Origin of the sequence: Spirillospora sp. NPDC047418 (genome assembly GCF_040643275.1) — a bacterium.
GTDB lineage: Bacteria > Actinomycetota > Actinomycetes > Streptosporangiales > Streptosporangiaceae > Spirillospora.
Map to the genome: position 1 here is coordinate 57,478 of NZ_JBEYTW010000012.1, position 98,632 is coordinate 156,109.

Annotated in this window: 85 protein-coding genes and 1 tRNA gene (1 of these 86 cut by a window edge); 49 read left to right on the forward strand and 37 right to left on the reverse strand. The window is 73.0% G+C overall.

The annotated features are described in order from the left end of the window. Positions 1–216: the 3' portion of an ATP-grasp domain-containing protein gene (locus tag ABZ806_RS10215; protein ID WP_500216555.1), read on the forward strand. The gene continues 630 nt to the left of window position 1, outside the view; the window shows 216 of its 846 coding nt (coding positions 631–846); its start codon lies off the left edge, out of view; the stop codon is at positions 214–216. Here the strand turns inward: ABZ806_RS10215 and ABZ806_RS10220 are convergent. The 3 genes from ABZ806_RS10220 to ABZ806_RS10230 form a co-directional block, all read right to left on the reverse strand. Next, entirely contained in the window at positions 213–1,949 is a 1,737-nt protein-coding gene (locus tag ABZ806_RS10220; RefSeq protein WP_500216556.1) for a CocE/NonD family hydrolase, read from the reverse strand. The genes ABZ806_RS10215 and ABZ806_RS10220 overlap by 4 nt on opposite strands. 61 nt (positions 1,950–2,010) lie before the next feature. Beyond that, positions 2,011–2,955 (reverse strand): acyl-CoA dehydrogenase family protein, encoded by a 945-nt coding sequence (locus ABZ806_RS10225; protein WP_500216557.1) that lies wholly within the window; start codon positions 2,953–2,955, stop codon positions 2,011–2,013. Beyond that, entirely contained in the window at positions 2,955–4,088 is a 1,134-nt protein-coding gene (locus ABZ806_RS10230) for an acyl-CoA dehydrogenase family protein (RefSeq protein WP_500216558.1), read from the reverse strand. Before ABZ806_RS10230 ends, ABZ806_RS10225 begins: the two co-directional genes overlap by 1 nt. 202 nt (positions 4,089–4,290) lie before the next feature. Between ABZ806_RS10230 and ABZ806_RS10235 the strand changes: the two genes are divergently transcribed. Next, complete coding sequence (locus tag ABZ806_RS10235; RefSeq protein ID WP_500216559.1) at positions 4,291–4,851, forward strand: hypothetical protein; 561 nt, start codon at positions 4,291–4,293, stop codon at positions 4,849–4,851. 33 nt (positions 4,852–4,884) lie between these two features. Here ABZ806_RS10235 and ABZ806_RS10240 read toward each other — a convergent pair whose 3' ends face one another. Together ABZ806_RS10240 and ABZ806_RS10245 are read right to left on the reverse strand one after the other, a co-directional pair. Next, positions 4,885–6,063, reverse strand: a complete 1,179-nt coding sequence (locus tag ABZ806_RS10240; RefSeq protein WP_500216560.1) for a winged helix DNA-binding domain-containing protein — start codon at positions 6,061–6,063, stop codon at positions 4,885–4,887. Positions 6,064–6,081: 18 nt separating this feature from the next. Continuing rightward, positions 6,082–6,420 (reverse strand): hypothetical protein, encoded by a 339-nt coding sequence (locus ABZ806_RS10245; protein ID WP_500216561.1) that lies wholly within the window; start codon positions 6,418–6,420, stop codon positions 6,082–6,084. A gap of 127 nt (positions 6,421–6,547) precedes the next feature. On the opposite strand from ABZ806_RS10245, the gene ABZ806_RS10250 reads away from it, so the two are divergent. Next, on the forward strand, positions 6,548–7,192 hold the full coding sequence (locus tag ABZ806_RS10250) for a phosphorylase family protein (RefSeq protein ID WP_500216563.1): 645 nt from the start codon (positions 6,548–6,550) through the stop codon (positions 7,190–7,192). Between the two features lie 17 nt (positions 7,193–7,209). Here ABZ806_RS10250 and ABZ806_RS10255 read toward each other — a convergent pair whose 3' ends face one another. From ABZ806_RS10255 to ABZ806_RS10270, 4 genes are all read right to left on the reverse strand, one after another. Next, positions 7,210–7,662: a hypothetical protein gene (locus ABZ806_RS10255; RefSeq protein WP_500216564.1), complete on the reverse strand. Its 453-nt coding sequence runs from the start codon at positions 7,660–7,662 to the stop codon at positions 7,210–7,212. Between the two features lie 95 nt (positions 7,663–7,757). Beyond that, entirely contained in the window at positions 7,758–9,014 is a 1,257-nt protein-coding gene (locus ABZ806_RS10260) for a hypothetical protein (protein WP_500216565.1), read from the reverse strand. A gap of 83 nt (positions 9,015–9,097) precedes the next feature. Further along, positions 9,098–10,879, reverse strand: coding sequence for an ABC transporter ATP-binding protein (locus tag ABZ806_RS10265; RefSeq protein ID WP_500216566.1), 1,782 nt, complete (start codon positions 10,877–10,879; stop codon positions 9,098–9,100). Further along, positions 10,876–12,678 (reverse strand): ABC transporter ATP-binding protein, encoded by a 1,803-nt coding sequence (locus tag ABZ806_RS10270; protein WP_500216648.1) that lies wholly within the window; start codon positions 12,676–12,678, stop codon positions 10,876–10,878. Before ABZ806_RS10270 ends, ABZ806_RS10265 begins: the two co-directional genes overlap by 4 nt. 196 nt (positions 12,679–12,874) lie before the next feature. On the opposite strand from ABZ806_RS10270, the gene ABZ806_RS10275 reads away from it, so the two are divergent. The 20 genes from ABZ806_RS10275 (at position 12,875) to ABZ806_RS10370 (ending at position 33,765) form a co-directional block, all read left to right on the forward strand. Continuing rightward, the gene (locus tag ABZ806_RS10275; RefSeq protein WP_500216567.1) at positions 12,875–13,558 is read left to right on the forward strand and encodes a TIGR03085 family metal-binding protein; all 684 of its coding nucleotides are present in this window, start codon (positions 12,875–12,877) and stop codon (positions 13,556–13,558) included. Positions 13,559–13,805: 247 nt separating this feature from the next. Continuing rightward, positions 13,806–14,012 (forward strand): cold-shock protein, encoded by a 207-nt coding sequence (locus ABZ806_RS10280; protein ID WP_018657218.1) that lies wholly within the window; start codon positions 13,806–13,808, stop codon positions 14,010–14,012. Between the two features lie 149 nt (positions 14,013–14,161). Continuing rightward, positions 14,162–14,545, forward strand: coding sequence for a phosphoribosyl-AMP cyclohydrolase (gene hisI / locus ABZ806_RS10285; RefSeq protein ID WP_500216568.1), 384 nt, complete (start codon positions 14,162–14,164; stop codon positions 14,543–14,545). Then, on the forward strand, positions 14,542–15,135 hold the full coding sequence (locus ABZ806_RS10290; RefSeq protein ID WP_500216569.1) for a TIGR02234 family membrane protein: 594 nt from the start codon (positions 14,542–14,544) through the stop codon (positions 15,133–15,135). Before hisI ends, ABZ806_RS10290 begins: the two co-directional genes overlap by 4 nt. Continuing rightward, entirely contained in the window at positions 15,132–15,815 is a 684-nt protein-coding gene (locus ABZ806_RS10295; RefSeq protein ID WP_500216570.1) for a response regulator transcription factor, read from the forward strand. Before ABZ806_RS10290 ends, ABZ806_RS10295 begins: the two co-directional genes overlap by 4 nt. Positions 15,816–16,169: 354 nt before the next feature. Then, positions 16,170–16,619, forward strand: coding sequence for a DUF2752 domain-containing protein (locus ABZ806_RS10300; RefSeq protein ID WP_500216571.1), 450 nt, complete (start codon positions 16,170–16,172; stop codon positions 16,617–16,619). Between the two features lie 95 nt (positions 16,620–16,714). Continuing rightward, positions 16,715–17,521 carry an indole-3-glycerol phosphate synthase TrpC gene (gene trpC / locus ABZ806_RS10305; protein WP_500216572.1) on the forward strand — a complete coding sequence of 269 codons (807 nt, stop codon included), beginning with the start codon at positions 16,715–16,717 and terminating at the stop codon, positions 17,519–17,521. A gap of 132 nt (positions 17,522–17,653) precedes the next feature. Then, entirely contained in the window at positions 17,654–18,883 is a 1,230-nt protein-coding gene (gene trpB, locus ABZ806_RS10310) for a tryptophan synthase subunit beta (RefSeq protein ID WP_500216573.1), read from the forward strand. Further along, positions 18,880–19,704: a tryptophan synthase subunit alpha gene (gene trpA, locus ABZ806_RS10315; protein ID WP_500216574.1), complete on the forward strand. Its 825-nt coding sequence runs from the start codon at positions 18,880–18,882 to the stop codon at positions 19,702–19,704. Before trpB ends, trpA begins: the two co-directional genes overlap by 4 nt. A gap of 170 nt (positions 19,705–19,874) precedes the next feature. After that, on the forward strand, positions 19,875–20,366 hold the full coding sequence (locus ABZ806_RS10320; RefSeq protein WP_500216575.1) for a vitamin K epoxide reductase family protein: 492 nt from the start codon (positions 19,875–19,877) through the stop codon (positions 20,364–20,366). A 60-nt stretch (positions 20,367–20,426) separates the two neighbouring features. Next, the gene (locus ABZ806_RS10325) at positions 20,427–21,203 is read left to right on the forward strand and encodes a DsbA family protein (RefSeq protein WP_500216576.1); all 777 of its coding nucleotides are present in this window, start codon (positions 20,427–20,429) and stop codon (positions 21,201–21,203) included. A gap of 112 nt (positions 21,204–21,315) precedes the next feature. Next, a complete protein-coding gene (locus tag ABZ806_RS10330) occupies positions 21,316–22,176 on the forward strand; it encodes a DsbA family protein (RefSeq protein ID WP_500216577.1) in 861 nt (286 codons plus the stop codon). A gap of 55 nt (positions 22,177–22,231) precedes the next feature. Further along, positions 22,232–23,491, forward strand: a complete 1,260-nt coding sequence (lgt, locus tag ABZ806_RS10335) for a prolipoprotein diacylglyceryl transferase (protein ID WP_500216579.1) — start codon at positions 22,232–22,234, stop codon at positions 23,489–23,491. 30 nt (positions 23,492–23,521) lie between these two features. Then, positions 23,522–24,241 (forward strand): VIT1/CCC1 transporter family protein, encoded by a 720-nt coding sequence (locus ABZ806_RS10340; protein WP_500216580.1) that lies wholly within the window; start codon positions 23,522–23,524, stop codon positions 24,239–24,241. A gap of 68 nt (positions 24,242–24,309) precedes the next feature. Further along, on the forward strand, positions 24,310–25,110 hold the full coding sequence (locus ABZ806_RS10345; protein WP_500216581.1) for a hypothetical protein: 801 nt from the start codon (positions 24,310–24,312) through the stop codon (positions 25,108–25,110). Positions 25,111–25,162: 52 nt separating this feature from the next. Further along, on the forward strand, positions 25,163–26,368 hold the full coding sequence (locus ABZ806_RS10350) for a hypothetical protein (RefSeq protein ID WP_500216582.1): 1,206 nt from the start codon (positions 25,163–25,165) through the stop codon (positions 26,366–26,368). A 281-nt stretch (positions 26,369–26,649) separates the two neighbouring features. Beyond that, entirely contained in the window at positions 26,650–31,221 is a 4,572-nt protein-coding gene (gene gltB / locus ABZ806_RS10355) for a glutamate synthase large subunit (RefSeq protein ID WP_500216584.1), read from the forward strand. Between the two features lie 18 nt (positions 31,222–31,239). Further along, complete coding sequence (locus tag ABZ806_RS10360; protein WP_500216585.1) at positions 31,240–32,703, forward strand: glutamate synthase subunit beta; 1,464 nt, start codon at positions 31,240–31,242, stop codon at positions 32,701–32,703. A 97-nt stretch (positions 32,704–32,800) separates the two neighbouring features. Beyond that, positions 32,801–33,235: a helix-turn-helix transcriptional regulator gene (locus tag ABZ806_RS10365; protein WP_500216587.1), complete on the forward strand. Its 435-nt coding sequence runs from the start codon at positions 32,801–32,803 to the stop codon at positions 33,233–33,235. 77 nt (positions 33,236–33,312) lie between these two features. Next, positions 33,313–33,765 carry a VOC family protein gene (locus ABZ806_RS10370; protein WP_500216588.1) on the forward strand — a complete coding sequence of 151 codons (453 nt, stop codon included), beginning with the start codon at positions 33,313–33,315 and terminating at the stop codon, positions 33,763–33,765. A gap of 33 nt (positions 33,766–33,798) precedes the next feature. Here ABZ806_RS10370 and ABZ806_RS10375 read toward each other — a convergent pair whose 3' ends face one another. Then, the gene (locus ABZ806_RS10375) at positions 33,799–35,226 is read right to left on the reverse strand and encodes a pyridoxal phosphate-dependent decarboxylase family protein (protein WP_500216589.1); all 1,428 of its coding nucleotides are present in this window, start codon (positions 35,224–35,226) and stop codon (positions 33,799–33,801) included. Positions 35,227–35,545: 319 nt separating this feature from the next. On the opposite strand from ABZ806_RS10375, the gene ABZ806_RS10380 reads away from it, so the two are divergent. Continuing rightward, the gene (locus ABZ806_RS10380; protein WP_500216590.1) at positions 35,546–36,406 is read left to right on the forward strand and encodes a hypothetical protein; all 861 of its coding nucleotides are present in this window, start codon (positions 35,546–35,548) and stop codon (positions 36,404–36,406) included. Position 36,407: 1 nt separating this feature from the next. Here ABZ806_RS10380 and ABZ806_RS10385 read toward each other — a convergent pair whose 3' ends face one another. Next, positions 36,408–37,091 (reverse strand): DUF6597 domain-containing transcriptional factor, encoded by a 684-nt coding sequence (locus tag ABZ806_RS10385; RefSeq protein WP_500216591.1) that lies wholly within the window; start codon positions 37,089–37,091, stop codon positions 36,408–36,410. Positions 37,092–37,156: 65 nt separating this feature from the next. Here ABZ806_RS10385 and ABZ806_RS10390 point away from each other — a divergent pair, with 65 nt between their 5' ends. Further along, a complete protein-coding gene (locus ABZ806_RS10390; RefSeq protein WP_500216592.1) occupies positions 37,157–37,711 on the forward strand; it encodes a type 1 glutamine amidotransferase domain-containing protein in 555 nt (184 codons plus the stop codon). Positions 37,712–37,821: 110 nt separating this feature from the next. Beyond that, the gene (gene pyk / locus ABZ806_RS10395; protein WP_500216593.1) at positions 37,822–39,252 is read left to right on the forward strand and encodes a pyruvate kinase; all 1,431 of its coding nucleotides are present in this window, start codon (positions 37,822–37,824) and stop codon (positions 39,250–39,252) included. Between the two features lie 270 nt (positions 39,253–39,522). Here the strand turns inward: pyk and ABZ806_RS10400 are convergent, their stop codons facing one another. Together ABZ806_RS10400 and ABZ806_RS10405 are read right to left on the reverse strand one after the other, a co-directional pair. Next, complete coding sequence (locus tag ABZ806_RS10400) at positions 39,523–40,305, reverse strand: transposase (protein WP_500216594.1); 783 nt, start codon at positions 40,303–40,305, stop codon at positions 39,523–39,525. Between the two features lie 213 nt (positions 40,306–40,518). Continuing rightward, a tRNA-Leu gene (locus tag ABZ806_RS10405) sits at positions 40,519–40,591 on the reverse strand. 97 nt (positions 40,592–40,688) lie between these two features. Here ABZ806_RS10405 and ABZ806_RS10410 point away from each other — a divergent pair. The 6 genes from ABZ806_RS10410 (at position 40,689) to ABZ806_RS10435 (ending at position 46,610) form a co-directional block, all read left to right on the forward strand. Further along, complete coding sequence (locus ABZ806_RS10410; RefSeq protein ID WP_500216595.1) at positions 40,689–41,297, forward strand: ANTAR domain-containing response regulator; 609 nt, start codon at positions 40,689–40,691, stop codon at positions 41,295–41,297. Between the two features lie 287 nt (positions 41,298–41,584). Continuing rightward, positions 41,585–42,757 (forward strand): branched-chain amino acid ABC transporter substrate-binding protein, encoded by a 1,173-nt coding sequence (locus tag ABZ806_RS10415; RefSeq protein WP_500216596.1) that lies wholly within the window; start codon positions 41,585–41,587, stop codon positions 42,755–42,757. Positions 42,758–42,852: 95 nt separating this feature from the next. Continuing rightward, the gene (locus tag ABZ806_RS10420; protein WP_500216597.1) at positions 42,853–43,818 is read left to right on the forward strand and encodes a branched-chain amino acid ABC transporter permease; all 966 of its coding nucleotides are present in this window, start codon (positions 42,853–42,855) and stop codon (positions 43,816–43,818) included. Next, complete coding sequence (locus ABZ806_RS10425) at positions 43,815–44,969, forward strand: branched-chain amino acid ABC transporter permease (RefSeq protein ID WP_500216598.1); 1,155 nt, start codon at positions 43,815–43,817, stop codon at positions 44,967–44,969. The genes ABZ806_RS10420 and ABZ806_RS10425 overlap by 4 nt, the downstream gene beginning before the upstream one ends. A 47-nt stretch (positions 44,970–45,016) precedes the next feature. Continuing rightward, positions 45,017–45,757: an ABC transporter ATP-binding protein gene (locus ABZ806_RS10430; protein ID WP_500216649.1), complete on the forward strand. Its 741-nt coding sequence runs from the start codon at positions 45,017–45,019 to the stop codon at positions 45,755–45,757. Continuing rightward, on the forward strand, positions 45,747–46,610 hold the full coding sequence (locus ABZ806_RS10435) for an ABC transporter ATP-binding protein (protein WP_500216599.1): 864 nt from the start codon (positions 45,747–45,749) through the stop codon (positions 46,608–46,610). The genes ABZ806_RS10430 and ABZ806_RS10435 overlap by 11 nt, the downstream gene beginning before the upstream one ends. 82 nt (positions 46,611–46,692) lie before the next feature. Here ABZ806_RS10435 and ABZ806_RS10440 read toward each other — a convergent pair whose 3' ends face one another. Continuing rightward, positions 46,693–47,259 carry a DUF4352 domain-containing protein gene (locus tag ABZ806_RS10440; RefSeq protein WP_500216600.1) on the reverse strand — a complete coding sequence of 189 codons (567 nt, stop codon included), beginning with the start codon at positions 47,257–47,259 and terminating at the stop codon, positions 46,693–46,695. A 352-nt stretch (positions 47,260–47,611) separates the two neighbouring features. After that, positions 47,612–48,043: a PaaI family thioesterase gene (locus tag ABZ806_RS10445; protein ID WP_500216650.1), complete on the reverse strand. Its 432-nt coding sequence runs from the start codon at positions 48,041–48,043 to the stop codon at positions 47,612–47,614. A gap of 63 nt (positions 48,044–48,106) precedes the next feature. On the opposite strand from ABZ806_RS10445, the gene polA reads away from it, so the two are divergent. From polA to coaE, 6 genes are all read left to right on the forward strand, one after another. After that, complete coding sequence (polA, locus tag ABZ806_RS10450; protein WP_500216601.1) at positions 48,107–50,797, forward strand: DNA polymerase I; 2,691 nt, start codon at positions 48,107–48,109, stop codon at positions 50,795–50,797. A gap of 367 nt (positions 50,798–51,164) precedes the next feature. Next, complete coding sequence (locus ABZ806_RS10455; protein WP_500216602.1) at positions 51,165–52,301, forward strand: polysaccharide deacetylase family protein; 1,137 nt, start codon at positions 51,165–51,167, stop codon at positions 52,299–52,301. A gap of 234 nt (positions 52,302–52,535) precedes the next feature. Further along, positions 52,536–54,029 carry a 30S ribosomal protein S1 gene (gene rpsA / locus ABZ806_RS10460; protein ID WP_500216603.1) on the forward strand — a complete coding sequence of 498 codons (1,494 nt, stop codon included), beginning with the start codon at positions 52,536–52,538 and terminating at the stop codon, positions 54,027–54,029. 193 nt (positions 54,030–54,222) lie between these two features. Then, entirely contained in the window at positions 54,223–56,187 is a 1,965-nt protein-coding gene (locus tag ABZ806_RS10465; RefSeq protein ID WP_500216604.1) for an endonuclease/exonuclease/phosphatase family protein, read from the forward strand. Positions 56,188–56,225: 38 nt separating this feature from the next. Next, a complete protein-coding gene (locus ABZ806_RS10470; RefSeq protein ID WP_500216606.1) occupies positions 56,226–56,714 on the forward strand; it encodes a GNAT family N-acetyltransferase in 489 nt (162 codons plus the stop codon). A 77-nt stretch (positions 56,715–56,791) separates the two neighbouring features. Next, entirely contained in the window at positions 56,792–57,391 is a 600-nt protein-coding gene (coaE, locus tag ABZ806_RS10475) for a dephospho-CoA kinase (RefSeq protein WP_500216607.1), read from the forward strand. Between the two features lie 38 nt (positions 57,392–57,429). Here the strand turns inward: coaE and ABZ806_RS10480 are convergent, their stop codons facing one another. Beyond that, positions 57,430–63,240: a WD40 domain-containing protein gene (locus tag ABZ806_RS10480; RefSeq protein ID WP_500216609.1), complete on the reverse strand. Its 5,811-nt coding sequence runs from the start codon at positions 63,238–63,240 to the stop codon at positions 57,430–57,432. Positions 63,241–63,332: 92 nt separating this feature from the next. Between ABZ806_RS10480 and ABZ806_RS10485 the strand changes: the two genes are divergently transcribed. After that, positions 63,333–64,556, forward strand: a complete 1,224-nt coding sequence (locus tag ABZ806_RS10485) for an ArsB/NhaD family transporter (RefSeq protein WP_500216611.1) — start codon at positions 63,333–63,335, stop codon at positions 64,554–64,556. A gap of 5 nt (positions 64,557–64,561) precedes the next feature. On the opposite strand, the gene ABZ806_RS10490 is transcribed toward ABZ806_RS10485, so the two are convergent. From ABZ806_RS10490 to ABZ806_RS10500, 3 genes are read right to left on the reverse strand one after another with little or no spacing between them, the layout of a single operon-like run. Beyond that, complete coding sequence (locus tag ABZ806_RS10490) at positions 64,562–65,446, reverse strand: inositol monophosphatase family protein (protein WP_500216612.1); 885 nt, start codon at positions 65,444–65,446, stop codon at positions 64,562–64,564. Positions 65,447–65,476: 30 nt separating this feature from the next. Further along, positions 65,477–66,157, reverse strand: coding sequence for a hypothetical protein (locus ABZ806_RS10495; RefSeq protein ID WP_500216613.1), 681 nt, complete (start codon positions 66,155–66,157; stop codon positions 65,477–65,479). Next, positions 66,154–67,224 (reverse strand): hypothetical protein, encoded by a 1,071-nt coding sequence (locus ABZ806_RS10500; RefSeq protein ID WP_500216615.1) that lies wholly within the window; start codon positions 67,222–67,224, stop codon positions 66,154–66,156. The genes ABZ806_RS10495 and ABZ806_RS10500 overlap by 4 nt, the downstream gene beginning before the upstream one ends. A gap of 144 nt (positions 67,225–67,368) precedes the next feature. On the opposite strand from ABZ806_RS10500, the gene ABZ806_RS10505 reads away from it, so the two are divergent. Continuing rightward, positions 67,369–68,532 (forward strand): sensor histidine kinase, encoded by a 1,164-nt coding sequence (locus ABZ806_RS10505; RefSeq protein ID WP_500216617.1) that lies wholly within the window; start codon positions 67,369–67,371, stop codon positions 68,530–68,532. 93 nt (positions 68,533–68,625) lie between these two features. After that, on the forward strand, positions 68,626–70,755 hold the full coding sequence (gene uvrB, locus ABZ806_RS10510) for an excinuclease ABC subunit UvrB (protein WP_500216618.1): 2,130 nt from the start codon (positions 68,626–68,628) through the stop codon (positions 70,753–70,755). A 206-nt stretch (positions 70,756–70,961) separates the two neighbouring features. On the opposite strand, the gene ABZ806_RS10515 is transcribed toward uvrB, so the two are convergent. The 3 genes from ABZ806_RS10515 to ABZ806_RS10525 form a co-directional block, all read right to left on the reverse strand. Continuing rightward, positions 70,962–71,798 (reverse strand): GNAT family N-acetyltransferase, encoded by an 837-nt coding sequence (locus tag ABZ806_RS10515; protein ID WP_500216619.1) that lies wholly within the window; start codon positions 71,796–71,798, stop codon positions 70,962–70,964. Between the two features lie 393 nt (positions 71,799–72,191). Continuing rightward, positions 72,192–72,851 carry a response regulator gene (locus tag ABZ806_RS10520; RefSeq protein WP_500216620.1) on the reverse strand — a complete coding sequence of 220 codons (660 nt, stop codon included), beginning with the start codon at positions 72,849–72,851 and terminating at the stop codon, positions 72,192–72,194. Beyond that, positions 72,848–73,984 carry a sensor histidine kinase gene (locus tag ABZ806_RS10525; protein ID WP_500216621.1) on the reverse strand — a complete coding sequence of 379 codons (1,137 nt, stop codon included), beginning with the start codon at positions 73,982–73,984 and terminating at the stop codon, positions 72,848–72,850. Before ABZ806_RS10525 ends, ABZ806_RS10520 begins: the two co-directional genes overlap by 4 nt. A gap of 221 nt (positions 73,985–74,205) precedes the next feature. Here ABZ806_RS10525 and ABZ806_RS10530 point away from each other — a divergent pair, with 221 nt between their 5' ends. The 5 genes from ABZ806_RS10530 to ABZ806_RS10550 are packed head-to-tail and all read left to right on the forward strand — an operon-like array spanning position 74,206 to position 80,156. After that, positions 74,206–75,708: an MFS transporter gene (locus tag ABZ806_RS10530; RefSeq protein ID WP_500216622.1), complete on the forward strand. Its 1,503-nt coding sequence runs from the start codon at positions 74,206–74,208 to the stop codon at positions 75,706–75,708. Next, entirely contained in the window at positions 75,705–76,097 is a 393-nt protein-coding gene (locus ABZ806_RS10535) for a cupin (RefSeq protein WP_500216623.1), read from the forward strand. Before ABZ806_RS10530 ends, ABZ806_RS10535 begins: the two co-directional genes overlap by 4 nt. Continuing rightward, positions 76,094–77,866 carry an ABC transporter ATP-binding protein gene (locus ABZ806_RS10540; protein WP_500216624.1) on the forward strand — a complete coding sequence of 591 codons (1,773 nt, stop codon included), beginning with the start codon at positions 76,094–76,096 and terminating at the stop codon, positions 77,864–77,866. Before ABZ806_RS10535 ends, ABZ806_RS10540 begins: the two co-directional genes overlap by 4 nt. Further along, positions 77,863–79,587: an ABC transporter ATP-binding protein gene (locus ABZ806_RS10545; RefSeq protein ID WP_500216625.1), complete on the forward strand. Its 1,725-nt coding sequence runs from the start codon at positions 77,863–77,865 to the stop codon at positions 79,585–79,587. The genes ABZ806_RS10540 and ABZ806_RS10545 overlap by 4 nt, the downstream gene beginning before the upstream one ends. Positions 79,588–79,628: 41 nt before the next feature. After that, the gene (locus ABZ806_RS10550) at positions 79,629–80,156 is read left to right on the forward strand and encodes a GNAT family N-acetyltransferase (protein ID WP_500216626.1); all 528 of its coding nucleotides are present in this window, start codon (positions 79,629–79,631) and stop codon (positions 80,154–80,156) included. Here ABZ806_RS10550 and ABZ806_RS10555 read toward each other — a convergent pair. After that, on the reverse strand, positions 80,104–80,727 hold the full coding sequence (locus ABZ806_RS10555) for a DUF4126 domain-containing protein (RefSeq protein ID WP_500216627.1): 624 nt from the start codon (positions 80,725–80,727) through the stop codon (positions 80,104–80,106). The genes ABZ806_RS10550 and ABZ806_RS10555 overlap by 53 nt on opposite strands. A 136-nt stretch (positions 80,728–80,863) precedes the next feature. Here ABZ806_RS10555 and ABZ806_RS10560 point away from each other — a divergent pair, with 136 nt between their 5' ends. Continuing rightward, positions 80,864–81,898 (forward strand): SGNH/GDSL hydrolase family protein, encoded by a 1,035-nt coding sequence (locus ABZ806_RS10560; protein WP_500216628.1) that lies wholly within the window; start codon positions 80,864–80,866, stop codon positions 81,896–81,898. A gap of 155 nt (positions 81,899–82,053) precedes the next feature. Further along, the gene (locus ABZ806_RS10565) at positions 82,054–83,064 is read left to right on the forward strand and encodes a hypothetical protein (RefSeq protein ID WP_500216629.1); all 1,011 of its coding nucleotides are present in this window, start codon (positions 82,054–82,056) and stop codon (positions 83,062–83,064) included. Here ABZ806_RS10565 and ABZ806_RS10570 read toward each other — a convergent pair whose 3' ends face one another. The 7 genes from ABZ806_RS10570 to ABZ806_RS10600 form a co-directional block, all read right to left on the reverse strand. Continuing rightward, on the reverse strand, positions 83,065–83,796 hold the full coding sequence (locus tag ABZ806_RS10570; RefSeq protein ID WP_500216630.1) for a YqjF family protein: 732 nt from the start codon (positions 83,794–83,796) through the stop codon (positions 83,065–83,067). 152 nt (positions 83,797–83,948) lie between these two features. Continuing rightward, positions 83,949–84,962: a methyltransferase gene (locus ABZ806_RS10575; RefSeq protein WP_500216631.1), complete on the reverse strand. Its 1,014-nt coding sequence runs from the start codon at positions 84,960–84,962 to the stop codon at positions 83,949–83,951. 449 nt (positions 84,963–85,411) lie between these two features. After that, complete coding sequence (locus ABZ806_RS10580) at positions 85,412–86,017, reverse strand: hypothetical protein (RefSeq protein WP_500216632.1); 606 nt, start codon at positions 86,015–86,017, stop codon at positions 85,412–85,414. 500 nt (positions 86,018–86,517) lie between these two features. After that, positions 86,518–88,449 carry an HNH endonuclease signature motif containing protein gene (locus ABZ806_RS10585; RefSeq protein ID WP_500216633.1) on the reverse strand — a complete coding sequence of 644 codons (1,932 nt, stop codon included), beginning with the start codon at positions 88,447–88,449 and terminating at the stop codon, positions 86,518–86,520. A 420-nt stretch (positions 88,450–88,869) separates the two neighbouring features. Then, positions 88,870–89,832 carry a phytanoyl-CoA dioxygenase family protein gene (locus ABZ806_RS10590; RefSeq protein ID WP_500216634.1) on the reverse strand — a complete coding sequence of 321 codons (963 nt, stop codon included), beginning with the start codon at positions 89,830–89,832 and terminating at the stop codon, positions 88,870–88,872. A 155-nt stretch (positions 89,833–89,987) separates the two neighbouring features. Then, a complete protein-coding gene (locus ABZ806_RS10595; RefSeq protein ID WP_500216635.1) occupies positions 89,988–90,254 on the reverse strand; it encodes a DUF397 domain-containing protein in 267 nt (88 codons plus the stop codon). After that, the gene (locus tag ABZ806_RS10600; protein ID WP_500216636.1) at positions 90,251–90,958 is read right to left on the reverse strand and encodes a DUF5753 domain-containing protein; all 708 of its coding nucleotides are present in this window, start codon (positions 90,956–90,958) and stop codon (positions 90,251–90,253) included. Before ABZ806_RS10600 ends, ABZ806_RS10595 begins: the two co-directional genes overlap by 4 nt. A gap of 89 nt (positions 90,959–91,047) precedes the next feature. On the opposite strand from ABZ806_RS10600, the gene ABZ806_RS10605 reads away from it, so the two are divergent. Then, positions 91,048–91,395: an ATP-binding protein gene (locus ABZ806_RS10605; RefSeq protein ID WP_500216637.1), complete on the forward strand. Its 348-nt coding sequence runs from the start codon at positions 91,048–91,050 to the stop codon at positions 91,393–91,395. Between the two features lie 1,187 nt (positions 91,396–92,582). Here ABZ806_RS10605 and ABZ806_RS10610 read toward each other — a convergent pair. The 7 genes from ABZ806_RS10610 to ehuB all read right to left on the reverse strand — a co-directional run. Continuing rightward, positions 92,583–93,719, reverse strand: coding sequence for an NAD(P)H-dependent flavin oxidoreductase (locus ABZ806_RS10610; protein WP_500216638.1), 1,137 nt, complete (start codon positions 93,717–93,719; stop codon positions 92,583–92,585). Between the two features lie 66 nt (positions 93,720–93,785). After that, positions 93,786–94,157, reverse strand: coding sequence for a Zn-ribbon domain-containing OB-fold protein (locus tag ABZ806_RS10615; RefSeq protein ID WP_500216639.1), 372 nt, complete (start codon positions 94,155–94,157; stop codon positions 93,786–93,788). Between the two features lie 3 nt (positions 94,158–94,160). Continuing rightward, positions 94,161–95,333, reverse strand: a complete 1,173-nt coding sequence (locus ABZ806_RS10620) for a thiolase family protein (protein ID WP_500216640.1) — start codon at positions 95,331–95,333, stop codon at positions 94,161–94,163. A 172-nt stretch (positions 95,334–95,505) separates the two neighbouring features. Further along, positions 95,506–96,375, reverse strand: coding sequence for an ectoine/hydroxyectoine ABC transporter ATP-binding protein EhuA (gene ehuA, locus ABZ806_RS10625; RefSeq protein WP_500216641.1), 870 nt, complete (start codon positions 96,373–96,375; stop codon positions 95,506–95,508). Beyond that, a complete protein-coding gene (gene ehuD, locus ABZ806_RS10630; RefSeq protein ID WP_500216642.1) occupies positions 96,362–97,015 on the reverse strand; it encodes an ectoine/hydroxyectoine ABC transporter permease subunit EhuD in 654 nt (217 codons plus the stop codon). The genes ehuA and ehuD overlap by 14 nt, the downstream gene beginning before the upstream one ends. Next, a complete protein-coding gene (gene ehuC / locus ABZ806_RS10635; RefSeq protein ID WP_500216643.1) occupies positions 97,015–97,728 on the reverse strand; it encodes an ectoine/hydroxyectoine ABC transporter permease subunit EhuC in 714 nt (237 codons plus the stop codon). Before ehuC ends, ehuD begins: the two co-directional genes overlap by 1 nt. 6 nt (positions 97,729–97,734) lie before the next feature. Beyond that, the coding region (ehuB, locus tag ABZ806_RS10640; protein WP_500216644.1) for an ectoine/hydroxyectoine ABC transporter substrate-binding protein EhuB at positions 97,735–98,632 on the reverse strand (898 nt) is incomplete at its 5' end.

The window sequence follows — 98,632 nt, forward strand, 5'->3', positions numbered from 1 at the left end:
GCCACGGCGACGGAGGCGGAACTGGACGTCGCGGCCCGCGCCCTCGCCGCCGTCCCGGGCGGCGCGGACCTGCTCTACGCCCGCGTCGACCTGATCCCCGGCCCGGACGGCGCCCCGCTCATCATCGAGCTGGAGCTCACCGAACCCAACCTCTACCTCCACCACGGCCCGGGCAGCGCCGAGCGGTTCGCGAAGGCGATCGCCGCCCGCCTCTAGTCGGCGTCCGCCTCGGAGGGCGCGGACACGGCGGCCTCCGGGGGGTGCTCGGCGATCGGCAGGATGATCGCGGACGGGTGGTCGGGGTCGTGGAAGACCTCCTGGTGGGCCTTCAGCATGCGGGTCTCGGCGGTGGCCAGGGGTTCGCCGGTGCCGGGGTTGGCGGCGACCTTGGGGTGGGCGCCGCTGGTGACGTGGACGCGGATCCGGTGGCCGCGGGCGAAGCGGTGCCCGGTGGGCCACAGGTCCACGGCGATGCGGCGGACGCCGCCGGTCCCCACGGGCTTCTCGGCGGCGGCGGGCAGCCGCAGGCCGCCCTCGCAGACGTTGCGGGACGTCCCGTCCGGGGCGACGTCGCAGAGCCGGACGATGAAGTCGGTGTGCGCGCGGTCGGAGCGGACGAACAGGTCGGCGCCGACCGGGCCGATCACGTCCAGGTCGGCGCCGAGGGCGGGGGAGGTGAACGCCAGGACGTCCGGGCGCCGCTCCAGCGGGCGGTTGTCGACGGGGCGGGAGCTGCCGAGCAGGGTGGGGCCGCCGAGCGCGGGCGTCGGGCGGGCCGGGTCGAAGGTGTAGGTGCTCGGCGGGTGGTCCTGCGGGCCGTCCTCGCCGAGGCCGTGCCCCTCCCCGGGGCCGCCGTGCAGGTGCCAGCGCACCTGCCGGGTGCCCGGCGGCGGCCAGTCGCGGTAGTGCCGCCATTCGCCGGCGCCGGTGATGTAGAGCCGGACGGGGTCGGGGCGCAGCCCGGACGGGTCGCCCTGCAGGTGGGCGCGGAACCAGGCGAGCGACTCGCGGATCCCCGGCAGCCCGTGCCGGGCGTCGGTGTGCCACCAGGGGCCGATCGTCAGGTACGGGGTGTGGCCGGCGGCGCGCAGCGCGAGGTAGTCCTTGATCTCCCACGGCAGGAACACGTCGTACCAGCCGCCGAGGAGGTTGACCGGCGCGGCGACCTGCCCGACGGTGCCGCTGAAGTCGCGGCGGTCCCAGTAGCCGTTCGGGGCGGCGCGGCCGGAGAGCGCCGGGTCGGCGAGGACGTGGTTGGCGAGGAGGTCCTGGTAGAAGCGCATCGGCTCGCCGCCCGCGAGGACGTCCAGCTCGGCGAGGGGGCGGCCGGAGCGGGCGGCGCGCAGGGCGCGGCGCCGGGCGGTGAGCGGCGCGGTGATCATGCCGAGCGGGCGCTGCTGGCGGTGCGTCAGGTCGGTCCAGCTGAGCGCGGACTCCAGCGCGAACGACCCGCCCACGTAGGCGGCGTCGCGGAACGACGACGCGGTGATCTGCAGCGACATCGCCTTCAGCGCCGGCCCCGCCTCGGCCGCGATCGCCCAGGCCGCGTAGCCGAGGTAGCTCGGGCCGAAGGTGGCGAAGGTGCCGTGGAACCAGGGCTGCCGCTTCATCCAGGCGACGGTGGCGAGCCCGTCGTCGCGCTCGTGGCCGAGCGGGTCGAACTCCCCGCCGGAGCCGGACGTCCCGCGCGTGCTCTGCACGACCAGCTGGAACCCGAACGGGACGAACAGCAGCCCGTTGGCGAGGGCGGCGGGGCCGCGCCGCCCGTACGGGGTCCGCACGAGGATCGTGGGCGGACGCTCCACCCCGGCCGGGACGTACCGGTCGGCGAGCAGCGCCACGCCGTCCGGCATGGTCGCCGGCAGGTCGCGCTCGACGGTGTAGCGGGACAGCCCCTTGGGGTGCGGCAGCCTGATCGGTGGGGCGGGCAGTCGGTCCCAGAGCGCCATGCTGCCTCCGTCCGCGGTGGTCTCCCACTTGGTAGGTAACCGCGGACGGGGGCCGCAACCGTCAGGGACCGGTGAGGAACGTCCAGGGATCGGGTGCCGCGGCGGCCGAGGCGCCCAGTTCGTCCGCCCATTCCGTCTCGTTTCCGTACTCGTCCCGCCAGGACCAGAGCCGCAGCGTGACCGTGCGGAGGACGTGCTCCCCGGTGACGCCGAGCGCCCCGTGGACCTGGTGCGCGATCGCCGCGACCGTGCCCGCCGCCCGCGACGCGTTCGCCTTGGCGGCGGCCACCGCGACCGGGTCGTCCGGGCCGCGGACGGCCGCGCGCACCGCGACGTCGGCGACCGTGGCCTCCCCGGCGAGTTCGGCGAGCAGCTGCTGGACGGCCTGGAACCGCCCGACCGGCCGCCCGAACTGCTCCCGCTCGCCCGCGTACCGGACCGACAGCTCCAGCGCCCGGCCCATCGCCCCGGTGAGCTGCACGGCACGCGCCAGCGCGCCGCGCCGCCGCAGTTCCGCCGGGCCCACCGCGCACGGCGCCACGGCCTCGGCCCGGACGCCGGGCAGCACGACGTCGTCGCGGGGCTCGCCCGCCACGTTCGACCCCTCGGTGATCCGCGCCGCCGCCGGGTCGACGACCGCGACGACCCCGTCCGCCAGGACGACCAGCCGGTCGGCGGAGCGGGCCCAGGGGACCCGCCGCAGCGTCCCGCTCAGCGTCCGCCCGGCGGCCTCGACCTCGCCCGACGCCGCCGTCAGCGCCCCCCGCGGGACCGGCAGCCCGGCCTCGGCGAGGAGCCGCCCGGCGAGCCAGCCGGTCTCGGCGAGCGGGACGGCGGCGCCGTGGTGCCCGGCCGCGCGGAGCACGGCGGCGGCGTCGGCCGGGGTCCCGCCGCTGCCGCCCGCCTCCTCCGGTACTCCCACCAGCGCCAGCCCGGACTCCACCAGCGCCGCCCACGGGTCGTCCCGGGCCAGGATCTCGTGCGCGGTCTCTTCCAGCAGCTCCATCAGCGCACTCCCAGGCCGCGCGCGACGATGCCGCGCAGGATCTCGTTGGTGCCGCCCCGCAGCGTGAACCCGGGCGCCTGCACGACCGACTCCGCCAGCGCGCGGGCCAGCGGGTCGGGGGAGGCCGGGTCGGGCTCCACGCCCGCGTGCTCCCGCACGACCTCGATGACCTCGCGTTCGAACCGGGTCCCGAGGTCCTTCACCAGGGCCGCGGGCACCTGCGGGGTCAGCCCGGCCTCCAGCGCGCCGGCGACGGCTAGGGACGCCTGCCGCAGCGACCACAGCCGCGCGGTCAGCCGGCCGAGGGCGCGCCGCGCCGCCGGGCCGTCCGCGCGGCCGTGCAGCAACCGGACCAGCAGGAACGTGCTGAGCAGCCGCTCGGGGCCGCTGCGCTCGTAGGCGAGCTCGGCGGTGACCTGCCGCCAGCCGTCCCCGGCCCGGCCGAGCACCATCGAGTCCGGGACGAACGCGCCGTCGAACACGACCTCGTTGAAGTGGTGCTCGCCCGACAGGCCGAGGATCGGCCGGATCGCGACCCGCTCGTCCGGCAGCGGGACGATGAACTGGCTCAGCCCGGCGTGCCGGTCGCCGGACCGTGGCGCGCTGCGCGCGAGGACGAGGATCGCGTGGGCGATGTGGGCGCCGCTCGTCCACACCTTGGTGCCGTGCAGCCGCCAGCCGTCCCCGTCCCGCTCGGCGCGGGTGCGGACGGACGCGAGGTCCGACCCGGAGTCGGGCTCGCTCATCCCGATCGCGAAGAAGCACTCGCCGCGCGCGATCGCCGGCAGGAACCGCGCCTTCTGCTCCTCGGTGCCGTGCGCGAGGATGCTCGGCCCGGTCTGCCGGTCGGCGATCCAGTGCGCCCCCACCGGCGCCCCGGCGGCGAGCAGCTCCTCGATCACCGCGAACCGCTCCAGCGGGCAGCGGCCGTGCCCGCCGTAGCGCTCGGGCAGCGTCATGCCGAGCCAGCCGCGCTCGCCGAGCCGCCGGCTGAACGCGGGATCGGCGCCGGTGAGCCAGCTGTCGCAGCGCGCGGTGAACGGCGTCTCGGCGAGGAACTCCCGGACCCGCCGCCGCAGCTCGGCGGCCCGCGGGGGGAACGTCCCCGGCTCCAGGTCGGACGGTCTGGCCACGTGCGCCTCCTCGATCTCAGGGCGACGCTACCGGCGCGCCGCCGCGCGCCGGTCAGCGGGCCCTTACCAGGGGCCTTCCGTGGCGGCCGGCGGCGTTCTCTGGGATCGTTGCCTTCCCGCAGACCGATCCCCAGGGGGCGAACACGAGATGTGGCCGGGGCCGAACCCGCCGACGGGACCGCCGCCCACGGGGCCGGGCCCGGTGCCGCCGCCCCGGATCCCCGAGCGGCGCGTCCGCCCCGGCGCGGGCTGGTACGCCCTGCCGGTCGCCCTCGTCCTCGTGGCGGCGGTGGGCGTCCTCACCATGCTGGCGTTCCTGTGGGACGACCGCCAGGTCGCGGACGGGCCGCCGGCGACGGGGGACCCGGTCGCCGGGATGCGGGTCCAGCTCTCCGAGGGGTACGGCTACTTCGTCTACGTCCGCACCGGCGGACCCTCGCCCTACCGGTGCGCGGTCGAGGTCGGCGAGCGGTCCGGGCCGATCAGGCTGACGCGGAAGAACTCCCGGAACGCGGCCGAGCGGACCGGGTACCGGTACACGGCCACGTTCCAGGCGCCGGTGTCCGGCTCGGCGCTGCTGACCTGCCGCGGCACCGACGGCCTGGTCCTGGTGGTACCGGACGACACCGTGTACGGCTACCTCTTCCTCGCGTTCCTCGCCGCCGTGTCCCTCGGCGGGGCCGCGGCCGTCGTCCTCGCGGTCGCCCTCGTCCGGCGGGGCGCCGCCGGGCGCCGCGTCGCGCCGGCTCCCGACGGACACTGAACCGCCGGCGGGCCGGGCCTCGGCCGCGCGCGGTCAGGACGTGAGCTCGCGTTCCAGCGGGGTGCGGAAGCGCGGGGTGGCCCGGACGCCGCCGTACCAGGCGGACATCCGCGCCGCCTCGCGCTCGATCGCGGCCTCCGCCTCCGCGCCGGCGTCCTCCAGGACGCGCACGGCGATCTCCCCGTCCGCGCGCTGCGCCCAGCCGCCGACGACGCGGCCGTCCCACCAGATCGACGGCCCGATGTTGCCGTTCCGGTCGAACAGCGCCGGGCCGTGGCCGCCGAGGAACCAGCCGCGCTCCTGCCAGCCCATCGGCGTCGGGTCGAGCGCGGGCAGCAGTGCCGCCCACGGCTCCGGCCCGGGGGCCGGCTCCAGGTCGTCGGACAGGACGACCCCGGTCGCGCCGCCGCCGAGGTCGACCTCGGTGACCTCGAGCAGCGCCAGCGCCTTCCTGACGTCGCCGGCGTTCCAGCCCGTCCACCACTTCAGGTCGGCGACCGGGGCGGGACCGAACGCGCGCAGCCAGCGGCAGACGAGGTCCGCGCGGGCGTCGGCGGCCGGGACGTCGGCGATGCCGCCGGGCAGCCACGCCTCGACCGGCGACCACCGGTACTGGCTGCTGATCCACGACCCGTTCGGCCGCCCGCGCACGATGCGGCCCTCGCAGCCGAGCGTCACCAGGACCCAGGTGGTGACCCCCGTGGGCCGGGAGTAGGACTTGCCGGGCGCCGGGTCGACCTGCGTCCGCAGCACCGGGACGTCGGCGCTGAGCTGCGCGCCCGTCGCCTCCCCGCGCGCCAGCAGCGCCCGGTGCGCGGCCTCCCCGGCCTCGGCGAACCAGGCCGGGACGCCGGTGATGTCGCTGCCGCGCTCGATCAACCGCGAGTAGGTCGCCCGCTGCCTCACGGCGAGCCCGTCGGCCGTGGACGCCTGCAGCACCGGGACGAACTCGGTGGGCGCGACGAACATCGTCCGGCGCATCGCGAGCATCCGCAGCAGCGTGCGGTCGTCGTACAGGGCCCGCTCGACCGAGTCCGGGCCGGCCGCGACGCTGCGCGCCGCCACCGACAGGAACACCGTCGCCGGGTCGGTGGCGTGCAGCACCACCATGGACCGCGCGATGTCGAGGACGTCGTCGGTCCTGGCCTGCGGGGCGAGCCGGTGGCGGAGCGCCAGCCGGGCCCGCCGCTCAGCCGTGTTCATCGAACGCATGTACGAATCCTAGACGGATCAGCCCGCGTTCGAGATCCGCACCACCACATTGTCCTCGGTGACCGACTGGACCGAGACGTTGAACCCCTCGGCCTCCTGCTGCCCGTCGCCCACCGGCACGGTCACCGTCTGCCCGGCGACCTTCAGCGTGACCATCTCGCCCTGCACCTTCACCAGCTCGGCCTTCACCCCGAGGATGGACGCGCTCGCGTCCACACCGCGGTCGAAGGTCACCGTGCAGGCGTTGACGCCGCAGGACGTCGTGCTGTTCTCGCCGCCGCACGCGGCGAGCGCGCCGAGCGGCAGCAGCGCGAAGGGGAGTACGGCCAGCTTCCGCCGGAGGGGAAAGGAGGTCATGCGGTGGAGTCTACGGGGCAGGCCCGGCCGCCGGCCCCCTCCGCGAGGCGGATCCGTCCGGGACGAATGTGGTACCGCACGGTGACGCGGCTGGAACTGGCGGGCGGCCCCGTGCTTCGCTGGACGCGTGAGCACCGAGAGCGCACCCGTGGGCGGTGCCGAGGACGAGGCCGCGGAGCCGCCCGTGGTGGGCCCGGTCGTGTGCGCCGCGCTGCGGATCGAGGCCCGTGCGGTCCGGCGGGGGCTCGCCCGCACGCCGGTCGTGGTCGTCGGCTACCGGGCCCGGCGCGCCGCCCGGCTGCCGGACGCGTGCGCCGCCCTGGTCACCGTCGGCTTCGGCGGCGCGCTCGACGAGCGGCTGCGGCCGGGCGACGTCCTCGTCGCCGACGAGATCCGCGGCCCCGGCGGCACGGCGCTGGCCTGCGCCGCGCCGCGCCTGCTCGCCGGGGAACTGATCCGGGACGGCCTGAGCGCCCAGGTCGGCGCGCTGGTCACCACCGACCGCGTCGTCCGCGGCGGGCAGCGGGCCGTGCTGGCCGCGCAGGGCGCCCGCGTCGCCGACATGGAGTCGGCCGTCGTCGCCGCACGCGGCGGCGGGCTGCCGGTCGCCGCCGTCCGGGTCGTCGTGGACGGCCCCGGGCACCCGCTGTGGAGTCCGGGCACGATCGGGCGCGGGCTCGCCGCGCGGCGCGTCCTCGCCCGCGTCGGCCCGGCCCTGGAACGCTGGAGCGTCCTGCTGGTGCGGGGCGGGGAGGGGCCCGCGGCGGGCTGAACCGGGCCGAGCCGGGCTCAGCCGTGCCCGGTGCCGCTGTGCTCGGTGCCGCCGGGCCCGCCGCCGTGGTGGTCGCCCTGCACGATCTTTCCGCCGAGGTCCCCGCGGAGGTCCTCCAGCGTCGGCTTCTCGCTGACCGCCACCCAGCGGGCCCCGACCAGGTACCAGCCGCCCCACGGCTTGGCCTCGTGCAGCCAGGCGTTCATGCCCTGGTCGGTGGTGAAGCTGAGCAGGACGTACCGGCCGCGCGCGTTCTTGCAGTTCCCCTGCTCCAGGTCCTTGACCTTGCGCTGCCCGGTCACCGTGCAGCCGGTCTGCCGGGCGAGTTCCTGCAGGCTGGCCGGGTTCGCGGCCTTCGCGCCGGACGAGGCGTCCGAGCTCGCGGAGCAGCCCGCCGCGAGCGGCAGCGCCAGCGCGGCGGCGCACAGCAGCGGCGGCCTGATGAGGCCGAGGGGGTGTCGGGAACCCATCGCCATTCCTCTCCGGGGTGAGATGAGCGATTCGAGGGGTGAATACGCGTCCCGCCCCGGCGGGGTTCACCGGGCTCCTCAGGCCGCCGGCGCGGTCAGGTCATCAGGCGGGTCCCCGCCGCGGCGCGGACGGCGGGCTCCTCGGCGCCGTCCTGGTGCAGCCGCCGCAGCCGCAGCCCCGTCTCGCGGGTGAGCGGCGCGGTCCGGGCGGCCTCGGCGCGCACGCCCTCCTCGCAGTCCCACAGCCCCTCGACGCTGTAGGACTCGGCCGTGTGCGGCGCCGTCCTCGTCAGCGCGGTCAGGATGCGGGGTCTCAGGTAGGCGTAGGTCGACTCGGTCCACGCGGTCTTCAGCAGCGGCACGGCCTCGCCGGCGCGCAGCCGCCCCAGCCCCTCGATCGGCCCGGCGGCGCCGCCCCACTCCCGCCGGGCGACGGCGCCGTGCAGCTCGTCCATCAGCAGCGGGATGTCCTGGCGGGTGCCGTACCGGGCGAGGATGCGCAGCCCCATGTCGGCGCAGCCGCCGCGTTCGGCCGCCCAGGCCCGCGCCCGCGGCAGCGTCTCCGGCCCGTAGTCGCGCAGCGCCCGGCACACCGCGCCGCCGACCCGGCTCGGCCGCTGCGGCAGCAGCTCCTCGGCGAGGTCCAGCAGCGCCGGCGCCCGCCGCCGCCCCAGCTCGAAGATCGCCGCGATGGCGCCCTCCCCGCGCCGCCGCGCCACCTCCAGCAGCTCCGCCTCGCTCTGCGCGTCCCGCCCCGGCGCGGCGACCATCGCGCGGCGCGCCGCCCGGCCCGCCTCCCGCTGCCGCGCCAGCGCCGCCGCCACCCGCGGCTGCCGCGCCGCCCACGCCTCGATCACCGGGTTGCGCCGGGCGGGTATCAGCAGCGCGAGGTCGGCGTCGTCGCAGCGCGCCGCCACCACGTCGTCCAGACCGGGCGCCAGCGCGGGGTCCTCGAGGTCGATCAGCTCCACCACCGCGTCGAACCACTGCGCGCCCTCCTCGGCGTAGCGCCGCAGCGGCGCCGCCGCCTCCCGCCGGCTGAGCCGCACCAGGTCCGCGAGCACGCCCAGCGCGAGGTCGACCCGCCAGTCGTCCGGGTCGGTGTGGTCGGCCGGGTCGAACAGGTGCTCGGCCACCGGGCCCGCCGGCAGCTCCAGGTCCACCATCAACCGGGCGTAGTACAGCCGCCGCGACTCGCACTGCCGGTCCCACCGCGGATCCCGCCGGACGCAGGCGTACACGTACTCGCCCGCTCCCCGCACGTCCGCCGCGCGCCGCGCGGCCCTCCCCAGCCCCCGCTGCAGCTGACCGTGCAGCGTGCCCGCCGATTCCAACACGACCTCGTTGCTCACCCCGCCAGAATGCGCACTAGACCAGATAACGGGCAAGTGCTTTACCCCAGGTCGGTGATGTCCTTCACCACCGCGATCGCCGTTCACAACCCACGCTGCGCGATCCAGGACGCGTGCAGGTCGGCGTAGACGCCGGGACGCGCGACGAGGTCGGCGTGCGGGCCGCGCTGGACGACGCGGCCGGCCTCGAAGACGATCACCTCGTCGGCCGCCTCCGCGGTGGACAGGCGGTGCGCGATGGCGATGGCCGTGCGCCCCCGGGTGACGCCGTCCAGGGCGCGCTGGATGCGCACCTCGGTGGCCGGGTCGACGGCGGACGTCGCCTCGTCCAGGACGAGGAGGTCCGGGTCGGCGATGTAGGCGCGGGCGAGCGCGACGAGCTGGCGCTCGCCGGCCGACAGCGACTCGCCGCGCTGGCCGACGGGGGTGGCGAGGCCCTGCGGGAGCCCGTCCAGCCAGTCGGCGAGACCCAGTTCGGTCAGGGCCAGGGCGAGGTCCTCGTCGGACGCGTCCGGCCGCCCGTAGCGGATGTTGTCGCCCAGCGTCGCGTCGAACAGGAACCCGTCCTGCGGGACCATCACGATCCGCTCGCGCAGCGAGGAGAAGCGGATGCCGGCGAGGGGCACGCCGTCCACCAGGATGCGGCCCGACACGGGGTCCATGAGGCGGGTCAGGAGCTTGGCGAACGTGGTCTTGCCGGAGCCCGTCTGCCCGACGACCGCGACACGGCTGCGCGGCGCGATGCCGACGTTCACGTCGTGCAGGACCTGCGGGCCGCCCGGGTAGGCGAACCCCACCGACTCGAACCGCACCTCGATCGGGCCGCGCGGCGGCGCCGCGCCCGCGTCGCCCGGGTCGGCGACGTCCGGGACGGTGTCCAGCACGCCGAGCACGCGCCGCCAGCCCGCGATCGCGTTCTGCGCCTGGTTGAACACCTCGGTCGCGGTCTGCATCGGGCTGACGAACAGCGTGACCAGGAACAGGAACGCGATCAGCTTCCCGGCCGACAGGTCGCCGGCGATGCCGAGGAGGGTCCCGGCGATGACGACCGCCGCCGTGGCCAGCGCCGCGACCAGCTCGCTCACCGGGAACGTCAGCGCCACCATCGCCTGCGCGCGGGTCTGCGCGTCGCGGTGGGCGTCCACGGTCTCGTCCACCCGGCGGCCGGTGCGCTCCTCGGACGCGTACGCCCGAATGACCGGGGCGCCGACGACCGACTCGCCGACGGCGGCGAGCAGGTCGCCCATCCGCTCGCGGACCAGCATGTAGGCGCGCGACAGGATGGCCTGGAAGCGGCGCAGCGCGAACGCCAGCGGCAGGAACGCCACCCACACCAGCAGCGCCAGCTGCCACGAGTAGACGAGCATCAGGACGCTCGCGACGACCAGCTGGCCGATCGACACGATGAACATCAGCCCGCCGGACTGCATGAACTGGCTGATCTGGTCGACGTCGCCCGTCACCCGCGACACCAGCGCGCCGCGCCGCTCCCCGCTCTGGGTGAGCATCGACAGGTCGTGGACGTGCCGGAACGCCTTCACCCGCAGCGCCGCCAGGCCGCCCTCGGACGTCTTGTAGAGCCGCACGTTCATCAGGTACGCGCACACGGCCGTCACCAGTACGGCGGCCGCGCACAGCAGCACCGCCGTCCGGATGAACGCGATGTCGGGGCCGCCCTCGCGGCCGATGCCCTTGTCGATCGTCTGCTGGACGGCGATGGGCACCACCACCCGTCCCGCCGTCGACACCAGGGCCAGCAGCAGCGTCACGGTGAGGCCCGCGCTGAACTCCGGGCTGAGCCGCAGCCCCCGCCTGAGGGTGCTGATCGCACCCTCGCTCCCGGCGGTACTGTCCATGATCGTCATGCCAGGGCCTCCTCGCCGCCCTCGACGGCCTCCTGCTCGGCCTCGGCCCGCTCGTAGGCGTTGACGAGGTTGCGGTAGCCCTCCGAGCTCTCCAGCAGATCGGCGTGGGCGCCGCGCCCGGCGACGCGGCCGCGCTCCATGTACACGACCTCGTCGGCCAGCGCGATCGTCGCCTTGCGGTAGGCGACGACCACGACGGTCGCGCCGCCCGCCTCCCGCGACTGCGCCTCCCGCAGGCTCTGCAGGATCCGCGCCTCCACCTGCGGGTCGACGCTGGACGTCGCGTCGTCCAGGACGAGCAGGCGGGGCCGCCGCACCAGCGCGCGGGCCAGCGCCAGCCGCTGCCGCTGCCCGCCGGACAGGGTCGCCCCGCGCTCGCCCACCTTCGTGTCGAGGCCGCCGGCGAGCGCGGCGACGAAGCCCTCCGCCTGGGCGAGGCGCAGCGCCTCCCAGACGCGCTCGTCCGGCACGTCCAGGCCGAGCGTGACATTGCCGCGCACGGTGTCGTCGAACAGGAACGTCTGCTGCGGGACGAGCGCCGCCGTCGCCGCGATCCCGCCGCGCCGGACGTCGCGCAGGTCCAGGCCGTCCAGCAGGACCGAGCCGTCCGCCGGGTCGACCAGCCGGACCAGCAGGGAGGTCAGCGTCGACTTGCCCGAGCCCGTCGGGCCGACCACCGCGATCGTCCGGCCGGGCGAGGCCGCGAACGACACGTCGTGCAGGACGTGCCGCTCCGGATCGGCGCCGTCCCCGGCCGCCTCGTAGGCGAACCGGACCTCGCGGACCTCCAGCCCGGTCGCCCCGCCGGAGCCGTCCGGCGCGCCGTCGCCGTAGGACAGGGAGCCGGTCGCGTCCAGCACGCCGCGGACCCGCTCCCACCCGACGACGCTGCGCGGCACCTCGCCGAGCACCCAGCCGAGCGCCCGGATCGGCCACGACAGCAGCGTGAACAGGTAGGCGACGTTCACCAGGTCGCCCGGCGACATCGCGCCCGCCTCCAGCCGCGCCGACCCGATCACCAGGACGGCGAGCACGCCGAGGTTCGGCAGCGCCTCCAGCACCGGGTCGAACAGCCCGCGGATCCGGCCGACCGCGACGTTGGCGTCGCGCAGCGCCTCCGCCCGCTCCCGGAACCGGTGCGTCTCCGCCGCCTCCCGGCCGAGGGTCTTGACCACCAGGCCGCCCTCGAAGCTCTCGTGCGCCACCTCGCTGACCTCGGCGCGCAGCTGCTGCGCGCGGGTCGCGACCGGCGACAGCCGCCGCTGGTACACCACGTTGATCAGCGCGACGGCGGGGAAGACCAGGAAGGCGACCCCGGCCACGACCACGTCCGTCACCAGCATCGACACCGCGGCGATCGCCAGCATGAACACCACCCCGACCGCCATCGGCAGCGGCGCGATCGGCGCCCACACCGCCTCCACGTCGGCGTTGGCGTTCGACAGCAGCTGGCCCGTCGGGTGCCGGTGGTGCCATGCCAGCGGCAGCCGCAGGTACTGCCGGGTCACCGCGCGCCGGTAGGTCGCCTGCAGCCGGTACTGCATCAGGCCCGCGTAGAAGCGGCGGCCCGCGACGCCGAGCGCCTTCAGCAGCGCCACGCCCATGATCAGGGCGGCGGCGCCGGCCAGCGCCCCGGCCGTCGTGCTCCCCGACGCGAACGCGGGCAGCACGACCTCCTGGGTCGCCCAGCCGAGGACCTTCGCCGTCGCCACCGTCATCGCCGCGTACAGCGCGCTGGCGACCACCGACGCCGTGAACACCCGGGGCTCCGCCTTGACCGCGACCCACAGCACGCCCATGCCCTCCCGGAGCACATGGGGGCTGACGCGTCTGGACGCAGGTGGCACGGCGACTCCTCGTTCACGGCTTGCACGGGACGGGGCCCGCGCGCGCCCCCTCGCACCGCGGCGGGGGGATCTGCGGGCCCGCACATTGCCTACCATCCGCCCGGGGCGCTTATTCCCGGCCGGGTCGGCACCGCCTACGATCGGGAGGATGACCACACCCGAGCGCGGCCCGGCCGATCCGGGCCCCGTCCGCGGCGAGCGGCTGCTGCTGGCGGCCGCGCTGGCGGAGGCCGGGCCGGACGCGCCCACCGAGTGCGCGGGCTGGACCGCCCGCGATCTGGCCGCCCATCTGGTCGTCCGGGAGGACCGCGTCGACGCGGCCCCCGGAATACTGCTGCCGCCGCTGTCCTTCTACACCGAGCGCGTCCGGCGCCGGACCGCGCGCGCCGTCCCGTTCGAGCGGCTCGTCGAACGGTTCCGGGACGGACCGGCGAAGTTGTCGCCGTACGCGCTTCCGGGAGTCGACAAAATCGCGAACGGTGTCGAGTTCTTTGTGCACCATGAGGACGTGCTGCGGGCGCGTCCCGACTGGAGCCCCCGGGAGATCTCGCCGGAACTCGGGGAACTGCTCTGGCGGCGGATAAAAATTGCCCGCTTTGTCCTAAGAAAGGTTCAGGTCGAGGTAACGCTGGTGCAACCGGACGGCCGCAGCCTGCGGGTGCCGGTGCGCGGCCGGAACGCCCGCCGTAACGCCCGCGGGGCCGTCCGCGTGCACGGCGCCGTCGGCGAACTCGTGCTGTGGGCGCTGGGCCGCCGGGACGTCGCCGACGTCCGCCTCACCGGGGCGACGGACGCTGTCAAGAGCCTGACCGAGACCGGTTGGAGTCTTTAACGGGCAGGTAACGGCATGGTTCGCCGAGAGAAGAATCGCGTGCCTTGCGGCTCCTCCGCTTTACGCGGAACCGGTGATACTGTGGGTCGGTCGGTTGCAGTCGTGGTTCTCGATCGTGAAGACGCCCGCGGACTGATGGCAGCGGGCGTTTTGGCTTTTCCGGGACCGTACCGGGGGCGAGAGCGTTCCGCAGCGACCGCACGGGCCCGCGAGGTGTGGGCCCAGGTTTTGCCGCAAGGAGAAAGACATGCCCCAGCAGGGCACCGTGAAGTGGTTCAACGCCGAGAAGGGCTTCGGATTCATCGCCGTCGACGGCGGCGGTCCGGACGTCTTCGTGCACTACTCGGCCATCCAGTCCTCCGGATACCGCACGCTGGACGAGAACCAGCGCGTCCAGTTCGAGGTGACGCAGGGTAACCGGGGTCCCCAGGCCGACCAGGTCGTCCCCCTGTAACACCCGTAGTCGTACGTCTGGGCCCGTTCCTCCGCCGGGGAGCGGGCCCTTTCGTTCGGTACGTCCGATCAGCACGTCCTATCAGCACGGGGCCTCGTTCGCATGGGGCTTCGTTCGGGCCGGAGCCGGGGCGCCATAAACTGCGGGTCATGTCCGCACGCCCGTCCAACCTGGACCCGAAGATCGCCGATCGGCTGAAGCGCGACCCGAACGGCCTCGTCCCCGCCATCGCCCAGCAGTACGACACCGGTGAGGTGCTCATGCTCGGCTGGATGGACGACGAGGCCCTGCACCGCACCCTCACCACCGGCCGCTGCACCTACTGGTCGCGCAGCCGGCGGGAGTACTGGGTGAAGGGCGAGAGCTCCGGCCACCAGCAGTGGGTGAAGTCGGTCGCGCTCGACTGCGACGCCGACGCCGTCCTGGTGAAGGTCGACCAGGTCGGCGGCGCCTGCCACACCGGCGACCGCACCTGCTGGGACGCCGACGTCCTGGACGCCGTGCCCGGCGAACGCCCCGAGCAGAGCGCATGACGCCCGGGCGTGAACGCGGCCTGACGGCGCTGCTGTGCGCCGCCGGCGCGGGACTCGCCCTGCTCGCCGGCGGCCGGACCTGGGCCACCGTCAGGGCGGAGGACGCGATCACCCCCTTCACCCAGACGCTCACCGGCGGCGACCTCGGCGGCGCGGCGGGCGCCCTCGGCTGGGCCGGCCTGGCCGGCCTCGCCGCGCTGTTCGCCACCCGCGGCAGGGTGCGCGCCGCCGTCGGCGTCCTCATCGCCCTGTTCGGCGCGGGCATCGCCTACGCCTCGACCGTCGCCGTCCAGCGCTCCAACGTGCTCTCGGCCGCCGGCGACAAGAGCGCCCTGCTCAAACTCGGCGCCGACCCCGCCCTCAACGTGAACCTGTGGTGGGTGGTCTCGGTCGCCGGCGGCGTGCTCCTCGTCGTCGCCGGCCTCGTCGCGGCCGTGCGCGGCACCCGCTGGCCCGGCATGTCGTCCCGCTACGAGCGCGCCGGCGCCCGTACGCCCGCCAAGGAGCCCGCGGCGGACGACCCGTCCGCGATGTGGCGCTCCCTCGACCGCGGCGAGGACCCGACCGCCCAGCGGAACGGCCGCCCGTGACCGCCGACGGCGGCGGACTCGTGCTCGTGGCCGAGCACGACCCGGCCGTCGCCGAACTGCAGCGCCGCTACCTCGCCCGGGAGGGCTTCGACGTCGAGATCGAGCCGGACCCCGGCCGCGCGCCCGCCGCCGCCGAGCGCACCCGCCCCGACATCGTCGTCCTCGACCTGTCCACCGCCGCGCTGCCCGCCGACCTCTACCGCCGCACCGCCGACGCCGCCCGCCCCGCCCCCGTCGTCGCCGTCACCGGCCCCCTCGACCCGGCGGTCGGCCGCGCCCTCGGCGACCACCGCGTCGACCGCCCGTTCGGCCCCCGCGTCCTGGTCGCCGCCGTGGCCGACGCGCTCCGCCGCGGCGCCCCCGCCGAACCGCCCGCGGCGCCGCTGCGGGCCGGGCCGATCGCCCTGGAACCCCGCGGCCGCACCGCCGTCACCGGCGGCCGCCGCGTCGCCCTCACCGTCACCGAGTTCGACCTCCTCGAATTCCTCATGGCCAACCCCGGCCGCGTCTTCACCCGCGAGCAGCTCCTCGACGCCGCCTGGGGCCCCGGCGCCGGCGCCGGCAGCCGCACCGTGGACGTCCACGTGGCCCAGCTCCGCGCCAAACTCGGCGAGGACACCCCCATCAGAACCGTCCGCGGCATCGGCTACGTGCTCGATCGGGGGAGCGACTCTCGTTGACCCAGGGGGCTGTGTTGACCCAGGGGGGCGACCCCCTGGAACCCCCGTCAGCGACGCAGGCGATCCTCACGCCGCTGTTGCGGTCTGTCGTGCCTGTTCTGGCGTGTGCGGCGTCGCTGCGGTCGCCTGCGTCGCCGGGCATGCCCGCTGCGCTCGCTAGCGCTCGCTCCGCCTGCCTGCCCGTACTCCGCCGGCTGAGCTTCAACCTGCTGGGACGGCTGAGCTTCAACCTGCTGGGACGGCTGAGCATCAACCTGCTGGGGCGGCTGAGCTTTAACTTGCTGGGGTGGCTGAGCTTCAACCTGCCGGGGCGGGGGGTCGGACCGTGCGACGGCGGTCACCTATCGTGGGTGTGTGACTCGGGTAGCCGTTCCGCCGCAAGAGCATTCGCACGCGCCCAGGCAGGGGGTGCGGGCGCTGCTGCCGCAGGCGGCGGTGCTCGGCGGGGTCGTCGCCGGGTCGCTGGTCGTGGCGTTCCGGGGCGACCCGAACGAGGCGGGGCACTACCCCGGCTGCCCGTTCCTGATGCTGACCGGGTACTACTGCCCCGGCTGCGGGATGACGCGGCTCGTTTACGCACTGACCCACGGGGACGTGGGCATCGCGTTCGGCCTCAACCCGCTCCTGTTCGTCCTGCTGCCGGTCTTCGGCTACCTCTACGTCCGCTGGACGGTCAGTAGCGCCCAGGGCCTGCCGATGCGGACCGTGCTCTTCAAACAGCCGGTGGTCTACGCGTTCCTCGGCCTGGTGATCGTCTACTGGATAGCCCGCAACCTCCCCTTCGCCCATGCGCTGGCCCCCTGACCCCCGCGGCCCGCGTCGCCGACGGGGCGGCCGGGGGGCCGTTTCCCGCGATCGATATAGTGCACGGAACGACCTGAAATAGGGGGCCTGCGACCTTGAGCGTTTTGGACGAGATCATCGAGGGCGTCCGGGCCGATCTCGCCGACAGGCAGCGCGAGGTCCCGCTCGACGCACTCAAGGAGAAGGCGGCGAAGGCCCCGGCGGCGCGGGACGCGCTCGGTGCGCTGCGCGGCCCCGGGGTGTCGGTCATCGCCGAGGTCAAGCGCAGCAGCCCGTCCAAGGGCGCGCTGGCGGCGATCGCCGATCCCGCCGCGCTGGCCCGCGACTACGAGGCCGGCGGCGCCAAGGTGATCAGCGTGCTGACCGAGCGGCGCCGGTTCGGCGGCAGCCTCGCCGACCTCGCGGACGTCCGCGCGAACGTCGACATCTCGGTCCTGCGCAAGGACTTCATCGTCACCTCCTACCAGCTGTGGGAGGCGCGCGCGGCGGGCGCCGACATGGTGCTGCTGATCGTCGCGGCGCTGCCGCAGGACGCCCTGGTGTCGCTGGTGGAGCGGGCCGAGTCGATCGGGCTGGTGCCGCTCGTCGAGGCGCACACCGAGGAGGAGGCGGCCCGCGCGGTCGAGGCGGGCGCGAAGATCGTCGGGGTGAACGCCCGCGACCTGCGCACCCTCAAGGTCGACCGGGGAGTGTTCGCGCGCGTCGCGCCCACCATCCCCAAGGACGTCGTGAAGATCGCCGAGTCGGGGGTGCGGGGCCCGCACGACCTGCTCGCCTACGCCTCCAGCGGTGCCGACGCCGTGCTGGTGGGGGAGAGCCTGGTGATCGGCCGGGATCCGCGCGCCGCGGTCGCCGACCTGGTCGCCGCGGGCGCGCATCCGGCGCTGCGGCAGAGCGGCTGAGCGGCTGAGCGGCTGAGCCGGACTGGATAGGGTGAGTGGCATGCAGGTCGAACCGCTCCGGGAGCGATGGCGGGGCTGAGCCCAGGACCCACCGACCCCATTCGCTTCTCCCATGACAGGACGCGTTTTCCCATGACCACGGACACCGCCGCGCGCGGTGCTGTACCCGACGCCACGGGCCATTTCGGTCGGTTCGGCGGCCGCTTCGCCCCCGAGGCGCTGATGGCGGCGCTGGACGAGCTGACCCGCGAGTTCGAGGCCGCCAAGCACGACCCGGCCTTCACCGCGGAGCTGGACGACCTCCTCGCGAACTACGCGGGACGTCCGAGCCTGCTGACCGAGGCGAAGCGGTTCGCCGAGCACGCGGGCGGCGCCCGCGTGCTGCTGAAGCGCGAGGACCTCAACCACACCGGCTCCCACAAGATCAACAACGTGCTGGGCCAGGCGCTGCTCACCCGCCGGATGGGCAAGTCCCGGATCCTCGCCGAGACCGGCGCCGGGCAGCACGGCGTCGCCACCGCGACCGCCGCCGCGCTCCTCGGCCTGACCTGCACCGTCTACATGGGCGAGGTCGACACCGAGCGGCAGGCCCTCAACGTCGCCCGGATGCGGATGCTCGGCGCCGAGGTGATCCCGGTGAAGACCGGCAGCCGCACCCTCAAGGACGCCTGCAACGAGGCGTTCCGCGACTGGGTCGCCACCGTCGACGACACCCACTACTGCATCGGGTCCGTGATGGGCCCGCACCCGTTCCCGATGATGGTCCGCGACTTCCAGCGCATCATCGGCGTCGAGGCGCGGCGGCAGTGCGTCGACATGACCGGCGCCCTGCCGGACGCGGTCGTCGCCTGCGTCGGCGGCGGCTCGAACGCGATCGGCACCTTCCACGCGTTCGTCCCGGACGAGTCCGTCCGCCTGTACGGGTTCGAGGCCGGCGGCGACGGCGTCGCGTCCGGCAAGCACGCCGCGACCCTCACCGGCGGCTCCCTCGGCGTCATCCACGGCATGCGGACGTACCTGCTCCAGGACGACGACGGCCAGACCCTCGAAACCCACTCGATCTCCGCCGGGCTCGACTATCCGGGCGTCGGCCCCGAGCACTCGTGGCTGCACGACACCGGCCGCGCCGAGTACCGCGAGATCACCGACGCGGAGGCGATGGAGGCGTTCGCGCTGCTGTGCCGCACCGAGGGCATCATCCCGGCCATCGAGTCCGCGCACGCGCTCGCCGGCGCGCTGAAGGTCGGCAGGGAGCTGGGCCCGGACGCCACGATCGTGGTGTGCCTGTCCGGGCGCGGCGACAAGGACATGCACACGGCCGCCGCCTTCTTCGGCCTGATGCCGGAAGGAGAGGCCCAGTGAGCGGCCCAGTGAGCGCCCGGACCGCCTACGACAAGGCCCGTGCCGAGGGGCGGGCCGCGCTCGTCGGCTACCTGCCCGTCGGGTTCCCGACCGTCGACGGCGCCATCGAGGTGGCCAGGACCATGGTCGACGCGGGCTGCGACGTCATCGAGCTCGGCCTGCCCTACACCGACCCGATGATGGACGGCCCCGTCATCCAGGACGCCGTCCACCAGGCCCTCGTCGGGGGCGCCCGCGTCGCCGACGTGTTCCGCACGGTCGAGGCCGTCGCCGCCGCCGGCGCCCCGGTCCTCGTCATGACGTACTGGAACCCCGTCGACCACTACGGCGCCGACCGGTTCGCCCGCGACCTCGCCGCCGCCGGCGGGAGCGGGCTGATCACCCCGGACCTCACGCCCGAGGAGGGCGGCGAGTGGCTGGAGGCGTCCGACGCGCACGGCCTCGACCGGGTGTTCCTGGTCGCGCTCAGCTCCACCGACGAGCGCATCGAGACGATCACCGGGCAGTGCCGCGGCTTCGTGTACGCGGCGTCGCTGATGGGCGTCACCGGCGCCCGCTCCGCCGTCGACACCGGCGCCCCGCGGCTGGTCGAGCGTACCCGCGCGGTCATCGACAAGGCCGGCACGGGGCTGCCGGTCGGGCTCGGGCTCGGCGTCGGCAGCGGCGCGCAGGCCGCCGAGATCGCCGGGTTCGCCGACGGCGTGATCGTCGGGTCGGCGTTCGTGCGCCGCGTCCTGGAGGCGCCCGACCTCCCGGCGGGGGTGGCCGCGGTCAGGTCGTTCACCGAGGAGCTCGCGGCCGGCGTCCGCGGCCGACACTGATCATTACGGACATGCCGTAAGGGCCCGCGCGGAACGCGGAGAAGCCGCTTCCGCGCGGGCTTTACGGTGTTCCGGGAACTCGCGGCGACCGCCGCCGAGTTGTTGCTTGTGGTGCCGCCGCACTCCCGTAGGGTGTGTTCGCCGGAGGAGGCGGTCCCGGAAGGATCACGATGACACAAGAGATGACGGCGAAGGGCCGGGACGAGGCGGCGCCGCCGGCGCTGCCGCCCGCGTGGTTCCAGATCCCGGCCTGGCTGCTGACGCTCGCCGGGCTCGGGATCTCCGTCTACCTGACGATCACCCATTACGACGAGGGCGCGCTGGTCTGCTCGGCGACGTCGACGATCGACTGCCACGCGGTCACGACGAGCGACTACTCGTCCCTGCTCGGCATCCCGATGCCGCTGCTCGGCCTCGCGTTCTTCGTCGGCTTCGGCGCGCTGCTGACGCCGTGGGCGCTGCGCTCGACGTGGCCGCCGCTGCGCTGGGGGCGGGTGGCCGGCGTCTCGGTGGGCGTGCTGATGGTCGTCTACCTCGTCACCGTCGAACTGGCGGTCCTGCACAAGATCTGCCTGTGGTGCACCGGGGTGCACGCCGTCACCGTGGTCCTGTTCCTGCTCGTCCTGATCGACGAATTCCGACGGATCGGTCAGGTCGACTAATCTCCCCGGTACCGCGCCGCACGGTGGCGGCGCCCGGGTCCGCACGCACGAGGAGAACCAATGAGCAAGGCCGCACGAGAGCGGTCCGCGAGGGAGCGCCTGGCCGCAGAGCGCAAGCGGCAGGCGGCGCGGGAGAAGCAGCGGCGGCTGCTCGCCATCGTCCTCGGCACGGTGGTGGCCGTGGCGGTGATCGTGGTCGGGACCGTCCTGGTCATCGACCAGAAGAACAAGAACGGCCGCGCCGAGGTCCACCAGGGCGCGCTGGCCCCGCTGAGCCGCCAGGACGACGGCTCCATCGTGATGGCGCAGTCCGGCGTGGCCAAGCCGGAGCTGGAGATCTTCGAGGACTTCCAGTGCCCGATCTGCAAGCAGTTCGAGGAGGCCACCGGCAAGACCGTCCAGGAACTCGCCCAGCAGGGCAAGGTCAAGGTCGTCTACCGGCCGTTCCACCTGTTCGGGCAGCAGAAGGACCCCGTCAAGATCAACTCGCTGCGCTCGGCCGAGGCGGCGCTGTGCGTCCCGGCCGACAAGTGGATCTCCTACCACGACGCGCTCTTCAAGTTCCAGCCCGCCGAGGGCTCGGAGGGCTTCTCGCCCGACGACCTCGTGAAGTGGGGCAAGGACGTCGGCGTCACCGACCCGAACTTCGAGAAGTGCGTCCGGGACGGGCAGAAGAAGTCGACGGTCGACTCGATGACCAAGTACGCGCTGCAGGACCGCGGCGTCGACGGCACCCCGACCGTGTTCCTGAACGGCCAGAAGCTCGACAGCTCCCAGTTCATGAACCCCGCGGCGCTGCGGGCGACCATCGACGCGGCGGGCAAGACCGGGAAGTGATCCCGCCCGCCGACGCGGCCGCGCCGCCCGGCGCCGCCTGAGACCCCCGCCCGGCCGTCCCCGCTACGCTCGTGGTAGCTCGGGAACACGCACGGTGGCGATCGGGGGATCGATGAGCGAGCAGGACGGCGGACCGTCGGCGCGCAGGCGCCTGGCGGACGAACGGGCACGGGCGGCGGCGCGGGGCCGCCGGCAGCGGGCGCTGCTGGTGGTCCTCGGCGCCGTCGCCCTGGCGGGGGTGGTGGTCGCGGCCGTCGTCGTGCTGGTGACCCGGGACGGCGGCGGCGGGCCGGAGATCGGCGACTACAAGGGCGCGCTCGCGCCCGCGACCCGGCAGCAGGACGGCTCGGTCGCGATGGCGAAGCCGGGCGTGACCGCGCCCGTCCTCGACGTCTGGGAGGACTTCCAGTGCCCCGCGTGCAAGGGGATGGAGGCGCGGCTCGGCGCGACGATGAAGCAGCTCGCGGCGGACGGCGAGCTGAAGGTGGTGTACCGGCCGTTCCAGCTGTTCCAGCAGGAGCCGCTGATGTCGAACTCGCGGCGGGCCGCGAACGCCGCCGCCTGCATGCCCGCCGACCACTGGGTCGAGTACCACGACAGGCTCTACGCCGAGCAGCCCGAGGAGGGCACGAAGGGGTTCCTGCCGAAGGACCTCATCGCCTGGGCGGCCGACCTGGGCGTGACCGACCCGTCCTTCGCCGCGTGCGTCAACGGCGAGCAGAAGATGGAGACCGTGGACCAGGCCAGCGCCCTCGCGGGGAAGTCCGGCGTCGACTCCACCCCGTACCTGGCGCTGAACGGCAAGAAGGTCGGCGGCGACGTCCTCGGCTCGCCCGACGAGCTGAAGAAGGCGGTCGCGAAGGCCGCCGGGAGCGCACCCGCGCCCGGCGCCACGCGTTCGAGCGGCCCGTCGAGCGGCACGGCGGCCGGCCCGGCGGGGGGCACGCCCCCGGCGGGGGCAGGGCCGCGGTGATCGCGGTGACGGAGAGGGCGCGCACCGCGCCCGGGAGGCGGTAACGTCAACGGTCATGCACCAGCTCGCCTACATCCCGAGTCCCTCGCAGGGCGTCTGGCACCTCGGGCCCGTCCCGGTCCGCGCCTACGCCATCATGATCATTCTTGGCATCGTCGCCGCGGTCTGGCTGGGCGAGCGGCGCTGGGCCGCCAAGGGCGGCACGCCGGGCATGATCGTCGACGTGGCCGTGTGGGCGGTGCCGTTCGGCCTGGTCGGCGGGCGGCTCTACCACGTGATCACCGACTACCAGCGGTACTTCGGGGAGAACGGCGAGCCGCTGCGGGCGCTGGAGATCTGGAAGGGCGGCCTCGGCATCTGGGGCGCGGTCGCGTTCGGCGCGCTCGGCGCGGTCATCGGCTGCCGGCGGCACGGCGTCTCCGTGCTGGCGCTCGGCGACGCCATCGCGCCCGGGATCGCGCTGGCGCAGGCGATCGGCCGCTGGGGCAACTACTGGAACCAGGAGCTGTACGGCCGCCCGCTGGACACCTTCTGGGCGCTGAAGATCGACGAGAACCACCGGCCGATGCTGGACGGCGGGCCCGGCCTCGACCCGAGGTACGCCGACATCTCGACCTACCATCCGACGTTCCTGTACGAGTCGCTGTGGTGCGTCGGCGTCGCGGTCCTCGTCCTGTGGGCCGACCGGCGCTACAAGCTCACCCACGGCCGCGCGTTCGCCCTCTACGTCGCCGCCTACACGGTCGGGCGCGGCTGGATCGAGGCGCTGCGCATCGACGACGCCCACCACATCCTCGGCATGCGGCTGAACGACTGGACGTCGATCATCGTGTTCGCCGGCGCGGTCGCCTACCTGTACCTGGCGCGCAACCGCACCGGCCCCGAGAACGTCGGCGCCCCCGCCCCCGCCCCCGCCCCCGCCGCCGCGGACACCGGGGGCACCGCGGACACCGCGGACACCGCCGCCGTCCCCGCCACGACCGAGACCCAGGTCGACGCGAAGGCCGACGCGAAGGTCGACGCGGAGGCCGACGCGGAGGCCGCGCCGGAAGCCGATGAGGCGAAGGCCGGGCCCGAAGCCGCCGAGACCGAAGCCGAGCCCGAGGACGGGTCCGAAGCCGGGCGCGAGGACGGCGCCGCCGGTGAACCGGAGGCGGCGTCCGGCGAGGACGCTCCTTCGGACGACGCACCGGACGACGAGCCGGAGGACGCCCCGGTGGCCGACCCCGAGACCCGTGCCGTGGAGAATGAGGGCGACGGTGCCGCCGGCCCCGGCCGGGTGGCGAAGGGGGAGCCCGTCGCGGACGGGAAGTAGGAGCGGCGACGGTGTCGGACGCGGGACCAGATGAGCAGTGAGAAGACCGGCGGCGTGCCGGAGCACCACCACCAGCACCGCGACGTCACCGGGGGCTGGCTGCGGCCCGCGGTGTTCGGCGCGATGGACGGGCTCGTCTCCAACTTCGCGCTGATCGCGGGCGTCGCGGGCGGCCAGGTGAGCCAGAAGGTCGTGCTGCTGGCCGGCCTCGCGGGCCTCGCGGCGGGCGCGTTCTCGATGGCGGCGGGGGAGTACATCTCGGTCGCCTCGCAGTCGGAGCTGGCCGAGGCGGAGATCGAGGTCGAGCGGCTCGAGCTCGCCCGGCACCCGGCCGCCGAGGAGCGCGAGCTCGCCGAGGTGTTCGAGGCGCGCGGCGTGGACGCGGCGACGGCCGCCGAGGTCGCCCGGCAGCTGTCCCGCAACCCGGACGAGGCCCTGGAGGTGCACACCAGGGAGGAGCTCGGGGTGACGCCGGGAGACCTGCCGTCGCCGGTGCTGGCGGCGGGCTCGTCGTTCCTGTCGTTCGCGGTCGGCGCGGTCCTGCCGGTGCTGCCGTACCTGCTGGGCGCGTCCTCGCTGTGGCCGGCGGCGATCGTCGCGGCCCTCGGCCTGTTCCTCGCCGGGGCGCTGGTGGCGCGGATCACCAGCCGGCCCTGGTGGTTCGGCGGGGCGCGGCAGCTGCTGTTCGGCGCCGCCGCGGCGGGCATCACCTACGTCGTGGGCGCGCTGATCGGCACCAACGGCGTGTAGCTCCCGGGAATCTGGACGAATGGCCCTTTTGGGCGCGCGGAGACCGCGGGACCGCTAAGCTCCGGGGCGTGATCGAGGCTCGTGACCCAGGTTCCGCCCAGACCGCGCAGCAGGGCGGCGGGCAGGACTTCTGGCCGGAGGAGAAACCCGGCCGCAAGCGCCCCCGTGCGAAGCTGCTGATCGGCGCGGCCGCCGCGCTGGCCGCGCTGGCCGTGGTGGTCGTCGCGACGGTGGCCGCGGTCCTGCTGACCGGCGGCGGCGACGAGGCCCCGGCCAAGCCAGCGGTGCCGGTGGCGTACACGCCCGACTACCTCGGCGAGGGCTTCGGCCAGATCGCGGCGCGGTCCGCCGACGCCCGCGCGATCACCGAGGGCGAGGCGTTCGCCGCCAAGAGCGTCAAGGGCGACAAGTACGCGTTCACGCTGGCGGCGTCCAAGCTGACCAACGACTGCAAGGACGGCACCTGGGGCGCCCGCTTCCAGCAGGACCTCGCCAAGCACCAGTGCAGCCAGCTCGTCCGCGCCGCGTACGTCAGCGGGGACAAGAAGCACGTCGGCCAGTTCATCGTGCTGAACATGGCGACCGAGGACGGCGTCAAGCAGGTCCTGCGCGACCTGGACCCGGCGACCGGCGCCGGCTGGGTGGTGCCGCTGAAGGCGCCGGGCGTACCCGCGTTCGGGCCCGGGTTCAGCGCCGCCTACGCCAAGACCTACGGCCACTACGCCGTGATCACGTGGGTGGAGCGGGCCGGCGGCGCGCAGCCCGCCTCGCTCAACGAGATGATCGATGTGAGCCTCGTCATCGAGAACGCGGCCGACTTCCTCTACGGGCGGCTCGACCTGGCGGCCGGCGGGCGGAGCGGGCAGTGAGCGCGCCCCGCGCGGGCGTGTCACCGGCCGGCGGACAGTAGTCTGCGCGCTCGTGGACCCCGATGAACCCCGCCGCGGCGGCCGCGGACGGGCACCGGTGAACCGGCAGGGCCGCGGCCGGCCCGGCCCCCGCCGCACGGCGCCCGCCCGCGCGGGCGGCCCCCGCCGCGGCACGCCGCCCCGCCGCCCGGCGCCCCGCGCGGAGCGCCCGGCCCCGCCGCCCGCCCCGCCGCACAGCGAGGCCCCCTACAGCGAGGCCCCCTACGACGAGTCCCCTTATGGCGGGGCGCCGTACGGCTCGTACGAGGACGCCCCGTACGAGGACGCCTACGACGACGTCCCGCCGCCCGGCCCGCGCGGCGCGAAGCCGAAGAAGCCCGGCAGGCCGAAGCGGCCCGGCAAGGCGAACGAGCCGGGCAAGGCGAAGCAGCCCCGGACCCCGGAGAGGCCCCGGACCCCGGAGCAGCCGGGCCGGGCCGGCCGGGAGCGGAAGACGCCCGAGGCCGGCGGGCTCGGGCCGAGGCTGTACTTCGGCGCGGCGGCCGTCCTCGGGCTGGTCGTGCTGCTCGGGCTCGGTGCCGTGGTCGTGCTCCGCGGCGGGAGCGGCGGCGGCCCGGGGCACGCCGCCGGGGCGAAGATCGGGACGCCGGCGGGCAACGGCCCCTCGCCGGCCTCGTACTCCAGCTCCCCGTCGGCGTCGGCGTACGGCGGCATCACCGCCCGCCGCGCGGACCCGGAGCCGCTGACGATCGAGGAGGCGTTCCCGGCGGACGCGGCGACGCTGGCGGTCCCGGACGGGAAGGCGAAGCCGAAGCTGCGCGCCAAGCGGCTCGACGGCGACTGCGCCGCCGCGGTCTGGGGCGGGACGGTGGGCGCCGAACTCGGCCGGGGCGGCTGCACGCAGGCGGCGCGGGGCATCTACTCCGACACCAGGAACGGGTACGCGCTGGCCGTCGCCGTGTTCAACCTGAACTCCTCCGCGGACGCGGACCGGTTCGTCGCGAAGCTGGAGGAGACGATCGGCGCGGGCTTCGTCCTGCCGCTGCCGGCGCCGGCGCCGCTGGACGACTTCGGACGCGGGTTCGGCATGGCGCGCGGCCTCGCCATGGGCCATTTCGCCGTCGTGTCGTGGGCGGCGCGGCTGGACGGCAAGGGCGACGCGACCGACGAGACGCTGCTGTCGCTGCTGATCGAGGGCGGCAAGTCCCCGGCGGTGCTGGGCCGCGCCGCGCGCGCGTCCGGTTCGCCGTCCGATTAGGGAATTTCTCGGTAGATCCCCGGCGTATCACCGTAAACATCGCGTCTCGGTGATGATCCTCACCTGGGCCGGTGCGGGGCCCGGGTAAAGCGCACGACTACCCTTGGTCTAAACCACTTCGAGATGACGCACCCCGGATCGCCACGAAGAAGTTTCGCGATCTGGTGCAGTCGGGCATGTTCCCGACAGTGATGTAATGTCATCTCACCGCAGCAGGGCCAACGTCGTCCCACGACTGCACTGACATCAGACAGTGACACGAGACGACGACGGGAGGGTTGATGGCCTCGGCTGCCTTCACACCTGCTGCCCGCGTACAGGGCCGCCCTGATTCGCAGGGGCTGTACGATCCGGCCAACGAGCACGACGCCTGCGGTGTCGGCATGGTCGCCGACCTGCACGGCCGCAAGAGCCACGACATCGTCGAGAACGCCCTGACCGTTCTGAAGAACCTCGACCACCGCGGCGCGGTGGGCGCGGAGCCCGACGACGGCGACGGCGTCGGCATCCTCGTCCAGATCCCGGACGCGTTCTTCCGCGAGGTCTGCGACTTCCCGCTCCCCGACGCGGGCGGCTACGCGGCCGGCGTCGCGTTCCTGCCGGCGGACGGCGCCGAGCGCGCCGCCGCCGTCGCCCACGTCGAGGCGCTCTGCGTCGAGGAGGGCCTGACGGTCCTCGGGTGGCGGGAGCTTCCGCACGATCCGCGCTTCACCGGCCCGGCCGCGCGCCGCGTCATGCCGCACTTCGCGCAGCTGTTCCTCGCCCCGGCCGCGGGCGGCCCGCACGCGGGCACGACCGGCCTGGAACTGGACCGCGCCGTGTTCTGCATGCGCGAGCGCGCCGAGCAGGACGTCCGCGTCTACTTCCCGAGCCTGTCCAGCCGGACGATCGTCTACAAGGGGATGCTGACGACCCCGCAGCTGGAGCCGTTCTTCCCCGACCTGTCGGACCGCCGGTTCACCAGCGCGATCGCCCTGGTCCACTCGCGGTTCTCGACCAACACGTTCCCCGCCTGGGAACTGGCCCACCCGTACCGGTTCATCGCCCACAACGGCGAGATCAACACGGTGAAGGGCAACCGGAACTGGATGCGGGCCCGCGAGGCGCTGCTGAAGTCCGACGTGCTGCCGGGCGAGCTGTCCCGGATCTACCCGGTGATCGACATCGAGGCGTCCGACACCGCCTCGTTCGACGAGTGCCTGGAACTGCTGCACCTCGGCGGCCGGTCGCTGCCGCACGCGGTGCTGATGATGATCCCGGAGGCGTGGGAGAACCACGCCGAGATGGACGCCGACCGCCGCGCGTTCTACGAGTTCCACTCCACGCTGATGGAGGCGTGGGACGGCCCGGCCAGCGTCAGCTTCACCGACGGCACCGTCGTCGGCGCCGTCCTGGACCGCAACGGGCTGCGCCCCGGCCGGTACTGGGTGACCGGCGACGGCCTGGTCGTGCTCGCCAGCGAGGCGGGCGTGCTGAACATCCCGGACGCCGAGGTCGTCCGGAAGGGCCGGCTGCAGCCCGGCAAGATCTTCCTCGTGGACACCGCCGCCGGGCGGATCGTCGAGGACGACGAGGTCAAGGCCGAGCTGGCCGCCGAGCACCCGTACGCCGATTGGCTGCACCAGGGGCTCGTCCGGTTCGAGGAGCTGCCGCGGCGCGAGCGGGAGATCCCGACGCACGAGACGCTGGTCAAGCGGCAGCAGACGTTCGGGTACACCCTCGAAGAGCAGCGGATCATCCTGACGCCGATGGCGAAGAACGGCGCCGAGCCGATCGGGTCGATGGGCACCGACACCCCGATCGCGGTGCTGTCGGAGCGCCCGCGGCTGCTGTTCGACTACTTCAAGCAGCTGTTCGCACAGGTCACGAACCCGCCGCTGGACGCGATCCGCGAGGAGCTCGTCACCTCGCTGCAGTCCACGCTCGGCCCGGAGGGCAACCTGCTGGCGCCCGGCCCGGACTCGTGCCGCCGGCTCGTGCTGCCCACCCCGATCCTGGACAACGACGAGCTGTCCAAGATCATCCACATCGACGACGAGGGATCGCTGCCGCACCTGCAGGCCTACGTCGTGCAGGGCCTGTACGAGGTGTCGGGCCGGGGAGAGGCCCTCGAGGCCCGCCTGGAGGAGATCAACTCCGAGGTGAGCCGGGCCATCGCCGCCGGCGCCCGCATCATCGTGCTGTCCGACCGGGGCGCCGACTCGGCCCGCGCCGCGATCCCGTCGCTGCTGCTCACCGGGTCCGTCCACCACCACCTGATCAGGGAGAAGACCCGCACGCGGGTGGGCCTGGTGATCGAGACGGGCGAGGCCCGCGAGTGCCACCACATGGCGCTGCTCATCGGGTACGGCGCGTCCGCGATCAACCCCTACCTGGCGATCGAGACCGTGGAGGACCTCGTCCGCGGCGGCGCCATCGAGGGCCCGACCCCCGGGGAGGCCGTCCGGAACCTGGTGAAGGCGTACGGCAAGGGCGTCCTGAAGGTCATGTCGAAGATGGGCGTGTCCACGGTCGCGTCCTACACCGGCGCGCAGATCTTCGAGGCGATCGGCCTCGGCGCGGACGTCGTGTCCCGCTGCTTCACCGGCACCACGTCCCGGCTCGGCGGCGTCGGCTTCGACGTGCTGGCCCGCGAGGTCGCGCAGCGGCACGCCCGCGCCTACCCGCCGGGCGGCAACGACCTCGCGCACCGCACCCTGGAGGTCGGCGGCGAGTACCAGTGGCGCCGCGAGGGCGAGCCGCACCTGTTCAACCCGGACACGGTATTCAAGCTCCAGCACGCCACCCGCACCCGCCGCTACGAGATCTTCAAGGAGTACACCTCCAAGGTCGACGCGCAGGCCGAGAAGCTGATGACCCTGCGCGGGCTGTTCAAGCTCCGGGAGGGCGAGCGGGAGCCGGTGCCGATCGGCGAGGTCGAGCCGGTGGCGGAGATCGTCAAGCGGTTCTCCACCGGCGCGATGTCGTACGGGTCCATCTCGGCGGAGGCGCACGAGACCCTCGCGATCGCGATGAACCGCCTCGGCGGCAAGTCCAACACCGGCGAGGGCGGCGAGGACCCGTCCCGGTTCACCCCGGACGACAACGGCGACCTGCGGCGCAGCGCCATCAAGCAGGTCGCGTCCGGCCGGTTCGGCGTCACCTCCGAGTACCTCACCAACTCCGACGACATCCAGATCAAGATGGCGCAGGGCGCCAAGCCCGGCGAGGGCGGCCAGCTGCCCGGCCACAAGGTCTACCCGTGGATCGCCAAGACCCGGCACTCCACCCCGGGCGTCGGCCTCATCTCGCCGCCGCCGCACCACGACATCTACTCGATCGAGGACCTGGCGCAGCTCATCCACGACCTGAAGAACGCCAACCCGGCGGCGCGCGTGCACGTCAAGCTCGTCGCCGAGGTCGGGGTCGGCACGGTCGCGGCGGGCGTCTCCAAGGCGCACGCGGACGTGGTGCTGATCTCCGGGCACGACGGCGGCACGGGCGCGTCCCCGCTGACGTCGCTCAAGCACGCCGGCGCCCCGTGGGAGCTGGGCCTCGCCGAGACGCAGCAGACGCTGCTGCTGAACGGGCTGCGCGACCGCATCGTCGTCCAGGCCGACGGGCAGATGAAGACCGGCCGGGACGTCGTCATCGCCGCGCTCCTCGGCGCCGAGGAGTACGGCTTCGCGACCGCGCCGCTGGTGGTGTCGGGCTGCATCATGATGCGGGTCTGCCACCTGGACACCTGCCCGGTCGGCGTCGCCACCCAGAACCCGGTGCTGCGGCAGCGGTTCTCCGGCAAGCCCGAGTTCGTCGTGAACTTCTTCGAGTTCATCGCCGAGGAGGTCCGCGAGTACCTGGCGGCCCTCGGATTCCGGTCGCTGGACGAGGCGATCGGGCACGTCGACATGATCGACATGCGCGAGGCCGTCGACCACTGGAAGGCGTCCGGCCTGGACCTGGCCCCGATTCTGCACGCCCCCGAGGTGCGGGCCGGCGCCTCGCTGCGCCGGACCGCCGAGCAGGACCACGGGCTGGAGAAGGCCCTGGACAACACGCTGATCCAGCTCGCCGAGGGCGCGATCGCGTTCGGCGACGCGGTCAAGCTGGAGCTGCCGATCCGCAACGTCAACCGCACGGTCGGCACCATGCTCGGCCACGAGGTGTCCAAGCGGCACGGCGGCGCCGGACTGCCCGACGGCACCATCGACGTCACCTTCACCGGGTCGGCGGGCAACTCGTTCGGCGCGTTCGTGCCGCGCGGCATCACGCTGCGGCTCGTCGGCGACGCCAACGACTACGTCGGCAAGGGCCTGTCCGGCGGGCGGCTGACGCTGCGGCCCCCGGCGGACGCCGGGTTCGCGGCCGAGGAGCAGATCATCGGCGGCAACGTCATCCTGTACGGCGCCACGTCCGGCGAGCTGTTCGCCCGCGGCGTCGTGGGGGAGCGGTTCTGCGTCCGCAACTCCGGCGCCACCGCCGTCGTCGAGGGCGCCGGCGACCACGCCTGCGAGTACATGACCGGCGGCCGCGCCGTCATCCTCGGCCGGACGGGCCGCAACCTCGCGGCCGGCATGTCCGGCGGCGTCGCCTACGTCCTGGACCTGGTGCCCGAGCGGGTCAACGGCGAGATGGTCGACCTGGAACCGCTCGACCCCGGCGACGCCGGGTTCGTCCGGGACCTGGTCGAGCGGCACCTGGCCGAGACCGGCTCGCAGGTCGCCCGGCGGCTGCTGGACGACTGGGACGCCGCCGCGACCCGCTTCACCAAGATCATGCCGCGTGACTACCGGCGCGTCCTGGACGCCATGGCGAGGGCCGAGGCCGAGGGCCGCGACGTCGACGAGGCCGTCATGGCCGCCGCGCAGAGCTGAGAGAGGGGGACTTCCCACATGGCTGACCCGAAGGGATTTCTGACCGTCCGGCGGGAGCTCCCGAAGCGCCGCCCGGTCGACGTGCGGATCCGGAGCTGGTCCGAGGTCTACGAGGACTTCGGCAACGACCGCCTGGAGAAGCAGGCGAGCCGCTGCATGGACTGCGGCATCCCGTTCTGCCACCAGGGCTGCCCGCTCGGCAACCTCATCCCCGAGTGGAACGACCTCGTCTACCGCAAGGACTGGCACGAGGCCGTCGAGCGGCTGCACGCCACCAACAACTTCCCGGAGTTCACCGGGAGGCTGTGCCCCGCCCCGTGCGAGAGCGCCTGCGTCCTCGGCATCAACCAGGAGCCGGTGACGATCAAGCGCGTCGAGGTCGAGATCATCGACCGGGCGTTCGCCGAAGGCTGGGTGCGCCCGGTGCCGCCCGCCGTGAAGACCGGCAAGACGGTCGCGGTCGTCGGCTCGGGACCCGCGGGCCTCGCCGCCGCGCAGCAGCTCACCCGCGCCGGGCACGACGTCACCGTCTACGAGCGCGCCGACCGCGTCGGCGGCCTGCTGCGCTACGGCATCCCCGAGTTCAAGATGGAGAAGCGGCACCTCGACCGGCGCCTCGCCCAGATGCGCGCCGAGGGCACCGCCTTCAAGACCTCGGTGAACATCGGCGTCGACATCACCGCCGCCGAGCTGCGCGACCGCCACGACGCGGTCGTCCTCGCGGGCGGCGCGACCGCCTGGCGCGACCTGCCCGTCCCCGGGCGGGACCTCAAGGGCGTCCACCAGGCGATGGAGTACCTGCCGCCGTCCAACAAGGTGCAGGAAGGCGACTACGACGAGTCGCCGATCTCCGCGGAGGGCAAGCACGTCGTCGTCATCGGCGGCGGCGACACCGGCGCCGACTGCGTCGGCACCGCGATCCGGCAGGGCGCCGCGTCCGTCACCCAGCTGGAGATCATGCCGCGGCCGCCGGAGGCCCGCCCGGACGCCCAGCCGTGGCCGACGTACCCGATGCTGTTCAAGATGGAGAGCGCCCACGAGGAGCTCGCCGACCAGGGCGGCGACCGGGTCTACGCGGTGTCCACCACCGAGTTCGCCGGCGACGGGGACGGCCGCGTCCGCGCGCTGGGGCTGGTGGACGTCGGCGGCCCGGAGACCCGGTTCGCGCCGATCGAGGGCACCGAGCGGGAGATCCCCGCCGAGCTGGTCACCCTCGCGATGGGCTTCCTCGGCCCGCAGCGCGAGGGCCTGCTGGAGCAGCTCGGCGTGGACCTCGACCAGCGCGGCAACGTGGCCCGCGACGGCGCCTACGCGACGTCCGTGGACGGCGTGTTCGTCGCCGGCGACATGGGCCGCGGCCAGTCCCTGATCGTGTGGGCGATCGCCGAGGGACGCGCCGCCGCCCGCGGCGTCGACGCCTACCTCACCGGCCGCACCGACCTGCCCTACCCGATCCCGCCCACGGCCCGCCCGATCGCCTGAGGCACGGCACGGCGCCTGAGCACGGCACGGCGAAGGCCCCGGGGGAGCGCGCTCCTCCGGGGCCCTTCCGTCGGCGGCGTGTGCGAGCATCGAAGGCATGGAGAGCACGGCGTCCGCGCCGGACACCGGCGTGCTGCGGCGGATGCGGGTCGCGCGGGACGCCATGGACCGCGAATGGGCCGAGCCGCTCGACGTGGCCGCCGTCGCCGCCCGCGCCGGGTACTCGCGCTACCACTTCGTCCGGCTGTTCCACGAGGTCTACGGGGAGACGCCCGGCGCCTACCTCGCCCGCCGCCGCATCGAGCGCGCCCAGGACCTGCTCCGCACCGCGAACCTGACCGTCACCGAGATCTGCATGCTGGTCGGCTTCACGAGCCTCGGCACGTTCTGCACCCGCTTCAAGCAGCTGACCGGGATGACGCCGACCGAGTTCCGGCGGCGGGCCCGCGGCCCCGGCGCGTCCTCGATCCCCGGGTGCTTCGTGCTGCTGTGGGCGGGCGGCTTCCGCAAGGGCGGCGCGGCCGGGGGCTGAGCAACTTTCGAGAAGGCCGCCCGGACCGCCGCCTCCTACCGTGGACACATCACCGCTGCTCACGAAGGAGAAACGGCATGATCACCAAACTGGGGCTCGCCACCGTCTGGGTGCTCGACCAGGATTCGGCCAAGGCGTTCTTCACCGACACGCTCGGCCTGGAGGTCCGCGACGACATGACCCTCGGCGACGGCGGGATGCGCTGGGTCACCGTCGGCGCCAAGGACCAGCCCGACCTCAGCCTCACCCTCATGGTGCCCGGCCCGCCGACCATGGACCCCGACTCCGCCGCGCACATGAAGGCGCTCATCGCCAAGGGCGTCCTCGGCGCCGGCGCCTTCAACACCGACGACTGCCAGGCCGAGTACGAGCGGCTGTCGGCCGCCGGGGTCGAGTTCGTCCAGCGGCCGGAGCGGCGCCCCTACGGCATCGAGGCCGTCTTCCGCGACGACTCCGGCTGCTGGTACAGCCTCACCCAGCCCTTCGACGAGCTCGACGAGTCCGCCCCCTGGAACGACTGCGCGACCTGAGCCCCGCGCCCGGCTGGAGGGCGGCCCGCGGGTTCAGTCCTTCAGGGCGGCGCCGAGTTCGCGGAGGACGTCGACCAGGCGCTCCACGTCGGCCTTCGTCGTCCGCCAGTTGAGCGGCGCCGGACGGAACACCGTCATGCCCCGGTAGGTGCTCGTGCCCGCGTACACGCGGCCGTCCGCGAGGAGCGCCTCGCCCAGGCGCGCGTTCAGGTCGTCCAGGCGATCCTCGGGGACGCCGTCCGGGCGGTAGCGGAAGCACGCGACGCACAACTGGACGGGCGCGAGCAGCTCCAGGTCGGGCGCCGCCTCGACGAGTTCCCCGAGGTGGGCGGCCACGTCGAGGTGGCGCTCCACCATCGCCCGGTAGCCGTCGCGGCCGTAGGCGCGCAGCGTCGCCCAGATCGGCAGCGCCCGCGCCCGCCGGGACGACTCCGGGCCCAGCGTGTTGTAGTTGGTCCGCTCGTCGTCGGCGTCCGGCAGGTACGCGGCGCCCCACGCCCCGAACGCGCGGCTCAGCCAGTCCCGGTCCCGGACGAACGAGAACCCGCTCTCGTACGGGACGTTCAGCCACTTGTGCCCGTCCGCCGTCACCGAGTCGGCCCGCTCGACACCGCGCGCGAGGTGCGCGGTCCGGGGGCTGAGCGCGGCGAACAGGCCGAACGCGCCGTCCACGTGGAGCCACGCGCCGTGCCGCTCGGCCAGGTCCGCGAGGTCGGCGATCGGGTCGGAGTCGCCGGTGTTGACCTCGCCGAGGTTCGCCACGACCACCGCCCGGCCGCCAGCCCGCGCCAGCGCCGCGTCCATCGCGCCGAGGTCGACGCGCCCGGCGTCGTCGCGGGCGAACGTGCGCAGCGTGTCCCGGCCGCAGCCGAGGATCTGCAGCGCCTTGCGAGTGCTGACGTGCACCAGCCCGCTGCTGAACACCGGCATGGTCGGCAGGCCCGCCAGACCGCGCGAGGTCACGTCCACGCCGTACCCGTCCGCCCACCAGCAGCGCGCGCACGCCAGGCCCGTCACGTGCGCGAGCGTCGCGCTCGGCGTCAGCACGCCCCCGAACGACGCCGGGAGGCCGAACAGCTCCTTCAGCCAGCGCAGCACGGCCGTCTCCGCCCGCGCGGCGAACGGCGACGTCGGCCACAGCCCGGCCGCCTGGTCGAGCAGCGACGCGGTCCAGTCGCCCGCCATCGCCGCCGGCGTCGACCCGCCCACCACGAAGTGGAAGAACCGCGGCCCGGACGAGTGCGTCGCCGCCCGCGTCCCGATCCGGACCAGCCGCTCGACCGCCGCCACCGCGCCGTCCCCCTCGGCGGGCAGCGGGCCGTCGAGCTCGTCCAGGAGCGCGTCCTGCGTCCCGTCGTGGACGAGCCGGTCCCGCAGGCTCCGCAGATACGGCCCCGCCTCCCGCGCCACCACCGCGAGCGGCTCACCGGCCATGTCACGTTCGTCAAGCGGATCACTCATGACGGACAGCAGACCACAACCGGGGGGCCGCTGGGAACGGCCGTGACCACCGCGACCGCCCCGCTCCGGGGCCCTTGTGGTCTTGGGGCAGGTCGGCTACGGTCCCGCCTGGGTTCACGCGCCGGGCCCGGACGGCACCGTCCCGGCACGGCGGCGGCGGGCCGCGCGCTCCCGCACCCCGCACGCGGGACATCAGGGGCCCGGCCACCCACCGCTGGGGTGGCCGGGCCCACCGCGTCCCCCTTTCGCCGCAAGGCCGCCCGCCAGACGTCCGTTTCCTACAAGACCGGCCGGAAGCGGCCGCTCTACCGTGGACCGCATGAACGTCCTGAACGCCACCGGCCTGGCCCGCGCCGAGCAGTTCATGCGGCACGCCGCCCGCATCATCGACCGGCACCGGTTCGCGCTCCACTTCCGCGGCGGGCCCGCCGCGGAAGTCCTCGCCGCGCTCAGCGCCTACGCGAACCCCGACGGCGGCTACGGCCACGCCCTCGAACCCGACCTGCGCGGGGAGGGCAGCCAGCCCGTCCCCGCCCAGCACGCCCTCCAGATCCTGCACGAGGCCGGCGCGGACGGCGACCCGGCCGTCGCGCGGGTGGGCGACTACCTGGCGTCCATCACGCGGGACGGCGGGGGAGTGCCGTTCGTGCTGCCGAGCGTCCGCGACACCCCGCACGGCCCCTGGTGGCAGACGCCCGACGACCCGCCCGGGAGCATCAACCCCACCGCCACCCTCGCCGGCATGCTGCACCGGGCCGGGTCGCGGCACCCCTGGCTCGGGCCCGCCACCGACTTCTGCTGGCGCCACCTGGACGATCCGGGCACCGAACCCGGGCCGTACGACGTCCTCGCCATCCTGACGTTCCTCGACCACGTCCCAGACCGCGACCGCGCCGAGGCCGCCTTCGCCCGCGTCCGGGACGCCCTCGCGTCCGCCGCGCAGAGCGACCACCAGGACGTCCTCGACTTCGCGCCCGGCCCGGACGGATACGGACGCCGCCTGTTCACCGGCGACGCCATCGAGGCGGGACTCGACGCCCTCATCGACGCCCAGGACGACGACGGCGGCTGGGACATCGCCTTCCCCAGCTGGACGCCCGCCACCCGGCCCGAATGGCGCGGCTTCACCACCGTCGAATCCCTGCTGACGCTCCGCGCCTACGGCAGGCTCAAGCCCTGACTCACAGCAGGTTCCCGACGGGCTCGCCCGCCAGGCCCCGCACCTCGTTCGCGAAGTGGGCCTGGTCGGCGTAGCCCGCCGCGTACGCCGCCGCGGCCCGCGTCCGGCCCGCCCGCACCAGGCTCAGCGCCCGCTGGAACCGCAGCACCCGCTGCAGCGTCTTCGGCCCGTACCCGAACGCCGCCAGCGACCGGCGCCGCAACTGGCGCTCGCCGATGCCCAGCCCGTCCGCGACGCCCCGCACCGAGTCCCGGGCCAGCCCGGCCACCACCGCCGGGACCATCGGATCGGGCGGACCCATCCGGTCCCGCACCGCCGCGACCAGCGCCGCGCGCCGGTCACCGGCACCCGCCACCGCCTCCGCCAGCCGGTCCGCCTCACCGCCCCACAGCTCCCGCAGGGGCAGGCGCCCGTCGCGGACCGCGTCCGCCGGGACGCCCAGCACCGGCGGCGCCGTCCCCGGCCGGAACCGCACCGCCACCACCGCCTCACCCGGCCGCATCGTCGCCGGGACCGGCCCGGTGTCCGGCCCCGCCACCAGGATCCCGGCGTCCGACCAGATCAGGTCCACGCAGGCGTCCGGCACCACGCGCTGGACGAACGGCTCGGCGCCGGACGGCAGCGCCGCCGTCCACGCGCAGGCCAGCCCCGGCGCCCGGTACTCGCGATAACCGGTAGGGCTCATACGTCCTGCATACCACCCGTCCATCCGGGCAAGGGCCCATGAAATCGAGCAAATCAGGAGAAATCATGTCGAACGATCTTCAGGGGAAGAGCATCGCCTTCCTATGCGCCCCGGAGGGCACCGAGCAGGTCGAACTCACCGAACCCTGGACGGCCGTCGAGCAGGCCGGCGGCGGCCCGCGCCTGGTCTCCACCCAGTCCGGGCGGCTCCAGGCGTTCGACCACCTGGACAAGGGCGACACCTTTCCCGTCGACACCACCGTCAACGTGTCCGACCACACCGAGTTCGACGGGCTCGTCCTGCCGGGCGGCGTCGCCAACCCCGACTTCCTGCGCACCGACCCGGGCGCGGTCGCGTTCGCCAAGGCGTTCTTCGACGCCGGCAAGCCCGTCGCCGTCATCTGCCACGGACCGTGGACGCTCGTGGAGGCGGACGTCGTGCGCGGACGCACGATGACGTCCTGGCCCAGCCTCCGGACCGACCTGCGCAACGCGGGGGCCACCTGGGTGGACGAGGAGGTCCAGATCTGCGAGGACGGGCCCAACGTCCTCGTCAGCAGCCGCAAGCCCGACGACCTCAAGGCGTTCTGCCAGGCGGCGGTGGAGGCGTTCAAGCGGTGACCGGGGCCACATGTGGTCTAGACCTCTGACCTAGACCATTCGGTGAACCGCGGGCGACCATATGCTGCGCGAATATCCGTACCAGCAAGTAACTAAGTACGGTTGTGCACGTGACCCGTCGAGCGAAGATTGTCAGCACCATCGGTCCCGCCTGCTCCAGCACGGAGCAGATCAACGCCCTCGTCGAAGCCGGCATCGACGTCGCCCGCCTCAACATGAGCCACGGCGACCACGCCGTCCACGAGGAGGTCTACCACCGGCTGAGGGCGGCGGCCGACGCCACCGGGCGCGGCGTCGGCATCCTCGCGGACCTGCAGGGCCCCAAGATCCGCATCGGGCGCTTCCCCGACGGGCCGGTACGCCTCACGCTCGGCGACGAGTTCACCGTCACCACCGACGACGTCCCCGGCACCCGCCGCGAGGTGTCCACCACCTACCAGGGCCTGCCGGGCGACGTCAGCCCCGGCGACAGCGTCCTCATCGACGACGGCCGCGTCGCCCTCAAGGTCGTCGACGTCGACGGCACCCGCGTCCGCACCACCGTCACCGTCGGCGGCATGATCTCCGACAACAAGGGCCTGAACCTCCCCGGCGTCCCGGTCAGCGTCCCCGCCCTCACCGAGAAGGACGAGACCGACCTGCGCTGGGCCCTGCGCCTCGGCGTCGACCTCGTCGCCCTGTCCTTCGTCCGGACCCCCGCCGACGCCGACATCTGCTACCAGATCATGGAGGAGGAGGGCGTCCGCGTCCCCCTCATCGGCAAGATCGAGAAGCCGCAGGCCGTCGAGCGCCTCCCCGAGATCGTCGCCGCCTTCGACGGCATCATGGTCGCCCGCGGCGACCTCGGCGTCGAACTGCCCCTCGAACAGGTGCCGATCGTCCAGAAGCGCGCCATCGAACTGTGCCGCGAGAAGGCCCGCCCGGTCATCGTCGCCACCCAGATGCTCGAATCCATGATCTCCGCGCCTCGCCCCACCCGCGCCGAGACCTCCGACGTCGCCAACGCCGTCTTCGAGGGCGCCGACGCCGTCATGCTCTCCGGCGAGACCAGCGTCGGCCAGTACCCGATCGAGTCCGTGCTCACCATGAGCCGCATCGTGCAGACCGCCGAGCAGGCCGCCCTGCACGCCACCCACACCCTGGAGCGCATGCCCGAGACGGTCGGCGGCGCCATCGCCCGCGCCGCCGCCGAGGTCGGCGCCATCGTCGGCGCCGAGGCCCTCGCCGCCTTCACGATGTCCGGCGAGACGGCCCGCCGCCTCTCCCGCTACCGCTCGCCGATCCCGCTGCTGGCCTTCACCTCCGTCCCCGCCGTCCGCGGCCGCCTCGCGCACGTCTGGGGCGTGGAGACCTTTATCGTGCCGCAGGTCGACCACACCGACGCCATGTTCGGCCAGGTCGAGCAGGCCCTCCTCGAACTGGGCCGCGTCCAGAAGGGCGACAAGGTCGTCGTCGTCGCCGGCTCACCCCCCGGCACCCCGGGCTCCACCAACGCCCTGCGCGTCCACAGCATCGGCGACGCCATCGCCGTCCACCACTGAGACCACCCACCCCGCCGGGCACCGCGCGAAACGCACCCCGCGCGGTGCCCGGCCCACCCGGCCGCATCCGCTCCACGCGCAACCTTGCCCACCGAGCACGCATCACCACCCGATCTCATTTCCACGTCACTCCGAGAACCACCCACCCCGGAACGGCCCGCCCACCCCACGCGCCACCTCCCGCAGAGAGACGCCTGGCCCATTCGGTAGTTCGACCCCACGGACCCATCCAGCCGCCACCGCCGTCTACAGAGGGACGCATGGAGGCATTCAGTACTTGGGCCCGACGAACTCGTCCAGCCGCGCCACGGCCTCCCGCCTCGCGACCGAGATGTTCTTGGCGTTCATCTGCGTCCACGCGACCCCGAGCCGGTCCAGCGCGTCCGTGAACAACCGCTGGATGTCCACCGACACGTTGGTGAAGTTGTAGCGCGGATACTCGTACCAGCGGTCCCCGTCCTTGAGCGGCCGCCGTACGCGGTTGACGAATCGGCTCCCGTCGGAATGGAGCAGGCCGCGGACGAACTCCTCGGTGCATTCGTCCACGATCTCCCGCTGCCAGGACGCCAGTTCGATCTTGCGTTCGTGCTTCTTGCCCGGTCCGTGCTGGGGGAAGAGGCAGGGCCAGTGCTTGGAGTGGCTGTTGACCTCGACGCAGCCGATCCGCTGGATGATCCGCACCTTGTTCCCCGGGCGGACGGCGCCGACCGCCGCCGTGCACTGCTTGATGAGACCGGGCCAGGCATCGGCGCAGGCGATCCGAATCGCCCATATCTTCTTTTGGCGGCCGCCTACGGGGCTGATGCAGCCATCGCCGAGATAGAGGCCGAAGAGGTAGGCGTAGGAATCCGTCGGCTGAGGCAGTGCGGGTGGTGTCGAGCAGCGTGGGCAGGGCACGTGCGGTCTGGCATAGAGGTCTCGCCCCTGATCCGTTCTCAAGCGCCATTTGCGGATCGCGTAACGCGAAATGCCCGTCCGGCGACTCACCTCGCTGACCGTGAGGCCCTGCGCGAGCAAGGCTAAGACGCGTTCACGCACGGTGGTGTCGTACATGCACACAGTGTCGCCCGGGCCTACGACAAAACCGCGTTCCCGAACCGGCGGACGTCTGGCCCCTGTCCGGATGAGGCGAATGCGAGGGCGCGGCGACGTGGTCTCGCGCGCCAGGCGTCGTCGGAGAGAGCGTGAGGGCGCGTCTTAGACGCTTGTGGGCGCTGGCGGGCCGACCTCGAAGATTCCTCAGCGTAGGTGGCAGTTTAGAAAAAGTGCCCCGAGTGGGATTCGAACCCACACTTGATGTGGTTTGAGCACATTGCCTCTGCCATTGGGCTATCGGGGCATTTGTCAGGATAATCTGGACATTTTTGCTTGCAAGGCGAGGCCGGAGGCGGTGGGGTGCCCTCGTGGGGACCAGGGTAGCGGGTTTCGGTAGGGTCGTGCGCGTGGAGAGCACGCGGCGAGTGGTGATCGCGGAAGACGAGGCCCTGATCCGGCTGGACCTCAAGGAGATGCTTCAGGAGGACGGCTACGAGGTCGTCGGGGAGGCGGGGGACGGGGAGACCGCCGTGCGGCTCGCCGGTGAGCTGAGGCCCGACCTCGTGATCCTGGACGTGAAGATGCCGGTGCTGGACGGCATCTCGGCGGCCGAGCGGATCTCCGCGGAGCGGATCGCACCGGTGGTGATCCTCACCGCGTTCTCGCAGCGCGAGCTCGTCCAGCGGGCGACGGACGCGGGGGCGATGGCCTACCTCGTCAAGCCGTTCACCAAGACCGACCTCGCGCCGGCGATCGAGATGGCCGTGAGCCGGTACACCGAGCTGCGGGCGCTGGAGGCGGAGGTCGCGGGGCTGCAGGAGCGGCTGGAGACCCGCAAGGTGGTCGACCGCGCGAAGGGGCTGCTGCAGCAGGCGCACGGCTGGTCCGAGGCGGAGGCGTTCCGCTGGATCCAGAAGACCTCGATGGACCGCCGGCTCACGATGCGGGCCGTCGCCGAGGCGGTCGTCGCGGGCGCGTCCGGCGGTAGCGGCCAGTCCGCCGCGGGCTGAGTTCCCGGCGGCACCGGGCGGCGCCGTGTCAAGGTCCAACCGCGGGCCGTGGCCTGCCCCACCATTGTCACGCTGCGTAATCGTCCCTGGCAATTGCGGGTGTCGAATGGATACAGCGGCGTAACGAACGAGTAACCCTTCGATCCGGGGGTCCTGTTCTGGGGTGGCTCGACGGTGTACGACATAGCTGGTCCCCGACTGACCGGATTTCCCTCGCCGAGGGGTGGCGTCGGGGCATGTTCTCGTACCCGATCCCCTCCCGGATCCGGATGGAAAGGTTGGGCACCTTGCGGCGCAACATGATGAGGATCACCGGCGCGGTGGCGGTGAGCGCGGCGCTCGCGCTCAGCGCCGTGGCGTGTGGTGGCGACGATAACGAGTCCGGCAGTGACGGAAACTCGGTCACGATCGGGTTCATGGGCGACCTGACCGGTGAGAACTCGGGCCTGGTGATCCCGCCCAAGCAGGGCGCGCAGCTGGCGATCGAGCAGTACAACGCCACGAACCCCAAGGTCAAGATCAACTTCAAGACCTACGACAGCCAGGGCAAGCCGGAGCAGGCGACCTCGCTGGCGCTGGGCGCGGTCAAGAACGACAAGATCGCCGGCCTGATCGGCCCGGCCTTCTCGGGTGAGTCGCAGAGCGTCGGCCCGATCCTGGAAGAGGCCAAGATCCCGAGCGTCTCGCCGTCGGCGACGAGCATCACGCTGGGCGAGAAGGGCTGGAAGTTCTGGCACCGCGTGGTGGCCGACGACGCGGCGCAGAGCGCCGGGGTCGCCGAGTTCGTGATGAACTCCGGCGCCAAGAAGGTCTTCCTGGTCTCCGACAACCAGGACTACGGCAAGGGCCTCACCGACGCCATCGACAAGGCCGTGAAGGCCAAGGGCGCCCAGACGCAGACCGACGCGGTCGACGACAAGGGCACCGACTACTCCTCGACGGTCAACAAGATCAACGAGTTCAAGCCGGACTTCGTGTACTTCGGCGGCTACTACGCGGTCGCCGGCCGGCTGTTCAAGCAGCTGCGCGAGGGCGGCTACCAGGGCAAGATGATGTCGGGCGACGGCTCGCTGGCCACCGGCCTGATCGAGGGCACCGGCCAGAAGAACGCCCAGGGCACGCTGGTCAGCTGCGGCTGCCTCATCGACCCGACCGGTAAGACCAACCCGAAGGCCAAGACCTTCGCCGACGACTACAAGGCGAAGTTCGGCTCCGAGGTCGCGATCTACTCGACGGAGGGCTACGACGCGGCGACCGCGTTCGTGGACGCCGTGAAGGCCGGCAAGACCAAGCCCGAGGAGATCAACGAGTACCTCAAGTCGATCGACGTGGCGGGCGTCGGCAAGCAGATCAAGTTCGCGGAGAACGGCGAGCTCGCCACCCTGGACATCTACGTCTACGAGGTGGAGGGCGACAAGCTGCCCCTGCTCGGCAAGGCCAGCGAAGCGAAGGTCTCCTAGGCGCCGACCAGCGCCCCCGAAGAGATCCCCTGATGGCGCGGGAGCGGGAGCGCTACAGCGCTCCCGCTCCTTCTTCGATCTAAGGCGACCCAAAGGTGCTCGACGACTTCATCAATCAATTCTGGCCGTCGACCATCGACGGCCTGGCACTCGGCGCGATCTACGCGCTGCTGGCGCTCGGCTACACGATGGTCTACGGCGTGCTGCGGCTGATCAACTTCGCGCATGCCGACATCTTCATGGTCGGTACGTTCGCGGCCCTGTGGACGGTGCGCTCGCTGGGCGTCGGCACCGTGGGCGGCATCGCCCTGGTGGGGGTGGTGGCGCTGACCGCGGTGGTGGCCGGCGTGGTCACCGCCGGCAGCGCCATGCTCCTGGAGGTGACGGCCTACCGGCCGCTCCGTAAACGGGGGGCGTCCAGACTCGCGGCGCTGATCTCGGCCATCGGGGCATCGATCTTCATCCAGCAGCTGTTCGCGACGGTGGTCGTGCACCGGGTGTTCGGGACGTCCGAGGCGGGCGGCCGGCTCCCCGTGGACGAGCACTTCAAGAAGCTCACGACCGTGGTGGACTTCGGCCCGATCCAGATCAGCAACGACAAGCTGATCATCTTCATCGGCGCGGTGCTGATGATGGTCGCGCTCGACCAGTTCGTGAACCGGTCGAAGCTCGGCCGCGGCATCCGCTCGACGGCCCAGGACCCGGAGACGGCCGTGCTGATGGGCGTCAACATCGACCGGGTCGTGTCGGTGACGTTCATCGTCGGCGGCGTGATGGCGGGCGTCGCGGCGGCGCTGTACTTCCTGCGCTTCGAGCAGACGAACTACTTCGTCGGCTTCCTGCTCGGCATCAAGGCGTTCACGGCGGCGGTCCTCGGCGGGATCGGCAACATCCGCGGCGCCCTGGCCGGCGGCTTCGTGCTGGGGCTGCTGGAGATGTACGGTTCGAGCCTGTTCGGCTCGCAGTGGCGGGACGTCGTCGCGTTCACCGTGCTGATCCTGGTCCTGATGTTCCGTCCCACCGGCATCCTCGGTGAGTCCCTCCAGCAGGCGCGCGCATGAACCTTACGAAGACGACCAACGGCAAGTCCGGCCGGCGCGGTTCCGGCCTGTCCCTCGACCCGCTGCGGAACTGGTGGGCGGGCGCCCCCGGGTGGCAGCGCTGGGCGGTCTACGTCCTGCTCATCGTCGGCGCGATCTTCCTGCCGAGCGAGGCGATCGGCAGCTTCATGGCGCCGAGCGGCACCAGCTGGCCGTCGATGCTCAGCGACCAGATCGCCATCTACGTGCTGCTGGCCCTCGGCCTCAACGTCGTCGTCGGCATGGCGGGCCTCCTGGACCTCGGCTACGTCGCGTTCTACGCGGTCGGCGGCTACACCATCGCGATCTTCGCGGTGCGGTACCACTGGAGCTTCTGGGAGACGCTCGTCCTGGCGATCCTGTTCTCGGCGCTGGCGGGCGTGATCCTCGGTGCGCCGACGCTGCGGCTGCGCGGCGACTACCTGGCGATCGTGACGCTCGGCTTCGGTGAGATCGTCAAGCGGACGGCGAACAACAGCTCGTTCGTGAACGGGCCGCGCGGCGTGCAGGGGATCCCGCACCCGCCGACGCTGTCGGAGTTCGAGATCCTCGGCGTGCAGCCGCTGAAGTACGGGCTGCTGGACACGCGCCCGTACTATTACCTGCTGCTCCTGTTCATCATCGTCGCGATCATCTTCGTCCGGCGGCTGGACGCCTCGCGCGTCGGCCGGGCGTGGGCGTCGATCCGCGAGGACGAGGACGCGGCCGAGCTGATGGGCGTCCCGACGTTCAAGTTCAAGCTGGCGGCGTTCGCGATCGGCGCGGCCATCGGCGGCAGCGGCGGCGTGGTGTTCGCCGCGAAGCAGACGTCGATCCTGCCGGCGAACTTCGAGTTCATCGTGTCGGCGCTGATCCTGGCGGCGGTCGTGCTGGGCGGCTCGGGCAACATCCCGGGCGCGATCCTGGGCGCGTTCGTGGTGGCGTGGCTGCCCGAGCGGTTCCGCTTCCTGGACGAGTACCGCATGCTGATCTTCGGCGGCGCGCTCGTGCTGATGATGATCTTCCGTCCGGAGGGCCTGTGGCCGTCGCGGCGGCGCAAGGCCGAACTGGAGGAGGGCGGCGGCGGCATGGGCGCGATGGGCGCCGAGGTCGCCGGGCCGGGACAGTCCGAGGCCGCGGAGGTGGGCAAGTGAGCGGGACGGACGAGCGCAGGCCGGTCCTGGAGCTGCGGGACGTCGTCATGCGGTTCGGCGGCGTCGTGGCGCTCAACAAGGTGCAGATCACCATCCGCGAGGGTGAGATCTTCGCGCTGATCGGCCCGAACGGCGCCGGGAAGACGACGGTGTTCAACGTGACCACCGGCGTCTACCGGCCGTCGGAGGGCTCGGTCGTGTTCGACGGCAAGCGCATCGACGGCAAGAAGCGCTACGTGGTGACGAAGCTGGGCGTCGCCCGGACGTTCCAGAACGTGCGGCTGTTCCACAACATGACCGCGCTGGAGAACGTCCTGGTGGGCGCGGACGCGCACCACCGGACGGGCCTGGCGGGCGCCGCGCTCGGGCTGCCGTGGTTCCACCGCGAGGAGCGGCGGGGCCGGGAGCTGGCGCACGAGCTGCTGGAGCTGGTGGGGGTCTCGCACCGGGCCGAGGAGGCCGCGAAGAACCTGCCGTACGGCGACCAGCGGCGGCTGGAGATCGCCCGCGCGCTGGCCACCAAGCCGAAGCTGCTGCTGCTGGACGAGCCGGCGGCGGGCATGAACCCGGCGGAGAAGGTCGCGCTGCAGGACCTGATCCGCAGGATCCGCGACACCGGGGTGACGGTCCTGCTCATCGAGCACGACATGAGCCTGGTGATGGGGATCAGCGACCGGGTCGCCGTGCTGGACTTCGGGCAGAAGATCGCCGACGGCCTCCCGGCCGAGGTGCAGAACGACCCGCGGGTGATCGAGGCGTATCTGGGGGCTCCGGCCGATGCTTCTTGAGATCGACGACATTCACGTCCACTACGGAAAGATCGCGGCGCTCAAGGGCATCTCGGTGTCCGTGGACGAGGGCGAGATCGTGACGCTGATCGGCGCGAACGGCGCCGGGAAGACGACGACCCTGAAGACGATCTCGGGGCTGCGGAGCCTGACGTCCGGCGCGATCAGGTTCGACGGCCGGGACATCAGCAAGATGCCGGGCCACAAGCGGGTGACCGCCGGGATCGGGCAGGCACCGGAGGGGCGCGGCATCTTCCCGGGGATGACGGTGGAGGACAACCTCCTCATGGGCGCCTACTCGCGCCGCGACGACGCGTCCAAGGAGCTGGCGGAGGCGTACGAGCTGTTCCCGCGGCTGGCCGAGCGCAAGTCGCAGGCGGGCGGCACCATGTCCGGCGGCGAGCAGCAGATGCTCGCGATCGGGCGGGCGCTGATGGCCAAGCCGAAGGTGCTGCTGCTGGACGAGCCGTCCATGGGGCTCGCGCCGATGCTGGTGCAGCAGATCTTCTCGATCATCGAGGAGATCAACCGGCGCGGCACGACGGTGCTGCTGGTGGAGCAGAACGCCCAGCAGGCCCTGCAGATCGCGCACCGCGCGTACGTGCTGGAGACGGGCCGCGTCGTGAAGTCGGCGCCGGCGGCGGAGCTGCTCGACGACCCGCAGGTCCGGGCCGCCTATCTGGGCGGCGAGCTGGCCGAGGCGGCGGCCGGCACGGCCGCCGGGAAGGCCGGGCCCGCGGAGAAGGCCGAGCCGGCCGAGCCCGCCAAGCCGGCCGAGTCGGCCGAGTCGGCCGAGTCCGCGGAATCGGCGGAGTCCGCCGGGTCTGCGGACGGCGCGGGGGAGGGCAAGTAGCGGTCCCTGTTCTGCCGCGGTGCGCCCGCCGGTCCGGTTCGTCCGGTCCGGCGGGCGTTCCCGTGTGCGGGCCCGGGAGCGGTCAGCGCAGCGCGATCTCGGCGGGGGCGGGGTCGCTGATGGAGCCGACCGGCGGGGAGCCGCGGAGGCGGACCGCCTTCGTCCGCGCGCCGCGCGGCAGGTCGAACCACAGGTCGAACTCGACGCGCATGGACGCCCCGACGGAGATCCGCTCCGGCTGCCGTTTGATCATGGTGGCGTTGACGTCGGGGGAGTGGGCCCGGCCGTCGGTGGTGACGAGGCGCTGCTTCCAGGTGTCGAAGACCTGGATGTCGCGGCCCGTGTTGACGGCCAGGACGCGGACGCGGGTGAAGGCGCCCTTGGCGTCCATCGCGGCGTGGGTGCCCATGACGTCGGTCATGGCGTCGCTGAAGCCGATGACGGTGAAGCGCATGTCGGCGCTGTGCCCGGTCTTTCCCTGCAGGACGGACTCGCCGTCGCGGGCCTTCTCGGCGGGGATCTTGTACGTGGCGGCCGGGTCCGAGCCGGAGCAGCCCGCGATCAGCAGGGCGGCGGCGAAGGCCAGGATGAGGGCCGAGGCGAAGTCGGGAGCGGCGGGCGGACGGGTGCGCGTGTCACGGTGGCGCATGGTCCGGACCGTACGGCCGATCGCGGACGGGATGAACCCGGCGATCCCCTTTCGCAACCCAACCGCAACCGGTGACGGACCTATACCGGTGTCGTCGGGCCTGGCCTGGTCCCGGACGGAGCGGGGGCGTCCCCGGACATGCGTTGACCCGGGATCACCTTTGGGGCCGTACGAACCTTCCCCGGGCGCGTACGTTGTCTACTCGGTGATCCCGGGCCGTTCCGGGCCACGCTACAGACCCCGGGCCGCGCATCGCAAAGAAAGCGCGGATCGCGAGGGATCGACCCCGGGCCGCCGGCCATCGCGCTGGCCGCCGCGCCACCGCCCTCGCCGCCGCCGTGCCGTCGGCGCGTCAGTCGCCGGAGGGGGCGTCCCGCAGCATGCAGGTGAGCCTGGCGGTGCAGACCCGCCGGTCCCGGTCGTCGGTGATGACGATGTCGTAGGTGGCGAGCGTGCGCCCGCCGTGCGCGCGGGTCGCGACCCCGGTCACGTACCCGTCGGTCGCGGACCGGTGGTGCGTGGCGTTGATCTCGATGCCGACGGCGATGCGGCCCGGACCGGCGTGCATCGCCGACCCCGCGGACCCGAGGGTCTCGGCGAGGACGCAGGAGGCGCCGCCGTGCAGGAGCCCGTACGGCTGGGTGTTGCCCTTGACCGGCATGCGGCCCACGACGCGCTCGGCCGACACCTCCAGGTACTCCACGCCCATGGCCTTGGCCAGGTCGCCGTGCCCGTCGAACTCCTCGCCGGCCCCGAGCTTCGCGGCCACTTCCCGCGGGGACATCCCGCTGGTGTCAGTCACTTACGCCTCCACACAACTGTCGTACGCGCAGACTAGAGTCCTCGTGTGGCGACGACACCAGCGACCCCTGACAAGCGTGACCGGCTCCTCCTGCTCGACGGGCACTCCCTGGCCTACCGGGCGTTCTTCGCGCTGCCCGTGGAGAACTTCTCCACCACCGACGGGCAGCCGACCAACGCCGTGTACGGCTTCACCTCGATGCTCATCAACGTGCTGCGCGACGAGCAGCCGTCCCACATCGCGGTGGCGTTCGACCGGTCGGAGCCGACGTTCCGGCACGAGCAGTACGTGGAGTACAAGGCGGGGCGGCAGAAGACCCCCGACGAGTTCCGCAGCCAGGTCAGCCTGATCTTCGAGGTGCTGGACGCCCTGCGCGTCCCGCGGATGTCGGTCGCCGGCTTCGAGGCCGACGACATCATCGCCACGCTGTCGGTCCAGGCCACCGCGTCCGGGCTGGACACGCTGATCGTCACCGGCGACCGGGACGCGTTCCAGCTCGTCGACGAGCACGTCACCGTCCTGTACCCGGTGCGCGGCGTCTCCGAGCTCGCCCGGATGGACCCGGCCGCCGTGGAGGCCAAGTACGGCGTCCCGCCCGAGCGGTACCGGGAGCTGGCCGCGCTGGTCGGGGAGAGCAGCGACAACCTGCCGGGCGTGCCCGGCGTCGGCCCGAAGACCGCCGCGAAGTGGCTCACCAAGTACGGCGACCTCGATGCCCTCGTCACCCGGGTCGAGGAGATCAAGGGCAAGGCCGGCGACAGCCTGCGCGAGCACCTCGCCGGGGTGCTGCGCAACCAGCAGCTCAACAAGCTCGACACCGAGGTCGGCCTGGAGCTGACCCCGCCGCAGCTGACCATGGGCCAGTGGGACCGCGACGAGATCCACACCCTGTTCGACTCGCTGCAGTTCCGCGTCCTGCGCGAGCGCCTGTACGCGTCGCTGTCGGCCGCCGAGCCGGAGGCCGACGAGGGCTTCGAGGTCGACCTCGACGCCCTCGAACCCGGCGCGCTCGGCACCTGGCTGGAGGCCAACGCCGGCGGCCGGCTCGGCGTCGCCGTCACCGGCACGTGGGGGCGCGGCACCGGCGAGATCACCGCGCTGGCGCTGGCGTCCAAGCAGGGGCCGGCGGTCCACCTCGACCCGGCCGAGCTGATCGAGGACGACGAGCGCGCCCTCGCCGCCTACCTCGCCGACCCGGCGCGCCCGAAGGCGGTCCACGAGGCCAAGGGCCCGATGCTGGCGCTCGCCGCCCGCGGCCTGCGGCTGGAGGGCGTCACCAGCGACACCGCGCTCGCCGCCTACCTCGCCCTCCCCGGCCAGCGGACGTTCGACCTCGCCGACCTCGCGCTGCGCTACCTGCACCGCGAACTGCGCAGCGAGACCGAGGACTCGGGCCAGCTGACCCTGGACGGCTCCGGTGAGGAGGAGGCGGCCGAGGCCCTCGCGGTCCGCGCGCGCGCCGTCACCGAACTGGCCGACGTCCTCGACCAGGACCTCGACAAGCGCGGCGCCACCCGCCTGCTGCACGAGGTCGAGCTGCCGCTCGTCGGCGTCCTGGCCGACATGGAGCGCGCTGGCATCGCCGTGGACGCCGACCACCTGGCGCACTTGTCGGCGTCCCTCGGCGGCCAGGTCAAGGAGCAGGAGCAGCTGGCCCACAACGCCGTCGGCCGCGAGTTCAACCTGGGATCGCCCAAGCAGGTCCAGCAGGTGCTGTTCGACGAGCTGAACCTGCCCAAGACCAAGCGCACCAAGACCGGCTACACCACCGACTCCGAGGCGCTCACGACCCTCCTGGAGAAGGACGGCCACCCCGTCCTGGAGCACATCCTGCGCTGGCGCGAGGTCGCCAAGCTCAAGAGCATCGTCGACTCGCTCATCCCGATGCTCGACGACGCCGGCCGCATCCACACCACGTTCAACCAGATGATCGCCGCGACCGGGCGGCTCTCCTCGACCGACCCGAACCTGCAGAACATCCCGATCCGCACCGCCGAGGGCCGGCAGATCCGCGAGGCGTTCGTCGTCGGCGCGCCCTACGAGTCCCTGCTCACCGCCGACTACTCCCAGATCGAGCTGCGCATCATGGCGCACCTCTCCGAGGACGAGGCGCTCCTGGAGGCGTTCGGCTCCGGCGCCGACTTCCACACCATCACCGCGTCCCGCGTCTTCGGGCTGCCGCCCGAGCAGATCGACTCCGAACTCCGCGCCCGCATCAAGGCGATGAACTACGGCCTCGCCTACGGCCTGTCCGCCTACGGCCTCTCCCAGCAGCTGCGGATCTCCCCCGACGAGGCCCGCGGCCTCATGGAGGAGTACTTCGAGCAGTTCGGCGGCGTGCGCGACTACCTGCGCGACATCGTCGCCAAGGCCCGCCAGGACGGCTACACCCAGACGATCCTCGGCCGCCGCCGCTACCTGCCCGACCTCAACTCCGACAACCGGCAGCGCCGCGAGATGGCCGAGCGGATGGCCCTCAACGCCCCCATCCAGGGCTCCGCCGCCGACATCATCAAGGTCGCCAGCCTGAACGTCGACCGCGCCCTCCGCGACGCCGGCCTCACGTCCCGGATGCTCCTCCAGGTCCACGACGAACTCGTCTTCGAAGTGGCCCCCGGCGAACTCGACACCCTGAAGACCCTCGTCAGCACCGAGATGGCCGGCGCCTACGAACTCCGCGCCCCCCTGAGCATCTCCATAGGCACCGGCCGAACCTGGCAAGACGCGGCGCACTGATCGATCTCCTCCCCTCCTCCAGCCCCTAGAGGGCCCTCCACCACCCATCGCATCCGACTCGCGTAGCGACGCTCGCGGTCGCCGCGTGGCCGGGCCGCCCCGTTGTTGATCTGCGGCGTGTTGTTGTTTTGGGTGCGCTCATAACAACAACACGCCGCAGGTCAACGGATTCGGTGGTGCTGGGGCGTCGGTGTGGGGGTGGTTGGGGGTGCGGAATGTCATAAGAACGGCAATGCACATTTTGTGGTTCGGGGGTGGGGGCGGGGTGGTGCGCGGGGATCTTGTGGGTAAGCGGTAGGTGTCCTAGATGTCCGGGGGGTCGTACGCTGTCCCCCTGGTCCTGTTCGGGTCTACCGGCGGGGGTAACGTGCCTCTCCTTCACAAGATCGCTGGAGTTGTGGTCGTCTGCGCCGTCGTCCTCGGGCTGGTGCTGCCCGCGGAGCGGCGGGCGCGGGACGAGGGCAACGCGGCGGAGCAGGCCGGGGCGGCGTCGAGCACGGCGCCCACGGCGCGGGCCGCGAAGGCGGGCGGGACGCCCGCCCCGGCGGGATCGGGGACGGCGGGGCCGTCCGGGTCGCCGTCGGCGTCGGCGACCGCGCCGATCCAGGCGGCGGCGCCCGGGGCGGTGGCGGTCAAGGCGAACGAGCTGGGCCAGGTGCCGGTGCTGATGTACCACCGCGTCCTGAAGAAGCCGGAGCTGTCGCTGGACCGGTCGACCAAGGAGCTGTACGACGAGCTGACGGGGCTCGCGAAGGACGGCTACTACCCGATCACGGCGGCCGAGTTCGTCGGCGGGCGGTTCAACGTCCCGGCGGGCAGGCACCCGGTGGTGCTGACCTTCGACGACAGCACGCCCGGGCACTTCGGGCTGGACGCGCAGGGCAACCCCAGGCCCGACACGGCGGTCGCGATCATCGAGCAGGTCGCCCGGGAGAACCCGGGGTTCCGCCCGGTGGCGACGTTCTACCTGAACAAGGACCTCTTCGGGATGGACGAGGTGCAGGCCGCCGCCGGGCTCAAGTGGCTGCAGCAGCACGGGTTCGAGATCGGCAACCACACGGTGACGCACCCGAGCCTGTCCGGCCTGTCCGAGAAGGGGGTGCGCAAGGAGATCGGCGGCATGGAGGACGAGATCCTCAAGCTCACCGGGACGCACACCACCACGTTCGCCTACCCGTTCGGTTCCGTCCCGAAGAAGGAGGCGTGGGCCGAGAAGGACGGCGGCAGGTACTCCTTCCAGGGCATGTTCCTCGCCGGCTGGCGGCCCTCGATCTCGCCGTTCGACGCGGACTTCGACCGGTGGAAGATCGACCGGGTCCGCTCCGAGGGGAAGATCAAGGAGAACGACTGCAAGAAGTACTGCTCGACGGCGTGGCTGGAGTACCTGGACAAGAACCCCGATGAGCGGTACACCTCTGACGGAGACCCGAACACCGTGACGTTTCCCAAGGCCGCCGAGGACCGGCTGGCCAAGGAGTACCGGGCCCGTGCGCGGACGTACTGATCATCGCCGCCCCGGGTGGATTGACCACGCGAGATTGGTCCCATATCCTGATCGCTGCGCTGTGGGCCTGCGCGCGCTTCGGACGGAGCAGGCTCGCGCTCGGTCAGGTCGGCGACAACGGTTCGGTTCACTGACGCGGTGTCCGCGTCCCATTCCGGTCTTCGGCAGGGCGGATAACGGCCCTCCGCGCACAACCCATACGACTTCCATGTCCGTACCGGAGCCAGCCGACACATGACGAGCAGCACCGAAGCCACCTCGACCACCCCGCAGGTAGCGGTCAACGACATCGGTTCCGAGGAAGCCTTCCTCGCAGCGATCGACGAGACCATCAAGTACTTCAACGACGGCGACATTGTCGAAGGCACTGTCGTCAAGGTCGATCGTGACGAGGTCCTCCTCGACATCGGCTACAAGACCGAGGGCGTCATCCCCTCGCGTGAACTCTCCATCAAGCACGACGTCGACCCCAACGAGGTCGTCACCGTCGGAGACCACGTCGAGGCCCTCGTCCTCCAGAAGGAGGACAAGGAAGGCCGCCTGATCCTGTCCAAGAAGCGCGCCCAGTACGAGCGCGCCTGGGGCACGATCGAGAAGATCAAGGACGAGGACGGCATCGTCACCGGTACCGTCATCGAGGTCGTCAAGGGCGGTCTCATCCTCGACATCGGCCTGCGCGGCTTCCTGCCCGCGTCGCTGGTCGAGATGCGCCGCGTCCGCGACCTGCAGCCCTATGTCGGCCGCGAGCTCGAGGCCAAGATCATCGAGCTGGACAAGAACCGCAACAACGTGGTCCTGTCCCGCCGCGCCTGGCTGGAGCAGACGCAGAGCGAGGTCCGCCAGACCTTCCTCAACACCCTGCAGAAGGGCCAGGTCCGCAAGGGCGTCGTGTCCTCGATCGTCAACTTCGGCGCGTTCGTCGACCTCGGCGGCGTCGACGGCCTGGTGCACGTGTCCGAGCTGTCCTGGAAGCACATCGACCACCCCTCCGAGGTCGTCGAGGTCGGCCAGGAGGTCACGGTCGAGGTCCTGGACGTCGACATGGAGCGCGAGCGCGTCTCCCTGTCGCTCAAGGCGACCCAGGAAGACCCGTGGCAGCAGTTCGCCCGCACCCACCAGATCGGCCAGGTCGTGCCGGGCCGCGTCACCAAGCTGGTGCCGTTCGGCGCGTTCGTCCGGGTCGAGGAGGGCATCGAGGGCCTGGTGCACATCTCCGAGCTGGCCGAGCGCCACGTGGAGATCCCCGAGCAGGTCGTCCAGGTCGGCGACGAGATCTTCGTGAAGATCATCGACATCGACCTCGACCGGCGCCGCATCAGCCTGTCGCTGAAGCAGGCCAACGAGGGCGCGGCCAGCATGGAGGAAGAGGACTTCGACCCCACGCTGTACGGGATGCCCGCCGAGTACGACGACCAGGGCAACTACAAGTACCCCGAGGGCTTCGACGCCGACACCGGCGAGTGGCTGGAGGGCTTCGACGAGCAGCGTGAGACCTGGGAGCGGCAGTACGCCGAGGCCCGCGCCCGCTTCGACGCCCACCGCAAGCAGATCGAGGAGGCCCGCAAGGCCGAGGCGGAGGCCGACACCGCGCCCGCGAGCACCGGTGGTGGCGGCGGCGGTGGCGAGACCTCCTACTCGGGCGGCGGCGAGAGCGAGTCCGGCGGTGGCGCCCTCGCCACCGACGAGGCGCTCGCCGCGCTGCGGGAGAAGCTCTCCGGCGGCCAGTAGCCGCACCCCTCCTCCGGCGGCCCGCCAGGCCGGCCGGTGGTGATGAACAACACGAACACGGCCGGAGAACGATCTTCATGATCGGCCTCCGGCCGTGCTTCGGTTGCGCCACCATGGCGGAGGAGAGGGCGGCGTCCCGCGCCGCCGCACCGCACCCCCGAAGGTCCGCTCGTCCCCGGGAGCACTCGTTCAATTGGCCAGCACAGACGCCGGCACCGACGTCGGCACCAGGACCGGCGGCCCCGCCGCGACCGGCCCCTCGATCGTCCCGCGGGGCCCCGCCCGGCTCGCGCTGATCGCGGTCACGGTCGCGGTGCTCGCGCAGACGCTGCGGTTCTCGCTGCCGCAGCTCGACCACTTCGCCGACGAGGCCGGCCTCCCGGTCGCCGCGGCCGGCGTCGCGGTCATCTACCTCGCCGGGTTCCTCGCCCCGCTGATCCGCCGCGCCGCCGGGCCGCGCGGGCTGCTGCTCGCCGGCGTCGGCGGGCTGTTCGCCGTCCGGCTGCTCGCGCAGGCCGCCGACCCGCGCACCTGGCTGGCGTTCGCCGGCACCGCGATCGGCATGGTCGCGCTCGCGGCGCTGTACGAGGGCGCCCGCGGCCTGTCCGGGGTCGGGTTCGCGACCGCCGCGGTCGCGGGCCTGTCGATCGACGGCGCGGTGCGGATGTGCTTCGCCACCTGGGACCCGGTCTGGCGGGACGGCATCGGCCCGTGGCTGGCGTGCCTGGCGTTCGTCGGCGTCGGCGTCGCCGCCCTCTACCGCGAGGTGGCGTCCGGGCCGATCGCCCCGCCCGGGGTGTCGTGGCGGGACGCGCTCGGCGCCGCCGCGCTGGGGCCGTTCCTGGCGCTGCAGATCCTCGTCCTCGCCAGCCCCGCGTTCGTGGCGTCGTCCGGCTGGCTGTCGCTGACCGCCGCGCACGTCACCATCGTCATCGGGCAGGGGCTGGCGCTGGCGTTCCTCGCCTCCGGCCTCGCCGTGCGGGCCGTGCCGGGCGGCGTGTGCGTGCTCGGCGGGACCGTGCTCGGGGTCGGCGCGGGCGCCGTCGCCGGGACGTACGCGGTCTCCGGCATCGAGGTCGTCCCCTTCGTGATCGTCGGGCAGGTCGTGGCGGCGTGGCTGCTGGCCGTGGCGGTCCGCGCGCCGCTGCGCCGCGCCGGGACCGGCGGGCCGGTCTGGCGGATCGACGCCGGCGCCGCGCTCGGCGGCCTGCTGGTCGCCGCGATCCTGATCCCGTACCAGGTCAGCGCGGTGTCGCCGCTGCCGGTGCCGAACAACGTGCTGCCCGGCCTCGCCGGGATCGCGCTCGGCGCGCTCGCCGCGTTCGCGGCGGCGCGCGGCGGGCCGCTGCCCGCCCGCGCCCCGCTGCGCGCGCTCACCGCCGGCGCCGCCGCCCTCGTGCTGCTCGCCGGGACGCTGGTGTTCACCGTCGCGGCCCCGGACGGCGAGGCCCAGCCCGCGGCCGCGCCGGGCCATGTGCGGGTGCTCAGCTACAACATCCACGACGGCGTCAACCAGTCCGGGCAGCTTGACCCGGAGGGGATCGCCCGGGTCATCGAGGGGCAGCGCGCCCAGGTCGTCCTGCTGCAGGAGGCGGGCCGCGGGTCGCTGATGTCGGGGACCACCGACGTCGGCGTGTGGCTGTCGCGGCGGCTCGGCATGAAGCTGATCTGGGGGCCGGCCGCCGACGGCCAGTTCGGCAACGCGATCCTGACGTCGCTTCCGGTGCGCAGCTCCGGGACGGGCCGGATGCCGCGCGGCGACTGGTCGCAGATCCGCGGGTACGTGTGGGCGCGGCTCGCCGTCGGGAAGACCACGATGGACGTGTGGTCGACGCACCTGGAGGGCGGCGACGACCAGGCCGGCGAGCGCGCCCGGGAGATCGCGGCGCTGCTGCGGGCCTGGGGCGGCGCGCCCCGCACGCTGATCGGCGGCGACTTCCAGACCGACGCGGGCAGCCCGGAGCTGGCCGCGATGACCGACGGCACCGACCTGCGCAGCGCCGCCCTCGGCGGCGACCCGTACCCGACCCGGCCGGACGGCTCCACGCACGACTGGATCTTCGGGTCGGACGGCGTCCTCGTCACCGACTACGAGGTGCCGAAGTCGCCGGCGTCCGATCACTATCCGGTCGCGGTGACCGTCCGGCTCGGCCGGTGAGCGGACCCGGCGTGCCCGCCGCCGCTAGGGTCGACCCCATGGGCGAGCCGGTGGTGATCGAGCGTGCGGGACCGGGGGACGCCGGGGAGCTGATGACCGTGCAGCGCGCCGCCTATGTCGCGGAGGCGCAGCTGTACGGCGACCCGTTCCTCCCGCCGCTGGTCGAGTCGGTCGAGCAGCTGCGCAAGGTGCTGGAGACGGACGCGGTGGTGCTGAAGGCGGTGCTGGGCGGCCGCCTCGCCGGTGCGGTCCGCGCCCAGTTCAGCGACCGCACGTGCCTGGTGGGGCGGCTCGTCGTCGTCCCCGACCTGCAGGGCCGCGGCATCGGCCGGCGCCTGATGGCCGAGCTGGAGGCCGAGGTCGCCGGCCGGGTCGACGCGTGCGTGCTGTTCACCGGCCACCTCAGCGACACGAACCTGCGGCTGTACCGGCGCCTCGGCTACGCCGAGACGCACCGCGAACGCATCGCCGCGCACCTCACGCTCGTCCACATGCGCAAGCCCCTCGTCCCCGCCGGGACGAGCTGACCGGCTCGGGCGCCCGTGGCGGGGCCTGCGCCGGGGCCTCGTCCCCGCCGCGACGAGCCGGCCGTTAGGGTGAGCCCGTGCTGAAAGTGGGACTCACCGGCGGAATCGGGTCGGGCAAGAGCGAGGTGTCCGCGCGGCTGGACGAGCGCGGCGCGGTGGTCATCGACGCCGACAAGATCGCCCGGGAGGTCGTGGAGCCGGGCACCCCGGGCCTCGCGGCCGTCGTGGCGGAGTTCGGCGCGGACGTCCTGCTCCCGTCCGGCGCCCTGGACCGAGAGAAGGTCGGCAAGATCGTGTTCGCCGACGCCGAGCGGCTCGCCGCCCTCAACGCGATCGTCCACCCGCTGGTGGGGGCGCGCATGCAGGAGCTGATGGACGCGGCGCCCGCCGGCGCCGTCGTCGTCTATGACGTCCCGCTGCTGGCGGAGAACGGCCTGGCCCCCATGTACGACGAGGTCGTCGTGGTGGACGCCCCCGAGGAGACCCAGCTCGACCGCCTGACGTCCCGCCGCGGCATGACCGAGGAGGACGCCCGTGCGCGCATGGCCGCCCAGGCGTCGCGCGCGGACCGCCGCGCCGTCGCCACCCGCATCATCGACAACTCCGGCACCCTCGACGACCTGAAGACCCAGGTGGACGCCCTCTGGGAGGCCCTCACCCACCGCGCCGCGTCCTAGACGGCGCGTCCTAGAAGCCGGATTCTGGGAGGCCGGGTCTAGAACGGGGTGTCGAGGCCGAGGCGGTGGACCTCCGGTAGGTAGGGGTCCAGTTCGCCGGGTTCGAAGCGGCACATGCCGATGGCGTACCAGAATTCGGCGGTGGCGTTGCCCTCCCACTTGTAGCGGCCGTCGGGGGCCAGGGCGGCCCAGCCCTCGGCCAGGCCGAGGAGGGTGGTGCGGTGCGCGGGGGCGTCGCGGTCGGTGACGTCCCAGAGGATGATGGCGCCGTCGTCGCCGGCGGTGGCCAGGAGCGAGCCGTCCGGGCTGAAGGCCGCCGACCAGATGCGGCGGGTGTGGCCGGGCAGGGTGTGCAGGAGCCGCCCGCTGGACGGGTCCCAGAGCCGTACCACCAGGTCGTCGCCCGCGCTGGCGAGCATCGCTCCGGACGGGTGGAACGCGGTCGTCCACAGGCGGCCGGTGTGGGCGGCCAGGGTGTGCAGCGCCTCGCCGCTGGACGGGTCCCAGAGGCGGACGGTGCCGTCGTTGCTCGCGCTGGCGAGCGTCTCGCCGGACGGTGAGAACACCACCCGGTAGACGCGGTCCGTGTGGCCTTCCAGGGCGGCGGTGAGTTCCCCGGTGCGGGGGTTCCAGAGGCGGACGACGCCGTCGTCGCAGCCGGTGGCGAGGAGCGCGCCGCCCGGCTGGAAGTCGATGGAGCGGACGCGGCCCCGGTGGTCGGCGAGGGTGGCGGTCTCGCGGCCGGTCGTCCAGTACCAGAGGCGGACGGTGTCGTCGTCGTTGGCGGTGGCGAGGACGTCCCCGGCGGGCGCGAACGCCTGCGCCCACACGTGGTCGGTCTCGACGTTCAGCTCGCGCTCGAAGGTGCCCGTCCCGGCCTGCCACAGGTGGACGCCGCCGTCGTTGGTGGCGGTCGCGAGCTGGGAGTGCCGGGTGTTGAACGCGGCGGAGGTGAGGTTGTCGGCGACGCCGTGCAGCTCGCGGATCCGGCGGCCGGTGCGCGGGTCCCAGAGCCGGACGAGGCCGTCGTTGCCGCTGGAGGCGAGCATGCCGCCGTCCGGGCTGAACGCGACGCCGGTGACGCGGCGGCCGTGGCCGCGCAGCACGACGCGGCACTGCCCGGTCTCGGCGTCCCACAGCCGCGCGGTGCCGTCGTTGCTGCTGGTGGCGAGCTGGCGGCCGTCGGGGCGGAACGCGAACGGCCAGACGGCGCCGCGGTGCCCGGCGAGTTCGAGGCGCTGCCGCCCGGTCCGCGGGTCCCAGAGCCGGACGGATCCGGCGCTGTCGGCGGTGGCCAGGCGGCCGCCGTCGGGGCTGAACGCCGCCTGGTAGATGCCGCCCTCGTGGCCGGACAGGACGCTGCGCTGCCGGCCGTCCGCCCAGATGCGGACCGACCCGTCGGTGTCGCCGGTGACGAGGAGGCCGCCGTCCGGGTGGAAGGCGATGGCGTAGACGCGGCCGGTGTGGCCGAGGAGCTCCTGGCCGATCTCGCCGGTGCGGATGTCCCAGAGCCGGACGACGCCGGCCTCGTCCCCGGCGGCGAGCAGGGAGCCGCCGGGGTGGAAGACGGCGCGGTACACCGCGCCCCGGTGGCCGGTCAGCTCCCGCCGCAGGTCGCCCGTGGCGAGGTCCCAGACGCGCAGGGTGCCCCCGGCGTCGCCGGTGACCATGAGGGAGCCGGCGGGGTCGAACACGGCGGTGTAGACGGGCGCGGTGTGCCCGCAGAGCTCGTGCAGGAGCGCGCCGGTGGCGGTGTCCCAGACGCGGACGGTCCCGTCGGCGGCGCCCGCCGCGAGCAGGCCGGCGCCCGAGCCGGCGCGGCCGCCCATGACGACCGGCCACACGCCTTCGGGGTGGACGGCGAGGGTGTGCGCCGGCCGGCCCGTGGCGAGGTCCCAGATCCGGACGGTGCCGTCCGCCGAACCGCTCGCCAGGAGGTCGCCGCCGGCGTCGAACGCGACGGCGTAGGCGCGGTCGGTGTGGCCCTGGAGCGTGCGCAGGGGGGTGCCGGTGACGGCGTCGCACACGAGGACGCCGCCGTCCTCGCTGCCGACGGCCACGACGGACCCGCCGGGGCTGTAGGCGAGCGGCTGCGGGAGTCGGCTGGTCGCGAAGTGGAACCCGTAGGGGACGCCGACCGCGGGCGGCGCGATCTGGATGTCGATCGGGCGGCCGGGCGCGATCGCGGCCTCGCGGAGCTCGGGCGCGGCGGCGATCCGCTCGGGGAGCACCGCGTCGACGAGGGCGGCGCGCGTCCAGCGGCTGCCGTCCACGGCGGTGTCCCGCAGGTCGGCGCGGGCGAGGCGGGCCCGGGACAGGTCGGCGCCGCGCAGGTCGGCCCCGGTGAGGCGCGCCTCGTCCAGCCGGGCGCCGGCCAGCGACGCGTCCCGCAGCACCGCCCGGGACAGGTTCGCGCCGACGAGCTGCGCGTCGGTGAGGTCGGCGCCGGTGAGGTCGACCTCCTGCAGGTCGCGGTAGGACAGGTCCTCGCCCTGCAGGCGCGCGCCGCGCAGGTCGGTGCGGGCCGGGGTGCGCAGCCGGGTCGTGATGCGGATCGCGTTCGCGCGGGCCAGGTCGCCGGCGCCGGGGTCGGCGAGGACGCCCGCCGCCCAGTCCTGGCAGGCGCGGGTGTCGGCGAGGTCGCACAGGAAGTCGACGGCGAGCTGGGTCAGCGCGCGGCGGCCGAGCGCGGCGGGGGCCGCGCCCGCGCCGAACTCGTCGGCGATGTGCCGCGCGACGAGCCACTCCACCACCGACGTGTGGATGAACCCGAACAGGCCGTCGTCGGTGCGGACGAGCAGGCTGCCGGCGCCGACGGCGTGCGTCACCTGGTGCGGCGACATCCGGCCGCCGGCCAGGCCGGTGAGGGTGTCGGCGACGTCGGCGAGCTCGGCGAGGCTGAGGAACTGCTCGTTGCCCTCCCACAGCCGCAGCGCGAGCGTGCCGACGGCCTGCCACATGTCCGCGGCGCCCAGCCCGGACGGCCCGCCGGAGCCGCCGACCCGGTCGGCCTCGTAGGCCAGCCACGACGACAGGATCTCGTGGTACAGGTCGGCGGGGGAGACGGCGCGGCGGGCCTGCGCGACCGCGCGCAGCCGCTCCTCGGGCAGGTCGGCGATGAACGACAGCATCCGCGGGTTGGGCGTCAGGGCGAGCAGCTCCTCGATGCCGTCGAGCAGGCCCAGCCGCGCGTCGGCCGCCGCCTCGTCCCCGTACCGGTTCACCAGGTACGAGCGGACCTGCGGCGGCGCGAACTCCTCCAGGCCGAGGACGCGCCGGTGCGGCAGCACCCCGACCCTCTCGCCGAGGGCCGTCAGCACCTGCGCCTGCGACTTGAAGTGCTGCGTGCGGCTCGCCACCACGATCTTGGCGTGGTCGCGGGCCGCCTGCAGCAGCGTGTCGAGGTGGTCGGCGGCCTGGTCGTAGGTCATCCGGGTGACCAGCTCGTCGAACCCGTCGAACAGCAGGACGATGCGCCCCTGCCGCAGCATGTAGTGGAACGCCTTGAGGTCGATGAGCTCCTCGCCGTGGTTGGCGAGGTGTGCGGCGACCAGGCCGTCCACCGAGTGCGCCTTGTCGAGCGCCCGCAGCTCGATGAGGATCGGGACGACGTGCGGCAGCTCCTCGGGGATGCGGCGGGCCAGCTCGCGCAGCGCGAACGTCTTGCCGCGCCCGAAGTCGCCCAGCAGCAGCAGGAACCGCCCGTGGTCGGCGGACAGCAGCCGCAGCATCTCGCCGACGACGTCGTCGCGGACGTCGCCGGACAGGCGCGTCCCCTCCTCCGGCGTCTGGAGGCGGTCCAGGTCGCGGAACCGCTGCGGGACGTACAGGGACGGCGGGTACAGCCCGTCGCCCGACAGCCGCCGGGTCTGCGCCGCCACGTACTCCGACAGGTCGAGGAGTCCCTGGAACTCGGTGATGCTGCGGACCCGGATGCCGCGCCGCAGCGCGTCCTCGCGCAGCGACCGGGCGGGCGCCGGCCCCACGTACACGAGTTCGGACCCGTGGTCGGTGCCGTCGGCGTGCACGTGCCGGACGAACGCGTCCACGTCCGCCTCGGTGACCGGCCCGACGTGGGCGCCGATGCGGTACTGGCGGACGAACCCGTCCTCCAGGTGGGTGAGCAGCAGGTGCGGCGGGTCCGCGCGGCCGCCCTCGCGCGAGGGCGGGACGACCCGCCGGATGGTCGCGCGCTCGAACCGGGTCTCGCACGCCTCCGTCAGCCGGTCCAGCAGCCGCTCGGTGGCGTCGGGCACGGGGTCGGCGGCGCCGTTCGCGGCCGGGCCCAGCGCGGGGGCGGGCGGCGCGGGCGGGGCCTGCGCGCGCGGCGGCGGGAACGTTCCGCCGACGCTCGACCAGGTCTTCTCCAGCCGCTCGGGGCCGCGCCGGCCGGCGTCCTCGGGGATCCAGCGCTCCAGTCCGTCGCGGTGCAGGACGACGGTCTGGTGGCGGCCGGGGCCGAGGGCGGGGACGGCCGGGACGCCCCTGCCGCCGAGCAGCGGGACGGCGCCGAACTCCGACTCGGTGCCCTGGAAGAACAGGTTGACGTGGCCGCCGAGCAGCGTCTCCACGGTCTCCGGGTCGCGCAGGGCGCCCGGTTCGCCGGCGATCGGCGTGTGCTCCACGGCGGCCAGCCGCAGCCAGCCCTCGTCCTCGAAATGGCGGAGCCGCTCGTTGAACCAGGCGGCCTGGGCCCGCCCGACGCGCCCGTACCGGTCCTCCTCGCGGTGGGTCTGCGGCAGCGTCGAGTTGAGGCCGGCGACCACGACCCGCAGGTCCGGGACGGGGAACAGCGTCCACGGCTGCGCGCTGTCGAAGATCAGCGCGTCGATGCCCTGGTAGAACTCCTTGAACAGGCCCGCGTAGTGCCGCCACTTCGGCCAGTACGGCGGCTGCGGCTCGATGTCGTCGGCCTCGCAGCTGGAGAAGTACGCCTGGCACGCGGCGCGGGTGACGTCGTGGGTGCCCGGCACGACGACGACGCGCTGCGCCTCCAGGCCGAGCAGGGCGCGCAGGCTCGTCAGGAACGACAAGGCCTCCGCGAACTCCTTGCGGCTGCCCGAGTGGGTGATGTTGCCGGTGACGACCAGCAGGTCGGGGCGCGGCACGCCGGAGTCGGCGAGGCGGGTCACATCGCTCCAGACGCGGTCCTGCAGCTCGGCCGCCGTCGTCGGCTCGCCGGGCTCGGCGAGCGTCCGGCCGAACCGGGGGCCCGAGACGTGCAGGACGCTCAGCCGCTCGCGGGCCTCGTGCCCGGCGCCCGCCGCGGGGAACGCGGGCGCGGCCACCGGCGCCCGCCGGGCCGGGCGGTCCCCGACCGGCTCCTGCGGCCCGCCGGACTCCTCCAGACGGCCGGGGAGCACACCGCCGCCGCCGGGGAACCCGGGGCCGTTGAGGGGCCGCGCGTGCCCGGCGAGGGCCTCCTGGATGCGCCGCATCAGCAGCCCGCGCGCCTCGTCCGGGTCGTCGATCCCCACGAGGTCCACGTAGGTGATCGTGGACAGTAGTCCGTCGATCGGGCAGTCCTCGATGCGGACCGTGACGAGCTTGCGGGCCGGGTCGTCGGGGTCGGCCCGCAGCGCCGCCATCCACTCCAGCCGCCCGTACCGGGAGCGCAGGTAGTTCCGCGACAGCACCGCCACGACGGCCTTGGCCTCCGACAGGCCCCGGTCCATGAAGTCGATGAAGTTGGTCCCCGGCACGAAGTCCCACGCCTGCATCATCGTCCGGTGCCCGGCGGCCTCCAGCTGCCAGGCGATCCAGGACGCCCACCGCTCGTCCGCGGGGGAGTAGCTGACGAAGAAGTCGGTCGGGCGCTCCTGCCTTGGGTGGCCGCCGGGGGGAGTCATGCCGCCAGTATCGCGCGGCGCGGCCCGGAATCCAGCGTGCCGGGCCGCATTCGGATCTCGGCGTCCGGGCCCGTTATGGGATCATGGCGGCCGTGCCGCCCCCGATGCAGACCGTGCGCCGCGCCGCCGGCTCCCTGGGCGTTCTCGACTGGATCCGGATCGGCGTCCTCGCGCTGGGGCTCGTGTTCGTCGCCACCGGCCTGCTGCCCGCCGCCACCGCGCGGGCCAGTATCGGACGCATCGCGCCGCTGCTGCTGTTCCTGCTCAGCGTGATCATCCTGGCGGAGCTGACCAAGGAGGCCGGGGTCTTCGACGCGATCGCGCAGCGGATGGCGCGGGCGGGGCGGGGGAACTACGGCGCCCTGTTCCTGCTGTGCGTGGCGTTCGCGTCGGCCACCACGATCTTCCTCAACCTGGACACGACCGCCGTCCTGCTGACCCCGGTCATGCTGGCGCTGGCGGCGCGCGCGCGGATCGCGACCCTGCCGCTCGCCATGACGACGGTGTGGCTCGCCAACACCGCGAGCGTCCTGCTGCCGGTGTCCAACCTGACGAATCTGCTCGCCGCCGACCGGGTGGCCCTGGAGACCCGCGCGTTCGCGGCCCGCATGTGGGCGCCGCAACTGGCCGTCCTGGCCGTCACCATGGCGCTGCTGTGGGCGTTCTACTGGCGGCGGCGCATGCGCGGCGCGGACTCCTACGACCCGCCCGGCCCCGCGCCGGTCCGCGACCGTGCGCTGTTCTCCGCCACCACGGTCGCGTGCCTGCTGTTCATCGGCGCGATCCTCGCCGGGGTGCACACCGGGATCCAGCTCGGCATCGCCGCGACGGTCGCCGCCGCCGTGGCCGTCGCCGCCTTCGCCGTGCGCGACCGGTCGGCGCTGCGTCCCGCGCTCGTCCCGTGGCAGCTCCTGGTCTTCGTGACCGGGCTGTTCCTGGTCGTCCCCACGCTCGAACGGTTCGGGCTGGACGAGGTGATGCGGGCCTTCGTCGGCCATGACGGCGATGCGGCGGGGGCCTTCCGGGCGGCGTTCTCCGGGGCGGGGCTGTCGAACGTCCTCAACAACCTTCCCGCGTACGTGGCGGGGGAGTCGGCCGTACCTGCGTCGAACAAGGACCAGCTCCTCTCCTTGCTCATCGGGACGAACGTGGGTCCCGTCATCACCCCGTGGGGGTCGCTCGCCACGCTGCTGTGGTTCGAGTGGTGCCGGCGGTGGGACGTGCGCGTACCGATCCGCAAGTTCGTCCTGACGGGGACGGTGCTCGCGGTCGCGGGCTGCGCGGCCTCCGTGGGGGCGCTGCTGCTGACCGGGTGAGCGCCCTAGAAGGGGGCGTGGAAGCCGCCGCCGGGCGTCGCGATCGCCGTCGTGGTCTCCAGGAGCCGGTCGAGGAGGTCCGGGCGCGCGGCCACGAAGCCCAGCTCGGACGCCGGGCGGTCGATGCCCAGCTCGTACGGGCCGCCGTCCAGGCGGCGGAACTCCGCGCCCGCCTCGGCGGCCAGCAGCGCCCCGGCGGGCAGGTCCACGATCTCCGGCATGTAGCCGACGATGCCGTCGATGTCGCCGCGCGCGAGCATCGTCCAGGCCACCAGCGGCGCCCACAGCTGGAGGATGCGCTGGCACCGCTTCTCCAGGGTCGTGCGCAGGGCGAACGCCACCCGGTCGTCCGACTTGACCTGATGCCCCTGCGTCCAGGCCAGCACGGGGTTGTCCGCCCGGCCCGGTCGTGGGCGCTCGGGCAGCGTCACGAGCGCTCCGTCCGGCCCCAGCGTCCCCTTGCCGCGGATCGCCGACCACGTCCGGCCGGACACCGGGTCGTGGACGACGCCCAGGACCGGCTCGGCGCGCGCGCACAGCGCCAGGCCCACCGCGTACACCGCCATGCCGATCGCCACGTTGTTGGTGCCGTCGAGCGGGTCGACGAGCCACACCATCTCCTCGCCGGGCGCCCCCTCCAGCACACCGGACTCCTCCGCGATGACGCGGTGCCCGGGATACGCCGCCCGCAGCCGCCCGAGGATCAGCTCCTCGGCGGCCGTGTCCAGCGCCGTCACCACGTCCCCGCCGGTGCCCTTCTGCCGGACGTCCAGGGGGCCGCCCGCACCGGCGCTGAGCAGGGCGCCCGCGGCCTCGGCGGCGCCCACCGCCACGCCGCGGGCCTCGGAGAGATCGACCGGAAGGGCCGCCGGCGGGGTGGTGGGTCTCATCGGGCCTCTCCAGTACGGTCCGGCGGCGGCCTACCGGCGCGCCGAGCAGTGGGCGGCGGCGATCCTGCGCGCGGACCGCCGCAGGGCGCGCTCGGTGTCGGCCTGGTCGGAACGGGCGCGGTGCATGCGGTGCGTGGGCGTGTCCAGGGGGCCGAGGGACAGGTCGCCGCCGCCCGGCGTCTGCCGGCCCAGCGCGACCGTGGCGGCGTCCCGGCCGTCCTCGATGAGGGTGCTGTGGAACACGCCCGCGGGCAGGGTGTACGACTCGCCCGTCCGGTGGGCGGTGGAGCGGCCGGGGGAGCAGTGGACGGCGCGCCCGGTCGCCCGCAGCTCGTCCACGTCGCCATGGCTGAGGACCTCGAACACCTGCTGCGGCGCCCTGCCGCCGGCGTCCTCCACGTCCATGCGCACGTTCCGCACCGTCCCGTACAGGACGAAGCTGAGCAGCTCCCAGCTGTGGCAGTGCACCGGCGACGTGGTGGCCGAGGCGGGCCGGACCTCGGGCGTCCAGATGTGCAGGCACACGCCGAACTCGCCGCTGCGCTCCACCGGCAGGCACAGGAACCCCAGCGGATGGCGCACCGCCGGGACGGGCGGCGCGCCCGCCGCGAGGCCCGCCAGGACATCGTCGAGGACGTGCCCCGCCCACGCCGGCAGCGTCCGCGCCGCCGTCCCGGCGCGGATCACCTCGCGGATCTCCTCGTACCTCACTCGTAAGGGTCCTTCGCTCGCAGCGCCTTGCGGATGATCTCGATGACGTCCCGGTCGGTGTAGCCGGACGCGAGGTCGATCCCGATCACCTCGAAGAGCTTGCGGACCTCCTCGACGGTCGGCTCCTCGTCCAGCGGCGCCAGCCTCGCCTGCTCCACCGGGACCCGGCGCGCCTGGTCCAGGCTGGTCTGCAGCTCCGCGCTCACCCAGCTGTAGTAGAACTTCGTGCTGTCGACGACCAGCGCCTCCCCGCGCGGATCGTCGCGCGTCACGACCAGCCGGGACGCGGCGAGGTCGTAGCGCAGCGTCGTCATCGTCCGCGCCAGGCCGATGTCGATGTCGAGCATCGCGAACCGCTGCTTGTGCCAGCACGCCGCCAGGATCGTCGCGTACGCCTCCTTGCGGGTGCGTTCCAGCGTCCACGGCTCGCCCGTCGCGTCCGGGCCCTCCGACACCGAGCGGCGGTGCCGCGCGTACGCCTCGCACACCTCCACGTTGGTGGGGTCGAGGATCTCCAGCCTGAACAGCAGCGTGCGCCGCTCCCTGCGCGCCGCCGCCACGCACTCGGGCAGCGTCCGCGCGCGGATGTAGGTGCCCGTCCCGCCCTTGAAGAACCAGCGGTCGGTGTCGCGGCGGGCCTCCTCCAGGACGTGCGCGACCTGCGCGCCGCCGATGACGCGGACGACCGTGGTCTCGTCCAGCGCGCGCTTGGTGTCGGACAGGACGTTCTCGAACGTCTCGATGTGCGTGAGCTTGGCGCTCAGCTCACCGAGCGTGGCCGACGACGACCGCAGCGTGTCGCGGACCTCCGCCTCGACCGGGATGCGCCGCCCGCGGTCCCGCAGCACCGACGTCGCCAGCAGGCCGATCACCGCGAGGATCCCGCTGTTGGTGATCTCGGTCTCGTTCGGCAGGTTCACCCCGAGCCCCAGCACCGCGACGACCACCGCCAGGACCAGCGCGATCACGGCGTCGGCGTTCTTCCCGAGCCAGTTGGTGAAGCGGGTCATGGTCGGCTGGCACCCCGTCCCTTGGTCGGCGTCCTCGGCGGCGCCGGAGACGTTCACGGAGCGTAGGGGAGCGGGCCCGCGAACGGCATGGTCGGCGCCGTCATCGTAACCACAGGGCCTGGACTGCGGAAAAGTCCCGCAGGTAAGGGGTTCGTTGACTTGCGCGACCGGGCGTGCTTCCACCGGCTATAGGCTTTTCGCATGCACGTGCGGGGCCGGTGGGCGGGCGCGTTGGCGAAAGCATGGCCGACCCGCCGTTCCCGCGCGCTCGACATCTTCCTCGCCGTGTCCCTGGCCGCCGGCGACTCGGTGTTCCTGTGGTTCGCCGACCAGCGGTTCTGGCTGCCGCCGTCCGTCGTGTCGGCGTGCAGCGTCGTCCTCGGCCTGACGCTGATCGTGCGGCGCGTCCACCCCGTCGGCCTCGCCGTGTTCTTGCTCGTGTTCGGGACGATCACCGGTGCCGGGGTCTTCGCCGCGCTGGTGATCCTCTACTCGCTCGCCGCCTACAGCGCGTCCCGCCGGACGGTGCTGACGATCGCCGTCACCACCTACATCGCGGGGCTGGTGTTCCCGGCCCCGACGGCCGCGACCGAGAACTTCGCCGCGCGGGCGATCTTCGGCATCGCGTTCATCGCCGTCCCCGTCCTGCTCGGCCTCTACATGGGCGCGCGCAAGCAGCTCCTCGTGTCGCTGCAGGAGCGCGCGGCGCGGCTCGAACGCGAACAGCACCTCCTCGCGGAGCGCGCGCGGGGCGAGGAGCGCACCCGTATCGCGCGGGAGATGCACGACGTGGTCGCCAACCGGATCAGCGTCATGGTCGTCCACGCGGGCGCCCTCCGGGCGATCGCCGTCCGCGACCCCGCCCGCGCCGCCGAGACCGCCGCCGTCATCGGCGACATGGGGCGGCAGGCGCTGGAGGAGCTGCGGCACGTCATTGGGGTGCTGCGCCGGGGCGAGGAGGCCCTGCCCCAGCAGGCGGTGACGCTCGCCCACGTCCGCGAGCTCGTCGGCCAGTCCGGCGCCGCCGGCCTGCGCGTCGACCTGGTGGTGCGCGGCGCGGAGTGCCCCATGCCCTACGCCGTGGGACGGACGGTCTACCGCCTCGTCCAGGAGGCGCTCACCAACGTCCACAAGCACGCCGGGGCCGCCGACACCCGGGTCGCCCTCGGCCTGCTGCCCGAGGCCATCGAGGTGGAGATCGTCAACGCTCCGCCGACCGCCCGGCCCGAGTACCGGCTGCCGAGCGGCGGGAACGGCCTGGTCGGGCTGCGCGAGCGGGTGCAGGCCCTCGGCGGCAGCTTCGAGGCCGGGCCTCGCGAGGGCGGCTACGCCGTCCGGGCCCGGCTGCCGCTGCCCGCGTCCTGACCGGCGCGGACGCGGAATGTCGCACCCCCTGAATACAGTTGCAGGGAAGCAGGGACCACGCCGGAGCGACAACGTCTGAGCAGGGGAGAGCCGATGCGCCCAGTCACCGACCTGCGGCGCCGCGTGGCGCCGTTCGAGGTCGTCACCGAGATGACGCCGTCCGGCGACCAGCCGCAGGCGATCGCCGAGCTGACCACCCGCATCGAGGGCGGCGACCGGGATGCGGTGCTCCTCGGCGCCACCGGCACCGGCAAGACCGCCACGGTCGCGTGGCTGGTGGAGAAGCTGCAGCGGCCCGTCCTGGTCATGCAGCCGAACAAGACGCTCGCCGCGCAGTTCGCCAACGAGCTGCGCGAGATGATGCCGCACAACGCCGTCGAGTACTTCGTGTCGTACTACGACTACTACCAGCCCGAGGCGTACATCCCGCAGACCGACACCTACATCGAGAAGGACTCCTCGATCAACGACGAGGTCGACCGGCTGCGGCACTCGGCGACCAACTCGCTGCTCACCCGCCGCGACACGGTCGTCGTCGCGTCGGTGTCGTGCATCTACGGCCTCGGCACCCCGCAGGAGTACGTCGACCGGATGGTCCGGCTGCACGTCGGCCAGGAGATCGACCGCGACGACCTGCTCCGCCAGCTCGTCGGCATGCAGTACACCCGCAACGACCTCGCGTTCACCCGCGGCACGTTCCGGGTCCGCGGCGACACCATCGAGATCATCCCGCAGTACGAGGAGCTCGCGGTCCGCATCGAGATGTTCGGCGACGAGATCGAGAAGCTCGCCACCCTGCACCCGCTCACCGGCGAGCTGATCACCGAGGACGAGGAGCTGTACGTCTTCCCCGCCTCGCACTACGTCGCCGGGCCCGAGCGCATGGAGCGCGCCATCTCGGGCATCGAGGCCGAGCTGGAGGAGACCCTCGCCGTGATGGACCGGCAGGGCAAGATGCTGGAGGCGCAGCGGCTGCGCATGCGCACCGCCTACGACATCGAGATGATGCGGCAGGTCGGCACCTGCTCGGGCATCGAGAACTACTCCCGGCACATCGACGGCCGCGGCGCCGGCACCGCGCCCAACACCCTCCTCGACTACTTCCCGGAGGACTTCCTCCTCGTCATCGACGAGTCGCACCAGACCGTCCCGCAGATCGGCGCCATGTACGAGGGCGACGCGTCCCGCAAGCGGATGCTGGTCGAGCACGGGTTCCGGCTGCCGTCCGCGATGGACAACCGGCCGCTGAAGTGGGAGGAGTTCCTCGACCGCATCGGCCAGACCGTCTACCTGTCGGCGACGCCCGGCAGCTACGAGATGAACCGGGTCAAGGGCGACGTCGTCGAGCAGGTCATCCGCCCGACCGGCCTCATCGACCCCGAGATCGTCGTGAAGCCCACCAAGGGCCAGATCGACGACCTCATCCACGAGATCCGCGAGCGCACCGACCGGGACGAGCGCGTCCTCGTCACCACCCTCACCAAGAAGATGTCCGAGGACCTCACCGACTACCTCCTCGAACTCGGCATCCAGGTCCGCTACCTGCACAGCGAGGTCGACACGCTGCGCCGCATCGAGCTGCTGCGCGAGCTGCGCGCCGGCGAATTCGACGTCCTGGTCGGCATCAACCTGCTCCGCGAGGGCCTCGACCTGCCCGAGGTGTCGCTGGTCGCGATCCTGGACGCCGACAAGGAGGGCTTCCTGCGGTCGGAGACGTCCCTCATCCAGACGATCGGCCGCGCGGCCCGCAACGTGTCCGGCCAGGTCCACATGTACGCCGACACGGTCACCCCGTCGATGGAGCGCGCGATCGACGAGACCAGCCGGCGCCGCGCCAAGCAGCAGGCCTACAACACCGAGCACGGGATCGAGCCGACGGCGCTGCGCAAGCGCATCGCCGACATCCTCGACTCCCTCGTCCGCGAGGACGCCGACACCGAGACCCTGATCGGCGGCGCCGGCCGCCAGCAGTCCCGCGGCAAGGCCCCCGTCCCCGGCCTCGCGTCCCGCGCGGCGTCCCGTTCGGGGGAGGTCGGCCGGCACGCCGCCGACCTGGTCGGCGACCGGCCCCGCGAGGAGCTGGAGGCGCTGATCGAGCAGATGTCCGCCCAGATGCACCAGGCCGCCACCGACCTGCAGTTCGAGCTCGCCGCCCGCCTCCGCGACGAGATCAAGGAACTCAAGCGCGAACTCCGCGACATGAAGGAGGCCGGCGTCAGCTGACCCGCGCCGCCCCCGCGCCCGCCCCGCCCGGCCATGATCACGGCGAGGCGCCGAGCCCGCGGCTCGGACACCTTTTTGCCGGGCACCGCGCGGCTCGTTCCTTCGCGCCCGGCTGGCGGCTCGGACACCTCCTCGCCGGCCCCGAGCGGCTCGCGCCTCCCCGCCGGGCCGGCGGCTCAGCACCTCCTCGCCGGGCCCCGCGCGGCTCAGCCGAAGGCGAGGAGGACGCGGTCCTCGACGGGGCGGTAGCCGATGCGGCGGTAGACGCCGTTGCTCGTCGGGTTGGCGAGGTCGGTGAACAGCACGACGTCGCCGGCGCCCGCCTCCAGCGCGCCCGCGGTCGCGGCGGCGGTGACGGCGGCGCCGTACCCCCGGCGGCGGTGCCCGGCGGGGGTGTAGACGGGCGCGATCCTGGCGACGCCCGCGACGGCCGGCGTCCGGCCCGCCATCGCCACCGGCCGCCCGCCGGCCTCCCACAGGGTGAAACCGCCCTCGGCGAGCCGGCCGCGGGTGACCGCCGGGTTCGATGCGCCGGGCCCGCCGGCGTCCCGCCGGAACTGCGCGGACCACTCCAGGACGAGGGCCAGGTCGGCGTCGACGGCGACGCGCCCGGCGCCGTCCGGTGCCGGGTCGGGCGGTTCGAGCCGCGCCAGCCGGTGCAGCCGCTGCCGCATCCCGACCCGGCTCGGCACCCCGGTGCGGCGCGTCCACGCCTTCGCGAAGGCGGCGGCGGTCGCCGGCGTCCCGTTGACGCCCGCGATCACCGCGTCCCGTCCGGCCAGCACGTCCGCGAGATCCCGCGCCGCCCGCTCCGGCATCGCGTTCAGCAGCGGCGGGTGCGTGCCCGTCCACAGGAAGGTGCCTTCGACGTCCCCACCCGGCGTCCACCACCCGAACAGCGCGCCCCCGTGGAGGCCCGGGCCCTGGACGCGCATGGACTCGGCCACGGTCAGCGGTACGGCGTTCGCGACGGGATCCCTCCGCAGGAAGCCGCCCGCACGCGCGAGAAACCCCTCAAGATCATTCGTAAGTGTCCAGCCCATACCCGAGCATCACCCGCCTCCGCCCCGCCCGCACCCGAATTTCCGCCGGCTCCCGGCGAGGCGCGGCCCCCGAGGCACACTTGCCCGATGGACGCAGGAATCGCCGCACTCCTCGGCGCCGCCGTCGGCTCCCTCACGACGCTCGGCGCCGCCGTGGTCAACGGCAGGGCCCAGGCCAGGACGCAGTTCGCGCAGTGGCGCCGGCAGCATCGCCGCGACGCCTACGCGGTCTACCTCGGTGCCCTCCACGAGCGCGACATCGCGATGGACGCCGTCCGGGCCGCACTGCGCCCGGACGGCCCCGACCTCGCCGACGTGGACGAGAAGGTACACCGGTTCATCCACCTGGCCCGCGAGGTGCACCGCGCCATGGAGATCGTCGTCAGCGCCCGGTCAGGTGCGGCGGGGGGTTACCAGGCCCGATTCGTAGGCGTGGACGACGAGTTGGGCGCGGTCCCTGGCGCCGAGCTTGGTCATCGACCTGCTCACGTGCGTCTTGGCGGTGGTGGGGCTGATGACCATGTGGGCGGCGATCTCGTCGTTGGACAGGCCGCGGGCGACCAGTGCGGTGACCTCGCGTTCCCGGTTGGTCAGGACGTCGAGCGCGCCGGGGGCGGGCTCGGGGCGGCGGGCGACGTACTCGCCGATGAGGCGGCGGGTGATCGCGGGGGACAGCAGGGCGTCGCCGCGGGCGGCGACGCGGACGCCCTGCAGCAGGTCGGCGGGCTCGGTGTCCTTGACCATGAAGCCGCAGGCGCCCGCGCGCAGCGCGTTGAAGACGTACTCGTCGAGGCCGTAGTTGGTGAGGATCACGACGTGGACGCCGTGCAGCCGCTCGTCGGCGGCGATCAGCCGGGTCGCCTCGATGCCGTCCATCACCGGCATCTGGATGTCGATGAGGGCGACGTCGGGCCGGTGCTCGGCGGCGAGCGCGACGCCCTGCTCGCCGTTGGCGGCCTCGGCGACCACCTCGAAGTCGTCCTCGACCTCCAGCAGGGCCCGGAACCCGCCGCGGATGAGCGCCTGGTCGTCCACCAGCAGCACGCGGATCACGCCGGGCCTCCCAGCGGGAGTTCGGCGCACACGCTGAAGCCGCCTTCGGGGCGGGGCTCGGCGCGCAGCCTGCCGCCGAGCGCCGCGACCCGCTCGCGCATGCCGAGCAGGCCCGTGCCGGGGACGGGCGGCGCGTCCGGGTCGGCCTTGCCGTCGTCGTCGACCCGCACGACGAGGCCGTCGCCGGTGTAGTCGATGCGCACCGCGGCGGCCGCCCCGCCGGCGTGCCGGGAGATGTTGGTCAGGGCCTCCTGGACGATCCGGTACGCGGCCCGGTCGACCTCGGCGGGCAGGTCCCGGCGGGTACCGGAGATCGTCACGGTGGCGGGCAGGCCGGTGGAGCGGGCCCGGTCGACCAGGTCGTCCAGCCGGTCGAGGCCGCTGGCGGGGGCGTCGGCGGCGCCCTGGTCGCGCAGCACCTCCAGGGTGGCGCGCAGCTCGCGCATGGCGTCGCCGCTGGCCTCCTGGACGGCCAGCAGCGCGGGCGGCACCTCCTCGCCGCGCCGGCGCGCCACGTGGACGGCCACCCCGGCCTGCACCTTGATGATCGAGATGCTGTGGGTGAGCGAGTCGTGCAGTTCGCGGGCGATGCGCAGCCGCTCCTCGCCCGCGCGGCGCAGGGCCGCCTCCTCGCGGGTGCGCTCGGCCTCGGCGGCCCGCCGCTCGGCCTCCTCCAGGTACGCCTGCCGGGCCCGGGTCACCGCCGCCGCCCCGAAGGCCGCCACGAACCAGCCGAGCAGCAGCGAGGTGTTCTCCAGGTCCTCCAGGGCCCCGCCGGAACCGGGCAGGTTCACCGCGAGGTCGGCGCCCAGGAAGGCGGCGGCCGCCAGCGCCGGGGCCGCCCGGTGGCCGGCCTGGACGGCGGTGAACACCGTCACCAGCACGGGGAAGGCGGCCGACGGGCCCGGCTGGACGTGCACCGCCACCGCGAGCAGGCAGCCGGTGCTGACGACCAGTGTGACCAGGGGCGCCCGCTCCCGGAGGGTGAGGACGAGGCAGCCGGCGGCCACGAGCGCGACGTCCGCCACGCCCGCGCCGGGCGCGGCGAGGACGAAGACCGTCGGCAGGACGGCCACCACGACGGCGCGCAGGACGTCCAGGGCAACCGGCCGCCATCTGCCGATAAAGCTCATTTGGGTAGGTTATGGCGTTCCGTTGGCCGGGGCCTCCGCCGAACGTCGCAACTGGTCACTACTCCCGGGGAAGTAGCCGGGCGGATCCTGCTTCCCCGGTGCCGCGTGAAGGTGTCTTCCCTCGCAGGACGACGGGTGACCTGCCCGGATACCACGATGTCCGGCATGCAGACGATCGCAGACAACGACGGATTCCGGCACGCGACCCCGGGAGGGCCGCGATGACGGTCAGGGAATCGGCGGGCAGGGGATCGGCGGGCAGGGGATCGGCGGGCAGGGAATCGGCGGGCAGGGCGCCGGCCGCCGCGGCGGGCTCCCGGCCGGGGCTCGTCCTCGCCGCGGTGGCCGTCGTGCAGTTCATGGTGTCGCTGGACCTGTCGGTCGTGAACGTCGGGCTCCCGCAGATCGGCGCCGGCCTCGGCTTCGGCGCGGTCGGCGTGACCTGGGTGATCCACGCCTACGCGCTGGCCTTCGGCGGGCTGCTCCTGCTGGGCGGCAAGGCCGCCGACCGGTACGGGCGCAAGCGGGTCCTGCTGCTCGGGCTCGGGCTGTTCGGCCTCGCGTCGCTCGCCGGGGGGTTCGCGCAGGAGCCCGGCCACCTGGTCGCCGCCCGCGCCGCGCAGGGCGTCGGCGCCGCCGCGCTGGCCCCGGCCGCGCTGGCGCTGCTGACCGAGGCGTTCCCCGGGGGGCGGGCCCGCGTCCGGGCGTTCGGGATCTGGAGCGCGACGAACGCCGCCGGCGGCGCCCTCGGCGTCCTGATCGGCGGCATGCTCACCGAGTACGCGAGCTGGCGCTGGGTGATGTTCGTGAACGTGCCGATGGCCGCCGCCGCGCTGGCCATGGCGTGGCGGGGCGTCGCCGCCGCGCCGGTCGCGGCGCCCGGCGGGCGCCCGGACATACTGGGCGGCGTCCTCGCCACCGGCGGGCTGACCCTGCTGGTGTTCGGGGTCGTCCGCACGGGCCAGTACTCGTGGACGTCGCCCGTCACCGTGACGGTCCTGGCGGCCGCCGCCGCGTTGCTCGTCGCGTTCGTCCTCGTCGAGCGGGGCACGTCCCGCGATCCGCTGGTGCGGCTCGGCCTGTTCGCCAACCGCTCGGTCACCGGAGCCAACGCCTACAACCTGCTGGTCGGCGCCGCCATGGCCTCGTCCTTCTACTTCATGTCGCTCTACCTGCAGCAGGTGCTCGGCCACGGCGCGGCGATGACCGGGGTCATGTTCGTGCCGTTCGCCCTCGGGGTGATCGTCGGCGCCGTGCTAGCCGTCAGACTCGGCTACCGCCTGGCGCCCCGGACGCTGCTGGCCATGGGCGCGGCGCTGACCGCGGCCGGGTTCGCCTGGTTCGGGCTGCTCAGCGCGGACGGCGCCTACGCCACCGACGTGCTCGGGCCCTCGCTCGTCGCCAGCGTCGGCTTCGGGCTCTGCCTGGGGCCGCTGGTCGCCACCGCCACCGCCGGCGTCGCCCCCGGCGAGACCGGTGTCGCCTCGGGCCTGCTCAACAGCTCCCGCCAGATCGGCGCCTCGCTCGGGCTGGCGGCCCTCGGCACCGCCGCCCACGACCGCACCGGCCCCGCCGTCACGCCCGCGTCCCTCAACGACGGGTACGCGCTCGGCCTGAGCCTCGGCGCCGTCCTGCTGGCCGCCGCCTTCCTCATCGCCCTCACCGTCCTGCCCCGGACGGACCCGCCCGCCGAGCCCGTTCCGCAGGAAGGACTGCCGGCATGACCGTCACCCCGATCGATCTCTTCGGGTCCGCCGTCCACCTCAGGCAGGGCGGAACGATCCACACCGGGGGAGCGGCGGCCGCCCCGGACGAGGACGGCTGGCGGCTGACGGCGCTCCACGCCAAGACGGGCGCGGACGTCCATGCCGACCACTGGGAGGTGCACCCCGAGGCCGATGAGGTCGTGTCCTGCCTGATCGGCAAGATCCGCCTCTACCTCCGCCCGGAGCGGGCGGGGCGGCGGGAGGAGGAGATCAGGCTGACGGCCGGGACCGCGGCCGTCGTCCCGCGCGGGCGCTGGCACCGCATCGAGCTGGACGTCCCCAGCACCATCATGGCCGTCACCCTGCCGCGCGGCAGCCGGCTGGAGAAGCGGGCGGCGGGACGGTGAGCGGCACCGTTCCGGGGCTGCTGCGCCCCTTCGTGCGGAGTTTCGCCGCCGTCGTGGTCTTCCAGGTGGCCGGTGCGGTCGCGGGCCTCGCGCCGCTGCTCGCCGTCGCCGAGCTCGGGCGGACGCTGCTGGCGCCCGGCCCGGCCGACCACGGCCGCGTCTGGCTCACCGTGGCCGCCGGCGCGGCCGGGCTGGGCGTCCGGCTGCTGTGCACGGCCGCGTCGTCGGGGATCGGGCATCTGCTCGACGGCCGGGTGCAGCTGTCGTTCCGCCGCCGGCTGGCCGCCCGGCTCGGGCTCGTCCCGATCGGCTGGTTCTCCCGGCGCCGGACCGGCGAGCTCGCCAAGGTCGTCGGGGACGACGTGAGCGCCGTGCACCCGCTCATCGCCCACACCCCCGGCGAGATGGTCTCGGCGTTCGTGGTGCCGCTCGTGTCGCTGGTCTACCTGTTCACCGTCGACTGGCGGCTCACCCTGATCACGCTGGTCCCGGTGGCGCTGGCGGTCGCGCTCGTCCCGCTGATGATGACCCCGGCCCGGCTGCGCGAGCAGCGGGCGTTCGACGCCGGCATGGAGCGGATCTCCAACTCCGCCGTCGAGTTCGTGCAGGGCATCTCGGTGGTGAAGGCGTTCGGCGGCGGTGAGCGCGCCCACCGCCGGTTCACCGCCGCCGTCGATGATTTCGTCGGCTCCTTCGCCCGGATGGTGCGCGGCCTCGCCGGCGTCGCCGCCGGTATGCAGGTGGTGCTCTCGCCGCCGTTCGTGCTGCTGGCCGTGCTGACCGGCGGCACCGCCCTGATCACCGGCGGCGGCATGGCGCCGGCCGACCTGCTGCCGTTCCTGCTGCTCGGTCTCGGGCTGACCGCCCCGGTGGAGGCGCTCGGGCACGGCTTCGACGACATGCAGGCCGCCCGCCGCGCGGTCGGCCGGATCCGGGACGTGCTCGCCGTCGAGCCGCTGCCGGAGCCCGCGCACCCGGTCGCGCCGCGCGGGCACCGGGTGGAGCTGCGCGGCGTCCGGTTCGGCTACGACGCGGGCCGCGAGGTGCTGCGCGGGATCGACCTCGTCCTCGAACCGGGGACGTTCACGGCGGTCGTCGGGCCGTCGGGGAGCGGGAAGTCCACGCTCGTCCAGCTGCTGCCGCGGTTCTTCGACCCCACCCACGGCCGGGTCACGCTGGGCGGTGCCGACCTGCGCGAGATCGGCGGCCGGGAGCTGTACCGCAGGGTCTCGTTCGTCTTCCAGGACGTCCGGCTGCTGCGCGCGTCGGTCGCCGACAACATCGCGCTGTCGGTCCCGCACGCGGACCTGGCCGACATCGTCGGCGCCGCCCGGTCGGCGAACATCCACGATCGCATCCTGGAGCTCCCGCGCGGCTACGACACCGTGATCGGCGACGAGGCCCGGCTGTCGGGCGGCGAGGCGCAGCGGATCTCGCTCGCCCGCGCGCTGCTCGCCGACGCGCCCGTCCTGGTCCTGGACGAGGCGACCGCCTTCGCCGACCCGCAGACCGAGCGGGCGGTGCGCCGGGCCCTGGCGGAGCCGAAGGGCGACCGGACGGTCCTGGTCATCGCCCACCGGCTGGAGACGATCGCCGACGCCGACACCGTCGTCGTGCTGGACGGCGGCTCGATCGTCGAGCGCGGCGCGCCCGCCGAGCTGCTCGCGCGCGGCGGGCGGTTCGCCGCGCTCTGGCGCACCCACCGGTCGGCGGAGGCCGGCGAGATCGAGGACCGCGACGCCGAGCTGCGAGGAGCCGAGCCCCGATGATCCGAATGCTGCTGCGCGTCCTGGGACGCGAGTACGCCTCGCCCGTGCGCCGCACCGTGGCCCTGATGACGGTGACCGCGATCGCCGAGGGGCTGTCCTGCGCGCTCCTGGTCCCCGTCCTGCGGGAGCTGTTCGGGAGCACGCCGGGCGATGCCTGGCCCTGGCTGATCGCCTTCGGCGTCGCGGTCGCCGCGTACGCGGTGCTGCGCTTCGCAGCCGACCTGTCCGGTTTCCTCACGGCGACGCGGCTGCTGCACGGCATGTACCACCGGCTCGGCGACCACCTGGCGCGTCTGCCCCTCGGCTGGTACGGCGGAGGCCGCGTCGGCGAGGTGTCCGTCCTGGCCAGCCGGGGCGTCCTGCAGGCGATGAGCGTGATCGCGCACATGCTGGCCCCGTTCGTCTCCGCTTGCGTGACCCCGCTGGCGATCGTCGGCGTGATGCTCGCGTTCGACTGGCGGATGGGGCTGGCCGCGCTGGCCGCCGTCCCGGTGGTGGCGGCGGTCCAGGTCTGGACGGGACGCTCGATGGCCGCGGCCGACGAGGAGCACCACGTGCGCGGCCACGAGGCGACCGGGCGCGTCATCGAGTACCTCCAGGCGCAGCCGGTGCTGCGGGCCGGCGGCCGGACCGCGGAGCGCTTCCGGCTGCTCGATGACTCGCTGGACGGCCTGCGCCGCGCGTCCCGCCGCTCGGTGCTGGCGGCGCTGCCCGGAACCCTCGGCCTGAGCCTCGTCGTGCAGGCGATCTTCACGGTGATGCTGGTCCTCGGCGCCTACCTCGCGCTCGGCGGGCACATCGGCGCGGCCGAGGTCCTGGCGCTCCTGGTGCTCGCCGCCCGCTGCGCCGACCCGCTGCTGTCGCTGTCGGAGGTCGGCGGACGGCTGCGCGCCGCCCGCGCCGAGCTGGCGAGGCTCGACGCGGTCCTGCGCACCGAGCCGCTGCCCGAGCCCCGCGAACCCGTCCGGCCCGCACGCCATGACCTGGAGTTCGCGGCGGTCACCTTCCGGCATGGGAGCCGCACGGTGCTCGGGGGCCTGTCGCTGACCGTCCCCGAGGGGCAGCGGCTCGCCGTCGTCGGCCCGTCCGGCGCGGGCAAGAGCACCCTGCTCCAGCTCCTCGCGCGCTTCTACGACGTGGACGCCGGCGCGGTGCGCATGGGCGGCGTGGACGTGCGCGACATCAGCACCGGCGTGCTGATGGAGCAGATCGCCGTCGTCTTCCAGGACGTCTACCTCTTCGACGGCACGATCGAGGAGAACGTGCGCCTCGGCCGTCCCGGCGCGAGCGAGGCCGACGTGCGGGCCGCGGCGGCCGCCGCGCGGCTGGACGAGGTGGTCGAGCGGCTGCCCGAGGGATGGGCGACACCCGTCGGCGAGGGCGGCGCGCTGCTGTCCGGAGGCGAACGCCAGCGCGTGTCGATCGCGCGGGCGCTGCTGAAGGACGCCCCCGTCGTGCTGCTCGACGAGGTGACGTCCGCGCTGGACCCGGTGAACGAGGCGGCCGTCCACGAGGGCATCGAGCACCTGATGGCGGGCCGGACGGTGGTGATGGTGGCGCACCGGCTGCGGACGGTCCGGCGCGCCGACCGCATCGCCTTCCTGGACGGCGGCCGGATCGCGGAGGCCGGCGACCACGCGGAGCTGCTGCGCCTGGGCGGCCGCTACGCCGGCTTCTGGGACGCGGCGGCACTGCCCACCGGCCCGGCGGCCGGTCGGTAAATCGGGGGCCGCCGCACGGGGGCGCGGCCTACGATCGCGGGATGGACTACGAGGTTCGGCCGGCGCGGGCCGCGGACCTGCCGGGACTGGCGGACATCGAGAACTCGGGCGATCCGATGTTCGCCGGGGTCGGGATCGTGTTCCCGCCCGGCCCGACGGTGATCGAGCAGCTGACCGGCAAGGCCGCCGACATCGTGGTGGCCGGCGACCCGCCGGTCGGTTTCGCGGCGGTCGAGGAGGTCGACGGGGCCGCGCACCTGGAGCAGATCTCGGTGCGCGGCGGCCTGACCGGGCGGGGGATCGGCGCCCGGCTGCTGGCGGCGGTCAGGGCGCGCGCGGCGGCGGCAGGCTCACCCGGCGTCAGCCTCCTGACCTTCCGGGACGTCCCGTGGAACGGCCCCTGGTACGCCCGCCACGGGTTCGCGGAGCTGCCCGCGGAGCGGTGGGGGCCGGGCATCAGGTCCTACTGGGCCGCCGAGATCGAGGCCGGGCTGCACGACCTCGGGCCGCGCGTCGTCATGTGGGCGCCGACCGCTCGGGAGCCGACCGTCCGGCCGCCGACCGCCTAGCGGCCCGCCGTCGCCGCCGGCGCCGCAGCAGGCGGAAGCCCGCGTACCCGGCCAGCAGCACGGCGATGAGCCCGATGATTGGCGCGAGGATCGCCAGCACGCTCATCACCAGGGAGGCGGCGTCCTCGATCGTGCTGAGCAAGGGCGCCCCGGCGCCCATCGTCCCCGCGTTCGCCACGGGCCGCACGGATGCCTTCGTCGCGTGGACGAGCAGCGCCACGCCGATGCCGAGACCCCAGCCGATCCACGGGTGCTCCTGCATGAAGGCGGACGAGTCGAGCCGCCCGGCGGCGTCGGTCGCCGCGAACACGGCGCCTCCGGAGGCCGGGCGGACGAGCGTCTGCACGGCGTCGTTGACGCTGTCCACGACGGGGACCTTGTCGAGGACGATCTCCACGGCGAGCAGGACGCCGAGCCCGGCGAGGACCCGCCCGTCGGTGAGCCAGCCGGACTCGGCCGGCAGCCGCACGAGGTCGCTGTAACGCGCGAGCAGCCCGACGACCAGCATCGGGATGTAGGCGTTGAGGCCGGCCGCGGCGGAGAGGCCGAGGCCGGTGAGCGCCGCGAGCATGCGTCCCTCCCGCTGACCTATCGTTGATGCCTTGGACGCGCCGCCGCCCGGACGCGTTCCAATTGGAGATCTACAATGTAAAGGCGGGAACCGGGGACGGCCCGCGGACGTCTGCCCATGGACGCGAAGGAGGACGATGATCAGCCCGGTCGCATGGGTGCGGGGCCGCCTCGGCGAGCGGAGGGCCGCGATCGTCCTCCTGGTGGTGCTGCTGGTGCTGGCCACGGTGCCGCTGGTGGCGCTGCCGGCGGCGCGCTGCGAGGTCTTCGGCAGCGGATGCCGCACGCCCGCCCCGCAGCAGCGGGCCGATCCGGTCGCCGCGACGCGGGCGCCCACGCCGCTCGAGGCGGCCACGCGGGGCTCCTATGTCGCGCTGGGCGACTCCTACTCGGCGGGCGTCGGCGCGGAGGCGACCCCGGCCGACCACAACCCGCTCGCCCGCTGCCACCGGACGTCCAAGGCGTACTACCACGAGGTCGCGCAGACCTTCCGTTTCGCCAAGGGCACCGCGTTCTGGGCCTGCTCCGGCGCCACCACCGACGACGTCCTGGACGGACGGGGCGGCGAACCCCCGCAGATCGGCCGCATCGGCCGCGACACGAGCCTGGTCACGATCAGCATCGGCGGCAACGACGTCGGGTTCTCCAAGGTCCTCGCGGGATGCGTCGTGAAGCTGCCGTGGGGCAAGGGCTGCACGGAGCAGGGGCAGGAGATCGCCGGGAAGATGTCCGAGCTGCGCCAGTCCCTGCCGGCCCTGCTCGCGAAGATCACCGCGCGGGCGCCCAACGCGCGGGTGATCGTGATGGGCTACCCGAAGGCGTTCTCCGAGGTCAGCGGCGTGGACGGGGACAACATCACGGTGTCGGACCAGCGCTGGCTGAACGCCCGCGCCTACGACCTGGGGCAGCTGATCCGCCAGTCCGTCGCCGAGGCCGACGCGCGGAAGGCCGCGACCCGCGCCCACGGCAGCGTCGAGTTCGTCGACGCCTACAGCGCGTTCGCCGGCCACGAGGTGGGCAGCGCCAACGCCTATATGAACGGCCTCGCGGTGAAACTGCCGGCGCTGGAGGCCGAGCCGCGCAGCTACCACCCGACGGTCGCCGGCCAGCACGCCCTGGCCCAGCTGTTCATCGAGCAGATCAAGAAGGGGCCGGGCCGCCCGCTGTCCTAGCGGGGGAGGGCCCGCTCGACCGCGAGCGCGACGAGGTCCCGCATCCCGTCCTCGGGGAACACCTCCGGCAGGGTGAGGTGCTCGACGATCAGCCATCCGAGCCTCCGTGTACGCAACCGCCGTTACGGAACGTGAGGTATGGGTAGCCATATGCAATGAGCGGCTCGCCTCGGCCCGAACGCGGTGTCTCCTATCCGGTCACCGCGCTGTTCATGGTGGCCGTCTTCCTGCTCGGCACGGCGTTCATCGCGTCCTACGTGGGCGGGCTCCACGCGCCGCACCCGCACCGGGTGCCGGTGGCCGTGGTCGGCCCGCCGGACACCGCCGCCCGTATCGGCGCCACGCTGGACCGCCAGGGCGACACGTTCGACACGCGCGCGTACCCGACCGCCGAGGCCGCGCAGCGGGCGATCCGCCACCGCGACGTCTACGGCGCCTACGTCCCGCGGCAGGGCCGGCTGCTCGTCACCACCGCCTTCGGCCCGGCCACCAGCGGCCTGCTGCGCGGCGCGTTCGCGCAGGTCGCGGCGTCCGGCGGGCAGACCCTGTCCGTGCGGGACGTGGTGCCCGCCGACCCCGGGGACTCCGAGGGGCTCGTCCCGTTCTACCTGGTGATCGCGTGGATCGTCAGCGGCTACCTGGTCGCCGCGATCGTCGGCCTCTACCGGGGGATGGCGGCCATGACCCTGCACGACGCCGTCGCCCGCCTGCTCGCCTTCGCGGTGTACTCGGCGGCCATCGGCGCCGCCGGGACGCTGATCGTGGAGACCGGCTACGGCTACCTGCCCGGCCGTCCCTGGCTGCTCACCGGCGTCGGCGCCCTCTGCGTGTTCGCCGTCGCGGTCGCGACGGCCGCCGCCGAGAGCCTGCTCGGCATCATCGGGACGGCGCTGGCGATCCTGGTGTTCGTCGTGCTCGGCAACCCGTCCGCCGGGGGGCCGTGGCCGCTGCAGATGCTGCCGGGGTTCTGGCGGGACGTCGGCCCCTGGCTGCCCAACTGGGCCGGCACGGAGGCCGTCCGGAACGCCGTCTACTTCGACGGCAACGACCTGACCCGGCCCCTGGTCGTCCTGGCGGTCTGGGCCGCCGCCGGGATCGTGCTCGTCCTCCTCCTGGCCGGACGCAGCAACCCGGTGATGCGCTTCCCCGGCCGCTCGGCCGTCTGATCAGCCGGCCGGAAGGCCGAACCGCACCGGCACGCCCGGCGAGTACAGCACGCTGACCGGCTCGCCCAGCGGCCCCGGCAGCCCCGCCGCCGCCACGAGGTCCTGCTCGCAGCGCAGCAGCGTCGCCCGGTGCAGCGGCCACCGCGGATGGACGTTCGGCAGGAACCGCACCCGCCCGAGGACCTCGTTGTGCATGCCCCAGCGCGCGGTGAGGAAATGCTCCAGTTCGGACGGCTCGTCCACCCGCTCGCCGATCCGCACGTCGATCCGGCTGCGGGCGCCGCGCGGCCCCGGCCACCGCCGCGAACTGGTGTAGGTGATGACGTCCTTGCGGGCCCGGACGGACATGCGCGACCACTGGTAGGGCATCCCGAGCCCCGCCCGCGCGATCGCCACGGGCAGCAGCCGCGACGCGTCCAGCGAACGGAACACGACGCCCCGCCGCCCTTGTGCGTCCACCGAGTACAGGCGGACGTTCGTTTCGGGGAACGTTCCGAGGTACGGAATGCCGGGCAGCCCGAGCCACCCGACCCGGTGCATCCAGAACGCGACGAGCCCGACATAGGTGACCCCGTCCAGCGTGTCGGGTTCGACGCCCTGCGGCAGCAGCGGCGCCACCCGTCGCGGCTCGACGGCCCAGTGGACGAACGCCAGGTCGAGCCACCACTGCGTGAGCCACGGCCGCACGACCGGCCCCGGTGCGTCGACGGCGATGGGCTCGGGAACGGGCATCGCACCATCGTCCCACGCAGTGATCGCTTGTCAGGCTTCCCCTGACGGACGGGAGGCGCCATGACGATCCGCTGCACCTGGGCCCGGATCGGTGCGGCACTGGGCATCACCCGCCAGTCCGCGTGGGAGCGCTTCTCCGGCGAGGACCGGCGTCAGCGGGACGGCTCCAGCTCGATGATCGAGTGCTGCCCGCCCGGCCTGACCGAGCCGACCCGCAGACCGGCCGACGCGGCCAACTCGCCCAGTTCACCGAGGGTTCGCTCCCGGCCGCGGACATAGCAGAGCATGCGCAGATCGCCTTCGGTGTCCCGCGTGGAGCCCTCGACATTGGCGACGTTCTCCACGACGAGCACCTTCCCCGTCCCCGAGCCCGCCTCGGCGCACCGCCGCAGAATGCGGGCGGCGTGCTCGTCGTCCCAGTCGTGCAGGACACCGGACAGCAGGTACCCGCCCGCCCCGGCAGGAAGGGGATCGAAGAAGCTGCCCACCTCGGCATCGGCCCGATCGCCCAGACCGGCGTCGGCGATGGCCTCCTCGGCCCGCGCGACCGGCCCGGCGAGGTCGATCACCGTCCCCCGCAGATCTTCGTGGGCGCGAAGGACGGCGATCAGCAGGCTGCCATCGCCGCCACCCACATCGACGATGCGGCCGAGGCCGCCCCAGGGGTAGGCGGCGGCGAGAGCGGGCATCTCCTCCGCCAGCCGCCCGCCCATCAGCGCGTCGAACGACGCCGCACGCCCCGAGTCGGCGGACAGGTCGTCCCAGAACGTCCGGCCGAAACGGCGCGGGAAAGCGGGCTCCCCGGTACGAACGGTGTGCAGCAGTTCGACGAAGCTCAGGTCGGCATGCCCGATGGCCCCCTCCAGGTCGAGCCAGGCCCGCAAGCCCCCCGGATGATCGTCGCGAAGCTGCTCGCCCAGGGCCGTCAGGCCGTAGACGCCATCACCCTCACCGGCCAGCACACGGGCGGTCACCAGATGCCCCAGCAGCCGTCCCAGCGCATCGGGCTCGGCGCCCACCGCCACGGCGAGCGCCTCACCCGTCCGCGCGCCACCCGCGATGTGATCGGCCAGCCGCAGTGTCGCCGCCACCCGGATGGCCATCGGAGTGAGCAGATCGGCGGCCGCCCACAACGCCCCGCCCCACCCCTCATCGCCCCCGGCCACAGCGCCTCCCTCAATTGCAGGACGTCCCCCAGACGCTACCCCGAAGCCCATCCGCCGTCCGCGCCCTCGCAGCACCCGAATGGTGACCGAACATCCCGTCCTGCCGCGCGAACAAAAACTCTCTGGCACAGGAGCGCGCGGTGTCGGACAATGCGTCGCTCTGGGCTACGAGTTCGAGTGGTTCGACTTGCCCGACCCGGCGGCCGCTGCCCAGGACCGCTATAGGCGTTGCCTGGCCGGCTACTTCCCGCGCAACCGTCCACACCATCGAGATCCGCAGCGCATGCTCGCTGCCATCCGCTCACCGACGACGAACGCGCAGCTCCTCCACCGCCTCGCGGACGCCGCCACCCCAGTCGGCCCAGCACCTCGCGAGTTCCGAGCCACGCCGGGGCAAGCCACTCCCGCACATTGTTCGACCGCCCTATCCGTCCGCCCCGCAGAGGTGATCAACTACGGCTGACGCAACGATCCGGCGGCCATCCTCCAAGATCGGGGAACTGGCGCAGAAACTTCTCGCACTGAGCCGCGAAGTCGTCGCCTGGCTCTCGAAGCCGCGTCTGCTCGATGAATCGCCGAGGGTCGTCGACCGGTGGCCGCAACATCCGGGTCTCGTCGGTGAACTCGCCACGCCCCTCGATGGCCGCAGCCAGGGCGAATCCCGCAGCAACAACCACCCCTACACATGAGCGAGTGGGGCTCGCCAAAGCCTGCACCGGCCAACCGCCTTCGCACTCACCATCCTCATAGTGAAAGTCGAACAACATGATCCATGTTCGTTCCTCGAACCCGGCCACATCCAACTCGAAGAAGCGAGACCCGGCTACCCCATCAGGCCCGGGGGGAATGGCCTCAGCGACCATCACCGCCGCAACCTCCGCGGCCGCCATCGGATGACCCGGCGCAACCTGAACCCCACGCTCATACTCGCGGCCCTCGACAACCACCAGATCAGGCAGCGAATCGGTGGCCAACAGCACCTTCAGCACGCCGCGCTCGGTCTCCAGCACCTCAGCCAACGCGACCGGGTCACGAACAGTTGCGATGAGATCCACTGACACATGATCAGCCTAGGCCGCAGCCGTGACACCAACCCAACCCCTTCGTGCGGTGGGAGAAGCAGCGGTTCACGCTGGTGATGCTGAACGTGCTGCGGCAGACCTGCTGGAGTGAGGACCGCGAGGGCGCCGAGGGTGCGCTGCCGAGCCTGGGCCTGACCGCCTCGACCTGCCGCCCCGCACGTGGCCAAGTCGGGATCACGTACACGGCCGAGCCGCGTCCCTTTCCCGATGGCCGTTCTCCAGCGTTGAGGACTGGGCGACCGCTGATCAGAGCCGACGGGACGCCTACGACGAGGCAGAACGTGCAGCCTCCGCGCAAACGGTGCCCGGGGGAGTTCGAGATTCCCGAGTTCGAGTTTCTGAGCAACGGCCTTTGGACCGTCAACGCCCGGGAGGTCAGGCAAGCGCTCGACGCTCTCTGGCGCGACTGGCTGAGGGAAACCACAGAGCACGGCGGTTTCACGGTCACCTGGCAAGCTGCCGCGCGTACGGCGCTACTTCAGGTCCGGGCGGACGATGTACCAGGTGCCTGACGGCGTGGTCCAGATGAGGAGGCCAGGCCAGATCTGGTGGAGCGTCCAGCCTGGGCTTTGTTTGAGCCGGTGGTGGCGTCTGCAGAGCGGGGCGAGGTTGCAGCGGCACGTTACGCCTGGCCGCCAGGGCACCGTGTGGTCGAGGTCGCAGCGGTGCGAGGGCTGGTTGCAGGTCGGGAACACGCAGGTGGAGTGGCGGCCCTCGATCTCCCGGCGCAACGCGGCGGGCGGACGGTATCCGGGGCGGCCGTGCGTCTGGTCGCCGCCTTGGCAGGCGGCTTCGCGGGCTCGGGCGAGTTCCTGATGGATGCGTCGCACGGCGCGCGGCACGGCGCTGACCAGGTCACGGGAGGCGGTGCGCGTGCTCAGGTGTGCGAGGCGTCGTCCGGCCAGTTCCGCTGCCCAGTCCGCGTCGTCTCGCGTCCTGGCGGCGGCAGCGATGCCGGGAGCGGCTAGGTATCCGCCGACCCGCAGTTCGGGCGCGGTCACCAACCGCAGATGTCGTGACTCCACGGCGTTCTCCGGCTGCGGGCGCGGAGCAACTTCGGGGTCGGGGACACTGGCCCCCGAGTGCTCGCCGGGTTTGCGTGCCACCTGATCTGTCATCGGGCCTGAGGGCGTGAAATCGGCCAGATCGCCTGGAGGGTGTGTTCCCGGGCCTGAGTGCGTACTGCCGCTTTTGCCGCTTGGATGGTGCGTCCCCGGGCTTGAGTGGGTGGCGATGGGTTGACCGCCCGGAGGGTGTGCGGTGCGGATGGCGTCGATCGCGGCCCCGTTGACGGCACCGGCGACGGCCGGTCGGCCGTCGACCCGGCCTTCGGGCATGACCGCCAGTCCTTGGCCGCCGGGGTACGGGTGCGGGACTGCCGTCCGGGCTGGGAGGCAGCCGCCGGCGGGACGAGTGGGTAGGCGCGCCGCCGGATGCTGATCGGTGGCATCCCGGTGGGGATGGCCGTCGAACGCGGGCGCCGGACGTTCGTCCTCGCGTTCCGGGGTCTCCTCGACATCCTCTGTGCGCTGGCGTGCCAGAGCCGGGGGAGCGGCTTCGTTCGCCGTGGTGAGGAGGTTGCTGATGGACTCGGGGAGGGCGTGCCCGTGCAGAAGCTGGGTTGCCAGGTCGGCGCGGATCATGTTCAGGGGACGGGAGTCGCCGTCATGCCTGATGCCGTGCGCGGCGGCGCTGATCTTGTTGAAGATGGCGTGGGCGTCCTCGGCGGGCAGGTCGCACAGACCCAGATCGGTGGTGCCGGATGGGGTGTCCCAGATCTCCAGCCGCCGCTGCTGGACCGCTTCGCGCTCGCGTTCCTCGATCGCCTCGGGGGCGAGCCGCTGAAGGATCCGCTTGATGGCGCGGCGCAGCTGGCCCGTGGTCTGGGCGGGTGCTTTCGGCAGCGCCGCCGCCTCGACCCTGCGGGCGACCGGTTCGGGCAGCTGGTCGGTGAGATCGCTGATGACGCGGGCCTTGGCGAAATCCAGGTGCCCGGTTTCGAGGGCGGCACCGGTGTCGGAGAGCCGACCGGTAAGGCGCTCGGCCAAGTGGACCAATGTGGCGGCGGTGTTGCCGGTGACGGTGAGCGCGGCGGCGAGTTCCTCGGCGACGGATTCGCGGGCGGGCAGGGTCCGGTAGTCGGAATCGCCGTCGGCTTCGGCCCGGGTGCGCCGCTCGGTGAGCTCGGCGATGGCGGCCAACTCCCGGGCCTGCGCCCAGGAGGTCTGACGGCGTGCGGCCGCGGCGACCTGGAGGAGTTCGGTGTCGGTCAGTTCGGCCAGGTGCCTTTTCCCACCGGAAAGGCAGACCGCCAGTTGTGGCCCCGGCGGAAACCACTCCCGGTCTTCCCATTCACGCCGGGGCGCAGTGCTCTCGTCTGACATGGACACGGTGGTCACCTCCACCCTCAATCCGTTCCTCAATTATATCTCAAGTCGCCACCTTCATCGCCGGGCATTTTGGACATACAACATTATGTCCCCACTTTTATTTTCCAGGAAAATTTCCGCCAGTAGCGGCGATTGTTCATCCACTGACCGCAGCGAGCCGCCCACGCTTCGCGCACCCGCCACGCCGCAGCTGATCATTCCCTTCCGAGCAACCACGTGCCGGGCCGGGAGATCACCACCACTCCCCAGCCACCTACCGAAACCAAAGTGACAGCAATTGGCGACACAGGGAAAACGAGCGCGCCCACCTTCGGAAGGCCACATCAACTGTCACCCGCCAGCGCCGCCCTTAAAGCGATAAAAAGAGCACCCCAGCCACGCGCGCGCCGTAAAGGGGCGCCAAAGGCCGGGGCCGATGGCTGGGGTCGATGCGCCTTACCAGGACGGATCGCGGACGGCAGTGTCCAGGCGGGTGCGCCAGGGGGACAAGTCGAGGCCCGGGTAGCGAAGGGCTGTGCCGTCGAGGGTGTGCGGCGTCCAATAGGGATGTCCGGGAGGTGGGAACCCGAACAGTTCAAGCTGAGCTGGAGAGGCGCGTTCGACGAAGCGGTACCAGGCCGGGTCGTGGCTGCGGTTCGCCCAGCCCGTACGGTTGCTCCACTCGACTTCCGCGCGCCGAAATCCGAGGTGCATGGTGTAGCGCGCACCACCAGGGCGGGTCACGGCGGTGCCCCTATGGAAGGTGCCGAGTTCGAACGCCACCACGGTGCCGGCGGGACCCGCGGCGGACACTTCACGCTCGTAGAGTTCCGGGCGGGCCGGAGCCAGGAATCCACCCGGCGCATCGGCGTCAACGTCGCTCGCACCGGACGGGTCGTGGCGCGGATACCAGTTGGGCTTGGCGGGCAGGTCCGCGGTGTGGTCGGCCGGCACCAGGTGGGGCGGCCCGAGGTCCTCGGGGACGTCGACCAGATAGACGAACATCTCGACTTGCTGCTGCTCGGTCCCACAAGTGGGGACGACGAGGGTGTGGTTGAGGTAATCACGGTGCAGTTCTTGGTCGTAATCGTTCGCCCCGGTGTACTTCGCCCACGCCTCGGCGGAGTAGATCCGCACATCGTCGCCATGAAGCAATGTCCTGGCCAGTTGGACGAGACGGTCCTGCACGGCCAGGAGGCTGATCTCCGTGCTGGCGAAGGGGAACGAGTCGATTCCGGCGAACTCGTCACCGACGAAGCGTCCCCGGCGCGGGTCCCCGCCATCGTCGAATCCTTCGGCCGAAGGGAACATCAGTTCCAGTTCGGCGACCGCCGGGGCCAGCACCTCGTCGGGAAGGTAGCAAGGCAGGATGGCGAATCCACGGCTCCGCCAATCGCTGATGGCCTGCGTCAGTTCCACCTGGGCAGTATCGCCAGAGACGGACGCCCGTCCAACACATTTTCCGGACGGGCGGCCAAGCCGTCGACTCCAGGGCCGCGGGCCGGGCAGGCGCACTTCCCGCCCGACCGCGTCCACATGGCAGTGAGGGAGGTCGACGTCCCCGCTACCAGCGGCTACAAGGAGGAATGCCGATCCCTGAGCGTAGTGAGGAAGTCGCGCCAGGTGCGGGCAGCGAAGGTGAGGACGGGCCCTTCTGGATCCTTCGAGTCCCGCACTGCCACTACCCGAGCAGCTTGGGTCATCTCGATACAGCTGCTGGCCTGTGAGCCGCTGTAGCTGCTCTTACGCCAGGTGGACGCTACCTCGACACATTCTTGAGTTTGGGAGCTGCTATGACTGCTTTTTCGCCAACAGGCGTCCGACAGGTCTGATCCCCTCATAGCTTCGAGAGTATTCTCTCGATCACCTCGTGCGACGCGGTTTCGCAGAGTGTCGAGCTCCGCACCTCTTCGAACTTGTCTCTGTACTGCGAGACCTCCCTCTCTCCTTCCAAGATCCACCGTCCGGTCAGATGGTCGATCAGCACGATGCCGAGGAACGGCGGTGCACCGATCTCCAAAAGCTCGAAGTGGCCGCCGTAAGCAGTGCCCGGATCGGTGTCGAACGGAAGAACGTGCAGGTGAAGGTACTCCTTCTCCATCTCATTCAGCAGCCGCCGAAGCTGTGACCTCATGATGTGCCGTCCACCGCGCATCCGACGCAGGGCCGCTTCGTCGAGGATCACGTCGAGCCGTGGCGGGCGCGGTCCGTGCAGGCGTTGCTGCCGGGCAAGGCGGAAGGCCACCCAGCGTCCGATCTGCTCAGGCGGGTTCTCGGGCACCTGCCGCTGGTGGAGGGCGTTGGCGTAGCCCTCGGTCTGAAGGAGTCCGGGGATGTAGGTCGTCTCGGTAATCATGATCCGTGCGGCGCTGTCCTCGACGGATGCGTAATCGAGGGCCTCGGGGCTGACCAGGTCTTTGTAGGCGTCCCACCAGCCCGGTTGCCGGTCTTGTTCGGCCAGGGTCATGAGGGCGGCGCGGAGGTCGGTGGGGACGTTGTACTGGTCGAGGATGAAGCCGAGGTCGCGGAGGCGCAGCCATTGCACGCCGTTCTCGATCTGGCTCAGGGACGACGGGGAGCGTTCGAGGTGCGCGCCGGCGGTCTTGAGGGTGTATCCGCCAGTCGGCGAAGCACGTGCGACTCTTCGCGCGGGACGTGTTGGGGGAGGGGCATCCGTCGCTCGGGGACGTCCAGACATGTGTGAACGAGGCGTTCACGAACGCGGTCGAGCACACGGCGTCGAGGCGGCGGGGGACGGTGACGGTGCTGTTCTCCGTCGTAAGGGACGACGTCGTCGCCGAGGTGACCGATGACGGGGCGGGCGGGGCGCGGCCGGTGATGCGGGACGATCCGCTCGCCGAGGACGGACGAGGGCTGCGGATCATCGACGCGCTCAGCCTGGAGTGGGGCGTGCGGACGGCCGGGGAGCGGACCGCGGTATGGATGCGCTTCCCGGGTCCACCGCCGCTCCGCTGGGACTAGCGCCGGGCCGGGAGGACGCCGCGAGCGATGGCGTCGCGTTCGGCTGTTTCACGTTCGGCAGGCGCCCGCGGGGCGGTGGCGCGCTCGTTGTAGGCGGCGCGGGCCACGGCGATGGCGTTCTGGTCATTTCCACCTTTCCGAGGGAGGCTGGAGCACGGTGCAGACCGGCCTCGGCATGTTGGTGACCGGCATCGACACGGTGCCCGCGCCCACGCTGACGCCGCGCCTGGTGAACCGACGGCCCTGGCCGCCCCCGTCGCGGGCGGCGCTGGGCGCGGTGCCGACGGTGCCCCGCCGTCGGAGACCGCCGCTGCCGCCCCGCCGGGCCGGCGCCGCGGCAGGACATGGTCGGGGTCGATTCGCCCCCGCCACGGTGGATGGTCAGCGGGGGCGGGGGGAGCGGCTGCCTGGCACGTCGTCCGGTCCGGCGGCGGTGAGGCCGAGGCCCGTGGAGGCGTTCTGCGCGGCCTGGCCGAGGGCGACAGTGGGGCGTCGTAGGTGAGGGCCATCTGGCCGTCCACGAGGAGCGGTTCGTCGGGGCGGACGCGGGGCGCGCCGATGCCGAGCAGGTTGCGGGCGAGGGGGAAGAACCCGTTGGTCTGGTCGGCGTCGCCGGTGATGAGGAACGGCAGGTGGGGCGAACGCCGTGTGGTGGATGACGGTGCCCAGCGGCCCACTCTGCCGGCGGAACAGCCGGGCCTGCTCGTTCCAGCGGTCGACGGCGGCGACGGCGGCGACGGGGGAGCGGCGGTACGGGGGCGGGGCGGGGGAGCCGTCCGGGCGGGGTTCGGCAATGGCGGCCTGGAGCGTTCGGACGAGGTCGGAGCGGGGGGAAGCACAGCCGGCCGAACGGCGACCCGGGTGTGCGTCCACGTAGGCGGCTGGGAGATCGTGTCGGCCAGCGCGATCGCGGCGATCTCGTCGCCGTTGCCGACGGCGGGGGCGGGGTGCGGGCGGAAGTTCAGCCGCCACGGCGGCCGCCCGGACATCCAGTCGAACAACGCGAGGAGCCCGCGACCGGACTCGGAAGGTCGGGGTCGCCCGCGGCTCAGCCTTCCGGGACGTGGGTCAGTGCTCCGGGAAGCGTAGGGCCGCGGGCGTTCGGGCGTCATACGGTGACGACCGGATCACCGTCCGGGGGCGTCCGGTTCAAGCGGTCCGGGTGGTTCGAGGGTTCGGGCGGTGGTTCAGTCCTCGCTCGTGATGGTGTTGAGGCGCTCGACGGCGTTCGCGAAGTCCTCGACCATGTCGTAGACGACCTGGCGGGCGGGCTTGACGGTGTTCATGAGGCCGACGCACTGGCCGACGAAGTAGTTGGCGAGGGCGCGGGCGCCGGGGTTGCCGGACTCGGCGACCTTGGTGATCTGCCGCATCGCCCCTTCGGCGACGATCATCTGCAGCGGCATGCCGAGCGGGCCGGGGCTGTCCGGGCCCTCCCACTCCTCCGTCCAGGCGGAGCGGAGCTGGCGGGCGGGCTTGCCGGTGCGGGACCGCGAGCGGATCGTGTCGCGGGACGTGGCGGCGAGCATCTTCTCCTTCACGGCCGGGGACGTCTCCGCCTCCTCCGTGGTGAGCCACACCGAGCCGCACCAGACGCCGGACGCGCCGAGGGCCATGGCCGCGGCCATCTGGCGGCCCGTGGCGATGCCGCCGGCGGCGAGGACGGGCACCGGGGCGACCGTGTCGACGACCTCGGGGACCAGGACCATCGTGGAGATCTCGCCCGTGTGCCCGCCGGCCTCGCCGCCCTGCGCGATGATCAGGTCGGCGCCGGCGGCGACCTGGCGGCGGGCGTGCTCGGACGTCCCGACCAGCGCGGCGACGGGCACGCCGGCCGCGCGGGCCTTCTCCACCATGAGCGGGGGAGGGGTGCCGAGGGCGCTGGCGATGAGGCCGATCGGGTGCGCGAGCGACACGTCGATCAGTTCGGTCGCACCCTTGGCGGTGACCTGCGTGCCGCCGCGCGCGTTGGACCGCTTGGCCTTCTCGAAGTCGGGCAGCGGGACGTCGTACCTCTCGAACAGGCCGGTGAGGAACGCCCAGTGCTCGGCCGGGATCGCGGCGAGCATGGCGTCGAGGCCGCCGCCGCCCTCCGCCGACTTGTCGATCTTGCCGGGGACCAGGACGTCCACGCCGTAGGGGCGGCCGTGCACGTGGTCGTCGATCCAGCGCAGTTCCTCTTCGAGCCGGTCGGGGGTGTAGGCGACGGCCCCGAGGACGCCGAAGCCGCCGGCGTTGGTGACGGCGGCGACGACGTCGCGGCAGTGGCTGAAGGCGAAGAGCGGGAACTCGATGCCGAATCGCGTGCAGACCTCGGTGTTCATGGCCCCGACGCTAACGGACCGAATGTCATTCGGTCTAGAGCCGGAACCGTCTGGGCTCGGAACCGTCTAGGGGCGGAACAGGATGTAGGACTCGCCCTCGTCCGGGTGCTCGAACGCGACGCGCAGAGGGAGGCCTTCGCGGAGGTCGTCGCGGGCCACCCCGTCCAGGCGGGCGTGCAGCCACGGGCCCTCCGCCAGCTCGACCAGCGCCAGCTGGGCGGGCGGGTCCTTGGGCAGGACGGTCCAGGTCACGAGGGTCGCGTCGCCGCTCGCCTCCGCCCAGGACAGGTCCTCGTCGCCGCAGTCCGGGCAGCCGGTCGCGTCCGGCGCGAACCACAGGTCGCACGCCGCGCAGCGCCTGATGACCAGCCGGTCGGACGCGGTGCCGTCGAAGAACGGGTCGGTGCGCCCGTCCCGCCGCAGAACGCCGATCTCCATCGGCTAGGCCCCCTTCCGGTGCGGGCTGACGATCAGCGTGGAGTGGTGGTCGAGGATGCCGCCGTTCCCGCTGACGAGGATCACGTCGGTGGACGGCGCCTGCCGCTCGCCGCCGTCCCCGCGTGCCTGGATCACGGCCTCCGACAGCGGCGTCATGCCCCACATGTAGTACGCCGACAGCTGCCCGCCGCCGGTGTTGGTCGGCAGCGAACCGCCGGGACCGAGCGCGCCGGACGCGGCGAACGCGCCACCCTCGCCCTTGGCGCAGAACCCGTAGTCCTCCAGGGACACGAGGACCGTGTAGGTGTAGCAGTCGTACAGCTCGCACACGTCCACGTCGGCCGGGGTGACCCCGGCCATCTTCATCGCCGTCGCCCCCGAGGAGGCGGCGCCGGTCGTCAGGCCGAAGTCGCTGCCGCGCTCCTTGCGGTGCCCGGGATGGCCCTGCCCCCACCCCCACAGGTGGACGGGCGGACGGGGCAGGTCGCGGGCCCGGTCGTCGCCGGTCACGATGACCGCGATGGCGCCGTTGGAGACCAGGCAGCAGTCCAGCAGGTGCAGCGGCTCGGACACCCAGCGGGAGTTCTGGTGGTCCTCCAGGGTGATCGGGTCGCGCATCTGGGCGAGCGGGTTGCGGGACGCCCACTCCCGCGTCGCCACGGCGATCGCGCCGAGCTGCTCGCTGGTCGTCCCGTAGCGGGCCATGTGCCGCTGGGCGGCGAGCGCGTAGAAGGAGTTGACGCTGCGCAGCCCGAGCGCCGCCGTCATCCCGCCGAATCCGTACCATTCGCGGGCGTCCCGGTTGTAGGCCGAGCCGGCCGACTGCTTCGGCTTCAGCGGCGCGTCCGCGAACACGCAGGCCACGGTGGTCGCGGTCCCGCTGAGGACCGCCATCGCCGCGTAGGACACCATCGCCCCGGCCGTCGCGCCGAAGGAGTTGACCTGGGACAGCAGCCGCAGGTCGCGCAGCCCGAGCGTGCCGGCCAGCTCGATGCCGGGGGATCCGCCCATCCCGTGGCTGACCAGCAGCCCGTCCACGTCGGCGAGCGCGAGGCCCGCGTCCTGCGCGGCGAGCCGCACCGCGTCCGCGGCGAGCCGCCGCGGGCTCCGCCCGTACACCTTGCCGAGCTCGGTCATGCCGAGCCCGACGATCGAAGTGCCCGTCGAAATGCCCATCGCCTCCCTCGTCCGTAAGTACCACGGTACAGAATGACGTTCGGTACTGGACCGGGCGGGGTGATCGGCCGCCGAGACGGGAGTCGCCCGCGTCCCCGGGGCGACGGGGACGCGGGCGACGCGCGGGAACGAGCCCGCGATCCTCAGGACGGCCCGCTGCGGGGCGCCCTGCTCACGATGCCAGGACGGCCTGCAGGAAGTCCCGGGTGCGCTGCTCGGACGGCTCGCCGAAGATCTGGTCCGGGTGCCCCTCCTCGACGATCTGGCCCTGGTCGAACATCAGGACCCGGTTCGAGATGTCCCTGGCGAAGTTCATCTCGTGGGTGACGCACAGCATGGTGAGGTCGCTCTGCCGCGCGATGTCGCGCAGCAGGTCCTGGACGCCGACGACGAGCTCGGGGTCCAGGGCGGAGGTGACCTCGTCCAGCAGCAGCACCTTCGGCTGCATGGCGAGGGCCCGCGCGATCGCCACCCGCTGCTGCTGCCCGCCGGACAGCTGCGTCGGATGCGCGTTCTCCTTGTCGGCGAGCCCGACGAGGTCCAGCAGGCCGCGGGCCCGCTCGACCGCCTCGTCCTTCGACACGCCCAGCACGCGCACCGGCCCCTCGGTGAGGTTGCGGAGCACGTTCATGTTGGGGAACAGGTTGAACTGCTGGAACACCATGCCGACCTGCTTGCGCATCTCGTGCAGGTGCTTGTGGCCGGCCGGGACGCGCCTGCCGCCCCGCTCCATGTGCCACAGCGTCTCGTCGCCGATCCAGATGACGCCCTCGTCCAGCGTCTCCAGCGTCATCAGCAGCCGCAGGATCGTGGTCTTGCCCGACCCGCTCGGCCCGATGAGCGTCACCCGCTCGCCGGGCGCCACGGTGAAGTCGAGCTCGCGCAGGACGACATTGGAGCCGAACCGCTTGACCACCTTCTCGAAGCGGATCCCCGGCGCGGCGCCGGACGGCAGTCCCGCGACAGCGTCCTTCTCGGTGACGGCGTCCGCCCCGCCGTCCTCGGGGGTGGGTGTTTCCGGTGTGGTGTCAGGTGGTGGCATAACGCCTCTCCAAGCGGCGGACGAGTATCGAGGATATGACGCTGACGATGACGAACAACAGGCCGACCATGGTCATCGGCTCCACGAACTCGAGGCTCACCGAGCCGACCTTGTTGGCCATGAACAGCAGTTCCGCCACGTTGATCGCCATCAGCATCGGCGAGTCCTTGAACATCGCGATCAGGTAGTTGCCGAGGGTCGGGATGACCCGGCGGATCGCCTGCGGCAGGATCACGTCCAGCCACACCCGCGACCTCGGCAGGTTGAGCGCGGTGCACGCCTCCCACTGGCCGCGCGGGATGTCGGCGATCCCCGCCCGGTACACCTCGGCGGTGTAGGTCGAGTAGTGGACGCCGAGGGTGATGATCCCGGCGGTCAGCGGCCCGATGGTGACGCCCCAGGCGGGCAGGACGAAGAACACGAAGTACAGCTGCGGGATCAGCGGGGTGGAGCGGATGAACTCGGTGATCCACCGGATCGCCTGGTTGAACACCCGGCTCGGGGTGCGGCGCAGCAGCGTCCACACCAGCCCGAGGATCAGCGCGATCACGTAGCCGAGCAGCGTCGCGATGACGGTGTAGCGCAGGCCGTCCAGCAGGTCGGGGAGGATGTCCCCGGAGTACTGCCAGTCCCACTGCATCAGCCCACCCCCGCCCCGGGCGCGCCCGCCGCGACCGTCCCGAGGGCCGGTTCACGCGACGGCCGGCGGCCGAGCATGCGGTCCACGCGCCGTTCGGCGTAGCGGACGAACAGCTGCAGCACCTGCGCGATGATGAAGTACAGGACGAGCACCACCGAGAACGCCGCCACGGTCTCGCCGGTGAAGCCCTGCACGTTCTTGGAGACCTTGGTGAGGTCGACGAGGCCGACCAGGGACACGATGGCCGTTCCCTTCATCAGCTCGATGATCAGGTTCCCGAACGGCGGCAGCATCAGCGCGAACGCCTGCGGCAGCAGGACCCGCCGCATCCGCTGGAACGGCGTGAAGTTCAGCGCGATCGTCGCCTCGTACTGCGCCTTCGGGACCGCGTTGATCGAGCCGCGCACCACCTCCGCGCCGTAGGCGCCGACGTTCAGGCCGAGCGCCAGCACCGCCGCGAACGTGGTCGCGAGCCGCAGGCCGAGGAGGGGCAGCGCGTAGAAGAACCAGAACAGCAGGACGAGGGTCGCGTTGCCGCGGAAGAACTCGACGTACACCCGGTTCAGCACGCGCACCCCCGCGTGGCGCGAGGTGCCCGCCATGCCGAAGAGCAGGGCGAGCACCAGCGCCAGCGCGCCACCGAGCAGGGTGAGCCGAACCGTGACCCACGCGCCGTCCAGCCACTGGGGGTAGCTGTCGAGGACGTCGGACACGGGCGATCAGCCCTTGCAGAACTTGGCGGCGGTGTCGTCCGGGCCCGGCATGTCGTCCTGGGTGAACCCGAAGGGCTGCAGGATCGGCAGCAGGCCGTTCTGCTGCTTGAGCTTGGCGAGCTCGCCGTTCCAGGCGGTCACCAGGTCCGAGTCGGCCTTGCGGAACGCGAACGCGCCGGCGCCGAGCTGCTCCTTGCCGTCGATGACCGGGGTGAACGCGTCGGTCACCTCGAAGCCCTCGCCCTTGTGCTTGGACAGCAGGTCGGCCAGCGAGATGCGGGTCAGCCAGATGCAGTCGACGCGGCCGGCCTTGAGGCCCTCGTAGGCGCTCGCCTGGTCGGCGAACGTCTTGATGTCGCCCTTCTTCACGCCGGTGCTCTCGGCGTAGCCGGCCTCGACGGCGCCGGTGAGGACGCCGACCTTGACGCCCTTGGCCGCCGGGTCCTTCTCGTTCTTCAGGCCGTCGGGGTTGCCCTCCTTGACCATGAAGGCGCTCTTGGCGACGTACTCGGGGTTCGCGAACGCCGCGGACGCGCACCGCTCCGGGTTGATGAACATGCCGGCGGCGATCGCGTCGAAGCGCTTGGCGTTGAGGCCCGCGATGAGCCCGCTGAAGTCGACCTGGACGCCCTTGATCTCGTCGATGCCGAGGGTCTTGAAGATGACGCGGGCCAGTTCCGGCGCCTCACCGGTCAGCTTTCCGGACTTGTCGGTGAAGCCGTAGGGCGCCTCGTTCGCGAAGCCCACGGTGATGGAGCCGGCGTCCTTGGCCTTCTGCAGCGTGCCGCCGCCCGCCTTCTCCTTCTCCGGATCCGTCGTGGAGCAGCCCGCCGCGGCGCCCGGCGAGATAGCGGGCCCGGCGGGTCTGGCGCAGGACGTCCTCCTCGGTGAGGGGCCGCACCGA

Coding starts and splice junctions, on each gene's coding strand:
- ABZ806_RS10220 (WP_500216556.1), bottom strand. CDS start 1,949: ATGGCGCTCTGGGACCGACTGCCCGCCCCACCGATCAGGCTGCCGCAC.
- ABZ806_RS10225 (WP_500216557.1), bottom strand. CDS start 2,955: ATGGAGCTGCTGGAAGAGACCGCGCACGAGATCCTGGCCCGGGACGAC.
- ABZ806_RS10240 (WP_500216560.1), bottom strand. CDS start 6,063: ATGCGTTCGATGAACACGGCTGAGCGGCGGGCCCGGCTGGCGCTCCGC.
- ABZ806_RS10245 (WP_500216561.1), bottom strand. CDS start 6,420: ATGACCTCCTTTCCCCTCCGGCGGAAGCTGGCCGTACTCCCCTTCGCG.
- ABZ806_RS10255 (WP_500216564.1), bottom strand. CDS start 7,662: ATGGGTTCCCGACACCCCCTCGGCCTCATCAGGCCGCCGCTGCTGTGC.
- ABZ806_RS10265 (WP_500216566.1), bottom strand. CDS start 10,879: ATGACGATCATGGACAGTACCGCCGGGAGCGAGGGTGCGATCAGCACC.
- ABZ806_RS10270 (WP_500216648.1), bottom strand. CDS start 12,678: ATGGGCGTGCTGTGGGTCGCGGTCAAGGCGGAGCCCCGGGTGTTCACG.
- ABZ806_RS10275 (WP_500216567.1), top strand. CDS start 12,875: ATGACCACACCCGAGCGCGGCCCGGCCGATCCGGGCCCCGTCCGCGGC.
- ABZ806_RS10280 (WP_018657218.1), top strand. CDS start 13,806: ATGCCCCAGCAGGGCACCGTGAAGTGGTTCAACGCCGAGAAGGGCTTC.
- hisI (WP_500216568.1), top strand. CDS start 14,162: ATGTCCGCACGCCCGTCCAACCTGGACCCGAAGATCGCCGATCGGCTG.
- ABZ806_RS10290 (WP_500216569.1), top strand. CDS start 14,542: ATGACGCCCGGGCGTGAACGCGGCCTGACGGCGCTGCTGTGCGCCGCC.
- trpB (WP_500216573.1), top strand. CDS start 17,654: ATGACCACGGACACCGCCGCGCGCGGTGCTGTACCCGACGCCACGGGC.
- ABZ806_RS10320 (WP_500216575.1), top strand. CDS start 19,875: ATGACACAAGAGATGACGGCGAAGGGCCGGGACGAGGCGGCGCCGCCG.
- ABZ806_RS10325 (WP_500216576.1), top strand. CDS start 20,427: ATGAGCAAGGCCGCACGAGAGCGGTCCGCGAGGGAGCGCCTGGCCGCA.
- ABZ806_RS10330 (WP_500216577.1), top strand. CDS start 21,316: ATGAGCGAGCAGGACGGCGGACCGTCGGCGCGCAGGCGCCTGGCGGAC.
- lgt (WP_500216579.1), top strand. CDS start 22,232: ATGCACCAGCTCGCCTACATCCCGAGTCCCTCGCAGGGCGTCTGGCAC.
- ABZ806_RS10340 (WP_500216580.1), top strand. CDS start 23,522: ATGAGCAGTGAGAAGACCGGCGGCGTGCCGGAGCACCACCACCAGCAC.
- gltB (WP_500216584.1), top strand. CDS start 26,650: ATGGCCTCGGCTGCCTTCACACCTGCTGCCCGCGTACAGGGCCGCCCT.
- ABZ806_RS10360 (WP_500216585.1), top strand. CDS start 31,240: ATGGCTGACCCGAAGGGATTTCTGACCGTCCGGCGGGAGCTCCCGAAG.
- ABZ806_RS10365 (WP_500216587.1), top strand. CDS start 32,801: ATGGAGAGCACGGCGTCCGCGCCGGACACCGGCGTGCTGCGGCGGATG.
- ABZ806_RS10370 (WP_500216588.1), top strand. CDS start 33,313: ATGATCACCAAACTGGGGCTCGCCACCGTCTGGGTGCTCGACCAGGAT.
- ABZ806_RS10375 (WP_500216589.1), bottom strand. CDS start 35,226: ATGAGTGATCCGCTTGACGAACGTGACATGGCCGGTGAGCCGCTCGCG.
- ABZ806_RS10380 (WP_500216590.1), top strand. CDS start 35,546: ATGAACGTCCTGAACGCCACCGGCCTGGCCCGCGCCGAGCAGTTCATG.
- ABZ806_RS10385 (WP_500216591.1), bottom strand. CDS start 37,091: ATGAGCCCTACCGGTTATCGCGAGTACCGGGCGCCGGGGCTGGCCTGC.
- ABZ806_RS10390 (WP_500216592.1), top strand. CDS start 37,157: ATGTCGAACGATCTTCAGGGGAAGAGCATCGCCTTCCTATGCGCCCCG.
- ABZ806_RS10400 (WP_500216594.1), bottom strand. CDS start 40,305: ATGTACGACACCACCGTGCGTGAACGCGTCTTAGCCTTGCTCGCGCAG.
- ABZ806_RS10425 (WP_500216598.1), top strand. CDS start 43,815: ATGAACCTTACGAAGACGACCAACGGCAAGTCCGGCCGGCGCGGTTCC.
- ABZ806_RS10430 (WP_500216649.1), top strand. CDS start 45,017: ATGCGGTTCGGCGGCGTCGTGGCGCTCAACAAGGTGCAGATCACCATC.
- ABZ806_RS10435 (WP_500216599.1), top strand. CDS start 45,747: ATGCTTCTTGAGATCGACGACATTCACGTCCACTACGGAAAGATCGCG.
- ABZ806_RS10440 (WP_500216600.1), bottom strand. CDS start 47,259: ATGCGCCACCGTGACACGCGCACCCGTCCGCCCGCCGCTCCCGACTTC.
- ABZ806_RS10445 (WP_500216650.1), bottom strand. CDS start 48,043: ATGTCCCCGCGGGAAGTGGCCGCGAAGCTCGGGGCCGGCGAGGAGTTC.
- rpsA (WP_500216603.1), top strand. CDS start 52,536: ATGACGAGCAGCACCGAAGCCACCTCGACCACCCCGCAGGTAGCGGTC.
- ABZ806_RS10470 (WP_500216606.1), top strand. CDS start 56,226: ATGGGCGAGCCGGTGGTGATCGAGCGTGCGGGACCGGGGGACGCCGGG.
- ABZ806_RS10480 (WP_500216609.1), bottom strand. CDS start 63,240: ATGACTCCCCCCGGCGGCCACCCAAGGCAGGAGCGCCCGACCGACTTC.
- ABZ806_RS10490 (WP_500216612.1), bottom strand. CDS start 65,446: ATGAGACCCACCACCCCGCCGGCGGCCCTTCCGGTCGATCTCTCCGAG.
- ABZ806_RS10505 (WP_500216617.1), top strand. CDS start 67,369: ATGCACGTGCGGGGCCGGTGGGCGGGCGCGTTGGCGAAAGCATGGCCG.
- uvrB (WP_500216618.1), top strand. CDS start 68,626: ATGCGCCCAGTCACCGACCTGCGGCGCCGCGTGGCGCCGTTCGAGGTC.
- ABZ806_RS10515 (WP_500216619.1), bottom strand. CDS start 71,798: ATGGGCTGGACACTTACGAATGATCTTGAGGGGTTTCTCGCGCGTGCG.
- ABZ806_RS10525 (WP_500216621.1), bottom strand. CDS start 73,984: ATGAGCTTTATCGGCAGATGGCGGCCGGTTGCCCTGGACGTCCTGCGC.
- ABZ806_RS10530 (WP_500216622.1), top strand. CDS start 74,206: ATGACGGTCAGGGAATCGGCGGGCAGGGGATCGGCGGGCAGGGGATCG.
- ABZ806_RS10535 (WP_500216623.1), top strand. CDS start 75,705: ATGACCGTCACCCCGATCGATCTCTTCGGGTCCGCCGTCCACCTCAGG.
- ABZ806_RS10545 (WP_500216625.1), top strand. CDS start 77,863: ATGATCCGAATGCTGCTGCGCGTCCTGGGACGCGAGTACGCCTCGCCC.
- ABZ806_RS10550 (WP_500216626.1), top strand. CDS start 79,629: ATGGACTACGAGGTTCGGCCGGCGCGGGCCGCGGACCTGCCGGGACTG.
- ABZ806_RS10555 (WP_500216627.1), bottom strand. CDS start 80,727: ATGCTCGCGGCGCTCACCGGCCTCGGCCTCTCCGCCGCGGCCGGCCTC.
- ABZ806_RS10560 (WP_500216628.1), top strand. CDS start 80,864: ATGATCAGCCCGGTCGCATGGGTGCGGGGCCGCCTCGGCGAGCGGAGG.
- ABZ806_RS10565 (WP_500216629.1), top strand. CDS start 82,054: ATGAGCGGCTCGCCTCGGCCCGAACGCGGTGTCTCCTATCCGGTCACC.
- ABZ806_RS10570 (WP_500216630.1), bottom strand. CDS start 83,796: ATGCCCGTTCCCGAGCCCATCGCCGTCGACGCACCGGGGCCGGTCGTG.
- ABZ806_RS10595 (WP_500216635.1), bottom strand. CDS start 90,254: ATGAGGGGATCAGACCTGTCGGACGCCTGTTGGCGAAAAAGCAGTCAT.
- ABZ806_RS10610 (WP_500216638.1), bottom strand. CDS start 93,719: ATGAACACCGAGGTCTGCACGCGATTCGGCATCGAGTTCCCGCTCTTC.
- ABZ806_RS10615 (WP_500216639.1), bottom strand. CDS start 94,157: ATGGAGATCGGCGTTCTGCGGCGGGACGGGCGCACCGACCCGTTCTTC.
- ABZ806_RS10620 (WP_500216640.1), bottom strand. CDS start 95,333: ATGGGCATTTCGACGGGCACTTCGATCGTCGGGCTCGGCATGACCGAG.
- ehuA (WP_500216641.1), bottom strand. CDS start 96,375: ATGCCACCACCTGACACCACACCGGAAACACCCACCCCCGAGGACGGC.
- ehuD (WP_500216642.1), bottom strand. CDS start 97,015: ATGCAGTGGGACTGGCAGTACTCCGGGGACATCCTCCCCGACCTGCTG.